We start from the raw sequence: 115,343 nt of genomic DNA on the forward strand, positions 1-115,343 counted from the left end.
TGCTCTCGACTGTGTTTCCAGCCGCGTCTGAAGACGTCACGACAACCTCGAACTCGGTGTCCGCCGCAAGGTCTGCACCCGCAACATTCACTGTCCATGTACCACCAGCCAAAACTGTGGCGGTATAAATCTTGCCATTAATTTCTAAAGATACTTTGTCACCAACCGAAATATCACCACCTGATGCAGAACCTGTCACAGTCACTGTATCTTTGGCTTCAGCCGCATTTAATACATCATCTTCGGTAATATTATCTACCGTTACTGTACCTGCTTGGGCTTCTAGATCGACTTGATAGCTAGAGCTACCAGTTACTAATAAGGAACTACCCGAAGCGTTTGTAACAGTTACACTAACATCCACTTTTCTATCAGGGTCATTCGCTAAATCAGCCCCTGATACAGAAATGCTATATTGACGATTTGTTACAACACCTGTGTATTCTTTACCATTGACCGTCAATGTAACAATATCGCCGTTTTTGACATCCCCAGTTACTCGACCAAATACGGTAATATTAGATGCCGCTTCTTGGGCATTAATAATGTCATCCGAAGTGATATCAGAAACAGTTATTCTACCAACAGCTGGAGTTAATGAAGGGGGAGTTGTAGTCTCATCAGCCGCCCTAGCTGAACTAGAAGGAGCTGAATATTGATTCTGATTTGTTTGTCCGCCGCTGCCATTATTAGTGTCGTAACCATAAGTTGGCAGAGTGCCGAACGAGTCTGCACCAAATGTAGGAAGAGCACTATTATCATTACGGTCAATATCAACATCGACACGGTCTTGCTCTTCTGTTTGAGACTCACCAGCAGCAGGAGCCTCTTGAATTAAGGTTGGGTCATCACCAGATAAAATTGCTGCTTGTAAAGCGTCTATATCTGCAGTGGAGTCAGCGACAAGGTCCTCATTATCGCCAGTGTTATAGATTTCATCGGTAATTTCGACAACCGAGTCGCTACCAATCACCACCTCGGAGCCATCGTTGAAAGCGATAGTCACGCTAGAATTAGCGCCAGTCACAACGGTTTCACCAAAGAATATCGGGTCGCCAATTTTGGCAACTCGCTCTTGCCCATCAATGGATTGAATCGTTACCGAACCTGATAGCTTGGCGATAGTACCGATTACATTACCAATTGTGGCGAAGGATGTTTGACTGTCGCTCATGATGCTTACCTTAAATAAGAAGACTTTATGAAGCCGAAAATAGTTTTATGATTAATCACAAGATAGATAATAAAAGTCCAGCTTGCTATTGTACCTTGGTACAGTAAGACCACTTTTTTTGCCTACTTGTAGGTTTTATAGCGTGCTTTTACAAAACTACCCTCTATCTGCCTAGATCTTCTCTCTTGTTATCGTTGCCATACACAACCCAACTCTTTATAATTTTTGCAATTTTGGGGACCGACCTTAATCAAGGTTACAAAATGTTCCCCATTGTCTACCCCGAGCTAATAGCTCACTCAACGAGCCTTATAGGGATGGTTTGTACTTATCCTAGCCATGGCACGAAACTCCGAACTTTTTATGAAACGGTTAACTAAGAAAAAGCCAGTTAAACAAGTGCTAACACCACTTAATTGCAGCTTACTTGTTCAAATTTATTCAGAAGGTAATACATGATCGATACAATTAAACGGGACTGGTTCTCAAACATTAAGGGCGACTCTCTCGCTGGCACGGTAGTGGCTTTGGCATTAATACCCGAAGCTATTGCATTTTCGATCATCGCGGGCGTTGACCCTAAAGTGGGCTTGTACGCATCCTTTTGTATCGCCGTGATTATTTCATTTGTCGGTGGCCGCCCAGGCATGATCTCTGCTGCAACGGGTGCAATGGCGCTATTAATGGTGACCTTGGTAAAAGATCACGGTCTAGAATATCTATTAGCTGCCAGTTTGCTGACAGGGGTTATTCAGATTATCGCAGGGTATTTAAAACTTGGATCCTTAATGCGGTTTGTTTCTCGATCAGTAGTAACCGGTTTTGTTAATGCCTTAGCCATTTTAATTTTTATGGCGCAACTTCCAGAACTGACAAACGTGACTTGGCATGTATACGCCATGACGGCAGTAGGTTTGGGCATTATTTATCTATTTCCACTACTTCCTACCATTGGTAAAGCACTTCCTTCCCCATTAGTATGCATAGTGCTACTTACTGCATTTTCCATGTTTTATGGGCTAGACATTCGTACCGTTGCCGATATGGGTGAACTACCAGATACCCTACCTATATTTTTGTGGCCAGATGTGCCGTTAAGTCTTGAAACCTTAATGATCATATTACCTTACTCTATTGGCCTAGCTGTTGTTGGCTTATTGGAATCGATGATGACTGCAACTATTGTTGATGATTTCACCGATACGAGCAGTGATAAAAACCGTGAATGTAAAGGCCAAGGTATTGCCAATATTGGTTCAAGTTTAATGGGCGGCATGGCTGGTTGTGCCATGATTGGTCAGTCGGTTATTAATGTTAAATCTGGTGGCCGTGGCCGCCTATCCACTTTTATCGCTGGTTTCTTATTATTGATCATGGTGGTGTTCTTAGACGATTTGATTGGTCAAATCCCAATGGCCGCACTGGTTGCAGTCATGATCATGGTATCTATTGGTACTTTCTCTTGGGAATCTGTCATCAACCTGAATAAACACCCACTATCGACTAATATTGTCATGTTGGCCACAGTTTCTATCGTGGTTGCCACTCATAACTTAGCGATCGGTGTTCTTGTCGGCGTTCTTTTAGCGTCTTTGTTCTTTGCAAACAAAGTTGGTCGCTTTATGGTCGTGAAAAGCGAGAAAGGCGATAAAGCGGGTCACCGCACTTATAAAGTTATTGGACAAGTATTTTTTGCGTCGTCAGATCAATTTAATGCCGCTTTTGATTTTAAAGAAGCGGTTGAAAAGGTTACGATTGATTTAACTGAAGCACACTTTTGGGACATTACGGCGGTATCAGCATTGGATAAGGTCGTCATCAAATTCCGTCGTGAAGGCGCTCAAGTAGAGCTTGTTGGAATGAATGAAGCAAGTGCGACAGTTGTCGATAAATTTGGGGTTCACAACAACCCAGAAGAAGTCGAAAAAGTAATGGGCGGCCATTAAAAGCACATCGAAACAATAAAAATAGAGCTATTCACGACGTGACTCGCAAAACTGGTCGTCGTGGCTAGCTCCTCACAAGGAGTGCAACATGAAAAATGTAATAGCTTGTATTGATGGTTCTTCTCTATCTGAGTGCGTCACTACCGCATCTGTGTGGGCGGCCAAACAAATGGGCTCACCATTAACCTTGATGCACTCCTTAGAAAAAGAAGAGGCTAGGACCAATGACGATCTTTCAGGTTCCATTGGTGTAGGCAGCCGTGAACACTTACTAGAAGAGCTTATTACACTTGATGAAAAGCGCGCCAAGCTAGCTCTTGAGCATGGTAAGCTTGTACTGGAAAACGCTAAAGAGTTTGCTCACCAAGCTGGTGCCAAGCAAATTGAACTCTTGCAGCGCCATGGCGACTTAATTGAAAGCCTCTCTGACGTTGAAGAAGAAACCCGCCTAATAGTCATTGGGCGAAGTGGTAGCGATCATACTCAAAGCTCACATACGATTGGCTCTCATATTGAGCGGGTAGCGCGCACCTCTCATCGTCCTATATTGATCACTGTCGGGCAATTTAAAGCACCGAAAAACTTCATGATTGCTTACGATGGTCGTGAAGCAGCTGACAATGCTATTGCTCGCATTGCACAAAGCCCTCTTCTACTGGGCTTACCTTGCCATCTAGTAATGGCAGGTGAAGCAACAGAAGAAAGACGTAGTAAGCTTAAAGAAGCGCAACGTATTTTAGAAGAAGAAGGTTTTGAGGTCACAGCAACAATCATACCTGGCAAAATCTACCCTGTGTTGACTCAGTATCGTGAAGAAAATCAGATTGAACTTATGGCTATGGGCGCCTACGCCCATTCTAAAGTTCGTCAGTTTTTCGTAGGCAGCAACACCAGTAAGATGATCATAGAAAGTGACATTCCACTTTTGATACTGCGTTAAACGGCTTCAGCCTCACAATTCAGCATCCATCAAGGGCAACTTCTTAGAAGTTGCCCTTTTTTCTTAGCTCTCAATCTCTTTTATTTCCGACAAAACCACTAGATGAATTTTTTATTAAACATCTAGAAAACACCATATACGGTTTTGCATATATATGATTTACCACATACAATCTAAACAACATTCATTGATGCATTTTCTACTATGACACCCGATCATTTTTACAAGTCCCTTGCCGATGACACACGCTTGCGCTGTTTGTTATTAATTACCCAATATCAAGAGCTCTGTGTTTGTGAGCTAACTGAAGCGCTCAATGAAACACAACCCAAAATATCCCGCCATCTTGCCCAATTACGTAAAAACGGCATTTTGAGCGACCGACGACAAGGGCAATGGGTGTTTTATCAACTTCACCCCGAACTTCCTAATTGGTCGAAGCATGTTTTACAAACCACATTAGACAACCAAATCTTGTGGCTAAAAAACAATATCGATCAGCTCGAAACCATGGGTGGCAGGCCACAACGCACCGGATCATGCTGCTAATCATATTCATTAAGTACTTGAGAGAAAAACATGACTATTAAAGTAGGAATAAACGGCTTTGGCCGTATGGGTCGACTGTCTTTTCGTGCCGCCTTTGACTGGGACGATGTGGAGTTTGTGCAAATCAACGACCTGAAAGGTGATGCCGCAACGCTTGCCCATTTAGTTAACTTCGACTCAGTTCATGGTCGCTGGCACAACGAAGCGACCAGCAAAGACAATGCAATCATCATCAACGGGAAAACCATTACCTGTACACAAAATAAAAACATTAACGATACTGACTGGTCTCAGTGCGATGTAGTGATTGAAGCCTCTGGTGTAATGAAGACCAAAGCCTTACTTCAAGCCTATTTGGATCAAGGTGTAAAACGTGTCGTGGTCACCGCCCCTGTCAAAGAAGACGGCGTACTCAACGTAGTGATGGGCGTTAACGATAACGACTACAACCCTAGCTTACATAAAATCGTGACCGCCGCTTCTTGCACAACAAACTGCCTAGCGCCTGTAGTCAAAGTACTACAAGAAAGTATTGGCATTAAACACGGCTCCATGACGACCATTCATGATATTACAAATACGCAAACCATCATCGATGCACCACACAAAGACCTGCGCCGCGCACGCGCTTGTGGCACCAGCTTGATTCCAACCACCACAGGCTCGGCTACCGCCATAACCCACATTTTTCCAGAGCTAAAAGGCAAATTAAACGGCCATGCCGTGCGAGTCCCATTAACCAACGCCTCGCTCACCGACTGCGTATTTGAAATGAACCGCGCCACAGACGAACAAGAAATCAATCAAGTATTAAAAGCAGCCAGTGAAAGCGGTCCGCTAAAAAATATTCTGGGTTATGAAGAACGCCCTCTCGTGTCAATCGATTACAAAACCGACCCGAGATCAAGCATTATCGATGCTCCTAGCACCATGGTAATTAACGGCACACAAGTGAAGCTTTACGTCTGGTACGACAACGAATGGGGCTACGCTAACCGCACAGCAGAACTCATGCGTAAAGTCGGCACACTAGACAAAGCCATTTAAAACAAAGAATAGAGCAAAGCGAAAATACACATGCTGTCACATCTTTCTAAAAGCGTTCGTCAGTACCTTATTGTTACTGGTAATTACTGGAGTTTTACTCTTACCGATGGCGCGTTGCGCATGTTGGTTGTGTTGTACTTCCACCAGCTTGGCTATGGCGCATTAGACATCGCTTTGCTCTTCTTGTTTTACGAATTTTTTGGCGTGATCACCAACTTGTTTGGTGGCTGGCTTGGTGCAAAATGGGGCCTCAACCGCACCATGAATATTGGCCTTGCTATGCAAGTCATTGCTTTATCTATGCTCCTCCTACCCGCTAGCTTTTTAACCATCCCTTGGGTGATGGCGGCACAGGCCTTGTCTGGTATTGCCAAAGATCTCAACAAAATGAGTGCAAAGAGCGCCATAAAAACGCTTGTTCCTAAAAACGCCAGCGGCACCTTATACAAATGGGTCGCCCTATTGACCGGGTCAAAAAATGCACTCAAGGGCGTAGGATTTTTCCTTGGTGGTTTTCTACTCAGTACTATTGGATTTCATAACGCTATTTTAGCCATGGCGATTGCTCTGGCTATAGTTTGGCTCGCCAGCCTCTATCTATTAAGAGCAGATTTAGGCAAGGCAAAAAACAAACCGAAATTCTCACAAATGTTTTCCAAGAGTACTGAAATCAACATTCTTTCGGCAGCACGGCTCTTTTTGTTTGGCGCTCGGGATGTGTGGTTTGTCATTGCCGTTCCAGTGTATTTGTCGAGCCAATTTGGATGGGATCATTGGCGTGTCGGTAGCTTTCTAGCCTTGTGGGTCATCGGCTACGGCATAGTCCAAAGCCTTGCGCCACACATAACGGGAAAAACAAAGCAACAAGCACCAACAGGCGCACAAGCCAAATTCTGGGCAATACTGCTTGCAGCCATTCCAGCAACGATCGCCATTGGCTTAGAAAGCGTAGATCAGGCATTATGGATTTTATTGAGCGGACTCATACTATTTGGCGTAGTGTTTGCGGTTAACTCTTCTTTGCACAGCTACTTGATCGTTCATTACGCTAGCGAAGATGGCGTCTCCTTAGACGTGGGCTTTTACTACATGGCTAATGCCATGGGACGTCTCATCGGAACGATGCTATCGGGTTGGATTTATCAAGATTTTGGGCTAATTGCCTGTCTTTGGGTATCTTGCGGTTTTCTTATACTTGCCAGTGTTATTTCATTCTGGTTGCCGCAAAAAATCACCAGTTCAGAAAACACCAATTAACCTCTTTTCAACCAATAACCCGGATTTTTACTGTTATGCATGATGGCAACCACATAAAGGTTATCTGAATGTACTTGATAAATGACAGAGAAAGGAAAACGAGATAATAAAAATCTATGATGATTTGCACCGAACTTGGGCCAAGTTCGAGGAAGCGCCAGAATGGTTTTGAATGCAGATTCAAGCTCTTTAATAAAATCATCACCAAGCCCTTTGGCTTGGAGTTGATACCAATCATAGGAGGATTTAATTTCCAGACTGACATCAGGGTGAAAGGTTAAATTCAACATATTATTTTATAACTTGGCCTTAATCTCCTCCCAGCGTACTGCCTTTACATCGCCAGATAACAAAGCATTGCTGCGATTTTCTGCTAATGCTAACCAAGCCGACTCAACATCATTACTCGGCTCACCTTCAAGAGAAGACAAAAGACAATGAGCTGCCAAAGCTTTTTCACTAGGCGTTAATAGCTCCATATTATCCAGTACGGTTTTTAATGCGTCAGACATATGCATCACTCCTATCCAAGTTAAAAGCAAGTCTATCACTGAATGCTGGCTTTTGCCTCCCATCCAAAGCCATAAAAAAAACGCCAAGCATGTTCGGCGCTACAACCGACACACTTGGCGTTTCTTGAATCAACAACCAAATACGTTTACTTAGTGCTAATCGCTTTGATGTGTAATTTGCCTACCTCAGCTTCGGTCACTTCCACTTTCGTACCAGCTTCAATAGGCTCTTCGCTTACCAAAGACCATTCCACACCAGAATAATGGTATTTAGGCGACTGAGTTGGCGACACAGACTCTTTCAAATAAAACTGGTGATCCGTGAATTCGCTTTTGGCCTTTTTTGTACTCACCTTTGACTGCATACGCTTCAATGGTTTCCACAACACCAACGCCGCCAATACTGTCATCACACCAGTACTAAACGACGCACTCAGCAAGCTATTAGGCAATACGCCTACATAAACCAAAGCGCCTGTTGCCATGGCCGCTAAGCCAACAAAGAACAATACGAAGGTAGAAAAACCAAGCACCGTCACTTCGACAACCAATAGAATCAAACCAACAATAAACAAGCTCTGGGCAAGATTATTGGCAATGATATCCATACTTAGCTCCCTTTTGTCATTTGCTGAATAATGGTCATGGCTTGCGCTACCACTGCAGACGGCTCTGTCGCGCCATCAGGCAACAAGACAACAGAAGACTCTTTAGCAATCGCGCGTTTCGCTTCAATAGCCTTGCTCGCAAGATCCAACTGAATGGCTTTTTGACCTTCTTCAGTCGCCGCCGCTTCACCCACTTGGCGAAGCGCTTCCGCTTGTGCAGATGCCACCGCAACGATGGCTTTTGCTTCACCTTCGGCACGCAACACTTGCTCTTCCTTATCGGCTTCTGCCGCTAGAACCACGGACGCTTTTTCACCTTCTGCGCGGTTAATCGCTGCCTGGCGATCGCCTTCGGACTCCAAAATTTGCGCACGCTTCACACGTTCCGCTTTCATCTGGGCTTCCATGGCCTCCATCACAGACTGTGGTGGCACAATGTCTTTTATTTCGTAACGCAATACTTGAATACCCCAAGGGCCTGCCGCATCGTTAATCGACGCCACAATATTTGTATTCAGCACATCACGCTCTTCGAACGTTTTATCCAATTCCATCTTACCTAACTCAGAACGCATGGTTGTTTGCGCTAACTGAGTCACAGCGAAGACATAATCGTCCACACCGTAAGTCGCTTTGTACGGATCTAATACGCGGAAATACAACACGCCATCCACGTGCAAAGAAATATTGTCTTTCGTAATTGCACTCTGTTCTGGCACATCCACCGCTTGCTCTTTTAAAGAACGATCAGCAGAAATACGGTCAATAAAAGGCAATATGAAGTTTAACCCTGCCTCTTTGGTTGATTGGTATTTACCAAAACGCTCAATGACGTATGCCTGATTCTGAGGCACAAACTTAATTGAGGTTTTTAGCAGCACAACCACCAGCACAAGCACCAGAGTTTGAACGCTTAATATATAGCTAAGTAACTCTTCCATAACAATGAATCCTTAATTTTTCAGTACACACTCAACTTGTACCCTTTTCTCACTGCTGTGATTCACAGCGCACAAAAATACAAGCGTAACGACAGATTTATCGCTAACATAGTAAGCACTGTTGATGAGCAAAAGTCACCAACAATACGAGATTATCCAAAGAAGCCATGAGACCTTTGCACGATGTCGAGCACTGAATCCTTTCGCTATCAACATATTGAAGAGTTGCCAGGCCTAGTTATCAGTGCAGCAACGCTCACAGAGTTCCATTTTCAGCCACATTATCATTTAGATTATCACATAGGGCTTTTGACCCAAGGTTCGCAACATCAAAAAGTTCAGCATAAAACACTGGACCTAGTGCCAGGAAAAATTTGCTTAATGCCACCAGGAGAAGTCCACGATGGTTCAGGTAGAGACAATAGAATAAGACATTTAAAAACCTTTCGGGTTCCCGCAAAGTTAATACAAGCCACTTTGCTCGATAGCCAAGACAGAGAGACCCATCTCCAACTTGCCCCATCGATAATCGATCAGCCCACACACCACCGTTCATTTTTACAGCTTGCCCAGGCATTCGACCCATGCCAATACGCCAGCCAGCTTCACAAAGACAGTTTATGGACCAATGCACTATCAAATTTACTGTTGGCGGCAGAGAAAAAGCCACTAAGCCTAGAGACATTTGGCCTAACAAATCAGCAAATACACAACATCAGAGAGTATTGCGAAGCAAACCTTGCTAGCAAAATATCGTTAAATGACCTAGCAGAACTATGCGGGTTAACGCGCTTTCAATTTATTCGACGCTTCCAAAAACAAACCGGATTAGCGCCACACGCTTGGCTGATGCGCCTAAGATTAGAACGAGCTTGCGCACAATTGGCCAAACCCAATGCAATGATCACCGACATCGCCGCCGATGTCGGTTTTTATGATCAGAGCCACTTTAATCGAGCGTTTAAACAAGCCTTTGGCGTTGCACCATCAAGCTATCGCTCTTAGCAAAATTATTGCCCAGCAAACGCCTTCGCTGACGCAATAAACGCTTCAACGCCTTCTTTTGGGGTTCTGAACGATGTCACCAACCGGATCACACCTTCCTCCCAACGACCGCCGTAAAAACCAAAACCTTCCGCCTGCAAATGATCAATCATTGGCAATGGCAAGGTACAAAACAACATATTCGCCTGAGCGGGTGTATTGATCTTCACGCCGGGAACGGTTTTTAGTCCTTCTTGCAACAAAGCCATCATTCCATTGGCATGAGCCGCATTCGTGCGCCACAAATCGTCGGTCAAATAAGCAATCATCTGCGAAGACAACAAACGCATTTTCGAATGCAAATGCCCACCGCGTTTACGACGATAACCCAACTCTTTCGCCACTTTCTCGCTGGAAATGCCTTTACTTTCAAGGGATTGCTTGAACACTACAATGGCTTCTGCTGCCATCACGCCGTTTTTCGTCGCGCCAAAAGACACAATATCCACACCCGCTCTCCGTGTCATTTCGGCTGGCGAACAACCCAAGGCAAGCAAGGCATTTGCAAAACGCGCACCGTCCATGTGAACAGGCAAACCGGCAACCTTTGCCACATCGGTAATGGCTCGAATTTCCTCTAATGAATAGACACTGCCCACTTCCGTCACTTGCGAAAGGCTAACCACAGCTGGCTGACAAGAATGGACATCACCGACTTTTTGATTGACCATTTTTTGTAGCTGAATAGGATCCATCTTGGCATCTTCGCCACCGATACCGACAAAACGTGCGCCATTGGTATAAAACTCCGGTGCGGTACATTCGTCATTCAATAAATGACTTTCAGAGTGACACAACACACTGCCCCAAGGCGGCGTAAACGCACTGATGCTCAACACATTCGCTGCTGTTCCTGTAGAAACCAAAAAGACATCCACATCGCATTCGAAAAGCTCCGACAACATACGCGTGACTTGCGCCGTGCCATCATCATTCCCATATGGCATCACATCACCTTGTGCTGCTTCCATCATGGCTTTAAATACAGAATCTGACGCACCAGCAATATTGTCACTTGTAAACGCAACTTTCATTGAACTACTCCTTAAATAAAACGGTTCAAGATCGATGGGTATTATCATGACAGACTTTAAAAATAAGCACTTGGATTTTTGTGCAGAAGGAAAAAAACAAAAAGGGATCTTCTTTTACCGTGTCGAAAAGAAGATACGAGGAAGGTGTGAGCAAAGTGACATTGTGAAAAACGGACTTATTGCGCCCTGAGCACCACGGTCGCTTGCAGACGACTTTGTCCAAAGCGTGACATTTTTTCGAACTCATCACGGGCAATCGGCACAAACTGACAATCCAACGGGCTTGGTGGATCATCCGGTAATTTTTTATCATCGTCTAAATCAGGGTCATGGACGAGAATACAATGCTCATCGTAACCAGACATCACCACCCAATGAGGAGACTTTTTTCCATCCATACGGAAGGTACTGATCAAGATAATCGCCAAAGCGCCAGAATCAAACGCTTCGATCAATTGTTCTAACGGCATGGCGCTATAATGCAAAGGCACGCCAGCATTCTCACACTGTTTAGCAAAACTTTGATGCACGCGAGTGATAACCTCTTTTTTCAACTCATTTCGCACGCTATCAACAAATAAAGGCCCCTCTTCGCTCAACCAAACATCCGCTGACAAACCACGTTTCTTCGCAGCCAATCCCAACCCCATAGGATGACAACCACCATGACCCGATGTCATAAAAATTGTCGTTGCTTCACGCCAAATTTCTAATTCATCTTCTGGAGTGGCTTGGTACTCAGGATGCATTGACGACAGCACCATTTGCAAGGACGCAGGGCCACATGTAAACGGCGTGCCTTGCGCTAACCATGGAATGGCACGCGTAGTTTGTTCGTCACCCGCATGACGCAAACGTTTCTGCATACGAATCGCATCGGTTTGATCTTCGTAATAAGCATCATAATGACCAAACTCCTTGTAACCCATCTTTTGATATAAGGCGATGGCATTATGATTCACATCACTGACTTCCAAACGCAACAACATCTTGCCTTTTTTCAGAGCTTTTTTCTCACAGGCTTCAATCAACAATTTACCGATCCCAAGACCTCGGGCTTCTGGCGAAACCGCAAGCGAATACAAGCGCGCCAAATGAGTACCTTGGCGCAAATGCAACAAGGCATAACCCAACAGCTCGCCTTCCTCCTGTTTCGCCACAAATAATGCCGATCCCGAACTCGTAATTGCATGACGAAAACTACGACGACTCAAACGGTCGCCAGTAAAGGCCTTCCCCTCCAAAACGAGCAATGCCTTTAAATCGTCTATACTAGCTAAACGTATATCAATAGTTACGGAAGAACGGGGAACCGAGCTTGTGATCATTACATCGCCTCTGAAGGGCAAAAGGTCGTTAGGATCGTAAAACTGAAAGCAGTTTAACGATGGAAATTTTCGCGCATTCTAGGGCGAAACTTACCTAAAAGATAGCCTATTTTTTCATCAAAAAAACATTTTATTTTTTCATGCAAAAAACTTATTCACGATGTCACGAGCGAAGTTAAGACGAGGCAAAAATAGACGAGAAAGCGGAGTTTATGTTTTATAAATGAGCATTTTCGAGTCTAGTTTTAACAAAGTATTAGCAAGCGCAGTAGTCGCGAAAAGTTTTTTTTAGACTATTGTTAAATTAGCAAAACAAGCGCATTATCCGCACAAATTGAGGGCTCTTTTTACCCACTTTTTTTGCAATAACGTTTAAACACGCACAATGATTTTTTTAAGCAAAAGGAAAAGCATAGCCAATGTCACAGACTTACATTGTTGTTGATCAAGCCAAAGATTGGTCCGCGTTTTTACCGAGTGATCGAGTGATCACTTTTACTCAATACCTAAACTTGGCCGCGACAAAAAGCCAAGGACGCACACGCATCATCAACCTATGTAAAAGCAGCAAATACCTCTCTGATGGGTATTACTGCTCGCTGTTGGCAGAAAGCCGTGGCCATCACGTTATGCCTTCCGTACGCGTGCTTAACGACTTAAGCAAAAAAGACCTTTATGAGCTGGAAATCTCTCAGTGGTTACCATTGCTTGCGAAAAAGCTGGCGAAACCAGAAGCGCCAATGGAAATGAAATTTCACTGCGTATTCGGCAAAACGATTCATCCAGAAATGAAGGAATTTGCACGCAAACTATTCGAAAGCTTCCCAAGCCCTGTATTGGAAGTGACGTTGAAATTCCGCAAAGAATGGCAAGTCACGGCGCTTTTCTCTACATCGCAAAGTAAGCTGAACGACGCCGAAGAAACATTATTCGCCGAATCACTTGAAGCCTTTAGCAACAAGGTATGGAGCAAAGGCCGCATTCAACGCGCCGCGAAATTCGACATGGCAATTTTGGTCAACCCAGAAGAAGCCATGCCGCCAAGTGATGACCAAGCGATTAAAAAGTTTATCCAAGCCGGTAAACAACTTGGCATTCACGTTGACACCATAGGTCCAAAAGACATTATGCGTCTTCCTGAATACGATGGTTTGTTTATTCGTGAAACCACCAACATCGACCATCACACCTACCGCTTTGCCAAAAAAGCCGAAGGCCTTGGCTTAGTTGTTATGGACGATCCACAATCCATCATGCGCTGTACCAACAAAGTCTACTTAGCAGACTTATTCAACACCCACAAAGTACCTAGCCCTAAAACTCGCATTGTACATAAAGGTGAAGACAACGTAGAAGACGCATTGGAAGCCGTCATAAGCTACCCAATGGTGGTGAAAATTCCAGATGGCGCCTTTTCTAAAGGCGTGATCAAAGCCGAAAACCGAGAAGCATTAACAGAAAGCTTAAACACCTTGTTTAAAAAATCGTCTTTGCTATTGGTACAAGAATATCTATACACAGAATTCGACTGGCGTATCGGCGTACTGAACAACAAACCCATCTTTGCATGCCGTTACTACATGGTGAAAAATCACTGGCAGATTTACCAACACACAGGCAGCAAAAGCAAAAGTGGTGGCTTTGATACGTTACCCACCTTCGAAGTGCCACGACGCGTGCTACAAGCCGCCATCGCTGCCACCAAACCAATTGGTGAAGGCCTATACGGTGTAGATGTGAAAGAAATCAACGGCCGCGGCTACGTGATCGAAGTGAACGACAACCCAAGCATCGACCGCGGTGTAGAAGACAAATACCTAGGTGATGAACTCTACATGCAAATCATGTCGGAATTCCTACGTCGTATGCAGATGAAACGCGGCGACGTTCACGCTTGATAACCAAGCACAATAGAAACACGAAAGGCGACTCATGAGTCGCCTTTTTATTTAGCCCCTTCCTCTTTTGTCTTTAAGGGGAAGGCGGAGGATGGGGTTGTTTTTTGACTAGATAATCACTTTAAAAGCACAAACATTGCAAAGACAGCCACTGAAATTACAAACATAAACAGCACTCTTAATAAAAAACGCTTTAACAAGCTTTGTACATATTTCAGGAAAAATTTATCAACTAAAAAGAACCCTAAAGCGCTTACAATGCCTGATGGAATACCGAAATACGCAGCAATCACAGGCCAACCTGTATACCAATAAGCGATCGTCACCCCCAAAATAATGGTAACAACTAACCAAGCAAGTTGTTGAGCACTGATAGACAAAGTGACTTTCAAAATAATACCTTTTTAGAAGTACACTCCTCACCATTGAGGAAAAAAGCAATGTAGCATTTATTTCATCCTATGGATCTACTTATCTAGAGATCACATAGGCCAATCAAAAGCAGCGATATTCAGCCTACATTTTCATAAGGCGAATATCGCTGAAATAGTATTTAATACCCAGATCGAATGTTAGGAGCAAGACCTTGGTAAACATAGAACAAATAAAAGGAATGTTAAGCTACGAGTTTTTCAGTATTGCAGGTCATTCCATGACGGTCGGTGGGGTGCTACTTATCCCTGCAATGGCCTTGGTTGGTTTTTGGGCAACGAAGTATTTAGTGCGTTTTCTAACAACAAAGTTAACCAAACGCAATGCTGATCCGAACATCATTCACCTTGTTCGTCGCCTGTTATATGCCATTGCGATCAGTATTATAGTAATCACTGTATTGGACATTATTAATGTGCCTATTACAGCCTTTGCCTTTTTATCTGGTGCGATTGCTATTGGCTTTGGCTTCGGTGCACAAAACATCATCAACAATTTCATCAGTGGATGGATTTTGATGTGGGAAAAGCCAATACGTATCGGTGACTTTTTAGAAGTCGAAAATGCCAAAGGCGTCGTAGAGGAAATCAACACTCGCTCGACGCGATTCCGTCGCACGGATGGTGTTCACATGCTGATTCCCAACAGTAAACTACTAGAGAACACGATTGTGAACTGGACCTTGGTCGATAAGCTGATGCGTACGTCAGTCAAAATAGGCGTTGCTTACGGTTCCCCTGCAAAAAAAGTAGCTGAGTTGATTCTTCAAGCGGTTGAGGAGCAAGATGGCGTTTTAAACAATCCGCCGCCACAAGTTATTTTTGAAGACTTCGGTGATAACGCACTTATTTTTGAAGTGAATTTTTGGATACAGTCCAACGTGGAAGGCGGATTACGCATGGCGAAAAGTAACGTTCGTTTTCGCCTAGATGAACTGCTCGCCGATAACGAGATCGTCATCGCTTACCCTCAAAGGGATGTTCATATCGATGGCAGCTTGAAGCTGCTTAAAAGCGAGGCTTAATACCCATCGAAACGATATAAAAAACGACACAGGTCGTTTTTTATATCTATAATTCCCGGAAGGTTTTACTTATAAAGCATCTCATCTCGCATCGGTGCGAGCACTTTTAACACTTGATTTTGCTGCGGGTAAGTCAAGCCTGCTTTTTCCATGGCGTTTACCAATAGATCAACTGTGGTGTTGAAGTCAGCTTCATTGATATTTTTACCTTGATGCACTCTTAACATAGTGTCGCCGGTGTAAGTACAAGGGCCGCCGGTAGTCACACAAAGGTGCTCGTTGAACTTCTCACGAAATCGAGTGATGTTCGTCTTCTCAAAATAGCGATAGATGGTTTCATTAAAGCTGACTTCATTAATAAAGTTTTCTGTAATCGCTTCTATGGTTGGCGCTCCGCCAATTTCATCGTACAAACTTTGCGGAGCTTTGCTTGGTGCTGCACAAGCGACCAAAAACAGACTCAACGCCAAAAACGATGCTTTTACTAGGTTTACCATAAGTACCCCGTCATGGATAAATAAACGCCTTTTTGATCTTTCTTCGTCGCCACTGTGCCTAGATCAACATAAGCGGTGGTGATATTAACGCTTTTGTTCGGCATATAGCTGACGAACACATCAGTCCAATTGTCTTCTTCAACACTAGATAAATTGCTTGGCTTCTGGCGATATTCCATGCCTACCACCCAATTTGGTGACAACAGCACACCCACACTGCCTTCCATCATGATCTGATAGTCGTTGTTATCTGGACCGCCAAAACCTAACAACCCCATTTCATTGGCTTTGGTTGCACGAGCAGTCACGTTCCAAACTAGGTTATAACCAGCAACCGCACCTAAATGTACTTTCGTAGCAGAAGCGTACAAGTCCGTACCGCTGTCATCTTTTGCACCTAGATACGATGCCACAAAATCACTGTCTAGTTGCTTATGCTGTAAACCGACACTGACTTGAGGATAGGCGGAATACACAGCATCGCCATATAAACGCACTTTAACACCAACAACATCCTGTTTAATTTGTTCAGAACTTAGGCTTAATCCGGTGATCAAAGAAGCAGGCAGCACAAAAGTCTGCTGAGCAAGACTCAACTCCACTCTGTCATAAAAGCTTGTCGCCACACCAATAGAGCTCAAGCGATAATCACTGACGTTTACATCGGTCATAAAAAACGATGCGGCTGTTTCATCTCGGCTGTCATAACCGGCGAGGGTTGCCCATGGAGTGAGACCGCCACCACCACTACCCTCTAATTGGGAAAGACCTGCTGTCGCTAATATTTTGCCCTCAGCCGCCATACTCGGTGATGCAAGAAAAATAACGCACCCTGCCGCTGTCGCCTTTACTACTTTACTGCTCATAAATGCCTGCTGTTTTTAGTCATCTCTAGTTTGACCATTTCGGTTTTCCAAATCCCTTAGTCATACTGCCGTGATCCATCATCTCGATCGGTGGCGGTAATAGTTCCATCGTAATACTCTGTTCTGCTTCACCAGTAATGGTAATAGGTACTGCAACATCGATGCCTTGTAGCGTTCTTTCTGTCCACAAGGAAATCTTGTCACCTTTTTTTACCGGTAGTGTAACTTGACCATTTTCGTCTGTTTTAAACACTAAAGCATTGTCCGCGACAATAATGTAGCCAATCATGTCATCGTGTATGTTACAGCCAAGCACCACTAAACCAGGCTTATCAAACAGTATTGGCTCAATTGCAGTGCCTTTATAAAGCTTGATCTCGAAAGACTTAGGTTGAGAAAAGCTGTATACGTGGTGTCTTATGTCATCACTGTTCGGAAAGCTAACGTATTGGCCTTTTTGCACAACCAATACACGCGGTACAAATGACTCATTAACTTGATCCATCACCGCGACTTTATTAGGCGTACCTATGAATTGCTGAGGAACAGTAATAACAGCATCATCGACAGGAAGATTATCTTGATCCAAAACCGTTAACGTAATCTCTGCACGCGCATTGGAGAGAGATAAAAAAAACATTAGAGCGATCAAATAGCGCATCTTATTTCCTTTTGGTTTAATCTGCTTTGCTTTTATTGTGTCGTCTTTAATATACTGATCATCTAGCTAGGTTAGATGATTATACGTTATTAATCTTTCCTCGGGTTAAAGTAAAAGCAGGTGTTAACAAATGGAAACAATACGTGAACATATAGAAGTAATTTCCTATAAAGACACAGACAAGGCTCACTTACATAACCACACTCAAATTGTTTTACCATTGTCTGGACGACTGATATTGGAAGTGGAAAATACCCAGCAGGCCGTTCAGTTTGGACAGGCTTGCATGATTTCGTCCAATCAAGCCCATACTCACCTAGCCAGAGAAAACAACCATTGTTTGATACTGAATGCTCTACCCGTTTGGGATGACAGTATTCAAAGCGAACGCAGTTTTGTGGAGCTATCAGCGCAAACAACCGCCTACTTACCCTTCCTAGCCAGTTTAGCAGCCGAACCCAACAATGAGCTTAAAACTCATCAAGCGTTAAACTTGTTAGAGCACTTACTGCCTATTCCCCAAGAAAAAATAGCAAAAGCCGATGCGCGCTTGGCAAAAGCAAAACACCACTTGGATTACCATTTTCAAAATGCCTGGAGTCTTGCTGAACTCGCTGAGTCTGTTCATTTAAGTAGCAGCCAGCTTTCTGTTCTTTTCAAGCGACACATCGGCATGACACCCAAACAATATCTGCTTCAACGCCGTCTCTGTGAGGCAAAATTGTGGCTAACATCTAGCAATAAAAGCCTCGACTACATTGCCGACAAGGTCGGAATAAGCGATGCCAGCGCCCTAGTGCGTCTGTTTATCAAGCACTACAACATCACTCCAGGCCGCTATCGAAACAGTAAGGCGTCTGCTTAATCTTCGTCACTAATTTCTAACGCCATTTCCCAGTTACGAATAAAACGCTTCTGCTTTGCGTAATCCCTGCCAACCAACAGCTGCTGATCAAGCTCAATAACCCCTGTAGGGCCAGGAGCATTGACAACAAAGGGATCATTTTGGTTGTTTAAATCCGGCCAAATAGGAAACAGCAAGCCTTGATTTTGCATCATTTTTTGCGAGTTATCCGACAACAAAAAGTCCAAAAACAAACCTGCATCTTCCGCATTAGGCGCGCCTTTCGGAATTAAGGCAGCACGCATTAGCATCAGGGTATAATCTTTTGGCAAGATCATTTTCAACCTGTCATCATCTTGTGCTCTTTGTGAAGCATAAGACCCCAGCAAGTTATAACCCAACACCAATTTCCCCGATGCTACATCATCAATAATGTCATGAGTGCAGCAATAAGTTTGTACATCATGGCTACCGAACGCTTCGAGTAAACGTCCCCAAGTAACATCGGCTTGGCGGGCGTCTTGACTCGCCAACAAATACCCCACACCGCTCTGTCGAATGTCATAAGTTCCTATGCGCTTGGTCATCACCTTTTCATTTTGCCGAATTGTCTGCAATAAAGACTGGCGGTCTTCAGGCATCTCTCCCGGAAAAGCATTTTTGTTCACGAGCATAACAATCGGCTCAAGTGAAAAAGCAAACAACTGGTTGCGCCATTTAAAACTATCAGGCAAACGGTCAGTAAAGCTCGACTGATAACTTTGTGCATAGCCATCGTTGACTAACTTTAAATGCAAGTCCATCGCACTACTAATAACCAGACTCGCTTTAGGCTTTTTATGTTCCTTAATCGTAAGATGATACAAATCTAAAGTATTAACATCATGATAAGCCACTTTTATGTAAGGATACTGAGCAACAAATTCATGCAAAATCGGTTCGAACGAGGCCAAATCTAACGCAGAGTTAATATACAAAACACGCGTTGCGGCACTGTTACCAAACCAAACCGTTTCTGTCGCCCATGCTTTTCCGACAAACATACTGACAATGAGCATAAAGCCCCAAAAAGCCTGCCTCATAAAACACCCTCATGGTATTGAAACTTAGCGAAATCCACCTGAAATGTCGTCCCTTTTGGTTCCGTGTCCACTATTTCAATGCGTGCTGAATGATGGTCGACAATGTCTTTTACCATCGCCAAACCAACACCACTACCTGCAATGTCATAACGTCCGCGATAAAAACGTTCGAACACACGCTCTTTTTCTAAGTCCGGAATACCGTCACCATAATCAATCACCTTAATCCGATAAAAGCGTTCAAACTCACTTACTTGCACGATCACTTCCGTGTCATTTTGTGCGTCCAAAGCACTGTATCGCACCGCATTTTCGATGAGGTTTTGCATCATTTGCTGAATAGAAAAAGCATCCCCTAAAATCATCGTTTCTTTCAAATCACAATCAAAAGAAAGACGAACGCCCTTATGCAAAGCCGTTACCGCCTGCTCCCGACAAGACGCAGTAATAGGCGGCAGCAAATCAATAGGTTCCAATCTGTGTGTTTGCAAACGATGCGAAACCACCGCTTGGTTTAGTAATAAGGTCACGGTTTGGCTTAAGGCATCGCATTGCTTCACAATATTATCCAATGCCTGATATTGACGCTCAGAAGAATCAAGGTCCGTGGAGTGTGGATCAGCCGAAGTAATGTCACGGGCATTTTCCGCCAAGGCTTTTAAGCTAGCTAAAGGTGTGCGTAACTGATGCGCCGCATCCGCCGTATAATTTTCTAATTGCTCTAAGTTGGTTTGCAATCGAGCCATAAAATGATTAATGGCGACTTTTAAATGGTGGGTTTCTTTTGGAGTATTAATCTCAATGGGCGTGAGATCCCCCATGGCACGCTCTTCTAATGCTCGCTCGATACGATGCAAAGGTCGCAACACAAGATGACTACCAATAATAATTAAGGTAATGGCCACTAAGGCAATAAACACCACGACTTCAACAGCTTTCTGCGTAATAGAAGACGCCATTTCTTCTCTTGATAGTCGAGTCTGCCCTAATACGATACGCACCGTTTTCGCGGTTTCAGGGTCAGTAAGGTGACGTTGAATCCAAGCAAAACGCACCATTTCACCAGAATATTCTTGGTTATAGAACTGCATTTGATCAAGTACTGGTGGCTGAGGCGGTTCACTGTTTAAATCTTGATACCCCGTGATAAAGCCCTGCTCAAGGCTCTCTACTTTATAAAATACTCTATCCTCGTCGGCTTGTGCTAACGTAGCAAAAGCCGACCATGGAATATCGATGCTGACTTCGTTGCGCATTAAGCCAACATTTTCATCCATTTGCAGTAAGGCGCTGCGCAATAAACGGTCGTAAGATAAATCGGCTAACTTTTGGCTATAATCAAAAATCAAGTTAATGGCCAAACTGGCAATAACCCCAATCACCAGAAACCCCGTGAGAATAAAACGAAAGCGTAACGACGGCGCTTTTCTTAATGCGCTTTGTTCCTCTTCTTCACTGAGGTTTTGGTGATTTAGTGATTTCTGCCACATAACCAATTCCTCTTAAGGTATTTATGGCTAAATCGCCTTTTATCATTTTCTTTCTTAGACGCCCCACATAAAGTTCAATAGCATTCGGGCCTGGCGGTTCGTCAAAGTTAAATAAGTGATCTGTTATCTCGTCTTTACTCAACACGCGCCCAAGATGACCTAAAAAGATTTCAAGCAATCGAAATTCTCGGTTAGTAATGGCGGTTAACTCACCGTCGATAAACACCTGACGGCTGTCACGATTAACCTGTATGTTGCCGTGTTCGGTGACATTGGCGGCATAACCTTGTTTACGACGCAACAAAGCACGGCAACGGGCTTCAAGCTCACCGAAGTCAAAAGGCTTAGTTAAATAATCATCCGCCCCTTCATCTAAAAGGCGAATGCGGTCTTCTATTTGATCACGTGCGGTTAAGATTAATATTGGCGTATCGTCTTCACGCTGGCGCAATTTCTGTAGCAACTGCAACCCAGACAGTCCCGGCAAATTAAGGTCTAGCAAGATCAAATCAACCGATTGGTATTTGAGTAATTCATCGGCTCGTTTGCCATCGCCTATTAGGTCCACAGCGTGCCCTAAGCTAGTCAACCGCTCACAGATTGCTTGCCCTAATACCTGAGTATCTTCTACGACTAGAATTCGCATAATCTTTTGGCCATCGATTTTATTATTGTAGAAACAACAAAATCCGAGCAGCGGACGCTACTCGAATTTTGTTGTAAATCACTAACAGTATTACAGGGCTTACACGTCTTTAACAGACTCTTTTGATTTCTTCATTTTAGCACGAACAATCGGGCCGACAATGATAGGTAAAACCAAACCAAGTATTGCGACTGTCCATAAGCCAATACTCAAACCACTATTGAAAAGCACGCTCCAATCACCGTCAGAAAGCACCAACGCGTGACGCAAACTTTTCTCCATTTCTGGCCCAAGCAACATACCTAAAATAATAGGCACTAGAGGAATATCCACCTTACGGAAGATATAACCAGCGACACCGAAGCCAACCATGAAGTACAAATCCAAGGCACTGTGGCTGACAGAATAAATACCAACAGACGCGATCAAAGTCACAATCGGCATCAGATATTTCGGCGGAATGCTCAGCAATTTAACGAAGATGCCAACCATTGGAATGTTTAGTAATAGCAACACAAGGTTACCCACAAACATTGCCGCAATAACACCCCAAACAAGATCCGCATTCTGTTGGAACAACATAGGGCCAGGAGAGATGTTTAGAGAAATCAACATCGCCAAAAGAACCGCAGTCGTGCCGCTTCCAGGAACACCCAGCGTTAACATAGGAACAAGTGCACCAGACGCCGCGCCATTGTTACCTGCTTCAGGAGCCGCCACACCACGAGGATCGCCTTTACCAAATTCGCCTTTGTCGGATACGCGTTTTTCCAAAGTGTAGCTAATAAAGCTACCCAAAGAAGCACCCGCGCCTGGCAAAACACCAGCAACAAAACCAAGCACCGCGCCACGCAATGAAGCAGGAAGTACTTTGATGATGTCTTTCGCAGACAATTTAAGCTTGTTAATAGCCACTTGCTTTAGACCATCACCAGCGTGACGCTCCAAGAAGAACAACAATTCACTGATCGCAAACAAACCAACGATGGCAATAATGAAATCAACACCTTCAAACAACTCAAGAGTATTGAAAGTAAAACGCTGTACGCCTGTGGAAATATCAATACCCACTGTCGCTATCATTAGGCCAATTGCCGCCGCCATCAAGGTTTTGAATTGGTTTTTACCCGTGATACCACCCAAGGTCGCAAAGGCTAATGCAAACAAAGCGAAGTATTCAGAAGGACCAAATCTTAGAGCGAATTTCGCTAAGATTGGTGCCAAAATAACCAAACCTATGGTTGCAATAAAACTACCGATAAAAGAAGCAATAGCAGAGATAGCCAAGGCTTCAGCCGCTTTACCTTTTACAGCCATTGGATAACCATCTAAACAGGTCATCATGGCAGGCTCGTCACCTGGAATGTTTAAAAGGATAGACGAAATACGACCGCCGTACATGGCACCCGCATAAACCGATGTTAATAAGATAAGAGACGACGTTGGAGATAAGCCTAAGCTAAACGCCAATGGGATCAAGATTGCCACACCATTTGCAGGGCCAAGACCCGGCAACGCGCCAATCAAAGTACCTAAAATAGCACCGATAACCGCAAACATAATACTTTCCGGCGTTAACGCCACCGCAAAGCCTTGCATTAATAAGCTCATAGTATCCATATTAAAACTCCAATAGACCTAGAGGCAGTGCTAATTCAAGCACATTATTGAAAAGGAAGAAGATAACGACAGAGCTTGTCACACCCGTGATAAGACTCTTAACGACACTTGCTCCCATACGCCAGCTCAAGAAGCTCACTACCAACGCTGCCGCAGGCATAAACCCAATTGGCTCAATCGCCCATGCAAACGCAAGCATAGAAAGAACGACAACACTCAGCTCAAGTAACATTGGAACAGGCGCCCATGCCTCATCAGGATCAGGACGAACAATCATGTAAATAGAACTAATACCTAAAATGATGGATAACATGATAGGGAAAGTTTCTGGTCCGACACTTTCATGCCCACCAAAAGGAATTGGAAATTGTGTTGCTTCCCAACCGTAGGCAACGGCAAGAATCAGCATCAGCATGCCAAACACACGATCATTTATACGCATGTCTCTGCTCCATGTATGTTAATCAAGAGGTGAATAAATAAAAAAAGGAGGGGGCTATCTGTAATAACAAATGCCCCTCCCAAAAAAACGGTCTGAGGTTATTTAATTAGACCGATGTCTTGCGATAAGACTTTGATATCTAGAGTTTGGTTTTTTACGAATTGAGTAAACTCAGCACCAGACTTGTGGAATGGCATCAAACCATTTTTTGTCATGATGTCTTTCCATTCCTGAGTTGTGTACAACTCATCAATGGTTTTCACCCACCAGTCGTAAGATTCTGAACTTGCATTACCCGGTACGTAAAATCCACGCCAGTTAGGTGCAACAGAGTCAATCCCCTGCTCCATGGCTGTTGGGATAGAGTCAAACGGTGCTGGCAAACGCTCTTCAGAAAGCACAGCTAGAACGCGTAGGTCGCCAGAATCCATGAAGCCTTTAACTTCAGAGATATCGCCAGTGAAGGCATCTACGTGACCGCCAACCACTTGAACCAAGGCTTCAGAACCACCACTAAAGGCTAGGTAACGAACTTTTGGCAAGTTTTCAACGTTGGCTTTTTGCGCCGTCATCAAAACTTTTAAATGATCCCAACCACCAGAAGCACTGCCGCCTGCGAATTTAACCGAACTTGGGTCTTTCTTAAGCGCGTCAATAACTTGAGTTAGAGAAGTGTATTTTGAATCTTTACCAACGGCGATGATGCCGTAGTCAGCACCTAATGTACCAACCCATTTCACTTGGTCAGCATTCATGCCTGGAAATTGGCCTTGAGCAAGGCGAGTTGTCGTTGCTGTACTTGCGGCAACAATAAGGTTGTCATCTTTGTCACGTTTACTAATCGTATGAGCAAAAGCAACACCGCCACCAGCGCCCGTCATGTTAACGGTCTGTACGTTACCCTTGAAGTAACCTTGGTCGACTAATACTTTACCAACACTACGGCAAGTAAAGTCCCAACCACCACCTGGGTTAGCAGGAGCGATACACTCTCCGCTACGAGCTGGTTCGTAGGCAGAAGCCTGTCCAGCAATAGTCAGTGCGACTGCACCAGAAATTAGAACAGACTTCAAAGAAATATTTTTAAGCATGGTTATCTCCTGCTTGTTATTTTTTTTGTTGTTAGCCGATCAAGCTGAGAACATTTACATTTCAATAAGCTCGATTTATTAAACCTTACCTGCCAAACCTGTCACTACCCTGTCACCAATCAACATTTCTTGCTTATTTATGAGAAAAACAACGTTTTTTACAATTAAAAACACGCTTTTTTGACAATGCCTTTAACACACAAGCAAGGTACTCTATGGCTCAATCAGACTCGGTTAGGATATAGGAAACCAAAAGATGACAGCGAATTCACCGCACGCCACGCTCATTGGCAGCATCGCCATTTTACTTTGGAGCACCCTTGCGCTTTTTACCACGCAAGCCAATTTAGTACCGCCATTGCTCTTGCTCACTCTCACTTTTGGCGTAGCCAGCTTATTGTTTTTTATCGTTTATTTAGCAAAAGGCGAACTAAAATCGTCTTGGGCAAACACACCCAAAAGCGCCATAATCATGGGAGGGCTGGGATTTTATTTTTATCACTTCTGCTATTTTTATGCGTTTCAGCATGCGCCACCCGTCGAAGCTGGGCTCATCGCCTATCTTTGGCCTTTGCTGATTGTACTGATGGCAGGCATGACAACAGGTCATTCTTTGTCATGGACGCATTTGGTGGGGGCGGTTATTGCTTTTATTGGCACAGGCATCATGCTGCAATCCAAAGGGCAATCGATAGAAGTGGAGAGTAACGCAGCCTACCACTGGACAGGCTACGCAGCGGCTTTCGCCTGCGCGTTCATTTGGTCGAGCTATTCCGTGGCGAATCGACGCTTTCAAAGCGTGCCTTCCAGCGCCGTTCTTTGGTATTGCCTCATCACCACCTTATTAGCTGGCGCGTCGCATCTTATGATCGAAGCTCAAAACTGGCAGCCTTCTATAGACTTCCCAGCAAGCACTTGGATTGCCATTTTAGGATTGGGACTCGGCCCAGTTGGGGTTGCTTTCTTTTGTTGGGACTTTGGCGTTAAAAAAGGCAACCTGTCATTACTTGGCGTGTTGTCCTACACCGCCCCCGCCCTATCGACAGCCTGGCTTGGGCTTTTTACCGACGCGCAATTAACAACAGGTCAAATCATCGCTTGCCTGCTAATTACCGCTGGTGCGCTGTTTGCTAGTTTAATGCGCAATAAAAGAGTGCGGCCAAGCGATGAACATCTTGCCTCACTAGAAATCAACAAGTAACATTCGCACTCTTTAATATCACAAACAATGACAAGGATTTGTCCATGACATACCGTTTGATTAAGCTGGAGAGCTTAATGGAGATGGAGTTCTTCTCTGTTGAAGGAAACCTGAGCCAAATAAACGAGCGTGACCTACATTCTATTCTCCCTAAAGGCATGAGCGCCGCGACCTTACTGGAAAAAGTCGCCGCTGGGGAGTTCGTTCTCGCTACCGACTTCCCCGCAACGCCCTTACTCATTCGCTCAAACAAAAGACTAGAGACAAATAATGCGCCATGGGCAAGCAACACGCCATGGGCAAACAAAACACTAGGGACAACCAAGAAGCTAGGGGAAAGAGAATGGCAGATCAACCCAGATGCCGAATCCGACTTTCAGGCTTCCGCGTTAACCGCTCTGACACAGCGCCTTAATAGGATGGGGCAAGGTGTTGGTTCTGCGTCAGCCGACTCAGTAGGATCAAATCGTGCCAATCTTCATCCCGTAAAAGAACCGGATTACACACCAGAACCTGTTATACCTGATAGCAGTACTAGAGAATCTCAAGCGCCACTGGCTTACGAATACAATATTGAAATCGCTTTTTCCGCCAAGAACCCGAACCTTCCAGTTGGTTTGAGCACAGAATTATTCGACACAAAGCATAAAATAACAAAGGGCAATTGGACAGCAAGTCCAACCACCTATGGCACAAAATACACTCTAAAAACCGACTCCAATGAGCCGCACCACTTGAACTTTCGTGCCGCTAAAAACACCATGGGACTTTCTCTGAAAAATGTCACCATGGTGCCATTAGGGTCGGGCAAGGTGAATGACGCTTTTATTCCCATTATGCCAACAGTGCAATTTGGCGAGCGCTTAGGTTTTGCTACAACGGGCTATCTTTATCATTTCAAAGGCAACACACTTGTCCAAAAATACCAGTGGAATGGCGACGAAACCTTTAGCCCCATGCCCGATAACATTGCCGATTACACCTTTCGCCATGCCAGAATGTCGTTGTTGGTGTATTGGAAAATCGCTGGCAAAGTGGTGAAAGATCAGTACTTGGTTTACCGTGCGGAGTCTCTATCTGCTGAAGAAGTAAATCAAGTATCACCAAAATGGCTAGAACAACACGGCGTACATTTAGACATCGACGCCTTATTAAAAGTCACCCAAACACCACAGCTTGAAAGAGACAACTACGAAAAAAAAAGCATTAAAGCCGACATCACCACACATACGGTGAGAGAAGATCCAAACACACAACAACGGGAAACCTGGGCAGACATCGCCAAACAATACGGTTTATCAGCAAAAGAATTGCTGAACCAAAATCCCAGTTACAACGACAACCCGCTGGCACTCAAAGTTGGCGACATCTTAGCCATGAAGCAAAGTGTGGAAGAAGCGCCCGTCGTCTTCGAACGCTTTGAATGTCCACCAGAAGCGCCCAGTACTTACAACAACCCGCACAACAGCCACTATGTTAGTGATGAAACCAGCATCACCGTCACCAACAGCGCGCCGATTCTTGCTTTGGAAAAACGCAAAGTCAAAAAAGGTCTACCATTGGTCAACGTCAAACCGGAACGCATCTTACGCATCGGCGTGTTTTTTGATGGCACCGGACAAAACAATAGAAATGACGCGTATAAAGAAGAACATGGCGACAAATCCCGTACTAACATAGCTAGGTTGTTTGAAGCCTACCCTGAAAAAACGGGCGAATCGGCAAAAATTTATGTGTCGGGAGTCGGCACAGTGGATGGGGCATGGCAAACGCCCCAAATGATCGACGCTGGTAAAGACGAAAGTCGCTTCTCTGGTGCAACGGGTCTTTACGATGATAACGGTGCCTTTCAGAAATGGCAGACGCTACTTGTTCAATTAAGACGAATCATTGCTGACCTAGAAGATAAAGGCAATTATTCGTCCATTACCCATATCGCCTTTGATGTATTCGGGTTCAGTCGAGGCGCAGCCCTTGCTCGACACTTTGTAAACGCGTTAAAAATGGGATTGCCCGATTACACTAAGCATCGTTCAGGCAAAGACACGAGCCGGATTGCGCCTAATTTATTGGGCACTGCAGAAGGGGAGAAATACAACCCAAATACGGGTTACCAAGCGGACACCCAACGCAGTACCAGTGTGCGCTTTTTAGGCTTGTTTGATACGGTAGGCTCATTTTACTTGCCAGGTAATAAGGATAATGGCGTATTTAACTTGCATGTCAATTCAGCGGATGTGGGTCATGCGTTGCAGATCTGCGCTCACCATGAATACAGAATTAACTTCCCTCTTACTTCCTTGAAAACCCGCGGGCAGCTCGCGCCCAACTTTTATGAAGAAGTCTTCCCCGGGGCTCATACGGATGTGGGCGGTGGTTATCCTTTTGTGGAGCAATATAATAAGACCGATCTGCCAAAGCGTTACGGAATCCCTATAAAGAGTACCTACAACAGAGAGCTTATTAAGACCCTGTCTTATCAAGATCAAAAAGAGGAATATGCCTACAAAGGCAGACTTGTAGACTTTGATAAGTGGTTTTATCAAGAACAACTGCGCCACCAAACAGAGTGGTCAACAGAATGCAAAGCCACCTATAAACAACATGGCAAAGTAGAGCAAGAAGACGCTACTTTATACTTCTACCGCCTACAGCCCATCGATGCCAGTCTTGCAGGATTGGCTCAAGAGCGAATGAAGCAGCAGGCGGAGCGTTTTGGAGTGAAGTGGATAAATTCACGGTATAACACATCAAGAGATTATGAAATTAATCCTGCACAAAAGTCATTGTGGAATAAATTAGCGGCACTGCCTATAGGAAAAGTTGCACCACAAGATTGGCTGATAGATGTACCCGATAACTGCATCCACCGTTCCCATGATAGTGTTATCAACCCCGGTTGCAGTGACCCAATCGATAGTCAAGTCAATGGCATTGCTAATGTTAAGGCCTTTAAACGCTATCAACCCAATGCGCCATTGAGCACACCAACAAGAGAAATCTATGACAATGAATAAGCTATTCCTTATCTTAACTACCTTACTTATGCTTACAGGATGTGAAGAAAAACCCTTCTATGTCGCCAGTATTGGCAATGCCGGCAGTTTAGATGGCCCTTATTACTTAGTTTCTATTTCTGTGAGCGATGTGCTAGGCGGGGGCGGCGGCTTTGGTTATGGTGCGGTGAATGGTTACCCAGGAGCCAGTGCCGACATTGGCCGTATGGGGGTGCCTAAACATATAGAAGGCTTTTGGGTAAAAGGCTGGAATAAAGAGGAAGCCTATTATCGCATTTCCGCCGACATCGACAGCGAATTAGCGGAGAAAAAGATTCGGACTCTTAGGAATTATTACCAGTATTTTAAAGGGAAAACCGGCTCGATGCAGGTACTGGTAGAGAAAGAGAGAGTTAGAATTTTTTATACATTATATTGTTCTCCTTCTTACGATGACTGTACACCAAAGCCTAATGCCGACCCAAATCATTGGGTAGAAAAAGCGCCTGAGTCGGTTCGCAATGTTGTGGTGCTCTTCGATGGCAAAGGCGAGATGTCCCTTACCCCGTTCCCAGATTCGCCGTATGATGACAAATAAGAGTTTAAAATTATTACTTATTAAATTTTAGCTGTAACACCTTCATCGACAATCTGAAGGAGTATAAGTGTTACCACTTTGCACAAACAAAAAAATGCCCTCTACTTATGAAGCAGAAGGCATTTAATTCATTTCAAAAAGTATCTAGTTTAAAACAACACTTAGAAGTAAGACGCTTCAATAAAAAAGCGCCTTAATTCTTTTTACTCTTTAAGCCACTTGATAAAGTGTACGAGGAATCTTCTGCAAGCACGCTTCCATTTCCGCCATGCCGTTTGGTTGGTCTACTTTGACGCCCAAATCGCGCATGGTGCTGCCAAGTGCATGCAAAGTGCGGAACAAATTATGCTCGCGGCACTGCTCGCCCATTTGACCAATACGCACGATTGGCTGACCAAACGACCCAGCGATTTCCACTCGGTACATCTCTGAAATATGGCGACAAATCTGCCCAGCCGTTAACCCTTCAGGGATATTAATTCCCACTACAGAGTTCAAACGAGATTCAGAAGGAATAAACAACGACAACCCCATTCCCTCAATGCCAGATTGCAACGCTTTAGAACAACGTAAATGACGAGCGAAACGATTTTCTAATGTCTCATCACACACCAACTTCAAGGCTTCATGCAAGGCCATAATGCCAGACACAGGCGCGGTATAATGATAACCATCGTTGTGCCAAAAATTTTCAGCAAGCTGAGCATCAAAACACCATTGCGCCGTTGGCTTAGTGCGGTTCTTCACCGCCGCCCATGCCTCGTTAGAAAACACCAACAAAGAGACACCCGGAATAGACGACAAACCTTTTTGCCCACCCGTGATCACCACGTCGACTTGCCATGCATCCATTTTCAGCGGCATGGTGCTAAGCGTACAAACCGCATCCACCACCACTAAACAACCATAAGATTTAGCAATCTTAGTGATTTCTTCTAATGAATGGTTAAACACCGTATTCGAGGTTTCGCCTTGTACTAGCGTTAATACTTTTGGACGCGTTTCTTCAATCGCTTTGCGAACACGCTCAGGGTCTGCCGCTTCATGCACACCAACGTGTAATTCATGAACATCGGCACCAATACGAGTCGCCATTTCCGCCATACGATGACTAAAAAAGCCATTATTAATACATAAAATACGTTCGCCTGGTTGCAATAAATTGGCGACCGCCATTTCCATCGCGGCTGACGCTGGCCCTGCTACGCCAAGCACCCATTTAGATTCCGTTTGAAACACATAGCGCGCCATGGATTTTACCTGCCCAATCACCTGCGCCATTACTCCGCCAAGGTGGTTAATCACCACAGAATTGGCCTTGGCGACACGCTCAGGAATTGGAACCGGTCCGGCACCCATCATCAACAAAGGTTCATGTGGAAGGATTTCGTCTAGAGATTTCACCTGGGGGCGAGGAATACCCATTGGCGATGAAGCAGTCATTTTATGCAGCCTAATTAAGTCAGTATTGGAAAAAACATTCCTAGAGTAAAAAGCATATATTTACGCTTTTTCAGTAGAAAATATCGTGTTTTGCATTTTTACAAAATATTATCTGGTAATAGTACAATATCCATTTGAATAATAAGAGGCAGCAAAATGAAAAGAGTGTAATAAACTGGCTGCTTTGATTTTCGCCTTAGATCTGACTGGTTTCCATTTCAACAAGCAGTATTTTTTACTCTGCGAAATAGCGATTAACTGTGCGATAATGCGCGAAACTCCCTATTCAGGACCCTGTTATGATTACTTGTGGTATCGAAATTAAAGGCAGCGAAGTGATTCTTTGCCTTCTGTCCAAACAAGACGGATTGTTTCAAATCGCCGATTGTCGCCAAACTCGACACACACTGAACAACCCAAACGACAGCGAAAGCGTGCGCAAATTTCAGTTCATGCTGAAAAAATTGTTTGAAGATTACAAAGTGAAAAGAGCCGTTATTCGTGAACGCCCAACAAAAGGCAAATTCGCTGGCGGCGCGGTAGGCTTTAAAATTGAAGCGGCGATCCAATTGATCAACACCGTAGAAGTCGATTTGTTCAGCGGCGCAAAAGTAAAAGACATCTTGCAACACAACCCAATGCCGATTCCATTCAAAGCAACAGGCTTGCGTGCATTCCAAGAAGGTGCTTTCACTGTGGCTTATGCTGCACTTTCAGAACACATTCCTGAAGCGTAAGTAGTCGATTTCGCAATAAAAAAACGGACGCCAGTGAAAGGTGTCCGTTTTTTTATTGCTTTGAGTTATGCTCAAGCCCCCAGCAAGGGTAAGTTTTTTCGCTGATGATAGGTTAACGCCAACTCGATACAGTGCTTGATAGCAACTTTGGGCAATGGTTTAGACAATGATAAAACAATGGCTCTGTTTCCCTGAAAGTCCAACACCTCGCCATATAATTCACGGAACGTATCGACTAACTTTGTTTGGCAATGAAAAAAGAGACCGTAATGATCAGGAGATTTTAGTTTCCAATCCATCCTAATTGGACTGCCTGTTTTAACACTATAACTTGGCTCGCCCCATTTTAACGATTCTTCCACTTCGCCCAACGCCAAGTCAGAAGCGACGAGAAGAACCAAACTTCGTAATTCCTCTAATCGAATACGAACGTCTTCTGGATACTCAGCGAAACGGTCTGTAACTGCCTTATTCATTGGCTTCTCCCATGAAAGTAACACCCACAGCAAGCGCCACTTCGGAATGGAGATGAAGCCGCAATGCAGTAGGCGTCACTGTGCCTAGCCTTGTTATGTGTTTAGCTCCCGACAATACAGAGCATATTTCTCGAAGTCATTTCTGCTATAGGCCCCCTCTGCGAGAGTCAAAGGCTCACCATTTAGGAAACGTTTATGATGAATATAAGACTCTAGTGAATCCCACGCTTTCACAAAAGCGGGCCCCCACATTTTCGCAAAATGCTCTTTACTAATAAGCCCTGACATGGCCATATAAGACAGCCGTTGCATGACAATACTGACGCGATATGCTGCGTCAACTGTTTCTTGAGGCCAAGCAACCGCATGATCTTCACTCCCTAATTCACCGATAGCATAGTCACCCGCATTATGAATCAATGATAGATCTGGCTTAATTTTAGACATCTCGTCCATTGCCCAAAGTAACAAGCTACTGTCTCTGTTCTTTACCTCTTCCTTAATTGTGCGGTAAGCAAAAATTATTGACACAAGTAAGAAAATGTTTATAAAAAGCATCAATATTGACGTGATTGCTGAAACACCAGACCAATCCAAAGGGTTTAACGCTACTTGAACCGATTCCATTTGACCTCTCAACTAGAAATACACATGACTCCGCGCTCTGCGGAAATTTAGGAGCGCCTTGTAAATCAACAACTCAGTGAGCTTCATTGTAATTTAGGGTCAGATGAAAATTAAGGCTATTTTCCTGTGCTTGTCACGCATTTTCATCTGGCTTATAAAAATGTGGTTCGTGTATTTGAGGATTTACCTCGTAGATTCCATCCATTTCTTTTGGCTTAAGTTCAGGATAACGCTCCCATAAAGGTTGTAGCATCTCTAAGAAAATCTCTCCCATAACTTTCCCTACCTTTGATCTATAAGATTCAAAATTTTCTTTTGTATCCTTATCCATAACGAAACGTACGCTTTGGTCAAGCTTTCCTGAAACTTGCATTAGTAGAACACTTAGCTCTTCGGCTTCCTTCTTATTCACTTAGATCTCCATATACATAATTATTAAGGGTTATACAGCAGCGTAGCTGTGGCTATAACCCAAGGTTGAAAGGCTACGTCTATATAAGGGATGTGCTTTTTTCATGGCAGGACTTCCCTGTTATATAACTCGCTAAACACCAAAGTCTGTTTGGACTCTGCGGCTTCAGATCGTCTTTGATCACCGATATGCTGGTTCTTTATTTGCCCTTTTGTAGCGCGTTTTGACCCGCGAGACAAGCGATTCCCTTAGGCCTTATGACCTGATCTGTTTTTATACTCTGATCTCACCGTGTGCTAACGCTGACTGCCATTGTCCCATGGCAGCATAATGCGAAGCCGCTTTGTCACCTTACTCTCAGATAAAATAGTGATCTACATCTAAAAGAAAGCTTCGCTTTCGCGGCAGATCACGCTGCGCTCATCTGCCCTACAGGGTGGCTTGGAATGCAAGGTATTTTGTTGATTGATGTAAATCGGGGTCAAAGCCCGAAGTAATAACCCCTCCCTCGCCCTCCCCTTGGAAGACATAAGGGGAGGAAATGTTTACATTGTCGGACTAAAACAACGATCAATTTTCAAACAGCAAGCCTATCAATGATGGCGCATCGAGATAAAAACGCACCAAAACTAGGCGTTTTTAGGGGTTCGTTTTCTCGCAATAATAACGAGTAATACACCGCCTAAGACGCTTAAGGTTGCGATAACGAGGTGTAAGGTGATGGATTCCTTGGCAAAAAACACGCCTCCTATTGTGGCAATAATAGGAACGAGTAGCTGTAAGACAGCGGCAATAGAAGCACTAAGATAAGGCAAGACGGCATACCAGATAGCGTAACCAAGACCAGACATAATAGCGCCTGAGGTAACAGCGAGAATAATGCCTTCAAGTTGTGCGCTTTCTGGTTCATCGTTATAAAAATGAATAACAAGCAACGCGACCATTATCATGGGAATAGTACGAACAAAGTTAGAAGTGGTGGCAAATAAAGGTTTAGCAGAAATTTTGCCTCGCCATGTGTACAAGCCCCATGCCACGCCTGCTAACGTCATTAAGACGAAGCCGAATAAAGAGGGAGACGACAAAGTGGGAAGCACTAAATAAACAAAGCCTGCAAAGGCTATCGCCAGACCTAACCATTCCAGCCAAACCAGTTTTTGCCCAGCCCACACGGCGAATAAGATCAAGGTCAGCTGTACGGCGCCAAACAGTATCAAGGCTCCCATTCCGGTCGATAACGTCACATACGCATAAGAGAAGCCCAAGGCATAGATAAACAGCGCAAATGCAGACAGCCAGCTACCTTCTAACCAGGTGGCTTTTAAATCATTCTGTTGATGCTTTAAAGACTGAAACAAACAGAGCAACACCAAGGTCACTGCGCCGCTAAGTAAGCGCCACGTGGTGAATTGAGCGGGATCGATAAGACCATCGTTTAGCGCTAAACGACACAAAACCGAGTTTGCCGCGAACGCCAGCAAAGCCAACAACACAAAGACACATAAACGTAGCAAACTTGTCATCAATTTGTTCAACAGCCTAGTTAATCTTAGGCGTGTGCCTAATAAGGAAAGCCCCACTTTTACGCACTGGCACCAGATTTGCAAGTCTCATACTAACGTCCACCAGCTGCATTTTGATGGACCCGAAAAGGAATCGACATGACAACACTTTTGATTTTTACCGATTTGGATGGCACTTTACTTGATCATCACACCTACAGTTTCAAGCCTGCACTGGCGGCTCTTCAGTCGTTAAAGACTTTCTCAATTCCTTGCATCATCAATACTAGCAAGACATTCGCAGAGCTTGCCTCCCTTAGAAAAGAGCTCAATCACCAGGACGCTTTTATCGTAGAAAACGGCTCTGCGGTTTACATTCCAAAGAAAACACCGCTTTCCATTGATGAACAACTAGAAGATTGCGGCGACTATTGGCGCAAGTCATTTGGCCCCAAGCGCGACGAACTTATTAAGCTAACTAACGATAAACAAGACCAATACACATTCAAGCGTTTTAGCGATATGACCTATCAAGAGCTTATGTCCATTACCGGGTTAAATAGCACGAACGCACAATTGGCGATGCAACGAGAATTCACGGAACCCATGGTTTGGACAGATTCGAATCTTGCTCTTAATGCACTTCGTGATGACCTTGCTCCGTATGACGTGCAGATCCAAAAAGGCGGACGCTTCGCGCATTTGATGGGCGAGCACTGTGACAAAGCCAACGCCATGCTATGGCTGAAAGAATTATATGAAGTACAAAGTGACGATGACGTGATTACGATGGCGTTAGGCGACGGTGAAAATGACATAGGCATGCTAAGCCAAGCCGACATTCCCGTGGTCATTCGCTCACCTGTGCACGCGCCACCAGAAATCCCCAACCGTTGCGACGCTTGGCTAACCGATGCTTATGGGCCGGAAGGCTGGGCTCAGGCGATTAATTTGCAACTCACTAAGCAAGGTATTTTGTAAGCGACGAAAAGAACAATAAAACAAACCATTATTACGACTTTAGGAGAATTATTATGGGCGACTTTCATCAGAACGGTATCATCACCACGCTTCACAATCTGGCACACCGCCCGTTAGAAGAAATGGAAAAAGAACTGTGTGAGTTTGCGAAAACACGCCCAATGTCTCTTATCCTTCCTTGTCTGTATTCCGAGCTGGAAACAGACGCCATGCCGAATATATTGAAACACTTGCAGCAAGTTCCCTACTTGTCTGAAATTATCATTGGCTTGGACAGAGCCACAGAAGAGCAATATCGTCACGCCTTAGAATTTTTCAGCGTGTTACCGCAAAATGTAAAAGTGCTGTGGAATGACGGCCCTCGTCTTAGAGAAATTGATAGCGTCTTAAAAGGCGAACACCTCTCTCCATCTGACCCAGGTAAAGGCCGTAATGTTTGGTTCTGTATGGGCTATAACTTGGCGGCAGGCAAAGCCGAATCGATTGCCATGCACGACTGTGATATCGTCACTTATGACCGTGAATTATTGGCGCGCCTTATTTACCCTGTGGCGAACCCGAATTTTAACTACGAATTCTGTAAGGGCTTTTATGCCCGTGCAGCCAATGGCAAGATGAACGGACGTGTCAGTCGTTTGTTGGTCACACCACTGCTTTGCTCACTCAAAAAAGTATTCGGTCATTTAGACTATTTAGATTATCTAGACAGCTACCGTTACCCGCTGGCTGGTGAATTTTCGTTCCGCCGCGACGTTATGACGGATTTGCGCATTCCAAGTGATTGGGGCTTAGAAATCGGTGTGCTAAGTGAAATGTATCGCAACTACTCGACCAACCGTTTATGTCAAGTAGACATTGCCGACATTTACGATCACAAACACCAAGATTTGTCTGCCGATAACGACGATGGCGGTTTATCTAAAATGTCGATCGACATTACCAAGGCAATTTTTCGCAAGTTAGCGACAAACGGTACTATCTTTAATCAAGAAACATTTAGAACGATTAAAGCAACTTACTACCGCGTGGCGTTGGACTTCATTGAAACCTATAAAAACGACGCTGAAATTAATGGCCTAAAATTAGACGTGCATTCAGAAGAACAAGCCGTCGAACTGTTCGCTAGTAACATTATGAAAGCGGGCAACCACTATTTAGACAACCCAATGGAGACGCCTTTCATCCCTAGCTGGAACCGCGTTTTAAGTGCTTTTCCTGGGGTGATGTCACAGCTTGCTCAAGCTGTTGAGTTAGATATGGCGGAATATGGTCCTAAAAAATAGAGCCTCTGACCATAGAATGTTCAGCCAATAATAAGATCATCAAGGTGGCGCTGCTTGTGCAAAGGACGTCACACTATGTTGCTTTTCAACCACTTACAAAAAAGATTGGTAGGTAAATATGGAAAACGCACCTTTGTCGCAGCTAGAGCAGCGACTCATAGCGCATTTACAGGTAATTTATCCAAACTTAGATACCAAAGACCTCGCTGACAAATGCTTAGCGATGTTTCATCTAGACCCAATGACTGAATCCCCTCGCCCACACAGGAACTTGTGGGATCAGTCGGATATTATGCTAATTACCTACGCTGATACCTTGCGACAAAAAGATGAAGCGCCATTAGAAACCTTGCATAAGTTTGTCAAAAACAAACTTGCTGACTGCATTTCTGCGGTGCATTTGCTGCCATTTTTTCCCTACAGCTCTGATGATGGGTTCAGTGTCATGGATTACACCACAGTGAATCCATCCTGTGGTCGCTGGGAGCATATCGTCAATCTATCGAAAGACTTCAAAGTCATGGGCGATCTGGTCATTAACCATTGCTCGAGCCGAAGTCTGTGGTTTGAAAACTTTAAAGCAGGTGTTCATCCGGGGGCTAATTTCTTCTACGAAGCCGACCCAAATGCCGACTTAAGCGCGGTTGTTCGGCCTAGAACGTCACCGTTGCTACGAGAAGTACAAACTCAAAATGGTGAAAAGCATGTATGGTGTACTTTTAGCCACGATCAAATCGACCTGAATTTCGAAAGGCCTGAAGTCTTACTGGAATTCTTACGCATCATTCATTTGTATCTTAAAAAAGGCATTCGCTGGTTTCGCTTAGACGCCGTCGCGTTTCTTTGGAAAGTGCCAGGCACAAGCTGTATCAACCTACCGCAGACTCACGAAATTATCCGTTTACTGCGACTAATGATTGAGCATTATGCGCCAGATTCCGTCATCATTACCGAAACCAACATTCCTAATCAGGAAAATTTAACCTACTTTGGTAACGCCAACGAAGCCCATTTGATTTACAACTTCTCTTTACCACCCTTGCTCATTAACAGTTTGGTGACAGGAAATTGCAGCCACTTAAAACAATGGCTAATGAGCATGCCACCGGCTCAGCAAGGTACAACGTATCTCAACTTCCTTGCCTCCCACGATGGAATCGGCCTACGTCCGACCGAAGGACTTCTATCGGAATGGGAACTGGAAACCTTGATCAACACCATGAAGCGCTTTGGTGGAAAAATTAGCTCACGCACCACACCACAAGGCGAGGCGAAGCCGTATGAAATCAACATCAGCCTTTGGAACGCCTTTTCAGGATCGGCGCTGCATGGGCCAGATAAATGGCAGTTCGCTCGTTTCCTTTGCGCGGCTGGCGTCATGATGGCTTTGGAAGGCGTGCCTGCTTTTTATATTCACAGCCTGTTTGGCACAGAAAACGATTTGGAGCGCGTGAACAATACAGGGCATTTCCGCTCTATCAATCGCCACATTTGGGATATGGAGGATTTGAACCATGTTCTTAACACCCCAACCCATCACCAAAAAGTCTTCCAGAGTATCACCAAGTTGACTCAAATTCGTCGTGCTCAGCCAGCATTTCACCCTAATGCTACTCAGTATATTTTGCACATGGGCGAAAACCTGTTTGCTTTTTGGCGTCAAAGCTTAGACAGAAGACAAAGCTTGTTTGCTGTCTATAACATGACGGATCAACCGCAGCATTTCAATTTGTCTGAACTAAACTTGATTGCCACAGACACTTGGACAGATCTTGTGTCTGAGCAAGTGTATGAGGACCATTTAGGCAAAGTCACTCTAATGCCGTATCAGTTTGTTTGGCTCGCGAACAAAAAAGGGAAAGTAAAAACCAGCTGATTACCTGTTTCATATTCAGCAACGTATCGTATCTCGTTTTAGTAACAACACTTACCTATAAAAGTGAGACAATGATAACCATTATCAAATGACGATAATGGTTATTTTTATTTCAAGACTCATAAATAGGTAATTGTGAAGATGACAAAGTTAAAACAAATATTAGCCATAGGGACATTGGTTGCATTTAGTCAGCTATCAACCGCTGAAACGAGATTACCAACCGCCGCTGTTTTTGATCTTGGTAGCTTAGACACCATGGCAGAGCTAGGTCTTGAAAGCCAAGTTACAGGCGTTCCTCAACAAATGATTCCTGAGTATTTACAACAGTTTAACAGCGCAAGCTATAGCGACATTGGTGGCTTAAAATCGCCAGACTTAACTGCACTAAGCACATTAAACCCAGACCTTATCATTATTACTGGACGCCAAGCAGGCAAGAAAGACGAGCTGATTAAAATTAGCGCGGTAAAACAAGTCAACATGTCAGGAGATAACTATTGGCATGCTCTTAGTGACAACGTCAATTCGATTGCCACATTATTTCATGTTCAAGACAGAGCAGATAAAGCCCTTACGGATTTGAAAGGCTACATAGAATCCACCAAGAAACCCCTAAATAAAGACGCAACAGTTCTGGTTGTTACTCATAACAGCGGTTCTTTAGGGCTACGAGAAGATGTCATTAGCAGCCAACTGCTTGGTCTGAAGGCTGCCAGCATTCCTAGCCATGTAAAATCTCATAAACGCGGTACTCGCACTTTTACACCGCTAACGATTAGCGACATAGCTGAAACAAACCCAACCGTTTTGTTTGTCGTTGACCGCAGCATGGCAATTGGCAACACAGACGAAGCACTGGACGTAAATACATTAAAAGCAGACCTGGCTGAGCAAGGCGCAGGCTCGATTAAGGTGACGTATTTATCGCCAAAGCTTTGGTACTTATCCGGTAACGGTTTGCAAAGTGTGCGTATGCAAATAAAAGAAATCGCTGAAGGTCTTTAAGAGCAAAGTAAATAAGCCGCTCCTAATGCTAAAAATCCCTCGCTGATATCATCAACGAGGGATTTTTGTATTTTAGTAGTGCGCTTTTTCTCAGTGGCTTATTGTTTTAGAAAAAACATTAATTACCACCACACCGGCGATAATCAAAGACATACCAATGCAGGCCGCTAGATCCAGTTTTTCGTTAGCGAATAGATAGCCAAAAACAGAGATCAGTACTATGCCTAACCCAGACCAAATGGCGTAAGTCACTCCGGTCGGCATAGATCGCATAACAATGGTGAGCAAGTAAAAAGACACACCATAACCAACTACCAATACAACACTAGGAACCAACTTGGTGAAAGACTCTGACGATTTTAACGCTGTCGTTGCAATCACTTCAGCAAGTATGGCCAAGAACAGAATAAAATACGTCATGAGTTTTTGCCTTCACTAGACACTCAACAGTGCCTATTAGTTAGTGGATTCTTCTAGGTTAATGTCTTCAACTTCGATCTCTTCAAGATCAATGTCTTCCGCCAAAAAACCACCCGTCTGATGCGCCCAAAGCGAAGCATAAATGCCTTTATGTTGTATCAACTCATCATGGCTACCCTGTTCTACAATGTGGCCTTTATCCAAAACGATCAATCGATCCATCGCGGCAATGGTAGATAAACGGTGAGCAATCGCGATCACTGTTTTGCCTTGCATCAGTTTGTATAAGCTTTCTTGAATGGCTGCTTCTACTTCAGAATCCAGTGCAGAAGTTGCTTCGTCTAAAATCAGCAAAGGCGCATCTTTCAACAAGACTCGAGCAATCGCTATACGCTGACGCTGACCACCAGAAAGCTTAATACCACGCTCTCCCACCATGGCGTCGTAACCAACGTTGCCATATGGGTCAGTTAAATTTTGGATGAAGTCATGAGCTTCTGCTTGTTTCGCAGCCGCGATCATTTCTTCTTCCGTGGCATCAGGACGACCGTACAGTAAGTTCTCACGTACAGTTCGGTGTAACAAAGACGTATCTTGCGTCACCATGCCGATCTGAGCACGTAACGAGTCTTGCGTCACATCACTGATATTTTGCCCATCAATACGAATTTGACCTGACTCAACATCATGAAAGCGCATCAACAAATTCACTATAGTGGATTTACCTGCACCGGAACGCCCTACTAACCCCACTTTTTCACCCGCTTTAATCGATAGCACGAGATTTTCAATCACTTTGCTATCTTGCTTGCCATAGTGAAAATTGATGGCATCGTAATCAATAGCGCCGTGTGGAACAGAAAGCACTGGCGCATTTGGTTTATCCGTCACTTCCACAGGACGAGAAAGGGTTTTCATTCCATCGTTAACCATGCCGATGTTTTCGAATAACGCACTAATTTCCCACATAATCCACTGGGACATGCCGTTTAATCTCAGCGCCAAACTCACGGCGATCGCAATCGCGCCAACACTGATGATGCTGCCCGTCCAAAGCCAAATAGACAAAGCCGCCACCGAAAAAGCGAGAACGTAGTTACAAGTTTGAACGCCCACATTCAACATAGTCACAAGGCGCATTTGCTTATAAACCGTCTGCAAAAAACCGTCCATTCCTTCCTTAGCATAGTCCGCTTCACGCAGGTGATGAGAAAACAGTTTCACCGTAGAAATATTGCTGTAGCTGTCTACAACGCGGCCTGTCATGGTAGAACGTGCGTCGGCCTGTTCTGAAGAGATTTTCTTTAACTTAGGCACAAAATACAGTTGCAACAACACATAACAAACCAACCAACACAACATTGGGATCATCAAACGGTAATCAGCCTTAGCAATCAAAACCACCATAGAAATGAAATACACTGCGATGTAAACCAACACATCCAGCAGTTTCATAACCGTTTCACGAACCGCTAATGAGGTTTGCATTACCTTAGTGGAAACACGCCCGGCAAATTCGTCCTGAAAAAACGACATGCTTTGACGCAAAATATAGTGATGTGACAACCAACGAATTCGCATCGGATAATTACCCAATAACGTCTGGTGAATAATCGCCGAGTGCAAAAAAGTCACCAAAGGCATTGCGACTAGAATCATCAATGACATTAACAATAGGTGTGTGCCTTCTTCCGCAAAGAAGGTCGCTGGGTCTTTGTTGATTAACCAATCAACCAATTGCCCCATAAAACTAAATAGCGTCACTTCGAGTATGGCAATAGCGGCCGTAAGCAATGACATCAAAATCAGAGGCAGCTCGACCCCTTTAGAGAAATGGCGACAAAATGCATAAAGTGTTTTCGGTGCCTGTCCGGCTTCAATATCAGGATATGCTGACACCCATTTTTCAAAAAAACGTAACATGTTATTCCTTATAAAACCGTTAAATCTGACACTATTAAAAAAAATAAAACGCCACAAAAGTAGAGCCAAACTAGGCAAGAAGCATTTTTATGATAAGGGGGGACGAAATTGAACCATGATATATAATTGAAGGCCAGAAAAGATCAAAGGTTACAATTTGCTATCTTTGAGCTTTACTTAGTGTTTGCACAATTACATTCTCTTACTCATCGTAAAACTATTATAATTGGTTTCCACCTATTTAGGTGGTATTAATTCTGCCAGATGAATTCAGGCTAACCTATTTAGATAAGTCATTATATGAAGCTAACTTTTCCTATTGTTTTGGTGCTTGGCCTTTTGTCAGGCTTAACCCCATTAGCGATTGACGCATACCTTCCTAGTATCCCAACGATTTCCAAAACGCTAAATACAGACATTAGCCTTATCCAAATGACGCTCAGCATGTATTTAGTGGTGTTTGCCTTTTTACAAATCCTGTTTGGCCCTATTTCAGATGCCATTGGCCGCCGTAAAGTAATAGTCGGCGGATTAGGTGTTTTTGCCCTTGGTAGCTTTATCTGCGCCTTGGCCCAAAGTTACGAAATACTAATGATTGGACGCGCGATTCAAGCCCTAGGCGGTGCGGCCGTTGCCGTTTGTGTTCCTGCTCTGGTAAAAGACGGTATGTCCATCAACCAATTTGCTAAAGCCATGTCGATGATCATGCTCGTCATGGCTTTGGCCCCTTTGGCTGCGCCAATTCTCGGTGGATTTATTTTAACCATCCTGAGCTGGCATTATATTTTTGTGTTTTTAGGCATATTAGCGGCATTGGCTATATTCCTATTTTTGCGCACCATACCAGAAACTCTGCCAATAGAAAAAAGAACGCCGTTCTCTTTTATAAAGGCCATTAAAAACTACATAACTCTCTTAAAAAATCGCGCGGTGATGGGCTATGTCGTCGCTTCTGCTTTTTATTTTACCGGCATGATGAGTTTTATTACGGGCTCTTCATTTGTCTATATCGAAGTTTATGGTGTAGACCCTGCAAACTTTGGCTTTTTACTTGGTATTAATGTTATTTCTATGATGATCGCCTCCACAATCAATGGCCGTTACGTGGAAAAACTTGGCACAGAAGTTCTGTCAAAATACGCGATTTTCATCCCGCTTACAGCCTCTTGCTTGATGATTGTTTTGAGTTTTTTCAACCATCCGCCTATTTGGCTTATCGTCCTTTCAAGCATGCTTTTTGTTGGCCCCATGGGGATTTTAGGCAGCGGTTTTATGGCTGGTGCCCTTAAATATTCTGGTAACCATAATGGCAGTGTTACGGCGTTAGCAGGAACATCTCGCTTTGCCATGGGAGCATTAGGCGGCGTTGTCGTAAGCCTCCTTCACAATGGCACATTTGTTCCAATGCTTGGCACTATGGCTGCATGCGGTATTATTGCCTTTGTGACATTTAAAGCCACAGTGCGTTACGCAAAATCATTGGACAAAGAACAGGCTTAATATCGCCATTTATCTTTCAATTAATCATTTTTATAACTGACTATACGAGGCTCTCATGCTAAGCACAGCAACGCTCATCGAAAAAATCAAAAGCACTCCTGAACAAGTACAATTTAAAGAAGTGATTGATGTTATCGAGCGCGAATACGACTTCACGCCAGCTGCGTTTTCTAATGGCAAGCAGACCAATGGCATTAATGAAAACAATGGTTCTTGTAAGATTTTTTCTTTCGGATCCATTCACCAACTCACAGAAGTCGAAACCCTAAATTTATTTGGTGATTTTTACCGTGTCGATGTTTTAGAAAATCCAGAAGCCAGCGACCACCAGAACATTCGTCAATTCATGGAAAATGGCTGGGATGGCATTCGCTTTACAGCACAAGCGCTAGCACACAAAGCCTAGCCTGCGGGCAACCATAGTTTCTGTGGTTGCCCTTTTTTTCCTCATGCTCTAAAAATCCTCTTTTAAACCCAGCCTAAATAGGTTGAACTCCTCTCTCATAAAATGCGATAGTGCTAGGCAATGAAAAGATGAGGTGATTATGGAATTAGTAGCATTTGACCTAGATGGAACCCTACTAAATAGACATCAAAGATTGTCTGATTACACACTAGAAACGCTAGAGCGTTTAAAGTCTGCAGGCATATTTTACACTGTCGCAACAGGCCGCACACACTTTGCTGCCATGCCTTGCATCGAAGGTCATGACTTTCCAAACTGGCAGATTTTTAAAAATGGCGTTGAATGGTGGGACCCTAAACAGAACACGTACCGTCATCGTAGCCTGTTATCACAAAGCCATATCTCTGAACTACTAAGCTCTTTTGAAGAAAACCAAATCACGCCTTTTGTTTTTTGCTTAGAAGAAGATGGCTCCCACAAAGTCTATCATTCACCATTAACTGGGCACCTAAGCGACCACATTGCGAATGAACTGGGCAATCATACAAACATGAGCCTCCATCCCATTAGTGAACTGTCTAATCGTTCAAAGATCACGAATATCAGCGCTATGGGACACCCTACGCGTATAGACAAAATTATCGAAGATTCCCAAAAGCACAGTCATTTAACCGCTTATTCTGGTGGTGGCATTTATAACCCAGAGGCTTTTTGGTTAGACATCCATCACAGTAATGTTTGTAAAGGTTCTGCGCTCATGGAACTTAAAGCTGAAATTGGTGCCGAAAAGCTTATCGTCTTTGGTGATGGCGATAATGATTTGACTATGTTCTCTCACTCAGATGAAGCGTTTGCAACTGAAAATGCATTGTCTCACGTGAAAGAAGCAGCGAGTGATGTTATTGGTCACCATGACGAAGACGGCGTCGCTAAGTATCTAAGAAAAAGATACGACTTGTAGTTTTTGAGCTAGTAAAGAATTCTTTCGTAGCGTAATGGTTGATTTTGCAAAATCTAACGCCATTATTGGTTGGTAAGTGTTCATACTTACCATGCTACAAAGATTTTTTAGAGCGATACGTTGCGTAAAGAGTGTATATTTCTACATTCTTTAACCAAAAAACAACATATTTGACTTTACCCAACGATCATTATGAACCATGATTGTTACAGAATAATTAGTTTGGAGAAGCACCATGTTTGAATTTTTGTTATTCATAGCTGCCTGCGCAGCAATTGCTTTCTTGGTAGCCAACGTTCAGAAATCTTTTTTTCAGCCAAAAGCAAAACTACAACCGATTAAGATTGAGCAAGAGAAGGTAAAACGCCCTCATCCTCAACGTAAGCGTCCTTATTAATCACGTCTTTTCCAAATACGATTTTAGCTGGACACACCGCTTGGTGAGCCCAGCTAACTAATCATATTTTAATGTCATATTCCTTTAGCTTATTTGCAATAGCGCTGTGACTCATCCCTACGGCTTTCGCTAACCGCCTTGTACTTGGGTAACTTGGGTACAGTTGTTTTAGTAAATCAGCCTCCCATTGTTTTACGGTTTTTTCTAACGAGCCCTGCTGTAACACCATAGACACCGCCTTAGCATTATTGTCTTCAGGCAAATGAATATCGTCTGCTGTCCATTCCCTATTTTTCGCCGTCAGCAATGTCTGCAAGCAAGTATTTTGCAGTTCTTTTAAATTGCCAGGCCAGTGATACAAAGCCAATTTGATCAAAGCAGGTTTAGACAAACTCGCCACCGGCAACCGATAACGCTCGGCTTGAGTCGAGATAATTTGTTGAACCAAGCCTTCAAGATCCTCACGACGATCTCGCAGGGCAGGAACTGCCAAAACAAGCGTCGCCAAAGAGAAATACAAACCTGAATGCAGCGTTTTACCATCCGCTAACTGAGCTTGACTGAGTACTGATGTGCTGATGATGCGTAAATTCGAATCGAGACTGGTTCCCGTTCCTGGCTGTCGAGCCAACCAATGTGCTAGCTCAACCTGTATGCCCTCGTCTAAATGCTCTATGTCCTCAATCACAAGCCAACCGGACATTTGATCCAGTGTCGCGATATCGGAGCCAGTAATATCGCGAGCGTTACGGACAATTAATTGTGCTTCTAATTCACCTTGTTGTTTATTCCAATATTGAAACAATGCGTCAATCAGATCACGCTTCCCTGTTCCCATTTCGCCTTGTACCAAGAGCGGCATAGACACATCAGCAAAGGCTTTTGCCTGCGCCAACGCTTTTCTCATTGGCTCACTTTTAATAACAGAAGGTTTAAAATACGCTTCGAAATGGGCCTCAGCGTCTGGCGCTCGTTTCAAGCTGGCCGTTTGACGATCCAATCGCGTTTTCGATTTTAGATAAATAACGGTTCCAGCAGGGTTAGTCACCCCATCGTCATCGCTGACAAAAATAGGTTTCATTTCTAGCAACAGCGTTTTGTTACGAATGCGGATGCGCTTAGTCATCCCTTCTCGTGGATTCGCCCAAATGTCCTTTGCGAGGTTCACGCCTTTTATAAAACGCTGTAGGGGTTGATGCAGTAAATCCGCGACAGAGACATTCAAATCCTCAGCCGCCAGCTCCGTTGCCATCGTAATGTAGCCTTTTAAATCCACCGATATGACACCGTCTGGCAAGGCTTCTAATAGCGTATAAATCGCATTATGCTCCCGCTCAGAAGGCGTAAACATAACGGTTTTCACATCTTCAACACTTTCTAAACGACGAATATCCGCCAAGAGTTGTTGCAGTTTTGGAAAAGGAATATCTGGAAATCCACAATAAATACAACGGCGCTTTGTATCTACCTCAACTAACCGCATATCAATGCCATGAGGAATAAACAGGTCAAGTGCTTCTCGCACCATCCCAATTCGATCTTCGCACTGTATTTCTACTCTCATGGTCTCTCTCTAGTATTTCGCTGTTTGTCTTTAGAACTCAGTAACAGTAAGTTTTTTTGTGGCGCAAAGATTTCATAAAGCGGCAATACCGCCGCACCTAATACGCCAGCCGTTTGCCCTGTTTGCGCACAACGAATTGGAGGTATAGGCAAGGTACTTTGCTCAGCAACCTCTTTTTCAAGCTCACCAATCAACGATGTTAGTACTGTCGCGGGTAAACGTCCGCCAATTAAAATCGCTTCAGGGTCGTATAAAGCCACCACCGCAGCTAAAGCAGAAGCTACTTCGCCAGCCACTTCATTCGACCAGCGCGCCACCGCCTTGATATAAACATCGTCCAGCCATGTTTCATCAGACTGTGGCCAAGTGAGCTGATTTGACCATAAAAAGCGTCGTAGCGATGATAATGACAAAGCCTCTAAAATCCATTTTCCGTGTTTGCCTGTCGCGGTTGGAATAAGCCCAAAACTGCCTGCTTTGCCATGGGAACCAAAATAACATTCGCCATTGGTGACCACGCTTCCGCCACACGCCGTACTGACAAACAAATAAAAGAAATCAAACGGCAATACGCCCGGCGCTAACAACAATTCACTGGTTGCAGCAGCAACCGCATCATTTTCACAAAAGCAAACCAGCCCTGTTGAGTCAGCCAGCCAAGTCTCAAATGCGTCCGAGCGCCAATAGGATAAAGCGTTTTTTAGGGAGTCTAAATTAGACAACTGATCCTGATCGGTAACCAAGGTTTCCAACCAAGAATCCATATAATCTGGACGCGTCAAACCAATGCCCTGCACTCGGCTCCAATCGTCTCCCAAGGTCACTTTCACTTCTTCAATCAAATCGCTCGCAATCTGCTTGGCCATGTCTTCCGTTGGAAAAGACACCGCGCGTTCAATCAATAGAACACACGCGCCACTAAAGTCCAACAAGGCCGCACTAATATGATCCCGGTCGACATTAATACCCAGACCATATGCTCCCTTTTTATTAATGCTTAATTTGATCGAAGGCTGGCCTCTTCGCCCTTTCACCTTACCTGCGACATGAAGCAACTGACGATCTAATAAAGAAGACGTAATGACCGAAATCGTTTGCGCACTTAGCCCAGTTTGCTCTGCAATGCTCACTCTTGAAATATCAGGATGCTGTCGAACCAAACGAAGGATTATTCGCTCATTATAAATCCGACTTTGCTCTGAGGTGCTACCAGAAGATTTCATATAACCCTACTCTTATGCTTTGGCCTGTAAACTAATCGCTACCATTTAATAAATCTAATTGATTTAATAATATAACTCATTAAGATGAGAGAAACGTCTTTAAACGCTGTATTTTTGATCGATACTTCTTTTGCAAAACAATAAAGGGCCACTACGGTGAGCAAAGCCCAATACAAGGACCTCGTCATGAACTCTTTTCCAGACTTTCAATCTATTGATTTTTTAAACGACCATATTCAATCTACCATGGCGTTTTATCACCCAAACTGCATCGATAAAACAGGTGGTTTCTTTCAATTCTTCAAAGACAACGGCGACATTTATGACGCCGATACTCGCCACCTTGTTAGCAGCACTCGCTTCGTCTTCAACTACGCAAAAGCTTATCAAGCCACTAACAATACCGCGTATTTGGAAGCCGTTCAGCACGGTCTCAACTATTTAAGAAACCGTCATCGTCGTGAAAATGGCGGCTATGTTTGGCTACTGAGCAAAGAAGAAAATCTCGACGAAACCAATCATTGCTATGGTTTTGCCTTTGTCATGCTTGCTTATTCAACCGCCTATAAAGCAGGCGTAAAAGAAGCAAAAGCATGGATAAAAGAAACCTTTGATACCATGGAAACACATTTTTGGGACGCTGAATTTGGCTTGTACAAAGACGAAATATCCAACGACTGGCAAACGGTTTCGCCTTATCGTGGTCAAAATGCCAATATGCACAGCTGCGAGGCGCTATTAGCAGCTTATGATGCCACACAAGAAACCCACTATCTCGAACGCGCGATTTTGCTGGCCCAAAACATTTGTGTTCGCCAAGCCGCTCTTGCTGGCGGTGAAATTTGGGAGCATTACACAACAGACTGGCAAGTCGATTGGGACTACAACAAAGACGACCCTAAACATTTGTTCCGCCCTTGGGGATTTCAACCAGGCCACCAAACAGAATGGTCTAAATTACTGCTATTAATACACCAACGCTCACCTCAAGACTGGCTAATCCCAACCGCTCAGAAGCTATTCAATTCGGCATGGGAAAAGTCATGGGACAACACTAATGGTGGTTTATGCTATGGCTACGATCCTAAAGGAAATGTCTGCGATGGCGACAAGTATTTTTGGGTTCAGGCGGAATCTTTTGCTGCTGCAGCTATGCTCGCTATCTACACAAAAGAGGCCCATTACTGGGACAAATACCAACAACTCTGGCAATACAGCTGGTCACACATGATCGATCACAAATATGGCGCTTGGTTTCGCATCCTAACCCAAGACAACAAAGCCTATGATGACTGTAAAAGCCCTGCAGGCAAAACAGACTATCACACCATGGGCGCTTGTTATGAAGTGATAGAGCAGCTCAGCCAACAAGATTAACGCTCGGCAATGCCCCCACTAACTAAAGGGTGATCATTCTATTTATAGCCAAAATGGAGTATGATGCAGCCCCTACGTTAGTGGACGCGAGCCCCTTTCTTTATGCAGTTAGACAAAATAGACCTCAATTTACTTCGTTATTTAGACTCCTTGTTACGGGAGCAAAACGTCACCCATGCAGCCAATCAGCTTGGCATCACCCAACCCGCCATGAGTAACGGCTTACGACGTCTAAGAGATTTATTTCACGATCCATTACTGGTCAGAACCAGCGATGGCATGATGCCAACCGCACTCGCAATACAGCTGCAACCTCGTGTTCAAAGCATCCTTCAATCCGTTGATGAAGTGCTTCACCTTGGGCAAAGCTTCGAGGCCGAATCCAGTTCACGTGTTTTTCGTATCATGGCGAGCGATTACGCAGAGGCAACGCTCATTCCACCGCTAATGAAGAAGCTTCAAGAAGAAGCGCCTAATGTTATCCTTGACGTTATGAACCCAAGTGACGTTAGCTTTCACGATGTTGAGAAAGGCAAGGTAGACTTAGTGATCAATCGCTTTGACACGCTACCGCAATCTTTCCACCAGAAGTCCGTGTGGGTCGATCACTTCTCTTGTTTGGTGCCTGCTAATTCTGAAATTGCCAAAAACTTTTCATTAGACACTTACCTCCAGTCCCGCCATGTTTGGGTGAGTAAAACCGGATTTGGCGTTGGTGTCGGAATTCAACCAGAAGAAGTTCAAAAGTTGGGTTGGGTCGACGGCTCCTTGGCGGATCTAGGTTTTAAACGCAATATTCGTTTATTTACCCGCAACTACAACGTTGCCATGCGCGCTACGGAACAGCTAGGGCTAATCGCCACACTGCCATCCTTAGCGACTCGCCTAATGAAAGATAATGATAAGGTTGTGGTTCTTCCACCGCCATTTGAGATCCCGCCTGTCGAACTGAAAATGTTGTGGAGCCCATTACTTCAACATGATCCAGGCCATATCTGGATACGCTCAAGCATCGCAGGTTGTGCTAAAACCATCGCAGAAAACAACAACCTCTAATTGATTGATGCTCTTCACAAGCCAAAACCAAATATAAAAAAACGAGCCATTGGCTCGTTTTTTTATGCTTATATTCCACCTAAGTGCAGTGCAAAATATTACATGTTTAACATCTGCTGAGCGCACTCTTCCGCGCTAGACACGGTTCTTTTTAGATCGGTAATGTGCCCGTTATCAATACTATAACACCAGCCATGAACGTGAAGCTCTTGGCCCGTTCTCCAAGCGTTTTGAACAATACTGCTCTGGCAAACGTTCGCAACCTGCTCAACCACGTTCAATTCACACATGCGATCAAAGCGTGTATGCATGTCGCTAATAGCGTCCAGCTCATCCCTATGTAGGCGATACACGTCTTTAATATGGCGCAACCAGTTATCTATCATGCCATGCTCTTCAGTGCCCATAGCCGCCTTAATGCCACCACAGCCATAGTGACCAACGACCATGATGTGTTTTACTTTTAGCACATCCACCGCAAACTGGATAACCGACAAACAATTCAAATCGGTATGCACAACCACGTTAGCAATATTACGGTGTACAAAAACTTCACCCGGTAAAAGGTCTACAATTTGGTTTGCTGGTACACGACTATCTGCACACCCAATCCAAAGGTATTCAGGCTTTTGCTGTTTGGACAATGTGGAAAAGAACTCTGGATCTTCTTTGGTTACCTTGGCAGCCCACTCTCTATTTTTAGCAAAAAGATCCTCTAAATCATTAGACATGGCTCATTTCCTTAGCGTGTTTTTGATACCAGCGGAGTTTAATATCTGCCGTTAGCATAATGGATTCAAGTTGTTGAACAGCCTCTCGGCCTTCATATGACGCCTTATGGATATGCGGCGTCATACTTAACAAATTCTGTATTTTTTCTTGCGAATCTAGACTGAAAGTAAAGGTTTCTGCTTGCTCTAGCACAAGGTCAAAACCAGGCACACCAGCAGAAAAAGTCTGTTTGTATTCATGAATAGAAGGATAAAGTATTTTTCGCAATTCAATAAGATGCTCTGGGCCCGACTCCACCAGCAACATCAAGCCATTGTCAGTCAGTACACGTGAAAATTCTGTAAATACTGGAAAGCCAAATAAGCATAATACCAAATCAAAACGTTCATCCGGCATAGGCAAGCTGGCGTTGCTACCGACGATCCAACTTGCTGACTTATCGCGTTTGCTCGCCGCGGTAATCGCCCACTTAGATATATCCAACCCACAGCGTTCCATTTGGATATTTTGCTTCGATAGCGCCTGCCCGATTTCATCCAGATAGTAGCCTTCGCCACAACCTGCATCCAGAACACGCATCCCCGTTAACAAATGGCTTTTTGGCCAAGAATCAAGAATAGCCTGAACAATAGGAAAATAGTGCTTTTGATTCAGAAAAGATTGCCTAGACGCGACCATTTCCTTGCTGTCGCCAGGGTCTTTTGATCGCTTATTTTGCACAGGAAGAAGGTTTACATAGCCAGATTTGGCTAGGTCAAAAGAGTGTCCTTGTTCACACTTTAAACTACGCTGATCGCGGCTTAATGGTGTGGAATCTATCGGACAAGAAAGGTTTTCAAGCGTCGACACAGTTTACTCATCGGTTAATAATTTCGCGTGCGAAAGGATACCCTATTTACCAACAGCCTGAACATCAAAAAACCTAAAGCCTCCATGATTTTTTATGTCATTGGCAAAAAGGCTACTGTTTATGCAAAAGCAACCACATTCTGACTGTTCACATAGCGCAAAAATTCTTCCCCACATAAAGGTTTGGAAAATAAATACCCTTGCACCTCTTGGCAGCCATAACCACTTAATAAATCAAACTGCGTTCGAGTTTCGACCCCTTCGGCAATGACTTTTAAATTCAAACTCTTCGCCATCGCTATAGTGGCTTTTACGATTGCATCGTTATCAGAATCTAGCCCCAAATCATTAATAAAAGATCTGTCTATTTTTAGGGTTTGAATTGGGAATTTTTTTAAATACGCCAAGGAAGAATAGCCAGTACCAAAGTCATCAATGGACAAGGTTAAGCCCAACTTTCTAAAACCATGCAATTTATCAATCGATTGCTGAGCATCGGTCATCAACATACTTTCGGTTAACTCAAGTTCGAAATACTCAGGATCAACCCCAGTTTCTTGCATCACTCTTTCGACCATATCGACCAGATCGGCCTGCATAAACTGCCGACTCGATAAATTCACCGACAACTTAAGAGGCGCAACACCGGACTCACGCCATTCTTTTAACTGCCTACACGCCCGTCGAATAACCCACTCACCCAAAGGCAGAATCAAACCGCTTTCTTCCGCTAAAGGAATAAACTGATCGGGACTGATCATCCCAAGTTCTGGGTGCACCCAACGAATAAGCGCTTCAGCCCCAACCACCTCTTCGTCACACAAACGAACTTTAGGTTGGTAATGCAAAACAAACTGCTCTTCATCAATCGCTTTTCGTAAACCACCACCCAAAGTCAGATGAGCATCTATGTTGTCAGCCATGTGACTTTCGTAAACAAAATACAAATTGTGACCGGTGGACTTCGCGCGATACATAGCGGCATCGGCATTTTTAAGCAAGTTGTCGATATCGTTCGCATGTTGAGGGTAACTGGCGATACCAATACTCGCGGTGATCATCATTTCCATGTTGGCAACAAGATACGTATTGCTGGCGTTTTGCATAATGCTCTCAGCAATCTCTTCCAACTCGTCGATGGCGTTGGTATTTTCCAGCACCACAACAAACTCATCGCCACCCAAGCGATACAAACAAGCACGGGGAGGAATACAGGTTTTAATTCGTTCAGCAACACGCTGGATAAGCTCATCACCAATGCGATGACCAAAGTTATCGTTGATTACTTTAAAACTGTCTAAGTCGATATACAAAAGACCAAACTGACGCTCACGTTTGCGTGCATTCACCAGCGCACTTTCCAGCTGTTGATAAAGCAGATTTCGGTTTGGTAGTAAGGTTAAATTGTCGTAGTTATGAAGGCGATATAACGCGACCTCGTGGTCTCTTTCTTCCTGAATATCGTGGGTTAATAAATAAACATTATTCGTTGAGTGATGGTAAGACACCTCCACTTTATACCAACGAACTCCTTGTTTACTGGTTAGTCGTATTTCCTGCGATAGACAATCTTGTCGCTTTATACGCCGCATAAAACTGTTAGCGGCACCTGTAACAGCAAATAAATCTCTTATGTGTTGAATATCACCAAACACATCAACAAAGCATTCGCTGGCCTCAATCAATTCCCCGTGAGGGTAAAAAGTAGCAAAAGATAAGGTTTTGAATTGAGTCAGCAATCCAGGGGAGTCTGGAACCTGCATAAGAGTAGAAGGCACAGTGGTAGCAATTGCAGAAGCAGGCAAACTAACAGTCGAAACACTTGGGTGCGCCTCGGCCAATAAGCCTCTGCGCCCATTACCTAATGAAATCACCGTTCCAGTAACACTGTAACGCGAGCCATCTTTGGACACATAGGGCCATTTGAAAGGCAATATAGCGCCCAATTCCAATGCATCGATGTACAAAGAAAAACGTTTTTGTAGCGCTTCACCAATCAGGCGTTGGCCGGATTTAATGCCATCCAAAGAGTCAGCTAACAGCACCTCTGCAGCGTCATTGCACCAAGGAACATTCGATTTCTCGATATCTATAATCCAAGCAGCTAATGGCATTTTTGCATGCACAAGCATTGATAAATCAGTCATCAACTTTAAATACTACTATACGTTTTGATACTAGAGGCCTCACAAACTATCACCATGAATCTGGCACAACAAACAGATGCTTGCCTATGTCCCCCGATGCTGCATCAGCAGCTTGCCACAAAAACACGTGTCTTGGACGTGAATCCTGTAGGATCTCACCTACGAGATTGTAGGCAAATTGCGGAAAATTGAAAGAAATATTCTCATTTACAGCGGGAGAAGACAACCAATGAGGCTTTTGTAAGACGAAAAAATTTGAAAAATACGACTTTAATGACATAAAGTCAGACGCTCTAACCCAACCACCATAATTTGTCTGGGTCAGCCAACTCGATATATCGTAACCTTGATCCAACGCAGAATACAACCGACCAAAAATCAACAAATTAGCCTGAGGCGTGCGGCCTTGAGCAACCTCTGCAATGGCACTCTTGCCTTCTTCAGTCTGCAAAATTTGTAATTGATGATCCCTAGCTCTGGACACCTTCTTTAATAAACTGTCGTTTTTATTTGGCCCTATCCAATGATCTGGGTATAAATCTTGGCGCTCTAAATAAAACTTAATAGCAATCTCAAATTGATGAAGCTGCCCTTCGGGCGTTTCCACCAGCATGTCTACTTCACCCAAGGTCCTAACCTCAGAAACAATCTGAACATGCTCATAATGCACCGTCAAAACAGACAGGTGTCGAATCGCAAACGAAAACAAAGTTTCGAAATAACTACCAAGAAAATGCGACTTGCACGCTGTAACAGCGTCGACCAAAGGTTGCGGTTGATCATCCAACGCTAATAATTGCGCCTCAACATCTGGCAACCAATATGGCTCAAGCTCAAAATCACGCTCAATATAATGCCCTTCAACCAGCCAAGCAATGTCTTTTACAAAGGGATGTTGAACGCGATCCGAAATCACAGAGCCCCGCTTAAATGCTGATCAATACGGTTTAAACACGTCACCAGAGAGCGAACTTTCGCCTTAGGCTTATGTTGAAACGCTTCCTCCGCCATAGGCGAAATATGGCAACGACTAGGTAACGTCTCCCCCGACGCCAACATCTTTTTAAAGCGCTCTATCATTACAAAACGCAACCACTGCTCGAATGCCATAGAATCAACACAGAAAGGTTCTGTACTGGCAATAGCCTCTGCCGAAGGCGCCTCACACTCCCAAACACCACAATCTTGCATTGCCACTTGCAAGTCCATCAATAAATCAGCCAACACATGATGGGCAGAAAAGGCTTTTTTCAACCTGATTTCTCCTTTGAAAAACGGTAAGATAGCGAATCTTTGTTTAAGCGATAACAGTACATGAAGTACTATTATCGGCCATATGAGCCCAAACTTTAGTATGAATAAAATCGAATCTCTTTCAGACCTCTTCGACATGGTTGGTTGCGATGTAAGCTACTACGACCTAGGTCGCAACATCACCAAAATCACACCGCAACAAGCGGTGCAATTCGACCGTAAACAGCAAGCCTACCCTTTCCCATTTCGCCAACATGCTTGGTTAGCCTGCTTATTAAACATGAAAAACCAACAAGGCAAAAAATCCAAAAAAGAAGACCTCGTTGAACAAGGTGTAATTTGGTTTATAAAATTACCACTCGACGAAGCTGGCTGCCTAAACTTGGGAACACGTGATCATTTTATCAAAAGCATTGTCGACAAAATACTGCACAAAGGTGAAGAAGCAGGCTTGTCAGAAGCCCTTGAAGACAGCCCTTACGCCTTCAAACCAGACCAAGAACGCATGGCGAGCTTTCACGCCATTCTTGGCAAAGACCTTCACACAGCGCCATCGCACTACTTCGACGACGTCGTAACATATTTATCGTCAGACCTAACAGAAAACGACGAAAACTGGCAAACGCTAGGACTGCAAGGCATTGCCGAACTCGCCGCTAGAGTAGACGAAAACAAATACCAAGCCCTAATACAAAAAGCGATTCAACAAGCCGCCAAGCCCGTTGTTAGCGCCCTATGTCACGCACTAGAACACGAGACTCTATCTAGCCAATTGCAAGAAACGCTTATTGCGCAACTGCAAACCGAACAAGACGCTCTCATGCAGGCAAGCTACCTACGCGCCTTATCAAGAGCCGATTTAAACGACACGCTATTATTGCCGTTGTTTGGCCTACTTGGCAGTCTAACCGAATGCAAAGACGACGACCTTCACCCTATCGCCGCCCTTGCAGCAAAATGCCCACACTGGCTTGGTCAAAACCCACAGCTACTGCGCATCATCATGGAAAAACTGGCACACCGAGAAGACGGCTATATCGCCTTTAAACAAATCACGGCAGAACTAAGCCAACACCCAGAAACCAAACAACCACTTTGGACATTACTGCGCGGTGGACACATCAGCCCGAAACTGGCCCAAGCCGTGAGTTACATATTCACCCAAACACCAAAGTCAGTGCAGTGATTGGGAAGAGTTAACATTGCGATAACCAGAGTCTGGAGTGTTTGAAATGAACAACCCAGACTCTGGCTTTTAACATAGCTCTACTTCAATATTGAAAGAGCAGCCACGAGTATTTTCTGAACCATCTGCGGATCTTCACCGCGCGCTATCTGAGACGAAGCGTTACTTAGCTGTGCATCGATATAAGTAGCGGCAAATTCTGACGACATCTCTGCAGAAAACTCACCTTTAGCCCTTGAACGCTCTACCCATTTTTGAAAAGTAACAAGACCCTGCTCTTCAAGAAAGTCTACCTGCGCTCGAGTCGCTTCACCCAAATGCGTTCGTGATTCACGCATTTTTATAAAAAGACAGCCATTTGGAGATTCATCATGACAACTAACTGAAGCGGCAAACGATATAAGGTTATCAAGAGCCTCTCTAAATGGAACGTCACTATTCAGCATCTGCTGCACCGGGCTTAAAACTAGTTCCTGATATCTGATAAGAACAGCCTTCATCAATCCATCTTCATTTGAAAACTCACGATAAAGGCCTGGCTTCGATACACCCGATCTCCTGCAAATTTCATTAAGAGACAAACTGCCTATATCCTCTTTCCAATAGGAATCCATTGCCACATCCAAAACATGATCACGATCCAAGGTCTTTGGTCGTCCCCTTGAAGGCTTAATTGGATCTAAACTCATTTTAATACCACCTAGTATTTTAATTTGACATACTGTTCTTTTGGCCTTATTGTACCGACTGGTATTTAATTAGCAAACCGAATAGGAAAGAAAAATGAGCGATATAAATAAAAGCATAGTGATCACTGGAAGCAGCAGTGGATTTGGCCAAAAATCAGTAAAAGATTTTGCCGATAAAGGCTACCAAGTGTTCGCCACCATGCGAGGCCCAGAAGGCAAAAACGCTGGGGTTAAATCCGAATTAGAAGCCTATAGTGACTCTGTCCATGTTGTTGATATGGATGTTACTAACGACGAATCTGTCAAAACAGCCATTGCAAGCGTACTAGATAAAGCAGGCAAAATTGATATTTTACTTAACAATGCAGGCGTGATGTATCTTGGCATTACAGAAGCATTTAGTATTGACCAAGCTCGCGAGCAAATGGAAACCAACTACTATGGCGCTATGCGTACTATTCTGGCCGTTTTACCTGCGATGCGTGAAGCCAAGTCTGGCCTTATCATCAACACCTCATCCATGGTTGGCCAAATTTCAGCACCGTACTTTTCTACCTACGCCGCGACCAAACATGCTTTAGAAGGCTACCTTCAAGGTTTACGCTACGAAGTAGCGCCATTTGGTATCGATGTCGCCATCGTACAACCTGGCCCATTCCCAACAGGTCTAACAGCATCAGGACAACAACCATCACGTACAGAAATACTGGATAGCTACGGTGAATTGGCACACATCCCGACCGCCATGTTCGAAGAATTCGGTAAATTTATGCAGAGTGATCAAGCACCTAATCCACAAATGGTAGTAGATACTTATTTAGCCCTAGCAGACATGCCTGCTGGTAAGCGCCCAACACGCACACCTGTTGGCTTAGTTTGGGGGGTTGATGAAATTAACGCAGCTAAACAACCTGTCCAAGACCGTGTTTTGACAGAAATGCAACTAGACAAAGTTCTAGGTGGCGCTGACGTATAATATTCGTCATCAGAGGCAAACAATACTTTGCCTCTTTCTAGACCGACATCAAGTGAATGTCGTGTTTGAGAGATAAATTAGAGTCTGAGTGTCTGAATTTAAACATGCTGCAGACTCTTTTTTTAGGATGTATAAAAATGGCTTATGCCACTCCATCTTCATCAAGCCTTATCGTGACCTGCTTCTTAAGCTTTTTTGCGTAAGGTTTTTTGACTGAATTTGAAAAATCATAATGATCACGCATAGCGATAATCCTCTAGTTTTCATCCGTAGTAGACAGTAAATACTTGCGTAAATCTCTTTCGTGCCTCAACAGATGAAGGATATAGACTGAATCGTTATCAACTTTGTAGAAAACACGACAAGGATTCACAGCAATTTCTCGATAATTTAGAGTCGAAATTTCTTCAGGGATTCTGCCAGAGTCAGGGAATTGTTCGAGTCTCTGTACCTTACTGAAAACATTTTCTACTAATTGCTTCGCAGCGTACGGATTACTAACTGCAATATACTCGCAATATCATTCAGATTATCCAGTGCTGGCTCAGTCCAAATTATTTGAGCCATTTACTCATTTTCTCTTTGGCTTGTGACATATCCATTGTTCGACCTTCACGGATGGCCTGCTCGCCCTTCGCAATACCTTCCAAAATCTTCATCCGTTGCACCATCAACTCGTAATCAACAACATCAAGCAAATAGGCTGATGGCTGACCATGCTCAGTTATGAGAATAGGCTCTTTTGACTCACGCAAATCAGCAAGCAGCTTCGTTGCCTGCCTCTTTAACGTAGTAACGACTTCGGTTCTCATAGCGACACCTCAGATGAAAATGTATTTTTACAGTATCACTCCAATTTAAAAAGAACGGATACCTGCCATCACCAGCTGAATATTCCCTCTAGTCTCAATAAGTAGCAAACATTCACCCAACCGATCATGTAGGTCAGATGAGACGAGGAACGAGGCGTGATCTGACGGGACCAGCCTCGTTAAGCATTTGCAATGTGATATTTAAAAGTGAACGCCTTGATAAGACAGGCTTATAAAAAGTAATGTTTATGCTCGTAGGGCTAACGACAGCCTCATAAGGGACAGTGACACGTGGGCTAAAATTGGAGCTAAGCGACTGAGCCTACGTGCTATTGTCCCAGCGAGCCTGCGAGCCTGCGAGCGAGTTTATGCGTTTGTTAATTACCCTTACCCGCAATTAGTCGGCTTAGCCTGTCCGTAACGGCCTCGCTAATTTTAGCTATAGCCTCAGACGGTATATGAAGAGCGGGGTTTTCACTGGATTCTGTTACAGTTGCACTTCTCAATAGAGTGCCTCTAACAGTCTCCGGCAAATCTGAATTTTGGGCAGCACGAATTTTAGTCAGTGATATTAGAATTTGCTGATGCAAAGAAATTTCTTTCAAGTGAAATCTTAACTGTCCAAAATAAACGAGAAGCCGCGCGACGCACATAGCAATGACCATAAACCCTAAGTTGCTGCTATTGGCAGGAGACGACATTGAGGTTGGGGCGGAGTCCATCGTTTTAATTCCAGCACTTGCAGCGTACTTCATTATGTCAGCAAGGTGTTTGACTTGCGTATCAAGCATTGAGTAGATAAATAGAAATAAAATTGCAGCAAGCATAATCAATAGCCACATAGCCCAATTGATTTGGCCAACCCTTTTTTGATGGTATTTGATCGAGTCTTTTACTTCTTTTATCGAATCCTGCATATAACCTTCCATGGGGAATTAACATCTATAGACACCCCGTTTTTTGCAAGCAAAATCAAGATCTAACAAGAACAGTTTTGCAGCCATCTATTCGGATTTTTAGTAAAGCAATTAATGCTTTTATCCCTGATGCTATTACTGCAAATAAACAGCGCTGACTTAACGCCAATCATTTTCGCCTCTCAGCGAAACGATGTTAGTCCCAGAATGTCCAAGTCATGCTTTTGGTTATCTTGTCATTCGTGTTTTTAACTAAACAAAAACGAGTATTTAAAATTTAATCTAGATCAGGTGAAGGAGAAAGACGTGTTCATTAGATTTGAGTTATCAGCCTGTCTTCCCTGACCTTTCTTTACACAATACAAGAAGCTAAAAACGAAAACCATAAAAATATTGTGTGTTTCTAACGTACAGGCAATTAAGCAGATATAGTTAGGGATAAGCGAAAGAAAGAAATAAATACACAGTCGCCCTCACCTTGGAGGACATAAGGGGAATTATTAAGATGTCGGCCTAAAGGTGTGACCTACCATAGAAAATGAAAGCTTCGCTTTCAACGGCGGATCACGGTCGTACCTCCCTCATCCGCCCTACGAAAACCAGCATTAGCAATGCTATCAGTTCGACGCGACGAAGTTGCGCGACTTTATGGAGTTTCAGGGTCAGTTAAAAATACCCTTCCCTCCACCAGCAAAAACAATCTATGCCTTACGGTAAAAATCGTGTTGCTAAACGCTACCTTAAACAAAGTGAATGAGACGTTTGGGCTATAGCCCGATAAAAGATTTTTTGGTTACTTTTGCATCGATTGGCAAAAGTTACCCGCTCAGCTTTTTCCTGAATTAAAGAGCGGAAGAAAGGTTGGGGATACAAAGCGTTTGAATGGAACCCAAAGAAGAGAATAACCCCACCCTAGCCCTCCCCTTGGAAGACATAAGGGGAGGGAATAAGAAAGGTTAGCGTATAAAAAAAGCCCCATTTACCTGAGTAGACAAAATGGGGCCAAGGTAGTCGTAGACCTACGATCAATGACGGGTTTGATCTGGGTCGTTGGCTTCGCGCATTCGTTTGCGATGTTCGACAAATTCGTCACTCAGCATGTAATCGCCCTGCTCGGTGTGAGCCAGTGCGCCGCGGTTGACGAGTGCGTCTAACGTTTTTGGCAATACCTTCTGGCGTCGCTCACCTTTGATAAAATAATATTGTTCACCTAATTGGATCAATTTAAAACCAGATTCTAGGTACCCAACACATAAGTTTTGAGTTGGCGTTAACTTGAGTTTCATTGCTCACCTCACATTGCCTGCCGTCTCTTAAATGTAAATCAGTTGATCATTTATCTTTCATATTAACTATAGACTATAGACACTTTTTTCAGGAAGGGTAATTTTCTACCTCCAAGATTACAAAATGATAAAAAAAGAAACCTTTCTAGTTATCTTTACCTTTAGCCTACTTCGCGGTTAAACGTTCGCAGAAAGCCAAAAAAAAGGGAAGGCATAAAGCCTTCCCTTTTCACAAACCTTGCAGTGGTTACTTTATTCAGCAAACACCACGGTTTTGTTTCCATGCACTAAAACACGGTCTTCCAAGTGGTAACGCAGTCCACGTGACAGTACGAGTTTTTCGATGTCTTTACCAAGGCGAACCATGTCTTCTGCTGCGTGGCTGTGACGAACTCGAATCACGTCTTGCTCGATAATCGGTCCAGCGTCCAAGTCAGCTGTCACATAATGACAAGTCGCACCAATCAGTTTCACACCACGAACAGCCGCTTGGTGGTAAGGTTTAGCACCAATGAAAGATGGCAAGAAGCTGTGGTGAATGTTGATTACCTTGTAACGGTATTTCTCACACAGGTATTCAGGGAAGATCTGCATGTAGCGCGCCAATACAATGGTGTCGGCACCAGACTGATCAATACAAGCTTCAATTTCTTGGAAGGCTGGCATTTTGTCTTCTTTCGGCACAGGAATGCAGTAGTAAGGGATTTTGTACCATTCGACCATAGAACGAAGATCTTCATGGTTGGCAATCACACCAACGATTTCACAATTCAATTCGCCTGTGTGCCAGCGATGCATGATGTCGTTCAGGCAGTGAGACTCTTTCGTCGCCAACAAGATTACTTTAGGGCGATCTTCACTGTCTTTGACATACCAGCTCATGTCGAATTTTTCGGCAATCGGCGCAAATTCTGTGCGGAAGGTGTCAACATCAATATTTAGGCTTTCTGCATCAATGTCATGACGCATGAAGAACCATTTTTGCTCTAAATCTGTATGGTGACTCGCTTCGATAATTGAGCCTTGGCGTTCGTTCAAAAACTCACTCACCGCCGCTACAATCCCCACTCTGTCGGGACAACTAATCACAAGTCGAAATGTTTTCTTTCTCATAGTAAAACTTATAAACCTTAAAAACTCTTTAAAAGTCAAAAAAGGCTAAACACGATGTTTAGCCTTAAAAAAACGTCAGCGGATTATACCTAATTCGCTTACTTATTCTTAGTTACTTGTTCTTAATAATGTAACACTGGTGGATCTTGTCATTACGATCAAAATCTGGGTCCAGTGTTTCACGAGTGATGTTTTTCACATCGTATTCTTGCTCTAAGGATTCGTCCAACACAAAACGACGATAGTTATTAGAGAAGATAAGCTCGCCACCTCTTGCCAGTCTTGCCATTGCTAAGCGAACCAGTTCGCCATGGTCGCGCTGAATGTCTAACACATCCGCCATTTTTTTCGAGTTCGAAAACGTCGGTGGATCCATGAAGATCAAGTCAAACTTATCGCGACTTTGTTTTAGCCATTCAATGCAGTCTGCACGCTCTACCTGATGATCACGATCTGAAAATTCATTCAATTCGATATTACGACGCGCCCATTCTGTGTAAGTGTTCGACATGTCGACACTCAATGAACTGCGCGCACCACCTTGCCCAGCATGAACCGACGCCGTCGCGGTGTAGCAGAACAGGTTTAAGAAACGAACGCCATTGGCTTTGTCTTGAATCAGTTTACGCACTGGGCGGTGATCTAGGAACAAGCCGGTATCCAAATAATCTTTTAGATTAACGATGAATTCACAACCGTATTCTTCTACAATCATTTCGTGTTTCGTTTGATCGAATTTTTCGTATTGCTCTTTGCCTGTCTGTCTTTGGCGCTGTTTCAGAATCACATTGGCTTCTGAAATATTGAGCGCGGTTGGAATGGCGGACATGACTTCAAACAAACGCTGTTTGGCTTTTTCAGGGTCAACACTCTTTGGCGCTTGGTATTCTTGCACATGCGCCCAATCGCCATAAATATCAATTGCTACCGCGTATTCTGGCATGTCTGCATCGTAAACGCGGTAACACTGGATCTTGTTTTTTTCGACCCATTTCTTCAATTTCTTGGCGTTCTTTTGCAGGCGGTTAGCGAACATTTGCGCGCCTGGGGTCATCACAGATTGCGCAACCACGTCTTCTTTGATGTTGCCAGCCAGCAAAGGAAAACGATAAGCACGACATTCAATGCCACCGTTGATAACGCGCGTGCTTTTCTCTGGTCGAACAGGTATTTGACGTGCTAAATGATCATTACTGGTCAACATCATAAATTGCCAACCACGCACATTCGAGACAACCCATTCCCCTAATTGGCGATACAAGGCGATCAACGCCATTTCATCACCAATACGCTCACCGTAAGGTGGGTTGGTAATCACAAGACCCGGTACATCTGGCAGGATGTCGAACTCATGCTCTTGGAACGGGGTCATGCTGACATCAATCACACCCGTTAGTCCTGCGCGTTTAATGTTTTCACGGGCCGCCGCGATGGCTTTTTGCTCTCGATCTGTGCCTTGGAAACGAATACCTAATGTTGCTGGGTCTTTTTTACGATTCTTCGCGAAATCCATCAGCTGTTGCCACATACGGTGATCATGCTGCTTCCAGCCTTTGAACCCCCAGTACTGACGACGTAAACCCGGTGCGATGTCTAAAGACATCAAGGCCGCTTCTACAAGAAACGTCCCTGAACCACACATTGGGTCGATCAATTGCGTTAAACCACAATCTGTTCCCCAGCCAGCACGCAGCAAGAGACCAGCGGCTAAGTTTTCTTTCAGCGGTGCCATGCCGCCATGTTGGCGGTATCCACGGCGGTGCATACTTTCGCCAGACAAGTCGATACTCACCGTTACAACTTCGCGTTTAATACGCAAAGCAATACGCACTTCTGGCTGTTCTTTTTCGACGTTAGGACGTTCGCCGGTTAAGGCGACGAAATAATCGGCAATCGCGTCTTTCGCACGAACAGCACCAAATTGAGTGTTACGAATATGGTGATTGGTGCCATGACAGTCGATTGCCATGGTATTCGTTGCTTTCATGTGGTCGGACCACTGAATCGCTTTCACGCCATCGTATAAGTCATCAGCCGATTCCATTTTGAAACTCGCAATCGGCAACATGACGCGTGTCGCTACGCGAGACCACAAGCACGCTTTGTACATGCCTTCTAAATCTGTGGTCAGTTTAACCTGTGCTTCACCCAATCGCGTTTGCGTTAGGCCTTCACCATGCAACTCTTTTTCCAAGACATTTTCTAACCCAAGTGGGCAGGTTATTTCTAATGCGTAAACCTGACTTGTTGAATCAGTTGTCTGTAATATAGTGCTCATTTATAAAATACTTTTTTAAATTTCAATGAATGTTGCAAGACACATAAAGAAGGCGGAATCAGATTCCGCCCATCCAACGAAACGCAGTAATACGCGCCTTGCTTTTAGTTCGATATTATTAAATACCCAGATCAAGCTCTCGGTAATAAGCATCAGTGCTTGCTATCGCTTCCTTGATTAACTCTGGGCCTTGGTAAATAAAGCCTGAGTAAATTTGTACTAATCGTGCCCCAGCTTGCAGCTTTTCAACAGCGTCTGCGCCACTTGAAATACCGCCTACACCAATCACTGGCAAGGTGTCTTTCAGGTGTTCCGTTAAGGTTCTTACTACATGAGTCGATGCATCACGTACTGGCGCGCCGCTCAAACCGCCCGCTTCTTTTTCAAACCTATGACCTTGCACCGCTTCACGAGACAAGGTGGTATTGGTGGCAATGATACCATCAACGCCCTGCTCAACCAGTGTGTCTGCCACCATTTTAATTTCATCGTCCGTCATATCGGGGGCAATTTTCACTGCTAATGGAACACGCTTACCATGTTCGGCTTCATAACGGTCGCGAGCAACAATTAGAGGCGCAATAAGCTGAGCCAAACTTTCACCAAATTGCAGGCTACGAAGGCCAGGAGTATTGGGTGAGCTGATGTTCGCCGTAATGTAATCTGCGAATGGAATTACGTTTTCTAAACAGGTCAAATAATCGGCGGCGGCGTCGTCTACTGAGGTCGTTAGATTCTTGCCAATATTGACGCCCAATATCCCTGGGTAACGATGGGATTTAATACGCGAAACTAGGTGATCAACACCTTTGTTGTTAAACCCCATGCGGTTAATAATGGCGTCATGCTCTGGCAAACGAAACAAACGCGGTTTCGGATTACCTGCTTGCCCTTTTGGCGTCACGGTTCCGACTTCCACGAAACCAAAACCTAATGCGCCCAAGGCTTCGAAAGCGTCGGCATTTTTGTCTAAACCTGCTGCCAAGCCAACCGCGTTAGGAAAGCGCAATCCCATAACGTCGACAGGCTTAGTCGCAGGTAAACCGCCTAGAAATCTGTTCAACCCCAATCGACTGCTTGCTGCAAGAAGATCCAATGACAATTCATGGGACACTTCTGGGTCCAATTTAAAAAGTAACGAGCGAGCAAGTTGGTACATTGTTAGGGCTCCTTGGCAGTTAAGGTCAGGTACATACTTTATCTGAGCTTTGCTATTTAATAATGTTATCTAATTCGATCTATCTAACTTTACGCTGTCTAATCTTAGGCTATCTAATTTTAGTGACGCCAATCAGTTTATTTCTATCGTCAAATTCTACTTCAAAAAAACCATAAATCCCTTCATGGGTGACGAACCGCTGAAAAGCCGACAATGGCAACTGAACTTTACGTCCATCTAGACAGTTTGCTACTAAGTTTTTTGCTGAACCTGCGTACATAGCTTCATATTTAAACGCGGGCAAAGCCACATTTAATACAAGTTTTGCCATTTTTTCGTCCTGTACTTACGTTACCCTTACAGAGAACGCTCTGTGCGTAAAGATTTGAATCCGATAAGATGAAGACTATTATATTGCGTTGACACTTTTATTGACAGAAGTATAAGGAACCTTGGTTCAATGGTAACTGTAATTGAGCAATTAAAAGATCACCTAAATCACGCCGTTGTCGGCCAACCAGATTTAACTCATGAACTACTTGTCGCTTTAATCGCCAATGGCCATGTGCTGTTAGAAGGGCCTCCAGGCATAGCCAAAACCACAGCGGCCAAAGCATTGGCCAGCTCTATAAACAGCCGTTTTCAACGCATTCAATTCACACCAGACCTTTTACCAGGCGATGTCACTGGGTCTGATGTTTATCAGCAAGAAACAGGTCAGTTTAGTTTTATCCCCGGCCCTATCATGAACGACATTGTGCTTGCGGACGAAATAAACCGCGCGCCAGCCAAAGTGCAATCGGCATTGCTCGAAGCCATGGGCGAAGGACAAGTCACAGTCGGGAATCACAGCTACCCGCTTTCGTCTTTATTTTTTGTTATTGCGACCCAAAACCCCATTGAGCAAGAAGGCACTTATCCTTTGCCAGAGGCTCAACTTGACCGCTTTATGATGAAGATCAATCTAGGTTACCCAAGTGCCGCTAGCGAATTGGAAGTACTGCGGTTGGTTCGTCAACAAGACCTACATAAAACCTCGGCAAGCAAGTCACAGCCTCTTTGCCAGCCCAGCGACATTCTGGAACTTCAACATAAAGCTTTGTCTTTGTATATGTCAGAAAGTGTTGAACAATACATAGTCCAGCTGGTTATGGCGACCAGACAACCAGAACTGTATTTAGGCGACGCCGGCAAGGGCACAAACTTAATTGAATTTGGTGCTAGTCCACGTGGTACTTTGGCTCTAGATCGTTGCGCTCGCGCCAATGCCTTATTAAATGGCAGAGACTTTGTTACACCTGATGATGTTCGTCAGATTGCTTTGCCCGTGTTGCGCCATCGCATTATTACTACGTTCGAAGCACAAGCCGCCGGTTTATCCGTTGATGATTTATTGAAGCGATTGATTAGCCACGTTCCAGCGCTGTAGTTTAAAGAATCGCAATACAAGGCAGCCAGTACGATGAGCCCATTATTATCACCTGAATCTCCAGAGCTAGATGACGCCCATTTTGCTCTGTTGGCGAATTATGCCAAACATTTAGGACGCGCCCCCAAAGCCATTCGTTTTGCGACGAATAATGGCGAGCGTCGCTCACGACAAAAAGGTCATGGCATGGAAATGCTTGAGCTTCGCGCCTACCAAGCCAGTGATGATTTACGCCATATAGATTGGCGGGTAACCGCGCGAACAGGCCAAGCGCATACGCGTTTGTATGCACAGGAAAATGACCACCAGCGACTTTTGTTATTGGACCTATCCAGCAGCGCGTATTTTGGTACGCGTCATACTTTTATCTCTACTCGCTTTATCCAATTAGCTGGCATTATTGCATGGCGTTCCAAACAACAAGGCGACACTTTGTCTTATCGGATCGCTTATGGAAACCAAGACTTTGCCAGCAATAAATCAGGGACTCTGCCAATATTGCTGAACGCCCTTAAAGAGGCCTCGATTGTTGACAATAGAGCCAAGGGCAGCAGCGCTTCCAGCATTTGGTCTAATTCACTGCTGACCAGTAAAGCTCACAACAAAGACGTGATCATATTGACGGATAAGCAAAGCTGGAATCAAGACGAAGAAAGTGCGCTAATGAAGCTGGCGGAACATAATACCGTGCACTGGATCCAAATCATCGACAGCAACGCCTTTAATTTACCCTCTGGGCAATATCAAATGGCAGACACTAAAGGCATAAGAACTGTGTCGATTAGCAAGAAAAGCATGCAGCAAGCCAAAGCGGACTTTTTCAGCCAAAATACGCTAATGCGCAAAAAGCTGGCCTCTTTTGGTATTCGCCATCAAATATTTGATATCACCGAATCACCAGAGAAAATCGCCCGCTATTTACTATCACAAGGAGCGCTTCACTGATGTCTGCGGCACTGACTCCTTTACAATCACAAGCGCAAACACAGGCAATCGATTTACCAAACAAAGCGTATATGTTGCCTCAATCTATTCCTATGTGGCCACCAGCTTGGTGGACTTGGCTGGTTGTCGCGGCCATTGCTCTCGTCATTATTGGCTTGCTCGTTTTGTGGTATCGACGCCACCAAAAGCGAGCTTATCGACGAGAAGCCTTATCGAACATTCGCAAAACCGCGAACGACCTGACGGATAAAGAGTGCATTGAACTTTGCCATGAAATGGTTCGACGCTGTTTAATAAGCGAAGGCAAAATCGAAACCGCTGCCCTCCCAAGCCACACGCTGTTTTCTTCATTGGATGCTTCTATGCCGAAAAAACGTCAGTTTGCCTCACTTGCCAGCGAGTTTATTGACGGCCCTTATAGAAACCAAATTGAGTTAACCCAAGAACAACGCAGCACCATGATTAAATACACTTGTTACTGGATAAGGAAGCACCATGCTTGAATTGTCTTGGCCTTGGTTTCTCCTGCTTTTACCCTTGCCTGTTATTATGTATTTTCTCCCCAAAGCCAAACCAAAAGGAGATGGTATTTGGTGGGGAAACAGCGAACACGTTATTAATCATCAAGATAACAAAGCCATCAGCAAACGCCCTAGCCTTGGCTACCTGTGCTTGATCATATCTTGGATTTTATTGGTCTTGGCAATCACTCAACCTGTGTGGCTGGGTGAGCCGACAAAAGTAACCCCGTCGGGTCGTGATTTGCTGATAGCTCTGGATCTATCTGGCAGCATGCAAGTCAGTGACATGGCTTTGAATGACCAACCTGCAAACCGATTAGAGGCCGCCAAATCGGTCTTATCCGACTTTATCCAAGCGCGCCGTGGCGACCGTATTGGGGTCATTGTATTTGGCTCAAAAGCCTACCTTCAAGCGCCATTAAGTTTTGATACCAAGACGATCAACCAATTGGTTCAAGAAGCTCAGATCGGCTTTGCCGGCGAACAAACGGCCATTGGCGACGCGATTGGATTGAGCATTAAAAGGCTCGAAGACAAACCATCCGATAAAAAAGTGCTGATTTTAATGACCGATGGCGCAAACACGGCAGGACGGGTGCAACCTCTACAAGCCGCTGCATTTGCAGCGTCGCAAAATGTCCGTGTTCACACCATAGGGATTGGCGCAGACAGCATGATCGTACAAAGTTTCTTTGGCCCAAAAGCCATTAACCCATCTACCGATCTAGACGAAACACTACTAAAGAATATTGCCGCTCAAACCGGAGGCGAATATTTCCGCGCCAAGAGTACGCAAGATTTACAAGCCATTTATCAAACGCTAGACGCACTAGAACCCACACCTACCGAAGATATTTGGCAACGACCCTTAACCAGTTTGTTCCATTGGTTAGGTCTTGGCTCTCTCGTCTTTTTAGTGTTGTCGCTACTTGCTAGCCAACAACTTCAATTTAAAAAATCTTCTCGCCGTAGCAGCGCACCTCATCGAGGAGATCAAGTATGATACTTTTTGACATTATTCATTTTGAACGCCCTTTATGGCTTATTTTATTACCAATCACCTTATTAATAGCGTTCTTAGTTACGACCAAAAGCGCCAACAGCCGCACTCTTAATAAGGTGGTTGACCAACGTCTAATGCAACATTTGGTCTACAAAAATACGGCCAGCAACATAAATAAATGGCTCGGATTAGCCGCCGTTTCATTATGCTGGATCGGGCTAGCAGGCATTAGTTGGACCAAAGCCCCAAGTACCATGTTTGAAAACACCCAAAAAACGATCTTGGTTGTCGACCAGTCTATGTCAATGTACGCCACAGACCTTAAACCCAATCGTCAAACCCAACTAAAGCAAACCATTCGAGACATATTAGACAATAGCAAGGAAGGCGAAATAGCCTTAGTCGCATTTGCGGGCGAAGGCTTTGTCATTAGCCCTTTTAGCCAAGACAGAGAGACCATTACCCATTTTTTACTCGCATTAGATCCGCTTATTATGCCGGTATACGGCAGCAACTTAACCAGTGGCATCGAATCTGCCTTATCGCTTAGTCCAAATAGTGCCGAACCTGTGCATCTTATTGTGTTAACCGATGACTTAAGCGAACAAGACCAGAACACTATTCCCGCGTTACTTAAGGGCAAAAACATACAACTAGACCTGATTGCCGTCGGAACCCAAAACGCCTCCATCATTAAATTACCAGACGGGCAGATCCTGAGAAAAAATGGCCGGAATGTCATGCCTACGACCCCGATCGACGATTTAAAAGCGTTAACCACCTCACTTGGCGGTCGCTTTTACCAAGGACGTTTGACACCTCAGTCGTTAGAAGACATAACAGATACCGCATTGAGCAATGAGCAGACTCAGAAAGCGCAAAACAAAAGCATTCATTGGATAGAGCAAGGCCACTGGTTTGCCCTGCCCTTTTTGCTTTGGCTGGCCTTCCAGTTTAGAAAAGGCATGCTCTTTATGCTGCTGCTAAGTGTGCTGTACTTTCCTTCTGACAAATCATACGCAGACCCACTGGATTGGTTTCTAACCCCCGATCAAAAAGGCCAACAAGCGGTCGATCAAGGTAATTGGCAAGCGGCTGATCAATACTTTCAACAGCCAGAATGGAAAGCCGCTTCGTCGTACGCATTAGAAAACTACCCAGAAGCCGTTAAACAACTGAACAACTTAAATAGAAATGCCGCAGATAATTACAATCTAGGCAATGCTTTAGCATTATCCGGCGAAACCGACCAAGCCATACAGGCTTATGAAAAAGCCCTAGAGCAAGACCCATCGTTAAAAGCCGCCAAAGAGAATCTTGAGTATTTAAAGAAACAGCAGCAAGAACAGCAGAAGAAAGACCAACAACAAAAAGAGCAACAAAAGTCTAAACAACAGAACCAAGACAAGAATCAGGACAAGCAATCCGATTCTAGTGACCAAAATGACTCAAAAGATGATCAAGAAGCAAAAAAAGACGATAAAAATAACGAAAAACAAGACAACACCAAAACTCCTGAGGATAATAAGCAAAATGATAACTCAGACGAGCCAGAGCCAAGCGAGCCAGAAAAAGCTCAGCTAGATAAAGAAAAAACGCAGGCACTTAACCAGTGGCTAAGACAGATCCAAGACGACCCAGGATTGCTACTGCAGCGTAAGCTCTGGTATTTACACCAAGAAAAACGCAATGAAAATAGATTTTCGCAAGAGGATGGGCAAAACCCATGGTAATGAAGCAATACCTTCTTTCATTAATATCACAAAACAAGCCACATCGCTTGTTTGTCTCACTAATGACAACTTTGCTTTTTATTATAGTATCAAGCTCACTTCATGCCGCCAGCGTTACCGCTTCTCTTAATAAAAATGTTGCCAATGAAAACGAAGTTGTTCAACTGACTCTTCGTGCTGACTTCTCAGATACAGGCAACGGCCCTGACCTAACGCCATTAGAGCGCGACTTCGAAATTTTAGGTAAAAGCCAAAACAGTCAATTTAGCTTTAATTTAGGCACGAGTACGGCCCTTAATTTTTGGGTTATTACCTTGATGCCAAAATCCGTTGGTACGGTTGAAATCCCTCCTATCAAAATAGGCGACCTTGAATCTCAACCCATTCGCTTGACCGTAAAAAGTTCGCCTCAGCTTTTGGATGGCAATGGCAATCCGCCCGTGATGATCAAAACGGAAGTGTCTGAAGTAGAGCCTTACCTACAGCAAGAAGTCATTTTAAGTGTAAAACTTTATACTTCTGTGGCCTTACAAAATGCAAATCGCTCAGTGCCATCACATCCAGACCTTGTGTTAGAAAGACTGATTGATGATCAAGTGGATTATCAAACCGTTAATGGCACACAATATCAGGTTATTACTCGTGAATATTTAGCTTTTCCGCAACGCAGCGGGCAACTCACTATTCCACCACAAACTATTCAGGCGATGATAAATACATCGACAGGACGACGAATGATTAAGGTGCAAAGTGAGCCTCTTAACCTTCAAGTCACTCCTATTCCAGCAAGCTTTACGGGTGACGCTTGGCTACCAAGTAAAAAAGTAACGGTATCGACCAGTTTGGATAAAACAAACGATGCGCCACGCGTGGGTGACACATTAATTTGGACAATTGATATCAAAGCCGAAGGGGCGCTACCAGAGCAGATTCCAACACTGGATTTTAATAGCACTCGTAACTACAAGCTGTATCCAAAACCACCTCAGTTTAGCAACCAAAAAAATGCAGCTGGCGTGACGGGGAATCAAACAATCGTAGTTGAAGTTGTGCCAACCGAGGAAGGGAAATTATCGCTGCCTGATATAAACATTACCTACTGGAACACTGACGAAAGAGCCATTAGTGTCGCGAGTGCCTCAACCGACACTATTGATATTGCCCCGCTTCCCAACAGTTCTGGTCAGTCCGATGGCGCAACAACAAGCAACAAGCCAACAATCAGTGATCCTTTACCTGCGCAAAGTCGGTCTGTCGCGCCCATCTCTTTAGCTAAAAAGGCGGTTGAGCCTACCAAAACAGAAGCGCAACCCGACTTGCTGCCAACCCCATCAAGCGAGGGTAAATCACTGCGTGACTACCTTATTAGTGGCTTGCTGTTTTTGACTGTTCTTTTGCTAGGCGCATGGCTGTTCATTTGGCTAAAACGTAAAAAGCAAGACGTGAATACAGACCATGATGTACCGACACTGCAAGAGTTTGCTCCTCTGAGCACAGTGAACGAAGAAAGCGCTTATAAAGCATTAATCGCTTGTTGCCAGCAAGACAACTTACAATCGTTAAGACCAAGCCTATTAGAGTGGGCTCGCCACCGCTGGGGAGATGATGAAATACGCAGCGTAGATGACATCAAACGCCTAACATCAGTACAAGTTACACAACTGCTGATGGAAGCTGAAATCATGCTTTATTCGAATAATCCGGCGCACGAGTGGCAAGGTGAACCACTGGCAGATGCTTTAGAAGAATTTACAAGCGGGCAAGAAAAGCCCTCTAAAGCCAGTCAACTAAAAACACTCTATCCCAATTTTTAATGAATGCTATTGCCTAAAAGGACCACCATGATGACACCATATCAATCCGGCATTGTTGCCGAAGCTTCAAGTGATGCTCTTTTTATTACACTGAATGCAAATAGATCCGAAATTAGCAGCCTTAAAAGCGCCCTAGCGGCCGCTCCTGAACTGATTGAAGGGCTTCAAGCACAATTCCCAGATGCTGAACTTCACGCCGCTGTAGGCCTTAGCAGCTTAATATGGGACGAATTAGACACTGAGCGACCAAAGTTTCTTGCACCTTTTCCTCATATCACAGGCAAAGACATCGAACTGCTACCAACGGACGTTGACTTGGTTCTGCATATTCGCTCTTCTCGTCATGATGTCACTTACCAATTGGCTAGCATTCTTTTTAAAGCGTTTGGAAAAAGCGTTACTCTAGTCGATGAAGTCAGCTGCTTTAAATATCTGGATAACCGAGACTTAACAGGTTTTGTAGATGGCACAGAAAACCCAGCGGGTGAACAGCGTAAAGCCGTCGCCCTCGTTGGCGATGAAGACCCTAGCTTTAAACAAGGTTCGTATTTTAATCTGATGCGCTTTGTTCACGATCTAGAAAAATGGGAACAAGAAGACTTAAAAACCCAAGAAGATATCTATGGACGTACCAAACATACGAACCAAGAATACCCTTCAGCCGAAAAGTCTGTTCACGCTCACACCAAACGTACGTCATTGAAAGATGAGAACGGCAATTCTTTGGAAATTTTACGTCATAGCATGCCCTTTGCGTCTTTAACAGAAAAAGGCCTAATGTTTGCCAGCTACAGCAAAACCCCTGTTATTTTTAACATGATGTTAGAAAGCATGGTGAAAGGTGACGAGAACGGCAACACAGACCACTTAATGAAGTACACCCAAGCAACAACAGGACAAGCATTCTTCGTCCCATCCAATGATTGGCTGAGATCTTGCGCCAACAAATAGCGTACAGCTAATCGATACTACGCAAAAACTAACGCCCAATAAAAAAGCCACTTCAAATTGAAGTGGCTTTTTAGTTTGCGATCATTCTATTGCAAGAAATACATCGAACGATTAACGCTCGATTTCCGCATTATTCTTTAATAGATTTTGCTGAGCTTGCGTATTCAAACTCGCTTGAGTTTGGTTTAGGTAGCGCTCGTAAGCCAATTTCTGATCATCAGAAAGTGTCAAATCACCAACCGAAACCTCATTTAAGCGAATCAAAACCAAATCACCGTTAGATAGGTTTTCGATACTCTCAACAGGGGCATTTGCTTCTGGGTGTGGCAATGCAAAAGCCAACGAAGTAATTTCGTCTTGCCCGCGCTTAGCCGCTTCAACAGAAGTCCATGACGCTGAATTAGATTCTTTCACTTTTTCAGCTTTTGCCTTCAACGATTCCAATGCCTTCTTCTGCACAACGATAGAAGCAACCTGCTCTTTCGTTTCATCGTACGTTTGGAAGGATTCTGGCTTGTGATCATTCAAGTGCACAACAACCACTTGGTCATCGTTAAGCTCAATCAGACTACTATTTTGACCATCTTCCAAGACTGTCACATCGTACGCCGCAGCAATCACTGCTGGATTACTAGTGATCTTATCAGTACCGCCTTCTCGACCAAAGTACGCACTCTGAAGAATATCAACACCATACTCTTTGGAGATTGCATCCAATTTATCGCTGGCATACGCCAAGTCAGTGATGTCTTCATGCGCTGTTAGCAATGCATCTCTGGCTTTATCTTGACGTAGGCTTTCTTCTAACTCTGCTTTTTTAGAAGCAAAGCTTGGAACATCTGGCTTGGTAATATCATCCAACTTTATTAGGTGATAACCATACTGGGTTTTAGCCTGTTCAACATCGCCTTTTTTCATAGAAAATAAGACGTTATCAAATTCATCACCCATGGTGCCTTGCTCAACATAACCTAAGTTACCAGCATCATTTTTCGAACCGATATCATCAGAATACTCTGCGGCCATATCCGCAAAGCTTGCGCCTGATTTTAACTTAGCCTGAATTTCATCGATAAGTGCTTGCGCCTCTTCGTCTGATCTTTCTGATGTATCGATCAAGATATGTGACGCAGACCTTTCTTCTTTAGGCAGGCTTGAGATAGAAGCTTGGTAAGCATCTTGAAGTTCTGCATCAGTAACATTCACTTTGTTGTAAAAATCTGAGCTAGAAATCACAACATAGTTCAGCTTAACCTGCTCTGGCGTCTTAAAGCTGTCTTTGTTTTCATCGTAATAGGCTTTTAGTTCTTCATCCGTCACGCTAGTGATTTCTGATTCATCAGCCAATGAAAAAGATACGTAATCATACGATCTTGTTTGAGATTGAAGCTTAGAAACGCCTTCTACTTGATACGGTAAAACAAACTCCGACCCAGCAATCGCATTGCGTGGCTGCTGAATAAGCACATCTTGTTTAATACGCTCTTTAAAAGCTAGAGGTGTAAATCCAAGTGAGCGAATGAAATTAAGGTATTTATTTTCATCAAATTGGCCATTGGTTTGAAACTGTTCAGCCTGTAATAAATACGCATTCACTTGAGCATCAGAAACACCCAAGCCTAATTCTTTTGCTTGATTGGATAATACAGCACGCTGAATAAGCTCATCCAATGCTCGACGTTGCAGCAAGTTGTCTTCTAACAACGCTGGATTAATTTGCCCACCCATCATCGAAATTAATTGTCTGCGTTGTGTTTCTGCACCTTGCAGCATTTGCGTTCGGCTGATATCAACACCATCAACTTCTGCAACTTTATCGGATGAACCAAAACTTTGAACCAAGGCATCTACGCCAAATAGAGCAAAAGTCACAACGATAAAACCAACAATGATCTTTACCACAATTCCTTGTGACTTATCTCTGATATCCTGGAGCATTACTGCCTCCAAATGAGTGAATTAAATGTCCAATAAAAAAGGTGCATTCCGCTTGGAATACACCTTTTGTGTCTAATGGCGGAACAGACGGGACTCGAACCCGCGACCCCCTGCGTGACAGGCAGGTATTCTAACCAACTGAACTACTGCTCCAAAAACATTAGTTTACAGCGTCTTTAAGACCTTTACCTGCCTTAAAGCCAGGAACCTTCGCTGCTTTAATTTGGATTTCCTCACCAGTTTGAGGATTACGGCCTGTACGTGCCGCACGTTCTTTAACTGCAAAAGTACCAAAACCAACTAGTGTAACCTGGTCACCTTTTGCTAAAGCCGCTTCAATTGCTTTTAGTGTTGCGTCAAGAGCATTGCTAGCAGAAGCTTTAGATAAATCAGCAGAAGCTGCAATAGCATCAATCAATTCAGATTTGTTCACGTTGTACCCCTTCAGTATTTTCGTGGTTCCTTAATTTTTTTCGGCTCAGTATAAACACACCTACCAACAAGGCCGAGCGAGAAGTTATACAAGCCCGACCTACTACCTGTCAACACAGGATATGCCCTTAATGATGACTTACAGTTTCTTGTTCATCAACAGTTTTTTCACTAGAAGGTAAGGTTTCTACCTTTTTTGGTGAAGGAATGTACTCCAAAGCGATATCCAGCACCTCATCAATCCACTTAACAGGGATGACTTCGATGTCGGCTTTGATATTATCAGGAATTTCCTTCAAATCACGAGCATTTTCTTGCGGTATAATGACGGTTTTTATACCACCTCTATGAGCCGCCAGAAGCTTCTCTTTAAGCCCACCTATAGGTAGCACCTCCCCACGCAGCGTAATCTCGCCAGTCATTGCCACAGAGGCCTTAACGGGGATCTTTGTGAGCACAGAAACAATAGCTGTACACATAGCGACACCAGCACTCGGGCCATCCTTAGGCGTCGCGCCTTCTGGAACGTGCAAATGAAGGTCGGTTTTTTCATGAAAATCTTCATCAATTCCCAGACCAATCGCTCGACTTCTGACAACGGTTAATGCTGCCTGAATAGATTCTTGCATCACATCGCCAAGCGAACCTGTCTTAACATGACGTCCTTTTCCTGGTACACCAGCCGCCTCGATGGTCAATAATTCACCACCAACAGAGGTCCAAGCCAAGCCTGTAACTTGACCAATTTGATTTTTTTCTTCTGCTTTTCCGTAACTAAATTTATGAATTCCAGAAAAATCTTCTAAATTTTCACTCGTTACTTCGACAGCTTTTGTATCTTTTGCCTTAGTTAAAGCCTGCTTTTTCACCACGCGACGACAAATTTTACTTAACTCACGCTCCAAACCACGCACACCCGCTTCTTTGGTGTAGTAACGAATGACATCCATAAGTGCATCATCCGTCACCTGAATTTCTTTCTCTTTTAATCCAGCTTGCTTGATTTGCTTAGGCAATAAATAACGTTTTGCGATGTTAAGCTTCTCGTCTTCGGTGTAGCCTGGAATACGAATTACTTCCATACGGTCAAGCAATGGACCAGGAATATTCATACTGTTCGACGTACAAATAAACATTACATCAGATAGATCAAAATCCACTTCAAGATAATGATCATTAAACGTATGGTTTTGCTCTGGATCCAATACTTCTAATAGAGCCGAAGCTGGGTCACCACGTTGATCCATGCCCATTTTATCGATTTCATCCAATAAAAAGAGTGGATTCTTAACTTTTACTTTGGCCAATTTTTGCAACAATTTACCTGGCATGGAACCGATGTATGTACGGCGATGACCACGTATTTCAGCTTCATCACGTACACCACCAAGTGCCATACGAACGTACTGACGGTTCACGGCTTTTGCAATAGATTGCCCCAGAGACGTTTTACCAACACCAGGAGGCCCAACCAAGCAAAGCACAGGCCCTTTAACTTTCTTCACGCGCTGTTGAACAGCCAAAAACTCTAAAATGCGTTCTTTAACATCTTGTAGACCATAATGGTCTTGGTTAAGAATTTTTTCAGCGTAGGCCAAGTCATTACGCACTTTGCTGCGCTTTTTCCATGGCAATGAAGTTAACCAATCGATATAACCACGAACCACTGTTGCCTCTGCAGACATTGGCGACATCATACGCAGCTTCTTCAATTCAGCTTCTGCTTTGTCTTTGGCTTCATCAGACATACCCACTTCATTAATTTTTTCCTGAAGCGCGTCTAATTCATTGCCGCTGTCTTCCATGTCTCCCAGCTCTTTTTGAATGGCTTTCATTTGCTCATTCAAGTAGTACTCACGCTGGCTTTTTTCCATCTGTTTTTTAACACGGCTGCGGATGCTTTTTTCGAGGTGAGCAATATCCAACTCGCCATCCATCAAGCCAATTAAATACTCGCCACGGCCAGTGAGTGAATCTATTTCCAACACTTTCTGCTTATCTTCAAGCTTCAAGCTCATGTGGCCTGTGATGTTATCAATCAATTTTGATAGATCATCAATAGACTTTAATGAAGAGACCACTTCTGCAGGGATACGCTTACTGCCAGCAACATACTCATCCAGTTGCTTAATAAGCGCATTGCGGATTACATTGTGCTCTGTGTCATCTTCTTCTTGGACATCCAATTCGGTAATACGACCAAGAACAAATCCTTCACCCTCTTCCATTGATTCAAGGCGAGCACGCTTTCCACCTTCAACAAGCACTTTCACCGTGCCATCAGGTAGACGTAGCAACTGCATCACTTTTGCAGTAGTACCAATTGAATATAAATCTCCTAGTACAGGATCATCTTTAGAGGCATCTTGCTGAGCAACAAGAAAGACATGCTTATCATTTTCCATAGCAGACTCTAATGCCGCTATAGACTTAGCGCGACCAACAAAGAGCGGTAGGACCATATGGGGATACACAACCACATCGCGAAGTGGCAACATTGGCAGTAGTAAAGAATCTGTCATATTTTCTTCCAATTCGGGGCGCATAGAAACAAAGCGCACTTTTCAAATTTAAACAACGATTAGGAAAGAGATAAGGGCGATGCCCGAAATTACAAGCATAGCAACCATTTGAATTTAGTCTACACAGTGTTTTAAAGCGAAACACCATAAAAAAAGCCGAATTTAAGTAATGACACCTAAATTCGGCTTTAAATTAAACAAGTATCAAAAAATTACGCTTTTTTTGCGACGTCTTCTTTCTCTAATACCATTAAAGGTGCTGACTCACCGCGAATAGACGCAGCGTCCAATACAACTTTTTCAACATCATTACGAGTTGGCAGCTCATACATACAATCCAACAAAGAGGATTCTAAAATACTGCGCAAACCACGGGCCCCCGTTTTACGCTCAAGCGCCAATTTAGCCGCCTCTCGTAAAGACTCAGGTGTGAACTCTAGTTCAACGCCCTCTAACTCAAATAAATGCTGATACTGTTTAACCAAAGCATTTTTCGGCTTACTTAAGATAGTCATTAGAGCTTCTTCATCCAACTCTGAAAGCGTTGCCACTACAGGCAAGCGACCCACAAACTCTGGAATCAAACCAAATTTAACCAAATCTTCTGTCTCTACTCGGTGTACCGCTTCAGAAAAGGTTCGACCCTCTTCTTTACTCTTCACCATAGCAGAAAAGCCAATACTACTTTTTTCTGTTCTTTCACTGATAACACGTTCCAAACCAGCGAACGCACCACCACAAATAAACAAAATGTTAGAGGTATCTACTTGCAGAAACTCTTGCTGAGGGTGTTTACGTCCACCCTGAGGAGGAACAGACGCAACCGTACCTTCAATCAGCTTAAGCAAAGCCTGCTGAACACCTTCACCAGACACATCTCGAGTGATAGAAGGGTTATCAGATTTTCTAGAAATTTTGTCTATTTCATCAATGTAGACAATTCCGCGCTGCGCTTTTTCTACATCATAGTCACAGTTCTGCAATAGTTTCTGAATGATGTTCTCGACATCCTCACCAACATAACCAGCTTCTGTTAACGTTGTTGCATCTGCAATGGTAAAAGGAACATCCAATACACGAGCAAGAGTTTGAGCAAGCAATGTCTTACCGCTACCCGTCGGACCAATTAATAAGATGTTACTCTTACCAAGCTCAATGCTTGTATCGGTTTTACCTTGGTGACGTAAGCGCTTGTAATGGTTATATACAGCCACAGCCAAAACACGCTTAGCCTTATCCTGACCAATAACATAATCATCCAACGCAGCGCTCAATTTAGCAGGTGTTGGCAGCTCATCTGATGACTCACCATCTTCTGCTGCTTGAGACAGCTCTTGCGTAATAATGTTATTACACAGATCTACACACTCATTGCAGATATAAACAGAAGGGCCTGCAATTAGCTTCTTAACTTCGTCTTGGCTCTTTCCGCAAAAAGAGCAATACAATAACCGATCGGAGTGGTCGCCACGGCTAAAATTATCATCCGACATTTATTCCACCCTTTTCTTAAACTTTTCGTTTCTGCAATATTTCATCAATCAAGCCGTATTCTTTTGCTGTTTCAGGATTCATGAAGTTATCACGATCCGTATCAAGAGCGACTTGCTCAATCGGCTTGCCTGTATGAAAAGATATAATCTCATTAAGTTTATGTTTAATGCTTAAAATTTCGCGAGTATGAATTTCAATATCAGAAGCTTGCCCCTGATATCCGCCCAATGGCTGATGAATCATTACGCGTGAATTTGGCAAGCAGTAACGCTTACCTTCTGCACCGGCTGTCAATAACAATGCGCCCATGCTAGCTGCCTGACCAATACACATAGTACTAACATCTGGCTTTATAAACTGCATCGTATCATAAATAGACATACCGGCTGTAACCGAACCACCAGGAGAATTGATATAAAGGTGGATGTCTTTATCTGGGTTTTCAGACTCTAGGAACAATAGCTGAGCCACTACCAAGTTAGCCATGTGGTCTTCAACCTGACCAACTAGAAAGATTACTCGCTCCTTGAGCAAGCGCGAGTAAATATCGAACGACCTTTCTCCACGAGCAGTCTGTTCAATTACCATTGGAACAAGACCATTACTTGTGATTGCAACAGGACCAGTAGTTGGATTCGTCAAATTCATATCGCATTCCTTAAAACAAAAAAGTCGACATAGCGAATGCTATGTCGACCTTATTAAAAAAGATAAGACTCGTCTTATGCTTCTTCCCCAGCCTCTTCAGCTTGGGCATTTGGCTTGATAGCGTCTTCATAACCCAAAGTTACTTCAGTAACTTGAGCAGATTCTAACAGTTTATCAACAACTTGCTCTTCAAGTACAGCAGATTGCACTTGCGCCAATTGTTCTTTGTTCTTCAAGTAAAAATCGATTACTTGCTGTGGCTCTTGATAAGCTTGCGCCATATCTTCTAAGAATGAACGTACACGATCATCATCCACTTTCAAGTCATCTTTTTTGATCACTTCAGAAATCAACAAACCAAGCTTAGCGCGTTTTTTCGCTTCATCTTGGAACAACTCAGCAGGCAGCTGAGATGCGTCGAAACCTTGACCACCAAACTGCTGAGCAGCTTGCTTGCGAAGTGCATCAACTTCTTGATCGATAAGCGCAGAAGGTACTTCAACTTCATTGATAGAAGCCAAACCTTCGAACAACGCATTTTTCAATTTAGCTTTAACGGCTTGATTAAGCTCACGCTCCATGTTCTTACGTACTTCTGCACGTAGAGCATCAACGGTCGCATTTTCCAAACCAAATTTTTCAACAAAAGCGTCATCTAGTTCTGGAATAATTTGCTCTGCAACTTCAGAAACTGTGATTTTGAATGTTGCTTCTTTACCTTTCAGGTTTTCTGCTTGGTAATCTTCAGGGAAAGTCACAGTAATTGTGCGCTCTTCGCCTGCTTTAGCACCAATGATACCAGATTCAAAACCAGGGATCATTGTATTGGAACCCAATACTAGCTTGTGACCTTCAGCAGCACCGCCTTCAAAAGCTTCATCACCAAGGTAACCAACAAAGTCGATTGTCACTTGATCGCCATCAGCAGATTCACGCTCAACTGCAGACCAATCAGCATTTTGCTTGCGCAATGTCTCTAGCATAGTGTCAACGTCTGCGTCTGTTACTTCAGATACAACGCGCTCAACTTTGATTGCAGAGCTATCTGCCAATGCAACTTCTGGGTAAACTTCAACTTTTACAACGAACTCAAGATCTGCACCTTCAGCGAAGTTCTTTGGCTCAATAGAAGGCATACCTGCAGGCTGAATAGATTCTTTTTGAATAGCTTCAACATAAGCATCGCGCATGATTTGCTCTACAGCATCAATACGAATACCTTGACCGTAACGTTTTTTCACAACGCTAACAGGGACTTTACCCTTACGGAATCCATCGATACGAATTGTCTTCGCTGTTTTAGCCACTTCAGAATTTACTTTCTCGTCAACACGAGCAGCAGGAACACTAATTGTTAAAACGCGCTCGATTGGAGACGTTGTCTCTACAGAAACTTGCATAAAACTTCCTCTCGGGAACTTGCTTTTAATTTGTTGGCTTCCTTGTCATTAACAAGGCATCTATTCAATTACAGCCAGCAAAACCTAAATAAAAAAATTCAATTAAAGTAATGGACTGAAATGGTGCTCCGTACTGGATTCGAACCAGTGACCTACCGCTTAGAAGGCGGTTGCTCTATCCAGCTGAGCTAACGGAACCTAGATCATTACATTTCATGTGGTGGGCTATTATAGGGATGGAATAGCAATCGTCAACCAATAGACATAAAAAAGCCCAGTAAAACTGGGCCAAAATGATTATTTGCAACCAAGGAACCTAGAATAGCTTAGATCTACTACTCCGAAGTACAAATATCACAAAAGGAACGAGGTAAATAATACAACCCGCTTTTCACAAAAACAAGCGCAATGCGCCAAAACAAAACACCTTGCACTGTATTTGTGCAATTTACACAAACAAGAAATTTTATAATTTTTTTTGAGCTGTGATATCGTTAAAGCATTCAAATAACGAAATTGGGTCAAACCAAAGATGCTGCAAATATTTAATCAAATATACCTTCTTGTAAAACGTTATGGGCATCTGACAAAAAGTCGCTTTCAAAACAGCAACCTTTCTCAAAAGGCCGCTCAATTAACACTGTCTAGCTTGCTGGCAGCCGTCCCTATCATCACTATCATTGTTGGAATATTGAGCTTCACCCCTGCACTGAAAGACATGCAATCACAGCTCTTCAGCCTTATAGAGCAACATATGGCGCCGGGGTCAAGTGACATTATGCTCCCCTATTTAATCGAGTTTTCCGCTCAAACTAAAAACCTCCCAATCGCCGGTCTTATCGCTCTATTTTTAACCGCCCTTTTATTACTCAATAGTTTTGAAAACAGTGTTCAGTCTATTTGGCGGATAGAAAAACCCCGCAAATTAAGGGAACGCCTTTTAACTTATTGGGCCATCTTAACCTTAGGCCCTATCTTGTTTGCAGCGTCACTAAGCCTGTACGGAACGCTGATCTCAATGGAAATACAAGACAACCAGACAAACTCTTGGCTAAATAACTTGCTCGGATTTGCCTCCGTCGTACTGTATTTTTTAATGCTGCTAACACTTAATTATTTAACCCCAAACGCAGACGTATCGGTTAAATGGGCTTCTATTTCAGCCTTAGCTGGGAGCATTGGGCTGTTCCTTCTAAATACAATTTTTAGTTCGTTCGCACAATTTTTCACAAGTTATCAGGTTGTTTATGGTGCATTTGCCGCCATTCCAATTTTCCTTATTTGGCTACAAAGCTCATGGCTCATTGTTTTGGCCTCTATTTGTCTTTGCGCCACCTTGCACAGCATAAAAGGCGCCAACCAAGATAAAAACTTATCATCTGGTCAAGATTAATGTAAAATCCCGCCAATTTTTTCACAATAGGGCCCACCATGACGAACACAATCAACGAACTAAACAAAATTTTAGAAGAAGCAGATTGCTTAGTCGATGAAGCTACGCTAAACAAAGCGCTAGATAAGATGGCCGGTCAAATTACTGCAGACCTTTCTGACAAGCTTCCTCTTGTACTGTGTGTTATGAATGGAGGCTTAATTCCAACTGCTGCGCTAATCGAACGCCTCAATTTCCCTCTTGAAGTGGACTACATTCACGCGACACGCTATGGCATGGAAACAGAAGGCGCATCACTTAATTGGTTAAGCTACCCACAAACGGAGCTAAAAAACAGACACGTTCTGGTAGTGGATGATATTTTTGATCAAGGACACACGCTTCAAGCTATCGTAGAATGGCTAGAATCCCAAGGAACCGATAGCGTCTATACAGCAACCGTCATCAACAAACTGCACGATCGAAAAACAGACATGACACCGGACTATGTTGGAGAAGATGTTGTTGACCGTTTCTTATTCGGCTATGGCATGGATTACAAAGGCTTTTTCAGAAACCTAAAAGGCATTTACGCTGTAAAAGACAGCTAATAACCAAACAAATTACGCCAAAACGATAGACAAAAAAATACCCACTTAAAGTGGGTATTTTTTTAACCTAAAAACACTTAGAAAACGCGGTTAAAACCGTTAAGCGCCGCCACTCGATAGGCTTCTGCCATAGTCGGATAGTTAAAGGTCGTATTCAAAAAATACTTTAATGTATTTTGCTTGCCTGGCTGTTTCATAATAGCTTGCCCGATGTGAACAATCTCAGACGCTTGGTCACCGAAACAATGAATCCCCAATAACTCCAAAGACTCACGGTGAAACAGAATCTTCAACATCCCAACCGCTTCACCCGTAATTTGAGCGCGAGCCGTATTTTTGAAGAAAGCGCGACCCACTTCGTAAGGCACTTTTTCAGCCGTAAGCTCAGCTTCTGTTTTACCAACTGAACTGATTTCTGGGATTGTATAAATACCTGTCGGCACTTCACTGATGAATTCACCACCTGGAGCACCAAACATATTAGCCGCCGCAGCACGACCTTGGTCATAGGCCGCGCTCGCTAAACTTGGCCAACCGATAACATCACCCGCAGCATAAACGTTTTCAACTTGCGTTTGATAGGTATCATTTACTGCCAATTGACCACGGCTATTCACATCAAGATTAATTGACTCTAATCCCAAGTTATCAGTATTACCTGATCGGCCGTTACAGAACAATAAAGCATCTGCACGTAGTTTTTTACCTGACGCCATATGCATAACAACACCACGCTCTGTCGTTTCAACGGAATCGTATGTCTCATTGTGTCGAATAAGCACACCACCATCACGCAAGTGATAGCTTAAAGCATCGGTGATTTCATCATCCAAGAAGCTCAATAGTTTTTTAGCTGGGTTAATCAACTCAACCCGAACACCCAAACCACAGAAAATGGACGCATACTCACAACCGATAACACCTGCGCCGTAGATAATCAGAGAACGAGGTGTGTGGCTCAAGCTTAGAATGGTATCAGAACAATAAATACGAGGATGTGAGAAATCAATATTGGCCGGACGGTATGGGCGAGAGCCCGTTGCGATCACAACTTTCTTCGCGACTAGAAGCTCAGGACCTTTCTCATAGGTATTTACTTCTATCGTGTTCGCATCTTTGAATTTGCCTCGACCAAAGTAAATATCAATTCGGTTACGCGCATAATACTCTGTGCGGCCCATAACCTGCTTATCAATAACTTTATTTGCTCGGTCTAAAACCTTTGGAAATGAAAACCAACGAGGCTCACCAATATCACGGAACATTGGGTTAGTATTAAAGGCAATAATTTCCTTAACAGCATGACGCAACGCTTTTGATGGAATGGTTCCTAAATGCGTACAACTTCCGCCTACTTGCGAACTCGCCTCAATAACAGCCACTTTTTTGCCTGCCTTCGCCGCACTCATCGCTGCGCCTTCTCCGGCAGGACCTGTGCCTAACACCACAACATCATAATGTCTCGTCGTCATAATACCCTCTTTACTGTTCAATTATTTAGATGCGTCGTAAAACGTGTCATCAGAAACTGTTGCGGCCATACCTTTTTTCGTTTCTTTCTCACATTTACCTTTGTCGCCGCCACAAATATCGCAGGCGACCTCCATACCTAACGCACTCATGCCACCACAAGAGCCAGATATAGGCTTTCTACCCATCAAAACTCCAACAGCCATGGCTGCTACCAACAAAAGCATCAGAACAAATGCCAGAACAATAGTTAACATATGATCTCTCCCAAAAAATTCATTGCTTTTAATTCAAATATGGCTCGAAGGCTTTAGAAGAATACTCTTCAAAACCAAAATCGGTCTTCACTAACAAGTACGCTGCAATTCCATTTTGCTGTGCGAATTCAAGGCCTTTTTCAGGACCTAGCACAGTAATAGCCGTTGCAAGACCATCCGCCATTGTTGTCGTTTTATCTACTACTGTCACAGAAACCAGCTTATGTGTGATTGGCCTTCCTGTAACAGGGTTAATAGTATGAGAGTACCTCACACCATTTTTCTCAAAGTAATTCCTATAGTCACCTGAGGTGGCAACAGCAACATCTGTCAATGAAATAACTCTCTCAGCAATATCGTGACCACCTGCAGGACTTTCAATTGCGATACGCCAAGGGGATCCGTCTGATTTCATCCCTTTTGAGGCAATCTCACCACCCACCTCAACTAAATAACTCTCAATACCATGCTTTTGTAACACTAAAGCAACAGCATCAACACCGTAACCTTTTGCGATAGAGGACAGATCAACGTAGATATCTTTTTGTTTGGTTAATCGAAGACCATCCAACGTCAAAAATTGATACCCCACGCGAGACTTCGCCTCATCAATTGCGGCTTGGCTAGGCACGACATCTTCTCGTTTACCTGGGCCAAATCCCCATAAATTCACTAGTGGCCCTATTGTAACATCATACTCACCACTACTCATTTCACTAATCAATAACGCTTTATCGATCACATAAGCCATCTCTTCACTAATGATAGTAGATTGATTGGCTGGTGACTTATTAAAGAGTGAAAGCTCTGAGTTAGGGTCGTAGGTAGACATCAACTTATTAACTCTAACTAAAGCAGAATCCACCTCATCCTTTAGATCGATAGCATTCGGAACATCTTTAGTTGTAAAAAACTTAACTGTATAAGTTGTCCCCATAGTAGGACCGGAAAAACTTACTAATTCAGGACTAAATACAGAGAAGCGGAACACAGCCGCAGTGACAACAAGTAGAAAAGCAAAAAATACTATTTTTTTACGCATATAAATCTTTTTTTAGTTACCAATAAAATAAAGACCCACCATTTGGTGGGTCTTTATTCGGGTGTTAGCCGCCGAAATCATCAAGTAAGATGTTTTCTTTTTCTACACCTAGATCTTCTAGCATCTTAATAACAGATGCGTTCATCATTGGAGGCCCACACATGTAGAACTCACAATCTTCTGGGGCTGGGTGATCTTTCAAGTAGTTCTCATAAAGAACGTTATGAATGAAGCCAGTTTTACCTTCCCAGTTGTCCTCTGGTTGAGGATCAGAAAGCGCCAAATGCCACTGGAAGTTCTCGTTTTCTTCTTGAAGCTTATCATATTCTTCAGAATAGAAAGCCTCACGTAGACTACGAGCACCGTACCAGAAACTAATCTTACGCTTAGAGTTTAGACGCTTAAGCTGGTCAAAGATGTGTGAACGCATTGGTGCCATACCTGCACCACCACCAACAAACACCATTTCAGCATCCGTATCTTTCGCAAAGAACTCACCAAATGGGCCGTATACTTTAATCTTATCGCCAGGCTTAAGACTGAACACATAAGAAGACATCTGACCTGGTGGCAAATCATCCTTACCTGGAGGCGGAGAAGCAATACGAATATTAAACTTCACAATACCCTTTTCTTCTGGGTAGTTAGCCATTGAGTAAGCACGGATAACGGTTTCATCAACCTTAGAAACAAACTTCCAAAGGTTAAATTTATCCCAGTCACCACGGTATTCTTCTTCAATATCAAAATCTTTATAGTGAACCGTGTGTGGTGGCGCTTCTAGCTGAACATAACCACCGGCACGGAAATCAACGTTCTCACCTTCAGGCAATTTCAACGTCAACTCTTTGATAAAGGTTGCTAGGTTAGGGTTTGACTCTACAGTACATTCCCAAGCCTTAACACCAAATACCTCTTCAGGTACTTCAACGTCCATATCCTGTTTCACAGAAACCTGACAAGACAAACGGTAACCTTCTTTTTCATCGCGTCGAGTAAAGTGAGACTGCTCAGTAGATAGCATAGAGCCACCACCACTAGTCACTTTACATTTACACTGGGCACAAGTACCGCCACCACCACAAGCTGATGATAGAAAAATACCACTGTTTGCTAAAGTTTGAAGTAACTTACCACCAGCTGGTGCAGTCACTTCCTTTTCGCCATTGATGCGGATTGTTACGTCACCAGAACTTACCAAGCGCGCACGAGCAGCAAGAATAATTGCCACTAGCGCAAGCACGATAGCTGTGAACATCACCACACCTAGAATAATTTCTAAGTTGAACATGTTAGTTAAACCTTATTCTTGGTTGTCTAAATGAGCAGCCAATTAAAGCTGAACACCAGAAAATGACATAAAACCTAAACTCATCAAACCGACAGTAATAAACGTGATACCAAGACCACGAAGACCTGCAGGAACATCTGAATATTTAAGTTTCTCCCGAATACCAGCAAGCGCAGCAATCGCCAACGCCCAACCAACACCAGCACCTACACCGTAAACAAGACTTTCACTAAAGTTATAGTCACGTTCAACCATAAATAAAGAGGCACCCATGATGGCACAGTTCACGGTAATAAGAGGCAAGAATACACCCAAGGCGTTGTACAACGCAGGCATATACTTATCCAATGTCATTTCCAATATCTGAACGACAGCGGCGATAACACCAATGTAGCTCAACAAACCTAGGAAACTAAGATCAACACCTGGTAAACCAGCCCACTCTAGAGCGCCGTCAACCAACAGGTTTTGATATAGCAGATTGTTAAGCGGAACTGTAATTGCCAAAACAACCACAACCGCAATACCTAAACCTATCGCTGTTTCTACTTTTTTAGACAACGCTAAGAAAGTACACATACCAAGGAAGAAGGCCAAAGCCATGTTTTCAACAAAAACAGCCTTAACAAACAGACTTATTAAATGTTCCATTTATAGCGCCTCCTGAGAACGAGAATTCGCTGCAATCTTGAATTCAGGTTCTTCAATCTGTTCTTTCTTGTAAGAACGCAGAGCCCAAATAACCAAGCCAATAACAAAGAATGCACTAGGTGGAAGCAGCATCAAACCATTAGGTTGGTACCAGCCGCCATTCTGAACAGTAGCGAAGATCTCGACACCAAATAGCTTACCAGCACCAAGCAATTCACGGAAAAAGGCAACAACAATCAACATTGCGCTGTAACCCAAACCGTTACCAATACCATCTACAAAGCTCATTATTGGGCCATTTTTCATGGCAAACGCTTCTGCGCGTCCCATTACGATACAGTTCGTAATGATAAGACCTACGAATACAGAAAGCTGTTTACTGATTTCGTAAGCAAATGCCTTCAAAACCTGATCCACCACAATTACCAAAGAGGCAATAATGATCATCTGCACAATGATACGAATGCTGTTTGGGATATGGCTACGAATAATCGCAATAAAAAAGCTTGAGAAAGCCGTTACCAAGGTTAAGGCGATTGCCATAACCAAACTAACTTTCATGCTACTTGTTACAGCCAATGCAGAACAAATACCCAAGATCTGCAAAGCAATCGGGTTATTAGCAAGAATTGGCCCAAAGAGGACTTTTTTCACATCAGACATTATTGAACTCCTTCGCTACGTAGTTGCGATAAGAACGGTCCAAACCCTTCCTGACCCAACCAGTATTGAACAAGATGAGTAACACCACGACTTGTTAGTGTAGCACCAGACAAACCATCCACTTTATGCTCAGCATCAGGATCAGAACTATCTACCCCACCTTTTACAAGATGAATGACAGGCTCACCTTCACCGTTGTAGATCTCTTTACCTTTCCACAACGCTTTCCAGTTCGGGTTATCAACCTCACCACCCAATCCAGGTGTTTCAGCTTGGTCATAAAAACCAAAACCAATCACTGTATTGAAGTCACTCTTCAAAGCCATAAAGCCATACATAGTTGACCATAAGCCGTAACCATGTACAGGCAGAATGATACGGTCAATATTATCGCCCGATTTTACAAGATACACCGCAGAGAAATTTGAACGGCGTTTAATACCTGCCGGATCATTGCCTCGTAGCGAAATCGATAGACTAGGATCTTTCGCGGCTGCTTTTTGATCAAAAGTAGACGGTTTGATACCTGCACTATCAAGTTCAGCCTGAGTAGCAAAGTCGCCCGTTTGCAAATTAACAATACGAGTTTCAACCGATTCAAAAACCTCATCAACTGATTTGCCAGGTTCAAGCATGCCAGCTGCAGATAAAATATTACGCTTACGGTCTAAGTCTTTGTTGGTGTTCTGGATAGGCTTTAAACCTACCGCTGCGGCTGCAACAAAAATAGAACAAACCAAACACAAAGATAACGCAACTATAATGGTCTTTTTAATACTATCGTTACTGCTAGCCATTGCGTGCAATCCTCCGTTTAATGTTTGCTTGAACAACAAAGTGGTCAATAAATGGTGCAAACAAATTCGCAAACAGAATCGCCAACATCATACCTTCTGGGTATGCAGGGTTAACAACACGAATTAGAACAACCATTAGGCCAATCAAGGCACCGTAGAACCACTTACCACGATTTGTCATAGATGCTGACACTGGATCTGTCGCCATGTACATCATACCGAAAGCAAAGCCACCTAAAACTAGATGCCAGTACCACGGAGTAGAGAACATTGGATTTGAGTCAGAACCAATCACATTAAACAACGCAGAGGTTAAAATCATACCCAGCATAACACCAGCAACAATACGCCACGCAGCGATTCTCATCACCAACAACGCACCACCACCGATTAAGATAGCAAGAGTAGAAGTTTCACCCATTGAGCCTTGAATAAAGCCAAAGAAAGCATCAGACCAAGCAACCGTCAAACCAGGCACGCCACTAGCAGCAAGCTGACTTAGTGCTGTTGCACCAGAGAAGCCATCAACTGCAGTCCAAACCGCATCACCAGACATAGACGCTGGGTAAGCGAAGAATAGGAAAGCACGACCCGCTAACGCTGGGTTAAGGAAGTTTTTACCTGTTCCACCAAACACTTCTTTTGCAAGCACAACACCAAAAGTGATACCTAGAGCCACTTGCCATAAAGGCACAGTCGCAGGCAAAGAAAGGGAGAAAAGGATAGAGGTTACAAAGAAACCTTCATTCACTTCATGCTTACGCACAGAAGCAAACAAAACTTCCCAGAAGCCACCAACAACAAATGTAACAAGATAAACAGGCAAAAAGTACATTGCCCCGTAAATCATATTGTCCCAAATGCTTGAGGCATCATAATTAGTAAGACCACCAATAATGGAATGGCGCCAAGAATCCGCCGCTGTAACGCCCATTGCGTCCATCGCCGTATTTGCTTGGAAACCAATATTGTACATACCAAAAAACATTGCAGGGAATGTACACATCCACACCAAGATCATAATACGCTTCATATCAACCGCATCACGAACATGGGAGCCATTCTTAGTAACAGAACTTGGACGATAGAAAATAGTATCTACTGCTTCGAACAGCGCATACCATTTTTCATATTTACCACCTGAATGAAACTCAGGTTCCATTTTATCGAGTACTTTTCTAAGCCCCATGAATTAACCCTCTTTCTCTATTAGAGTTAGGCAATCACGAAGAATCGGGCCATATTCGAACTTACCTGAGCAACTGTAAGTACACAAAGCCAAATCTTCTTCATCTAACTCAAGCGCACCAAGCTTTTGAGCTTGCTCCGTATCATTCACAACCAACGAACGTAATAGTTGAGTTGCCAAAATATCAAGCGGCATAACACGCTCAAAATTACCTAGCGGCAACATAGTACGATCACTACCATTGGTAGTTGTTGTCATATTGAATGATTTCTTACCAGTCAGCTTTGACAAAAACACATTCATAATCGAGTGTTTTTCTACACCGGCACGAAGATAGTGCATCATTTGACGCTCGCGACCTTCAAGCAAAACAGACACTTGATTGTGGTAGCGACCCAAGAAAGCAAAAGGGCCAGCCGCATTACGACCAGAAAAAACAGAGCCAGAGATCACTCGGTTTTCACCATCTGCTAATTCACCCGCCAACAAACCATCTAAGCTTGCACCAACTTGAGTGCGAAGCAAACGAGGCTTTTTAACTTGAGGACCAGCGATAGAAACAACACGCTCAACACTTAGTTCACCTGAGACAAACAGCTTGCCGATAGCAACAACATCTTGGTAGTTAATAGACCAAACTGTTTTCTTATCGCTTACTGGGTCAAGAAAATGAATATGCGTACCAGCAAGACCCGCAGGGTGAACACCGGCAAATTCTTCAACGGTCACTTCAGACGTTGTTGGAATTTTAGTTCCTGGCGCCTTACAAACAAACACCTTACCTTCAGTCAAACGCGCTAATACAGTAAGACCGTCTGCGAATTCTTCTGCTCGATCTGCCAGCACAACCTCTGGTGAGGCTGCCAATGGATTCGTATCCATCGCAGTAACAAAAATAGAATGCGGTGCTGAATCGATTTCAGGTACTTTCGAGAATGGACGCGTACGGAATGCTGTCCATAATCCAGATTCCACTAGATTATCAACAACCTTACTGCGTTCAAGAGACTTTAATTCTGAACCGGAATACGATGCGAAGACTTCAGACTCATTACCTTCGACACTAATTACGACAGATTGTAAAACACGTTTCTGACCACGATTGATCTCAGTTACCGTTCCAGAAGCAGGAGCCGTATACTTTACGCCTTCTGTTTTCTTATCCGTAAAGATAACCTGACCTTTCTTAACCTTATCCCCTTCCTTAACTAACATGGTAGGTTTCATGCCATGGTAGTCAGGACCGATCACAGCAACTGTTTTAGCAGCAGCAGCCGTCTCAATCACTTGATTGGGAGCACCAGAGATCGGAAGATCTAGGCCTTTTGTAATTTTATACATATGTTCTGCCCAACAATAAATTGAACACCAAAAGCGCAATGCGAATAGCTTATGCTCCCCTCCGGGAAAGCATGCACAAGCAAACAATTACTTTAAGATAATTGTAAAACGCAAACTCACTTCACCAAAAAACCGACGTATTATAATGATCATTCCCGCCATTGACCAGCTCATGACGTCGTCTTTAAGCATCAACTTTTATTTAAAAGCACAACTTTATCCTTATTCACTGAGTTGCGACCTTAAAAAATCCTTTTTTTTGTTGTTTTATTACTAGATGAAAGGATGCCACCGTCACTTCAACATCCCTCTCTGTAAAAAATCAGATAAACCGATCTAAAAAATGCTTCTCACCGTACTTTAAGCGAGTTGCCATACAAGATCGAAAACGACACAATACCGCCTAACTATTTAGTAGGCCCGAACATGGAAGAAAAGCTATGATAAAACCAGAAGCTCAAATTCATATTAAGAACTTACGCTTACGAACTTACATTGGATTCAATGAATCTGAAAAACAGAACAAGCAAGACGTCGTAATCAACGCTTGGATTCAATACCCAGCGTCTCAAGCCTACGATACAGATAACGTTGAAAATGCAGTAAATTACCGAACCATTTGTAAGCAAATGATAGCTCATACAGAGAACAACCGCTTTCTTTTGCTTGAAAAACTCACCGCGGATCTATTAGCACTGTGCATGGAATCAAGCCATGTCACCTTCGCAAAAGTTGAAGTCGCAAAACCACACGCTTTGCGTTTTGCCGATTCCGTCTCCTTAACACTGTCCGCAACGAAAGAACAATAAGCCCAACATGCCAGAAACCGTATCAATCACCTCGAAACCAGGCTTTAGAAACACCATACATGGATTAGACGGCAGCCGCAAAGCGCTACAGCTGCTAGCAATCGCTTCTCAATATAAGCAGCCCATTCTCTTTATGGCCAATACCGTTGCCGAATTAAATGAGCTCGAAGATGAAATACAGTTTCTTAATAACCAGAATAAAGACATATTAAGATTCAGTGACTGGGAAACCTTACCGTATGATGCCTTCTCCCCCCATCAAGACATCATTTCCCAGCGACTTGAAACATTAGCCAGACTGACAGAAAGCAAGAACCCAATCATTCTCACCACGATTGCTTCTTGCTTAACTCGTCTTTGCCCTAAACAACACATTGACGCACAGCGCTTTCATTTAGCAGAGGGCCAAGAACTTCCGCTCGAGCAGCTTTCTCGAAAGCTCACCAACGCTGGTTATCTAAATGTAGAAAATGTCCACGAACACGGGGAATACGCTATTCGTGGTGCGCTGATGGATGTGTATCCAATGGGGGCGGAAAACCCCATTCGAATAGATTGGTTTGATAACGAAATCGACTCCATTCGATGGTTTGACCCGGAAACTCAGCGCAGCATCAGCAAAATTGCAGAAATCAAAATGCTTCCAGCAAAAGAGTTCCCAACCACACCTCAGGGGATTCAACAATTTCGCCAAGCATTTAGAGAGCGCTTTGAGACAAATCCGCTTTCTAGTCCTATCTACCAAGACATCTCCAGCGGCATTATTCCTGCGGGCATAGAATACTATTTACCGCTATTTTTTGAGCAAACAGCCAGCGTCTTTGACTATTTGCCAGATAATACCTTTTTAGTGAGATCGGACACTTTCAATGAGCAGCTAGCCAGCATCCAGCTCGATTTCCGCAGCCGTCATGAATCGCTAAATTACAACATCGAACGCCCTATTTTAAAGCCTGAAGAAATCTGCTTAAAAGAAGAAGAGTTTTTTTCTCAACTTAATCAATACACCAACGTCATCTTTTCTGCTGCAGGCGAACACCCAACCTATAAAGCCGTCGAAAATGTAAAAATCGACTCAAAAGCACCACAACCACTAGGCTTACTACAACAATTCCTTGCCAACACATCGGCTCGGGTGCTTATTGTTGCCGAATCAGCAGGTCGTCGTGAAGCCCTGCTTGATCTACTAAAAAAGCACAGCATCAAACCGAAATACGTCGAAAACTGGAATGCTTTCACGAAATCGACAAAATCCTTAGCGATCACAGAAGGCAACATTGGTCGCGGCTTCAGTATCAGTGATGAGTTAATACTGATTCCAGAAAGCGAGATTTTAGGTGAGCGCGTATCCCAGCATCGTCGCCGCAACAAACAGAACAACATCAGTGAAGACGCGATTATTCGTAACCTCACCGAATTAAGGCTGAACGCGCCTGTCGTACATATAGACCATGGTGTTGGCCGTTACTTAGGGCTAACCAACCTACAAATTGACGGGCAAGAAACGGAACTATTAACGCTTGGCTACGCCAATGACGCAAAACTTTATGTGCCCGTGTCATCTTTGCAGCTTATTTCTCGTTACACAGGAGCAGACGAAGACACAGCCCCACTGCATAAGCTAGGCACAGACAAATGGAGCGTCGCCAAACAAAAAGCCGCTGAAAAAGCTCGCGATACCGCTGCTGAACTATTGGAAATATACGCTCAACGCGAGGCTCGTGTGGGCTACGCTTTCGCTAAACCCGACGACCAATATGAGCTGTTCGCTGCAGGCTTTCCATTTGAAGAAACACCAGACCAGCAGATGGCCATCGACGCCGTAATGAAAGACATGTTATCCAAAAAACCAATGGATCGACTGGTTTGTGGTGATGTAGGCTTTGGTAAAACAGAAGTGGCTATGCGAGCGGCCTTCTTAGCCGTTCAAGATGGCAAGCAAGTCGCCGTGCTTGTACCAACCACCCTATTGGCACAACAACACTACGAAAATTTCTGTGACCGCTTCGCCGATTGGCCTGTGGAAGTTGAGTTATTGTCTCGCTTCCGTTCAGGCAAACAGTCCAACTCAGCCATCGATCGTTTAGAATCAGGTAAAGCTGACATTGTGGTGGGCACTCACAAGCTTATTCAAAGTGATATCAAGTTTGCTAATCTAGGGCTTGTGATCATTGACGAAGAACACCGCTTTGGCGTCAAACAAAAAGAACAATTTAAGGCGTTACGAGCAGAGGTCGACATATTAACCCTGACGGCCACACCGATTCCTCGGACGCTTAATATGTCTTTATCTGGCATCCGTGATTTATCCATTATTGCCACGCCACCAGCTAAGCGTCTTTCCGTTAAAACTTTCGTGAAGCAAAAAGATGAGCACCAAATTAAAGAGGCCATATTGCGAGAACTGCACCGTGGCGGACAAGTGTATTATCTACATAATGAAGTACAAACCATTCAAAAAGCAGCTGAAGAGCTAGCAGAACTTATTCCGGAAGCCCGCGTCATTGTTGGTCATGGTCAGATGCGTGAACGAGAGCTAGAGCAAGTCATGTCAGACTTCTACCACAAACGCGCTAACATTCTTGTTTGCTCAACCATTATAGAAACGGGCATCGACATTCCAAACGCCAACACCATTATTATAGAGCGTGCCGATAAATTTGGTCTTGCCCAGCTGCATCAGCTACGTGGTCGAGTGGGACGATCTCACCACCAAGCTTACGCCTATTTGCTAACACCAAATGACCGCAAAGTCACAGGCGATGCGGAGAAACGCTTGGAGGCCATCACTCTAGCCGATACATTGGGGGCAGGCTTTACCCTCGCTACACACGATTTGGAAATACGTGGAACAGGCGAATTACTAGGAGACGGACAAAGCGGACATATCGAGCATGTTGGTTTCTCATTGTTTATGGACATGCTCGACCGTGCTGTGAAGTCTTTAAAGAATGGAGAATCGCCAGATGTTGATATTTCCTCTCCAGCTCAAACAGATGTCAACTTAAGGGTGCCAGCACTAATTCCTGAAGATTACTTAGGCGATGTGCACTCACGACTGATATTGTATAAACGCATCGCCAGTGCAAAAAGCGCTGAAGAACTCAAAGATCTTCAAGTGGAAATGATAGACCGCTTTGGCTTGCTACCGGACGAAACGAAAAACCTATTCAGGCAAACCGACTTGAAACTCAAAGCAGAAACGTTGGGCATTAATAAAATTGAAGCCAACGCGAAAGAAGGTAAAATCTTCTTCAGCAGCAAAACACCAGTCGACCCTATGAAGCTGATTAAGCTCATTCAGACCAAGCCTGATATTTACAAATTAGTAGGATCAGATACATTAAAGTTTCTGGCCCCAATGAATAGTGCGGAAGAGCGCTTTCAACAAACCACCATGACATTGGAATTATTACATTGAAATCTTTAATTGCGATAGCGTTATCACTTACGCTAATGAATACTCAAGTGTTTGCCGATGATGGAGATATAGATCCAGACACGGCTAGAGCCTATCAAGGCTACTTGGTGACTTTCTTGTGGCCAGAGGGCCAATCAACTGAGCAGGTCGACTATAAAAATGTGCTATCTACCGACCAACTAGTTAGGCTAACAGATGAAGAAGCAGCTGCACCAATTAGTGTTAGCCAAGAGCTAGGAAAAGCCCCTTTCGGCAACATCGAAGACAAAATTGGAAGCCATACAAAAATTTTAGTTAATAAAACATGGACGTTGATCTTCAAGCACCCAGGCGACACTATTTATAAAAGCTTCCATAGCCAGCAAGCAAAAGACAACTACCCCGAACTAACGGGCAGTATCTCTATTAAATTAGGGCGATACCTAGAGTCTGACATCCACTATCAGCATTACCTTTTTGATAGCTTCACACTTCCGGACTCTGACCAATTCGGCCTCAATAACGAATCAGAGAACGCGAGTTTCTTCACTGAAACAAGCCGTGAAAACAGTGCAGCCAAGCCAGAGTTCAAAGAGTTCGAGCCAGCGCTAGTCCTAAAGTTAAATGAAAGCAATAAAACAGCCAGTAAAAAAGTTAATTATTTGGACCATCCAATCATTGGCACTCTTCTTTATTTTGAGCCCATCGAACTAGAAGATGCCATTGAAAAGATAGCGCTTCAAACCATCAGCCCAGAAACTGGGGCGAGTCTTAACTACAACGACCTTAAAAGCACTAACGAGTTGGCTAAACGCACAATTTCAACTCAAGAATAGCCTCATAAAAAAGGCCGCATTCATAGAATGCGGCCTTTTTAAATGCATTAACCAAGACAAGTACGTCGAAATTAATAACCTCGCGATTGCGTTAAACGGCTAAACCAAGAAACCGCTTTTTGCTCAACCACAGAAAAGAAAGACAAACCTAAACGTTCCGCCATTCCCTTTGGTTGTTTATAGACAACGCGCACTACCTCTGTATCGTGATAATGAGACACCAAGTACGCATCACTCGTCATCACCACATCAACCAATTTATTTTCCAACGCCTCTGAGCCATACCAAGTATCGCCCGTTGCAATGTCTTCAATATCCAACTGTGGACGCTGACCAGATACAAAACGCTTAAATAAGCCATGAGTGTCTTCTAGGTCTTGCTTGAATTTTTCACGACCTTCCTCGGTGTTTTCACCTAACATGGTCAAAGTGCGCTTGTAACGACCTGCCGTATGAAGCTCAACATCAATCAAACTTTTATCCAACAATCGATGAACATTCGGAATTTGTGCCACTACACCAATAGAGCCCAAAATAGCAAAAGGAGCGGCGATGATTTTATCGGCCACACACGCCATCATATAGCCGCCGCTTGCTGCTACTTTATCAACACAAACAGTCAATGGAATTCCAGCTTCACGAATACGCTGCAATTGAGACGCCGCCAAACCATAACCATGAACGACCCCACCACCACTCTCAAGACGAACAACCACTTCATCTTTCGGCTTAGCAACACTGAGTACCGCTGTAATTTCTTCTCGCAAAGACTCCACTGCGGACGCTTTTATATCACCATCAAAGTCCAACACATATAAGCGCTTTTTATCTGCCTTCTCAGTCTCAGCAGGCTCTTTCTTCTGTGCTTTTTTCTCTAGTTTGTCTTTTTTCTTTTTTTCTTTCTCTAAGTTTTTAAGCGCCTTTTTATCTAACAACTGACGATCGAGCTCAACCTTCATTTCGTCATAGTGCTCATTTAACTTAGTAACAGACAAACTCCCTGGTTGAGACTTGCGTTTCCCACCTGCCATCATGGCCAACAAAAAACCAATAACCAAAGCCACACTAAGCAGTTTCAACAAAAAACCAGCGTAATCCGCAAAAAATTCCAACATTCACTTCCTCTAAATATTCATAAGTTCTTGGCATATTGGGGGTATTTTTATAAATAACAATCTCTTTCAATGATATAACGCTATAGATACTGTGTTGTATTTACCTTATTATCTGCACACTTTGAACAATCTTCCTAGTTATACCAAGAATAAGAAAGCTAACAAGATTCTTTTGATTGCCCCAGAAAAGTAAAAAAATCCTGTTAGTTTTTTTGCACATTTAAGTGCCTTTCTATAAAGGAGCAACAAATGACACCTTCGTTATCCCAATCGTTTGGAAGAAACTTCCTCGGTGCCTCGCCGCTTTGGTATAAGCAAATAATCTTAGCATTTTTGATTATCAACCCAATTGTTTTGGTCGTATTAGGGCCATTCGTTGCTGGTTGGCTTCTCATTATTGAGTTCATTTTCACACTCGCCATGGCGCTAAAATGCTACCCATTACAGCCTGGCGGACTACTTGCCATCGAAGCTGTCGTGCTTGGCCTTACTACACCAGAAGGCGTGTACTCAGAGGTTTCCCATAACATTGAAGTGATCCTACTTTTGATGTTCATGGTGGCAGGCATTTATTTCATGAAAGATATGCTGTTGTTTATCTTCAATAAACTGCTCGTAAAAGTAAAATCTAAGATCGTCATTTCGTTGATATTTAGCTTTTCTGCGGCCCTACTCTCCGCCTTTTTAGATGCATTAACCGTGACGGCTGTTCTTATTAGTGTTGGCGTCGGTTTTTATTCGGTCTATCACAAGGCCGCTTCTGGCCAAAGTTCTAATAAAAATCACGACCACGGAAAAGACGATTCAATCCTGCCTGTTAACGCCGAAGATCTAAATGAATTCCGCTCTTTTTTACGTGATTTATTAATGCATGGAGCCGTTGGTACAGCACTTGGCGGTGTGGCTACTTTGGTAGGCGAACCGCAAAACTTACTTATTGCTAAAGTAGCTGGCTGGAACTTCGGTGAATTTTTCCTGAATGTAGCACCTGTCTCAATGCCAGTTCTACTCTGTGGTTTATTAACCGTAATCGTATTAGAAAAAACAGCTTGGTTTGACTACGGCGCTCAGCTGCCAGACACAGTTCGAGACATTCTGAATAACTTTGAAAAAGAAGAAAGCCAAAAACACACGAACAAGATCAAAGCACAACTTATAGTCCAAGGCATTGTTGCCATTCTCTTAATGTTATCATTGGCATTCCATGTCGCTGAAGTTGGCTTGGTTGGCTTGATGGTTATTGTTTTATTGACGTCATTTAATGGCATCATTGAAGAGCATCGTATTGGCCACGCGTTTGAAGAGTCTCTGCCTTTCACTGCGCTGCTAGTGGTTTTTTTCACCGTGGTATCGGTGATTCATGCACAACATTTATTCCAACCTGTGATTGATGTCGTGTTGAATATGCCAACAAACCAGCAGCCACTAATGCTTTTTATTGCCAACGGATTATTATCAGCCATCAGTGATAACGTCTTTGTCGCCACTGTTTATATTAACGAAATTAAAGCAGCATTGGATGCTGGTAACATTACTCGTGAGCACTTTGATACGTTAGCTGTAGCCGTCAACACCGGCACCAATCTTCCAAGTGTAGCGACACCAAACGGTCAAGCTGCGTTCCTATTCCTATTAACGTCCGCTATCGCACCATTGCTTCGCTTATCTTATGGAAAGATGGTGTGGATGGCGCTGCCTTACACAATCGTTTTGAGTGTTGTCGGCGGACTCTGTGTGACCTACTTATTGTGAGACTCTCTCCCAACACTCAAGCACTTAGCACACCAATGTAAGCTAAGTACTTTTAACGCATAAAAAAGCCCTCTTTCGAAGAGGGCTTTTTTTTGGGTTACACCAAAACATAATCAAGTAAGCTTAACCACACTCACTTATCTGCTAGTGCTTAATCCGCCATAAAGACTGACCTGACTTTTTATCAATTAGATCCAAACGTTCTTCATGAGCCTTTAGCTCATCCGCGTTTGCTCTAATGACTTTCAGTGCGGGACGATCCGCAGAGAAACGACGAATCGATTCGACTTCCCCTTCTTCTTTCGAATCAGAGTCGGAATGATTCGCCAAACCTAAACTGGTTTGGCCGCCCGTCATCAACAAATAGACATCAGCAAGAATTTCGGAGTCAAGAAGGGCTCCGTGTAATTCACGATGAGAGTTGTCTATGCCATAACGTTTACAGAGAATATCAAGATTGTTCTTTTGGCCTGGGTGTTTTTTACGGGCATAAACTAAGCTGTCAAAAACACTGCATACTTCTTCAGTTTTAGGAAAGCCACCGATGCGAGCAAATTCAGCATCCATGAAGCCAATATCAAACGGGGCATTATGGATTATTAGCTCCGCACCTTTAATAAAATCAAAGAACTCTTGGGCAACTTCATGAAAACGTGGCTTGTCTGCTAGAAATTCATTACTAATACCATGAACTCTAAACGCCTCTTCTTCTACTTCTCGATCCGGATTGATATAAACATGAAAGTGACGATTCGTTAGCTTTCGACCAATCATTTCAACGCAACCAATCTCGATAATACGATGGCCTTGTCGTGGATCTATACCTGTTGTTTCTGTATCAAGAACAACCTGTCTCATGATGCCGCCCTTAACTCTTCAATCCCCTGATTTGCCAACTGATCGGCAATTTCATTGCCTTCAATACCCGCATGCCCTTTTACCCATTTCCATGTAACCTCATGGTACTGGCATTGTTCATCAAGAACTTGCCACAAATCTTTATTTTTAACCGGTTGCTTGGAGGCCGTCATCCAGCCTTTACGCTTCCAGCCAGCTAACCATTCTGTAATGCCTTTTTGCACATAAGAAGAATCCGTATAAAGTGTTACTGAACACACTTCCTTTAAGGCGCGAAGACCTTCTATAGCGCCCATCAGCTCCATACGATTATTGGTTGTGTCATGTTCACCACCACATAAGCGCTTTTCATGCTCTCCAAAGGTTAACCATGCACCCCAACCACCAATACCTGGGTTTCCTTTACAGGCACCGTCTGTATACATCACAACTTTTTTCACTACTTCATCTCTTTTGCTGTTGGTTTTGTTAAAGGAGGCACCCGAACTCGAGCGCCAGACCAACGAGGTTTTAATGGAATAAAACGCCTAACTTGCTTGGTTGCAGTCATTACATAGACTCCACTAAAAGGTAATTTTAACGGCCTTAATAGCTTATCAATCCAAGCAAAACGGCCCCGCCACTTGCTACTTTGTAGGGGCGGTTCATAATAAATAAAACGGGTCGATTCTAAGGTTAAACCTGCTACTTTCAACCAGTCCTCTAAACGTCTATGACGAATAAATTGCCCACACCAAGGCGCCTTAACTTTCTTACTAAAGAGCCGACGAATCCCCCATAACCCCCAAGGATTAAAACCAATAATGATGAGCTTTCCGCTGGGCAACAAGGTTCTTGCAGCTTCTCGCAAGTCGTCATGGGGTGTGGCAGAAATATCCAACAAGTGATGAAATATATGCACATCAACACCATCAGACTCAAGGGGCAATTCGCTTGCCCTTGCCACCACTGTATTATTAGGCGCTCCGAATTCTAGCGCAGGGGCAATCATAATACTTTCGCGCAGCCGGTGGTTTTTCAATGGCAAATTTTTAAGAGGCGACTGAGTCACTAGATAGTAACCCACAGCGGAATCTAGCTCGGAGTCAAGCTGACTCTTCTCCAGCTCTAATAAGCTTTCACCTAAATTGCTTTTGTACCATTTCTGAAAAAATTGTCTTGATTGATCATCCAACATACAATGAATTCTCTATTTATAACGGCATGACGATGTATTTATTTTTTAAGCACGCCATATGAAATATAACAACCTTGATAAAGTTGACAACCTATGACCATCTTTCCGCTCCCTGCTTTTCAGGACAATTATATCTGGATCATCCAAGATAAAGATAGCTCGCGCATCTGGGCAGTAGACCCAGGAGACGCCGAAGTGGTTCTAACTTATTGCAACAAGCATAACATGAGCCTAGTGGGCATTTTGATTACTCACCACCACAAAGATCATACTGGAGGTGTGGCTGAGCTAAAAAAACAATTCAATTGCCCTGTTTATGGACCAAGTCACCTAACCGAACTAGTGACGCACCCAATAGCCGAAGGCGACACAATCGACGTGTTTTCAGCAAGCTTTCGCGTTCTAGCAACCCCTGGACACACTCTGGATCACCTCTGCTATTTTTCAGACAACCAAGACCCTCTTTTATTCAGCGGCGACACTCTATTTAAAGGCGGCTGCGGGCGCATAATGGAAGGCACTCCAGAGCAAATGCTCAAAGCCATGGAAAGGATCTCAAGCCTGCCAGACAACACAATAATCTACGCAACTCATGAATACACATTAGCGAACTACCGATTCGCCCTTTCTCTTGAGCCAGACAATCCAGACCTAATACAGAGCAATAATAATGGTCAAAAGCAACGCTCTAATAATGAAGTAACATTGCCTACGACATTAAGCTTAGAGAAAAAAACTAATCCTTTTTTAAGAACCCATATAACGTCACTAAAAAATCAGGCAGCACAACAACTTAAAGAAAAACCAGCCACAGATTCCGTCGCCGCATTCAGCCAAGTAAGACGCGCCAAAGATAGTTTTAGTTGACCTCTATCGCAACGTCTTTAAAATGAGCAAACTTTATCCAAAATTGTGACCTAAATGACCTATAAAATTTTCTGGATTTGTCTTGCCTGCCTCGTTCTCAGTGCATGCCAAACCACCTCAAAACTTGATCAAAGCAATCCGTCTAATGATTCCGTAGAAGCAACGGAAGACGCAGATGTTCCAGAGGCCGACACAGAGCAATTAGGCTTTATTGATACTGTTCCTCCTGTAGACAGCGCAGAAGAAGAGCAAACAACTCAACAAGATGAGCCCATTGCCGTTATAGAAAAACCAAAAGCACCGGCAGATATTTGGGAAAGAATACGTGCTGGATACGGTCTAGACCTTGATATAGATCGTCCTCGCCTATCATCACAACTTCGCTGGTTTAGCTCTCACCCTTCCTATCTTGACAGAGTGTCAAAGCGTGGTGAGCGCTATTTGTACTACATTGTTGAAGAACTAGAAAAAGCGGGCATTCCGACTGAAATCGCCCTATTACCGATCGTCGAAAGTGGCTTTGACCCTTTTGGATACAGCCATGGTCGTGCTTCTGGCCCTTGGCAGTTTATTCCTTCGACAGGTCAAATGTATGGACTTGATCAAACTTGGTGGTACGACGGTCGCAGAGACATTATTGGCTCGACCCAAGCCGCTATCGCTTACCTAACACGCCTACATAAAATGTTTGACGGAAACTGGCTACATGCGCTGGCGTCTTACAACTCAGGTGAAGGCACGGTATTAAGAGCAATTAGAAAAAATAAGAAAGCAGGTAAACCGACTGACTTCTGGTCTCTCGATTTGCCAAAAGAAACTCGTGCCTATGTTCCAAAACTCATCGCACTGGCTAAAATCATCAAGAATCCGGAAAAATACAACTACTCAACGTATTTTATCCCGAACAAACCCTACTTTGATGTAGTCAATATCGGCGGCCAACTTGATTTGGCGCAAGCAGCAGATATGGCCGAAATCAGTATCGATGAAGTGTACCTGCTAAACCCAGGCTTTAATCAATGGGCAACGTCTCCAGATGGCCCTCATCGTTTATTAATGCCGATATCAAAAGCCAAACTGTTTAGAACCAAGCTGGCAGAAATACCAAGCAAGGAACGTGTAACTTGGGTTCGCTACACAGTAAAAGCTGGCGACAACTTATTACTCGTTGCGAAACAACACAACACCACTGTTAACGTGCTTCAAAACGTAAACAAGATCTCTTCCACGATGATTCGTGTTGGCCAAGAGCTAATGATCCCTGTTGCTGGTAACGATATAGAAAGCTACACCCTAAGCTCTCATCAAAGATTGCTTGCAAAACAGTCTCGAGCACCAAACCGTAATAGAATAAAAATAAACTACACAGTTAAACCAGGTGATAGTTTGTGGCTAATTTCTAACAAATACTCAATAGACAGCAAAACACTGGCTCGATGGAACAACATGGGCCTTGGCGATCCGCTAATGCCAGGCAAAAAGCTTGTCGTTTGGCTAGAGCCAAAAGCCTCTGAAAAGAGCACTCGCAGTGTGATGAAGAAAGTGGTTTATACCATTCGGTCTGGTGAGTCATTGGCTGTCGTAGCCAATAAATTCAAGGTTTCCATTAACGATATTAGAGACTGGAACCCCAAAGTTGGCAGCCAAAAGTACGTTCAACCAGGTGATAAAGTCACCTTACTTGTTAACGTAGTTGGTGGTTAATAACCACACCAAAAGAACCATAAAAAAGGGGCTGATTTAAAAATCAGCCCCTTTTTTTACTCATAAACAAAAATAGAAATTATTCGTAACGGCAAAGGTATGCTGTTGTTTCTTCTACTTTCACTTGGAAGCTTTGATTTGCTTCCACAATAAAAGTATCGCCCTTGGCGAATGACTTCCAATCAGTTTGTGCTGGTAGCTTAACGGTCAAAGCACCTGATACAACAGTCATGTACTCACGCTGGCTTGTCCCAAACTCATATTCACCAACAGCCATTACGCCTACTGTTGAAGTTCCTTCTGCATTTTCCAACGCAATGGACTTAACCTGATCATTAAAATAGCTGTTCACCGTTAACGCTGTGCTCATATATAAACTCTCATATTTATGTGAAAAAACTTTGTTATGGGTAGCCCAAGGCTCAAGAATGCTGATTGCCAGCCATCTCTTCAATAATCCACTCTTTAAAAGCCGACATTGCCGATGTGACTGAACGACGCTTTTCATAAACCAAATAAAACGAGCGGTTTGTAATTAAATGCTGATTAAACAGAACCTTTAGCGTCCCAGCTTCTATCTCGGGCATGATTAACTCAGGGTCTGTTAAAGAAATACCCAAACCTTGTGCCGCAGCACCAGCCGTTAAAGAGCCACTGGAAAACATTAATCCACGACGAAATAATTTAGGATCAAGGTCATGTTGCTGCAGCCAATCGTGCCATTCATCCTTTCGTTTTGTAACATGAAGAAGTGGATAAAAACGCATATCTTCAGGCTTATTTATTGGCTGTTCTGGCTTTATTAATCGCGGATTACAGACAGGCGCAAGACGAGCAGGACGCAGGTAATGCGCTTCAACGTCCTCCCAGTCACCTGCACCAAAATACACAGCCATATCGATGTCATTTGCAGAAAAATCAATCAAGCCTGTTGAAGAGCTAATCTCAATTTCGATATCTGGGTATCGCTGCTGAAAACGCTCCATCCTTGGCATTAACCAACGCGTAAGAAACGCTGGCGCAACAGCCAATCGAAGCGATCCTGATTTCTGCTTACTTTTCAGCTCAGAAGTCGCATTTTCCAATTGCTCAAAAATACTTTTAATCGGCTTTAAATAAGACTCCCCAGCCTCAGTTAACACTACTTTTCTTTTAGTGCGTCGAAACAATTCAAGACCTAGAAAGCTTTCTAGACCTTTAATTTGATGACTAATTGCAGAAGGTGTTACAGACAATTCCTTGGCTGCTTTATTGAAACTGCCATGTCGAGCAGCAGATTCAAAACACTTCAACGAGTTCAATGGGGGCAAACGATTAATAAGCTCATCTCCAATAGATAAGAAAGATTAACCAATAGCGTGAATATGGTTCACCTGTCAATTAAAAAATCTTTTCTGTTCCAAAAGTCACCTAAAAGCAACGAATTACTCGTCTTCATCACCAAAATTAGGTTTTGAATCAGCACGTTTAGCAGGCAATTTAAACGCCTCAAAACCATCCTGTTGGTTATCATGAAAACGTGCTTTCGCAGGCGCTTTCTTAGTCACCTTTTTAGACGATTTTTTGGACGCTTGGGCTTTAGGCTTTTTACTCACTGAGCGAGCCGGCTTAGGAGGTAACAATCCTTTAAACTTGCCTTCTAGCCCTTCAATCACTTCTGTCGAAAAGGTCTTCTGCAAGAAAGCTTCTATCGCTTTAAAGTTCACCCAATCTTTAGGGCCAACGAGCGAATAAGCATCTCCTTTAAATCCTGCCCGTCCAGTACGTCCGGTTCTATGAACAAATTCTTCAGCTTGTTTTGGTAAGTCGAAGTTAAATACATGCGATACACTGGCAATATCCAAACCACGAGATGCGACATCGGTACTGACTAAGACGTCAAATTGGCCCTTAGCAAAACTTTCCATCGTTTTATTACGAGCGCTTTGCGATAAATTTCCGTTTAATGCTTGAGTCGTCAACCCCCAATCAGCAATCATGTTGGATAAACGAACTGTATCATTCTTCGTTGCCGTAAAAACAATGGCTTGCTTAATCGTTTGCCCCGTCAAAAGGTGCTTTAATAATGCTTCTTTGTGATCTAGGTGATCACACAGTAAAACGTGTTGCGATATGTCTGTGTGCTCATCAAAGCCCTGCCCTACAGCCACACGCGAAGGTTCTCGCAACAGTTCACTGGCAATCGTGCTGACTTCTGTATTATCTAGGGTCGCTGAAAAGAATAACGTCTGACGTTGACGGTGATTTGCAGCCGCATTAATGGCTCTCATGGCATCAGCAAAGCCCAAATCCAACATACGATCAGCTTCGTCCAAAACAAGCAATTCCAGACCTTCTAAAAACACATGACGCTGCTTTAAGTGATCGACCAAACGCCCGGGAGTAGCCACGATAAAGTGCGGATCTTTTTGTAGCAACTTGTGCTGATCGTTAAAGTTTTCACCGCCTTGAATCAGAATTGAAGTAAAACGGCTGGACGCTAACAAAAGTCGTAGTTGTCCATATACCTGTTTTGCCAACTCACGAGTCGGCACCAAAATAACCACTCGAGGATCACGTTTGGACAAGGCTTTCTTTTTATAAACTCGATGCAGCGCAGGCAAAAGGTAAGCAAGTGTTTTTCCTGAACCGGTTTTTGAGGACGCTAATAAATCGCGACCAGCCATTGCCTCTGGGATGGCACGAGCTTGAATTTCAGTTGCCTTATCAAATCCCAAATGACCGATGGACGTTAAAATACGATTATCAAAACCAAATTCTTCAAATAACAAAAAAATACCCCTTTAATACTAAAATACCACGCAAACCAAGTGTCACGTTTAATACTTGTATTATAACCTAGACACAAAGAAATTCGTCATTCATCTTTCATTAAAAGATAGCTTTTACCCGCACTTATCACCCCCATTCCAGAGCCCTCGGCTGTAACAACTTGTTCCAAACAGTCAGCGATGCCATAAAACACATTACGGTTGACCAAAGCCTTCATCCCATAGCGCATAGAAACATAAGGCCGCTCTTCGTTTTGAAACTTCTCAAGCCAAATATCACAATCAACTCCTAGAATAAGGACATCCTCTGTTTGCGTAATAAATTCAATAGCACGACCCGCGCTTGTCTCTACCCACTGCCAACCCGTCACTAAAAAAGGAGCATCTTCCACTTGAATTCGCACCTTTTCCACCGGTGTCACCAGGAAGTATTCACCTTCCTCAAACCACAATATACGGCTGAACATAGTGACCATAGCTGGACGATTGATCTTCCCACCTTCGTGAAACCACTCACCATTCGCCTTGATCACCATATTCATGTCCCCACAAAAAGGTGGAGACCATGTGTGTACTGGAGGCAACCCTGACGTTTTTGTCTCAGACAACCCCTTTAACTCTTTATTTAACATGACGCCTCCTTAGATTCATCATCGACTCAGCAAGCTCATCAGATCACCAGAAGATTAACCACCTTCACTTCAACTACAATATAATTCAACTTTAGATGAAAGCCTTGAATTCATTTCACTGTTAGAATAGATCCAACAAACAAACATACCGCTGAGCAGAACACCATTATCCTGCCGCGTCTATTTAGAGTGTGACATTATGAAATCGGAATTGGCAACAAAGTTTCAAGACCCTACACGTGGTATCTACTTTATCGGCACAACGCCACCAAAATCTTCGCTTGAAGAAGAGCAACTCGCACAAGTTAGTCAAAAATTGCTTGAACGTCTTGATAATATCGACATCGATGGTTTGGTTGTTTACGACATTCAAGATGAAACCAGCCGTATTGATAAACCTCGCCCTTTTCCTTTTATGGAAACTCACGATCCGAGAGCTTGGTCTAAACGCCTTCACCAACAGTCTGGAAAACCTGTTATCACTTACAAATCTGTCTCATCTCGTAGCTCAGAAGAGTTTTCAGGTTGGCTTTCTGAAGCATGGGAACAATACGGCATTCGAGACCTAGTCTTGGTAGGCTCACCTTCTTCCAGTGGCGATATTAAATTGCCACTGCCACAGGCTTATGAAACCCTAAAAGCATCTGAACACTCTTTTAATTTGGGCGGTGTCACAATCGCTGAACGCCACGCTAAAAAAGGCGATGAACATTTACGTTTAAGCAAAAAAACAGAAGCTGGTTGTGAATTTTTCATTTCGCAAGCCGTATATAATCACCAAGCGACAGCAGACCTCATCAGCCGTTACGCAAGAACCTGCAAAGAAAAGGGTGAAGCACCAAAACGCATCATTCTAACCTTCACACCTTGCGGCAGCGCAAAAACATTAGAGTTCATGGAATGGCTAGGTATTTCGGTACCAGAAGCAACAAAACACCGTATTTTAGATGCCGAAGCACCACTGGACGAATCCATTAAGATATGTCGAAACGCTTTAGAGCAGATTATCGAAATCGCTTTACCACTAGGCGTTCCTTTAGGCCTAAACATAGAAAGTTTGACCAACCGCAAAGAAGAAATTGACGCCTCTATTCAGCTATACAAGCTATTAAAGGCGACATTAGACCTTAAATTAGCAGAGCAATCTCTGATTAAATAAGCGTTTTTAACTTCGCTAAAACAGACTCTACTTTAATATGCTGCATGGCCTTAGGGTCATGCACGCGTGTTGACCAAGGCAATTCTGCTGCTGGCTTCTGATATTCTTTCTCTACCAGTTCATCGTAAACACTGATCACCTTATCCAAATCGCGGTAAGGCCCAGTACGCCGAGGATCGGAGTGCGCATATAACCCCAAAACAGGCGTTCCCACCAGTGTCGCCATGTGTGCAGGCCCAGTGTCTGGAGAGATAACCAAAGCTGCATTTCTTAACACCGACAACATAATATCCAAGGGTGTTTTCCCAACCAGATTGACAACGTTTTCTGCGCGATCAGCCATGATACTGTTGGCGAAATCCATCTCGTCTTGGGATGGACCACCCGTCATGACGGGACATATCCCTTTCGCTAATAAATAGTCCAATATTGCTTGATAGCCTTCTATCGTCCAATTACGCTCTGCTTTGGACGCAGATGGGTTAATCACCACATACTTGGCTGGCAATCCAAATGTTTCAGCAGGCAAAGAAAGCTCGCAAGGCAAAGAAGGCTGATCAACACCAAGTACACTTGCAATAGATAAAAACGAATCCAGTACATGCTCGCCTTTCGGCTCTGGAGCATACTCATTCACAAACCAATGCTGTCGCTCACGAGAATGTGACAAAGCAAAACCTATACGTCGCTTCGCTCGAATCATTCTGGATACCAAACTCGCTCGAATTGACCATTGTAAGTGCAGCAGCACATCAAAGACCTGGCCTTTTAACTGAGAGCGTAATGCCAACAAACCAGAAAAACCGCTTTTTTTGTCGTATTCAACAACGTCCACACCTTCCAGCAAGCGCACAAGCTTAGCTTCTAAAGGAGAAGTCACCCAAGTCACTCGCATGGAGGGATAGCGTTTCATAATAGACTGAACCACTGCCATAGCGTGACATACATCCCCCAAAGCGGATAAGCGCACTATAGCCAAATGTTGAATATTCTCTTGCTGCATCTCGTCCTCTAGGGCTGCTTAAATTCAGCAAGTATTATAGAATAGTCGCCCTTGAATGTGTCTAACTTTGTAGACATAACCCACAGAGATCATGACAAAGCGAGTAACATGCCACAAGCCATCAAAATATCGCCCAATACAGTGTTACTAAAAAGCGATCCAGAGCTCCCATTATCCAAGACATGGTTTGATTCTTCATTTTGGCAGTTAGAAGGTGAACTCGCAGGCACAGGCAATGGACGTGGCGCCGTTTGGTTTATCAATAGTCAATTTGGCAAATTTGTTCTGCGCCGCTATCGGCGTGGCGGCTTGATCGCCAAAATTAACAAAGATCGTTTTTTATTTACAGGCAGAGACCGCACCAGACCATGGCTAGAACTCACCCTTTTAGAAACCATGCGCAACTTAGACCTTCCTGTACCACGCCCAATTGCAGGTATCTATTCGGTATCGGCTGGTTTTTATCAAGCCTTACTACTAACTGAAACAATACAAGGCGCTAAAGATTTATTCGACATAATAAAAAGTGATCAACAGGCTCAAATTAATTGGAATGACATTGGGCGAGTAGTAAAACGTTTTCATCAAAATGGCATCTATCATTCTGACCTTAACTGCCACAATATTATGATAGATGAGCAACAGAAAGTTTGGATTATTGACTTCGATAAGTGTGAGCAAAAAGCGCCTCACTCCAGCTGGATGGAATCCAATGTTGAACGCCTAAAACGCTCACTCGACAAAGAATCCAGCAAACATACAAATTTTCGTGTATCAGAAAAGCAATGGCAGGCTTTTTTGGAGGGATACCATGGCTAAAAAAACGACAACATTAGACAAAAGCATCACAAACTTTTTGGGACCAAAACACTGGTTAAGTTGGGGCGCGATGGGCGTCGCTTATTTACTCAGCTATTTACCTTGGTGTGGCCAAAAATTTCTGGGTAAAATTCTTGGTACGATACATTACGCTTTAAGTTCAAACCGTAAAAATATTTGCCATGTAAATTTAAAAATTTGCTTTCCTGACATGACGGATGCTGAGCGAACTCGATTAGCCAAAGCTCATTTCAAAAGCATGGGGATAGGTGTTTTTGAAACGTTTGCCTCTTGGTTTCAAAATCAGAAAAAGTTTCAATCACGAGTCACATTTGAAGGCCAGGATGTGATCGATCGCGTTCTAGCCAAAGGTCGCGGCTGCATCCTTATTAGTGGACACTTTTCTTCTCTCGATATTTGTGGAGGCCAAATGCCACGCTTTATCGATGTTCATCCGATCTACAAACTACAGAGCAACCCAGTTATGAACTGGGTAATGGAACGTCAACGCCAAGCCATTTTCTCTAAAACTATCGAACGTACTAATATGCGCGAAGTGTTGAAATCACTAAAACAGAACAAAGCGGTTTGGTACGCCGTGGACCAAGATTACGGACGTAAAAATTCAGTCTTCGCCCCTTTTTATGGTCGTCAATGTGCAACGATCGCCCATATTGGCCGTATAGCTAATATGACCAACGCCCCTGTTGTTCTTTACGACTATGGTAGAACAGAGAAAGGCTTTCACTTAAGTCTAACCGAAGTAGAAAACTACCCAACTCAAGATGACGTCGTAAACGCCACTAGAATAAACGAATTGATGGAAGCCATTATCGCTCCCAAAAAAGAACAATATTTTTGGTCTCACCGACGCTTTAAAACACAGCCTGTACCAGGTGATCCTTCACCTTACAAAAAATAAAAAAATAGCCACTAAAGAAACGTCTTTAGTGGCTATTTACCTCACCTATAATATTGCTCTTACCCTACAAGCTATCCCGAACTTCGGCCATTAGACGCAAAGATTTCAATCTGGCTTCGGAGTCATGGATTGGCATAGAGACAATCAATTCATCAACATTTGTTTTTTCTAAGAAACTAGACAGTTGAAAGGCAACCGATGCTTTCGAGCCCACCATAGCGTATTGCAACATATGCTCAACCATGTACTTCTCACTAGGCGACCAAATACCATCCATTGTTTCAACAGGCTTAGAGAAAGGCAGGTTGCGGCTACGACGCAAGTTCACAAACTGCTGCTGTGCTGAGGTAAACAAATATTTTGCCTCTTCATCGGTATCAGCGACGACAGCCATCACCCCCGCCATTGTATGAGGTTTAGACAGTTGCTCAGACGGTTTAAAGTTACGGCGATATACAGTAAGTGCTTGAATTAACTGATCTGGAGCAAAGTGAGAGGCAAAGGAATAAGGCAAACCAAACTCAGCGGCAACTTGCGCACTGTATAGACTGGAGCCAAGCATCCATAAAGGAACATGCGTGTTACGCCCAGGAACAGCCAAAACACCCTGATCACCACTGCCAAGTAAACGCTGCAACTCCAACACATCGTCAGGATAGCTATCAACAGAGGCATCCATATTGCGACGCAAGGCTCTGGCGGTTTGCATGTCTGTACCAGGTGCTCGCCCTAACCCTAAGTCAACGCGATCAGGATATAACTCAGCCAAAGTACCAAATTGTTCGGCAATAACTAATGGTGAGTGGTTCGGCAGCATCACGCCTCCCGAACCAATTCGAATTTTCGATGTTGCAGCCCCCAAATAGGACAAGACAACAGATGTAGCGGAACTGGCAACACCCGCCATACCATGATGCTCTGCAAGCCAGAAGCGAGCATAATCATGATTTTCAGCGGCAACTGCCATTCTACGACTCATCGCCAAGGATTCTGCAACTGAGTGGCCGTCAGCCACTGGTGCTAAGTCCAATATAGAAAACGGAACCATAATATTTACCTAATAAAGAATATACCTACTATGTAAGGCGCTTCTTTATCAGTGCAAGGAGACAATCATGCATATAATGCAGAAGCGCTTTGCCTTGGCAGCTCTTAAACAAAACAAGCTAGCGGTTTTCTAGACGGTTATAATCCAAAATACCACTTTCTCTTGGACGATCTTGTTTATTCAAGTTAGCAATGGCATCACTGACAAACCAAAAATTAGGATGCGTTCTGCGAATACCAAACGTATCCAATAAAACCGAATAATCTTCTGCCGTTTGCAGGCTGCCCACTTGTTTGGCCCAATCAATCAGCTCGCTCTCTTCTACCTGCATTAAGACATTTGGGTAATCGCCTAACACCCCTTTCACAAGGGTCACACCGTCTTCATCGGGTAATCGCGTCTCTTCTTCATCCAGTAAGCTTGAGATATTCGCATGCGCTTTATTGTGTATCAAACTGATCACTTCAAGCGGAACACCTTGCTGTGTAACCAATACCGTGGAGACATTAGGCAAATGAACCAAACCACCACCGCGCACAGCTTGCAGCTTGTATAGCGCCTCACGCTGATCTCGCGTTAATTTACTTTGTTCTAAGTCATGACTATGATCCAGCACGTT

The 115,343-nt window shown here is 43.7% G+C and carries 109 protein-coding genes and 2 tRNA genes (2 of these 111 cut by a window edge); 43 read left to right on the forward strand and 68 right to left on the reverse strand.

All coding sequences use genetic code 11. The features are described 5' to 3' along the window. On the reverse strand, window positions 1-1,174 hold the 5' end (the start) of the coding sequence (locus DFP75_RS06175) for a retention module-containing protein (RefSeq protein ID WP_110573339.1). 5,720 nt of this gene lie to the left of the window's left edge; only the first 1,174 of its 6,894 coding nucleotides appear in the window; the start codon lies at window positions 1,172-1,174; its stop codon lies off the left edge, out of view. Between the two features lie 455 nt (window positions 1,175-1,629). Between DFP75_RS06175 and DFP75_RS06180 the strand changes: the two genes are divergently transcribed. The 5 genes from DFP75_RS06180 to arsJ all read left to right on the forward strand — a co-directional run bounded on the left by DFP75_RS06180 (window position 1,630) and on the right by arsJ (window position 6,913). Next, entirely contained in the window at window positions 1,630-3,120 is a 1,491-nt protein-coding gene (locus DFP75_RS06180; protein WP_110573341.1) for a SulP family inorganic anion transporter, read from the forward strand. An 88-nt stretch (window positions 3,121-3,208) separates the two neighbouring features. Continuing rightward, window positions 3,209-4,060, forward strand: a complete 852-nt coding sequence (locus DFP75_RS06185) for a universal stress protein (protein ID WP_110573343.1) — start codon at window positions 3,209-3,211, stop codon at window positions 4,058-4,060. Window positions 4,061-4,264: 204 nt separating this feature from the next. Next, on the forward strand, window positions 4,265-4,609 hold the full coding sequence (locus DFP75_RS06190; protein WP_110573346.1) for a metalloregulator ArsR/SmtB family transcription factor: 345 nt from the start codon (window positions 4,265-4,267) through the stop codon (window positions 4,607-4,609). 30 nt (window positions 4,610-4,639) lie between these two features. After that, window positions 4,640-5,656 (forward strand): ArsJ-associated glyceraldehyde-3-phosphate dehydrogenase, encoded by a 1,017-nt coding sequence (locus DFP75_RS06195; protein ID WP_110573348.1) that lies wholly within the window; start codon window positions 4,640-4,642, stop codon window positions 5,654-5,656. A 30-nt stretch (window positions 5,657-5,686) separates the two neighbouring features. Next, entirely contained in the window at window positions 5,687-6,913 is a 1,227-nt protein-coding gene (arsJ, locus tag DFP75_RS06200) for an organoarsenical effux MFS transporter ArsJ (protein WP_110573350.1), read from the forward strand. Here the strand turns inward: arsJ and DFP75_RS06205 are convergent. The 4 genes from DFP75_RS06205 to DFP75_RS06220 all read right to left on the reverse strand — a co-directional run bounded on the left by DFP75_RS06205 (window position 6,910) and on the right by DFP75_RS06220 (window position 8,974). Next, window positions 6,910-7,203, reverse strand: a complete 294-nt coding sequence (locus DFP75_RS06205; RefSeq protein WP_110573352.1) for a type II toxin-antitoxin system RelE/ParE family toxin — start codon at window positions 7,201-7,203, stop codon at window positions 6,910-6,912. The genes arsJ and DFP75_RS06205 overlap by 4 nt on opposite strands. Window positions 7,204-7,209: 6 nt before the next feature. Then, window positions 7,210-7,425 (reverse strand): addiction module protein, encoded by a 216-nt coding sequence (locus DFP75_RS06210; protein ID WP_110573354.1) that lies wholly within the window; start codon window positions 7,423-7,425, stop codon window positions 7,210-7,212. 146 nt (window positions 7,426-7,571) lie between these two features. After that, window positions 7,572-8,033, reverse strand: coding sequence for an NfeD family protein (locus DFP75_RS06215; protein ID WP_110573356.1), 462 nt, complete (start codon window positions 8,031-8,033; stop codon window positions 7,572-7,574). A 2-nt stretch (window positions 8,034-8,035) separates the two neighbouring features. Next, window positions 8,036-8,974, reverse strand: a complete 939-nt coding sequence (locus DFP75_RS06220; RefSeq protein WP_110573358.1) for an SPFH domain-containing protein — start codon at window positions 8,972-8,974, stop codon at window positions 8,036-8,038. 183 nt (window positions 8,975-9,157) lie between these two features. On the opposite strand from DFP75_RS06220, the gene DFP75_RS06225 reads away from it, so the two are divergent. Continuing rightward, entirely contained in the window at window positions 9,158-9,979 is an 822-nt protein-coding gene (locus DFP75_RS06225) for an AraC family transcriptional regulator (RefSeq protein WP_110573360.1), read from the forward strand. 5 nt (window positions 9,980-9,984) lie between these two features. Here the strand turns inward: DFP75_RS06225 and DFP75_RS06230 are convergent, their stop codons facing one another. Both DFP75_RS06230 and DFP75_RS06235 read right to left on the reverse strand, forming a co-directional pair. After that, a complete protein-coding gene (locus tag DFP75_RS06230) occupies window positions 9,985-11,052 on the reverse strand; it encodes a threonine aldolase family protein (RefSeq protein ID WP_110573362.1) in 1,068 nt (355 codons plus the stop codon). 176 nt (window positions 11,053-11,228) lie between these two features. After that, window positions 11,229-12,380: a GNAT family N-acetyltransferase/peptidase C39 family protein gene (locus tag DFP75_RS06235; RefSeq protein ID WP_110573364.1), complete on the reverse strand. Its 1,152-nt coding sequence runs from the start codon at window positions 12,378-12,380 to the stop codon at window positions 11,229-11,231. A 419-nt stretch (window positions 12,381-12,799) separates the two neighbouring features. Here DFP75_RS06235 and DFP75_RS06240 point away from each other — a divergent pair, with 419 nt between their 5' ends. Beyond that, on the forward strand, window positions 12,800-14,278 hold the full coding sequence (locus DFP75_RS06240; protein ID WP_110573366.1) for a RimK family protein: 1,479 nt from the start codon (window positions 12,800-12,802) through the stop codon (window positions 14,276-14,278). Between the two features lie 116 nt (window positions 14,279-14,394). Here the strand turns inward: DFP75_RS06240 and DFP75_RS06245 are convergent, their stop codons facing one another. Beyond that, the gene (locus tag DFP75_RS06245) at window positions 14,395-14,670 is read right to left on the reverse strand and encodes a hypothetical protein (protein ID WP_110573368.1); all 276 of its coding nucleotides are present in this window, start codon (window positions 14,668-14,670) and stop codon (window positions 14,395-14,397) included. Between the two features lie 194 nt (window positions 14,671-14,864). Between DFP75_RS06245 and DFP75_RS06250 the strand changes: the two genes are divergently transcribed. Further along, on the forward strand, window positions 14,865-15,734 hold the full coding sequence (locus DFP75_RS06250; protein ID WP_217494968.1) for a mechanosensitive ion channel family protein: 870 nt from the start codon (window positions 14,865-14,867) through the stop codon (window positions 15,732-15,734). Between the two features lie 65 nt (window positions 15,735-15,799). On the opposite strand, the gene DFP75_RS06255 is transcribed toward DFP75_RS06250, so the two are convergent. Genes DFP75_RS06255 through DFP75_RS06265 form a run of 3 tightly spaced genes read right to left on the reverse strand, consistent with a single transcriptional unit; the run spans window position 15,800 to window position 17,758 of the window. Further along, complete coding sequence (locus tag DFP75_RS06255) at window positions 15,800-16,231, reverse strand: group I truncated hemoglobin (protein WP_110573373.1); 432 nt, start codon at window positions 16,229-16,231, stop codon at window positions 15,800-15,802. Then, complete coding sequence (locus tag DFP75_RS06260; RefSeq protein WP_110573375.1) at window positions 16,225-17,097, reverse strand: DUF3034 family protein; 873 nt, start codon at window positions 17,095-17,097, stop codon at window positions 16,225-16,227. Before DFP75_RS06260 ends, DFP75_RS06255 begins: the two co-directional genes overlap by 7 nt. Before the next feature lie 25 nt (window positions 17,098-17,122). Then, a complete protein-coding gene (locus DFP75_RS06265) occupies window positions 17,123-17,758 on the reverse strand; it encodes a methylamine utilization protein (protein ID WP_110573377.1) in 636 nt (211 codons plus the stop codon). A gap of 130 nt (window positions 17,759-17,888) precedes the next feature. Between DFP75_RS06265 and DFP75_RS06270 the strand changes: the two genes are divergently transcribed. After that, on the forward strand, window positions 17,889-18,623 hold the full coding sequence (locus tag DFP75_RS06270; protein WP_245926994.1) for an AraC family transcriptional regulator: 735 nt from the start codon (window positions 17,889-17,891) through the stop codon (window positions 18,621-18,623). Here the strand turns inward: DFP75_RS06270 and DFP75_RS06275 are convergent. The 6 genes from DFP75_RS06275 to DFP75_RS06300 form a co-directional block, all read right to left on the reverse strand. Further along, a complete protein-coding gene (locus DFP75_RS06275) occupies window positions 18,620-19,684 on the reverse strand; it encodes an ABC transporter substrate-binding protein (RefSeq protein ID WP_110573379.1) in 1,065 nt (354 codons plus the stop codon). The two genes, DFP75_RS06270 and DFP75_RS06275, sit on opposite strands and share 4 nt — an antisense overlap. Then, window positions 19,681-21,174, reverse strand: a complete 1,494-nt coding sequence (locus DFP75_RS06280; RefSeq protein WP_110573382.1) for a sensor histidine kinase — start codon at window positions 21,172-21,174, stop codon at window positions 19,681-19,683. Before DFP75_RS06280 ends, DFP75_RS06275 begins: the two co-directional genes overlap by 4 nt. Further along, on the reverse strand, window positions 21,137-21,820 hold the full coding sequence (locus DFP75_RS06285) for a response regulator transcription factor (RefSeq protein WP_110573384.1): 684 nt from the start codon (window positions 21,818-21,820) through the stop codon (window positions 21,137-21,139). The genes DFP75_RS06280 and DFP75_RS06285 overlap by 38 nt, the downstream gene beginning before the upstream one ends. A gap of 99 nt (window positions 21,821-21,919) precedes the next feature. Next, on the reverse strand, window positions 21,920-23,440 hold the full coding sequence (locus DFP75_RS06290) for a tripartite tricarboxylate transporter permease (RefSeq protein ID WP_110573386.1): 1,521 nt from the start codon (window positions 23,438-23,440) through the stop codon (window positions 21,920-21,922). A gap of 1 nt (window position 23,441) precedes the next feature. Then, on the reverse strand, window positions 23,442-23,882 hold the full coding sequence (locus tag DFP75_RS06295) for a tripartite tricarboxylate transporter TctB family protein (protein WP_110573388.1): 441 nt from the start codon (window positions 23,880-23,882) through the stop codon (window positions 23,442-23,444). Between the two features lie 98 nt (window positions 23,883-23,980). After that, window positions 23,981-24,973 (reverse strand): Bug family tripartite tricarboxylate transporter substrate binding protein, encoded by a 993-nt coding sequence (locus DFP75_RS06300; protein ID WP_110573390.1) that lies wholly within the window; start codon window positions 24,971-24,973, stop codon window positions 23,981-23,983. A 256-nt stretch (window positions 24,974-25,229) separates the two neighbouring features. Between DFP75_RS06300 and yddG the strand changes: the two genes are divergently transcribed. The 3 genes from yddG to DFP75_RS06315 are packed head-to-tail and all read left to right on the forward strand — an operon-like array spanning window position 25,230 to window position 29,768. Continuing rightward, window positions 25,230-26,174, forward strand: a complete 945-nt coding sequence (yddG, locus tag DFP75_RS06305) for an aromatic amino acid exporter YddG (protein WP_110573392.1) — start codon at window positions 25,230-25,232, stop codon at window positions 26,172-26,174. Between the two features lie 44 nt (window positions 26,175-26,218). After that, window positions 26,219-29,191: a phospholipase effector Tle1 domain-containing protein gene (locus DFP75_RS06310; protein ID WP_110573394.1), complete on the forward strand. Its 2,973-nt coding sequence runs from the start codon at window positions 26,219-26,221 to the stop codon at window positions 29,189-29,191. Further along, window positions 29,178-29,768, forward strand: a complete 591-nt coding sequence (locus DFP75_RS06315) for a hypothetical protein (protein WP_110573396.1) — start codon at window positions 29,178-29,180, stop codon at window positions 29,766-29,768. Before DFP75_RS06310 ends, DFP75_RS06315 begins: the two co-directional genes overlap by 14 nt. A 210-nt stretch (window positions 29,769-29,978) precedes the next feature. Here the strand turns inward: DFP75_RS06315 and DFP75_RS06320 are convergent, their stop codons facing one another. Further along, on the reverse strand, window positions 29,979-31,211 hold the full coding sequence (locus DFP75_RS06320) for a pyridoxal-phosphate-dependent aminotransferase family protein (RefSeq protein ID WP_110573398.1): 1,233 nt from the start codon (window positions 31,209-31,211) through the stop codon (window positions 29,979-29,981). Between the two features lie 299 nt (window positions 31,212-31,510). On the opposite strand from DFP75_RS06320, the gene DFP75_RS06325 reads away from it, so the two are divergent. Then, entirely contained in the window at window positions 31,511-31,948 is a 438-nt protein-coding gene (locus DFP75_RS06325) for a DUF3010 family protein (RefSeq protein WP_110573400.1), read from the forward strand. Window positions 31,949-32,019: 71 nt separating this feature from the next. Here the strand turns inward: DFP75_RS06325 and DFP75_RS06330 are convergent, their stop codons facing one another. From DFP75_RS06330 to DFP75_RS06345, 4 genes are all read right to left on the reverse strand, one after another. Next, complete coding sequence (locus DFP75_RS06330; RefSeq protein ID WP_110573401.1) at window positions 32,020-32,424, reverse strand: DUF1801 domain-containing protein; 405 nt, start codon at window positions 32,422-32,424, stop codon at window positions 32,020-32,022. Window positions 32,425-32,517: 93 nt separating this feature from the next. After that, window positions 32,518-33,051: a hypothetical protein gene (locus tag DFP75_RS06335; RefSeq protein ID WP_110573403.1), complete on the reverse strand. Its 534-nt coding sequence runs from the start codon at window positions 33,049-33,051 to the stop codon at window positions 32,518-32,520. Between the two features lie 133 nt (window positions 33,052-33,184). After that, window positions 33,185-33,463, reverse strand: a complete 279-nt coding sequence (locus DFP75_RS06340) for a hypothetical protein (protein WP_110573405.1) — start codon at window positions 33,461-33,463, stop codon at window positions 33,185-33,187. Window positions 33,464-34,092: 629 nt separating this feature from the next. Further along, window positions 34,093-34,986 carry a DMT family transporter gene (locus DFP75_RS06345; protein WP_110573407.1) on the reverse strand — a complete coding sequence of 298 codons (894 nt, stop codon included), beginning with the start codon at window positions 34,984-34,986 and terminating at the stop codon, window positions 34,093-34,095. Window positions 34,987-35,124: 138 nt separating this feature from the next. Between DFP75_RS06345 and DFP75_RS06350 the strand changes: the two genes are divergently transcribed. The 4 genes from DFP75_RS06350 (at window position 35,125) to DFP75_RS06365 (ending at window position 40,113) form a co-directional block, all read left to right on the forward strand. Then, entirely contained in the window at window positions 35,125-35,946 is an 822-nt protein-coding gene (locus DFP75_RS06350) for an HAD-IIB family hydrolase (protein WP_110573409.1), read from the forward strand. A 53-nt stretch (window positions 35,947-35,999) separates the two neighbouring features. Beyond that, the gene (locus DFP75_RS06355) at window positions 36,000-37,229 is read left to right on the forward strand and encodes a glycosyltransferase family protein (protein ID WP_110573411.1); all 1,230 of its coding nucleotides are present in this window, start codon (window positions 36,000-36,002) and stop codon (window positions 37,227-37,229) included. 118 nt (window positions 37,230-37,347) lie between these two features. Further along, window positions 37,348-39,105, forward strand: coding sequence for an alpha-amylase family glycosyl hydrolase (locus DFP75_RS06360; RefSeq protein ID WP_110573413.1), 1,758 nt, complete (start codon window positions 37,348-37,350; stop codon window positions 39,103-39,105). A 141-nt stretch (window positions 39,106-39,246) separates the two neighbouring features. Then, the gene (locus DFP75_RS06365; RefSeq protein WP_110573415.1) at window positions 39,247-40,113 is read left to right on the forward strand and encodes an ABC transporter substrate-binding protein; all 867 of its coding nucleotides are present in this window, start codon (window positions 39,247-39,249) and stop codon (window positions 40,111-40,113) included. Window positions 40,114-40,203: 90 nt separating this feature from the next. Here the strand turns inward: DFP75_RS06365 and DFP75_RS06370 are convergent, their stop codons facing one another. Together DFP75_RS06370 and DFP75_RS06375 are read right to left on the reverse strand one after the other, a co-directional pair. Then, the gene (locus tag DFP75_RS06370; protein WP_110573417.1) at window positions 40,204-40,533 is read right to left on the reverse strand and encodes a DMT family transporter; all 330 of its coding nucleotides are present in this window, start codon (window positions 40,531-40,533) and stop codon (window positions 40,204-40,206) included. Window positions 40,534-40,569: 36 nt separating this feature from the next. Beyond that, the gene (locus tag DFP75_RS06375) at window positions 40,570-42,456 is read right to left on the reverse strand and encodes an ABC transporter ATP-binding protein (protein WP_110573419.1); all 1,887 of its coding nucleotides are present in this window, start codon (window positions 42,454-42,456) and stop codon (window positions 40,570-40,572) included. Window positions 42,457-42,756: 300 nt separating this feature from the next. Between DFP75_RS06375 and DFP75_RS06380 the strand changes: the two genes are divergently transcribed. The 4 genes from DFP75_RS06380 to DFP75_RS18385 all read left to right on the forward strand — a co-directional run bounded on the left by DFP75_RS06380 (window position 42,757) and on the right by DFP75_RS18385 (window position 45,720). Next, entirely contained in the window at window positions 42,757-43,956 is a 1,200-nt protein-coding gene (locus DFP75_RS06380) for a Bcr/CflA family multidrug efflux MFS transporter (protein WP_110573421.1), read from the forward strand. Between the two features lie 55 nt (window positions 43,957-44,011). Next, a complete protein-coding gene (locus tag DFP75_RS06385) occupies window positions 44,012-44,362 on the forward strand; it encodes a HopJ type III effector protein (protein WP_110573423.1) in 351 nt (116 codons plus the stop codon). A gap of 139 nt (window positions 44,363-44,501) precedes the next feature. Then, window positions 44,502-45,323 carry an HAD-IIB family hydrolase gene (locus DFP75_RS06390; RefSeq protein WP_110573425.1) on the forward strand — a complete coding sequence of 274 codons (822 nt, stop codon included), beginning with the start codon at window positions 44,502-44,504 and terminating at the stop codon, window positions 45,321-45,323. A gap of 235 nt (window positions 45,324-45,558) precedes the next feature. Beyond that, window positions 45,559-45,720 carry a hypothetical protein gene (locus DFP75_RS18385; protein WP_175404934.1) on the forward strand — a complete coding sequence of 54 codons (162 nt, stop codon included), beginning with the start codon at window positions 45,559-45,561 and terminating at the stop codon, window positions 45,718-45,720. 61 nt (window positions 45,721-45,781) lie between these two features. Here DFP75_RS18385 and DFP75_RS06395 read toward each other — a convergent pair whose 3' ends face one another. Continuing rightward, the gene (locus DFP75_RS06395; protein WP_110573427.1) at window positions 45,782-47,284 is read right to left on the reverse strand and encodes a TyrR/PhhR family helix-turn-helix DNA-binding protein; all 1,503 of its coding nucleotides are present in this window, start codon (window positions 47,282-47,284) and stop codon (window positions 45,782-45,784) included. Further along, a complete protein-coding gene (locus DFP75_RS06400; RefSeq protein WP_110573429.1) occupies window positions 47,281-48,507 on the reverse strand; it encodes an ROK family transcriptional regulator in 1,227 nt (408 codons plus the stop codon). Before DFP75_RS06400 ends, DFP75_RS06395 begins: the two co-directional genes overlap by 4 nt. A gap of 186 nt (window positions 48,508-48,693) precedes the next feature. Here DFP75_RS06400 and DFP75_RS06405 point away from each other — a divergent pair, with 186 nt between their 5' ends. Together DFP75_RS06405 and DFP75_RS06410 are read left to right on the forward strand one after the other, a co-directional pair. Further along, window positions 48,694-49,884, forward strand: coding sequence for an AGE family epimerase/isomerase (locus DFP75_RS06405; RefSeq protein ID WP_110573431.1), 1,191 nt, complete (start codon window positions 48,694-48,696; stop codon window positions 49,882-49,884). 102 nt (window positions 49,885-49,986) lie between these two features. After that, window positions 49,987-50,940, forward strand: a complete 954-nt coding sequence (locus DFP75_RS06410) for a LysR family transcriptional regulator (protein WP_110573433.1) — start codon at window positions 49,987-49,989, stop codon at window positions 50,938-50,940. 98 nt (window positions 50,941-51,038) lie between these two features. Here DFP75_RS06410 and can read toward each other — a convergent pair whose 3' ends face one another. The 5 genes from can to DFP75_RS06435 form a co-directional block, all read right to left on the reverse strand. After that, window positions 51,039-51,671: a carbonate dehydratase gene (can, locus tag DFP75_RS06415; protein WP_110573436.1), complete on the reverse strand. Its 633-nt coding sequence runs from the start codon at window positions 51,669-51,671 to the stop codon at window positions 51,039-51,041. Beyond that, on the reverse strand, window positions 51,664-52,521 hold the full coding sequence (locus DFP75_RS06420) for a putative RNA methyltransferase (protein WP_110573438.1): 858 nt from the start codon (window positions 52,519-52,521) through the stop codon (window positions 51,664-51,666). Before DFP75_RS06420 ends, can begins: the two co-directional genes overlap by 8 nt. A gap of 119 nt (window positions 52,522-52,640) precedes the next feature. Beyond that, a complete protein-coding gene (locus tag DFP75_RS06425) occupies window positions 52,641-54,668 on the reverse strand; it encodes a putative bifunctional diguanylate cyclase/phosphodiesterase (RefSeq protein WP_110573440.1) in 2,028 nt (675 codons plus the stop codon). A 49-nt stretch (window positions 54,669-54,717) separates the two neighbouring features. Next, complete coding sequence (locus DFP75_RS06430) at window positions 54,718-55,584, reverse strand: DUF1853 family protein (protein ID WP_110573442.1); 867 nt, start codon at window positions 55,582-55,584, stop codon at window positions 54,718-54,720. Next, complete coding sequence (locus DFP75_RS06435; protein ID WP_110573444.1) at window positions 55,581-55,922, reverse strand: YqcC family protein; 342 nt, start codon at window positions 55,920-55,922, stop codon at window positions 55,581-55,583. Before DFP75_RS06435 ends, DFP75_RS06430 begins: the two co-directional genes overlap by 4 nt. A gap of 100 nt (window positions 55,923-56,022) precedes the next feature. Between DFP75_RS06435 and DFP75_RS06440 the strand changes: the two genes are divergently transcribed. Next, window positions 56,023-57,108, forward strand: coding sequence for a DUF3549 family protein (locus DFP75_RS06440; protein ID WP_110573446.1), 1,086 nt, complete (start codon window positions 56,023-56,025; stop codon window positions 57,106-57,108). A gap of 80 nt (window positions 57,109-57,188) precedes the next feature. On the opposite strand, the gene DFP75_RS06445 is transcribed toward DFP75_RS06440, so the two are convergent. After that, entirely contained in the window at window positions 57,189-57,797 is a 609-nt protein-coding gene (locus tag DFP75_RS06445) for a TetR/AcrR family transcriptional regulator (RefSeq protein WP_110573448.1), read from the reverse strand. A 94-nt stretch (window positions 57,798-57,891) separates the two neighbouring features. Between DFP75_RS06445 and DFP75_RS06450 the strand changes: the two genes are divergently transcribed. After that, window positions 57,892-58,773, forward strand: coding sequence for an SDR family oxidoreductase (locus DFP75_RS06450; protein WP_110573450.1), 882 nt, complete (start codon window positions 57,892-57,894; stop codon window positions 58,771-58,773). A gap of 256 nt (window positions 58,774-59,029) precedes the next feature. Here DFP75_RS06450 and DFP75_RS06460 read toward each other — a convergent pair whose 3' ends face one another. From DFP75_RS06460 to DFP75_RS06495, 8 genes are all read right to left on the reverse strand, one after another. Then, on the reverse strand, window positions 59,030-59,281 hold the full coding sequence (locus DFP75_RS06460) for a type II toxin-antitoxin system RelE/ParE family toxin (RefSeq protein WP_245927009.1): 252 nt from the start codon (window positions 59,279-59,281) through the stop codon (window positions 59,030-59,032). 46 nt (window positions 59,282-59,327) lie between these two features. Next, window positions 59,328-59,585, reverse strand: a complete 258-nt coding sequence (locus tag DFP75_RS06465) for a type II toxin-antitoxin system Phd/YefM family antitoxin (RefSeq protein WP_110573452.1) — start codon at window positions 59,583-59,585, stop codon at window positions 59,328-59,330. A gap of 377 nt (window positions 59,586-59,962) precedes the next feature. Further along, on the reverse strand, window positions 59,963-60,502 hold the full coding sequence (locus DFP75_RS06470) for a hypothetical protein (RefSeq protein ID WP_110573454.1): 540 nt from the start codon (window positions 60,500-60,502) through the stop codon (window positions 59,963-59,965). 1,025 nt (window positions 60,503-61,527) lie between these two features. Continuing rightward, complete coding sequence (locus tag DFP75_RS06475) at window positions 61,528-61,788, reverse strand: formyltetrahydrofolate deformylase (RefSeq protein WP_110573456.1); 261 nt, start codon at window positions 61,786-61,788, stop codon at window positions 61,528-61,530. Window positions 61,789-62,040: 252 nt separating this feature from the next. After that, window positions 62,041-62,901 carry a formyltetrahydrofolate deformylase gene (gene purU, locus DFP75_RS06480; protein ID WP_110573458.1) on the reverse strand — a complete coding sequence of 287 codons (861 nt, stop codon included), beginning with the start codon at window positions 62,899-62,901 and terminating at the stop codon, window positions 62,041-62,043. Window positions 62,902-63,013: 112 nt separating this feature from the next. Then, window positions 63,014-65,179 (reverse strand): bifunctional 23S rRNA (guanine(2069)-N(7))-methyltransferase RlmK/23S rRNA (guanine(2445)-N(2))-methyltransferase RlmL, encoded by a 2,166-nt coding sequence (gene rlmKL, locus DFP75_RS06485; protein ID WP_110573460.1) that lies wholly within the window; start codon window positions 65,177-65,179, stop codon window positions 63,014-63,016. 118 nt (window positions 65,180-65,297) lie between these two features. Next, window positions 65,298-66,338 (reverse strand): quinone-dependent dihydroorotate dehydrogenase, encoded by a 1,041-nt coding sequence (locus DFP75_RS06490; protein ID WP_110573462.1) that lies wholly within the window; start codon window positions 66,336-66,338, stop codon window positions 65,298-65,300. Window positions 66,339-66,447: 109 nt separating this feature from the next. Further along, complete coding sequence (locus tag DFP75_RS06495; RefSeq protein WP_110573465.1) at window positions 66,448-66,669, reverse strand: DUF2835 family protein; 222 nt, start codon at window positions 66,667-66,669, stop codon at window positions 66,448-66,450. A 111-nt stretch (window positions 66,670-66,780) separates the two neighbouring features. On the opposite strand from DFP75_RS06495, the gene DFP75_RS06500 reads away from it, so the two are divergent. From DFP75_RS06500 to DFP75_RS06530, 7 genes are read left to right on the forward strand one after another with little or no spacing between them, the layout of a single operon-like run. Beyond that, window positions 66,781-67,767, forward strand: coding sequence for an AAA family ATPase (locus DFP75_RS06500; RefSeq protein ID WP_342767503.1), 987 nt, complete (start codon window positions 66,781-66,783; stop codon window positions 67,765-67,767). 33 nt (window positions 67,768-67,800) lie between these two features. Then, window positions 67,801-68,712, forward strand: coding sequence for a DUF58 domain-containing protein (locus DFP75_RS06505; RefSeq protein ID WP_110573470.1), 912 nt, complete (start codon window positions 67,801-67,803; stop codon window positions 68,710-68,712). Beyond that, on the forward strand, window positions 68,712-69,215 hold the full coding sequence (locus tag DFP75_RS06510; protein ID WP_110573471.1) for a DUF4381 domain-containing protein: 504 nt from the start codon (window positions 68,712-68,714) through the stop codon (window positions 69,213-69,215). Before DFP75_RS06505 ends, DFP75_RS06510 begins: the two co-directional genes overlap by 1 nt. Further along, window positions 69,208-70,236: a VWA domain-containing protein gene (locus DFP75_RS06515; RefSeq protein ID WP_110573473.1), complete on the forward strand. Its 1,029-nt coding sequence runs from the start codon at window positions 69,208-69,210 to the stop codon at window positions 70,234-70,236. Before DFP75_RS06510 ends, DFP75_RS06515 begins: the two co-directional genes overlap by 8 nt. Beyond that, window positions 70,233-71,969 (forward strand): vWA domain-containing protein, encoded by a 1,737-nt coding sequence (locus tag DFP75_RS06520; RefSeq protein WP_110573475.1) that lies wholly within the window; start codon window positions 70,233-70,235, stop codon window positions 71,967-71,969. Before DFP75_RS06515 ends, DFP75_RS06520 begins: the two co-directional genes overlap by 4 nt. Further along, complete coding sequence (locus DFP75_RS06525; RefSeq protein WP_110573477.1) at window positions 71,963-73,783, forward strand: BatD family protein; 1,821 nt, start codon at window positions 71,963-71,965, stop codon at window positions 73,781-73,783. The genes DFP75_RS06520 and DFP75_RS06525 overlap by 7 nt, the downstream gene beginning before the upstream one ends. 27 nt (window positions 73,784-73,810) lie before the next feature. Next, window positions 73,811-74,734, forward strand: a complete 924-nt coding sequence (locus tag DFP75_RS06530) for a Dyp-type peroxidase (protein ID WP_110573479.1) — start codon at window positions 73,811-73,813, stop codon at window positions 74,732-74,734. A 111-nt stretch (window positions 74,735-74,845) separates the two neighbouring features. Here the strand turns inward: DFP75_RS06530 and DFP75_RS06535 are convergent, their stop codons facing one another. The 8 genes from DFP75_RS06535 to DFP75_RS06570 form a co-directional block, all read right to left on the reverse strand. After that, on the reverse strand, window positions 74,846-76,672 hold the full coding sequence (locus tag DFP75_RS06535; protein WP_110573481.1) for a SurA N-terminal domain-containing protein: 1,827 nt from the start codon (window positions 76,670-76,672) through the stop codon (window positions 74,846-74,848). Between the two features lie 76 nt (window positions 76,673-76,748). Continuing rightward, window positions 76,749-76,825 (reverse strand) — tRNA-Asp (locus tag DFP75_RS06540). Window positions 76,826-76,832: 7 nt separating this feature from the next. Continuing rightward, a complete protein-coding gene (locus tag DFP75_RS06545) occupies window positions 76,833-77,105 on the reverse strand; it encodes an HU family DNA-binding protein (RefSeq protein ID WP_012069435.1) in 273 nt (90 codons plus the stop codon). Window positions 77,106-77,232: 127 nt separating this feature from the next. Then, entirely contained in the window at window positions 77,233-79,626 is a 2,394-nt protein-coding gene (lon, locus tag DFP75_RS06550; RefSeq protein ID WP_110574439.1) for an endopeptidase La, read from the reverse strand. 212 nt (window positions 79,627-79,838) lie between these two features. Further along, entirely contained in the window at window positions 79,839-81,119 is a 1,281-nt protein-coding gene (gene clpX / locus DFP75_RS06555) for an ATP-dependent protease ATP-binding subunit ClpX (protein ID WP_110573483.1), read from the reverse strand. Between the two features lie 16 nt (window positions 81,120-81,135). After that, on the reverse strand, window positions 81,136-81,768 hold the full coding sequence (gene clpP, locus DFP75_RS06560; protein WP_110573485.1) for an ATP-dependent Clp endopeptidase proteolytic subunit ClpP: 633 nt from the start codon (window positions 81,766-81,768) through the stop codon (window positions 81,136-81,138). 74 nt (window positions 81,769-81,842) lie between these two features. Then, a complete protein-coding gene (gene tig / locus DFP75_RS06565; RefSeq protein WP_110573487.1) occupies window positions 81,843-83,168 on the reverse strand; it encodes a trigger factor in 1,326 nt (441 codons plus the stop codon). Between the two features lie 121 nt (window positions 83,169-83,289). Beyond that, a tRNA-Arg gene (locus tag DFP75_RS06570) sits at window positions 83,290-83,366 on the reverse strand. 334 nt (window positions 83,367-83,700) lie between these two features. On the opposite strand from DFP75_RS06570, the gene DFP75_RS06575 reads away from it, so the two are divergent. Both DFP75_RS06575 and DFP75_RS06580 read left to right on the forward strand, forming a co-directional pair. Then, entirely contained in the window at window positions 83,701-84,561 is an 861-nt protein-coding gene (locus DFP75_RS06575) for a YihY family inner membrane protein (RefSeq protein ID WP_110573489.1), read from the forward strand. Window positions 84,562-84,599: 38 nt separating this feature from the next. Then, the gene (locus DFP75_RS06580; RefSeq protein ID WP_110573491.1) at window positions 84,600-85,151 is read left to right on the forward strand and encodes a hypoxanthine-guanine phosphoribosyltransferase; all 552 of its coding nucleotides are present in this window, start codon (window positions 84,600-84,602) and stop codon (window positions 85,149-85,151) included. 77 nt (window positions 85,152-85,228) lie between these two features. On the opposite strand, the gene sthA is transcribed toward DFP75_RS06580, so the two are convergent. The 9 genes from sthA to DFP75_RS06625 all read right to left on the reverse strand — a co-directional run bounded on the left by sthA (window position 85,229) and on the right by DFP75_RS06625 (window position 93,852). Further along, window positions 85,229-86,623, reverse strand: a complete 1,395-nt coding sequence (gene sthA, locus DFP75_RS06585) for a Si-specific NAD(P)(+) transhydrogenase (RefSeq protein ID WP_110573494.1) — start codon at window positions 86,621-86,623, stop codon at window positions 85,229-85,231. A gap of 21 nt (window positions 86,624-86,644) precedes the next feature. Further along, entirely contained in the window at window positions 86,645-86,878 is a 234-nt protein-coding gene (gene nqrM / locus DFP75_RS06590) for a (Na+)-NQR maturation NqrM (RefSeq protein ID WP_110573496.1), read from the reverse strand. A 28-nt stretch (window positions 86,879-86,906) separates the two neighbouring features. Then, window positions 86,907-87,920, reverse strand: coding sequence for an FAD:protein FMN transferase (locus tag DFP75_RS06595; RefSeq protein ID WP_110573498.1), 1,014 nt, complete (start codon window positions 87,918-87,920; stop codon window positions 86,907-86,909). Between the two features lie 64 nt (window positions 87,921-87,984). Beyond that, window positions 87,985-89,211: an NADH:ubiquinone reductase (Na(+)-transporting) subunit F gene (gene nqrF, locus DFP75_RS06600; RefSeq protein ID WP_110573501.1), complete on the reverse strand. Its 1,227-nt coding sequence runs from the start codon at window positions 89,209-89,211 to the stop codon at window positions 87,985-87,987. 42 nt (window positions 89,212-89,253) lie between these two features. Beyond that, window positions 89,254-89,862 (reverse strand): NADH:ubiquinone reductase (Na(+)-transporting) subunit E, encoded by a 609-nt coding sequence (gene nqrE / locus DFP75_RS06605; protein WP_110573502.1) that lies wholly within the window; start codon window positions 89,860-89,862, stop codon window positions 89,254-89,256. Continuing rightward, the gene (locus DFP75_RS06610) at window positions 89,863-90,525 is read right to left on the reverse strand and encodes an NADH:ubiquinone reductase (Na(+)-transporting) subunit D (protein WP_110573504.1); all 663 of its coding nucleotides are present in this window, start codon (window positions 90,523-90,525) and stop codon (window positions 89,863-89,865) included. Next, complete coding sequence (locus tag DFP75_RS06615; RefSeq protein ID WP_110573507.1) at window positions 90,525-91,322, reverse strand: Na(+)-translocating NADH-quinone reductase subunit C; 798 nt, start codon at window positions 91,320-91,322, stop codon at window positions 90,525-90,527. The genes DFP75_RS06610 and DFP75_RS06615 overlap by 1 nt, the downstream gene beginning before the upstream one ends. Then, window positions 91,315-92,511, reverse strand: coding sequence for an NADH:ubiquinone reductase (Na(+)-transporting) subunit B (locus tag DFP75_RS06620; RefSeq protein WP_110573509.1), 1,197 nt, complete (start codon window positions 92,509-92,511; stop codon window positions 91,315-91,317). The genes DFP75_RS06615 and DFP75_RS06620 overlap by 8 nt, the downstream gene beginning before the upstream one ends. A gap of 3 nt (window positions 92,512-92,514) precedes the next feature. Next, on the reverse strand, window positions 92,515-93,852 hold the full coding sequence (locus tag DFP75_RS06625) for a Na(+)-translocating NADH-quinone reductase subunit A (protein ID WP_110573511.1): 1,338 nt from the start codon (window positions 93,850-93,852) through the stop codon (window positions 92,515-92,517). Window positions 93,853-94,292: 440 nt separating this feature from the next. Between DFP75_RS06625 and folX the strand changes: the two genes are divergently transcribed. Genes folX through DFP75_RS06640 form a run of 3 tightly spaced genes read left to right on the forward strand, consistent with a single transcriptional unit; the run spans window position 94,293 to window position 98,897 of the window. Next, window positions 94,293-94,661 carry a dihydroneopterin triphosphate 2'-epimerase gene (folX, locus tag DFP75_RS06630; RefSeq protein ID WP_110573514.1) on the forward strand — a complete coding sequence of 123 codons (369 nt, stop codon included), beginning with the start codon at window positions 94,293-94,295 and terminating at the stop codon, window positions 94,659-94,661. Window positions 94,662-94,668: 7 nt separating this feature from the next. Further along, entirely contained in the window at window positions 94,669-98,082 is a 3,414-nt protein-coding gene (gene mfd, locus DFP75_RS06635) for a transcription-repair coupling factor (RefSeq protein WP_110573516.1), read from the forward strand. Next, window positions 98,079-98,897: a CsiV family protein gene (locus DFP75_RS06640; protein WP_110573518.1), complete on the forward strand. Its 819-nt coding sequence runs from the start codon at window positions 98,079-98,081 to the stop codon at window positions 98,895-98,897. The genes mfd and DFP75_RS06640 overlap by 4 nt, the downstream gene beginning before the upstream one ends. A 71-nt stretch (window positions 98,898-98,968) precedes the next feature. Here the strand turns inward: DFP75_RS06640 and sohB are convergent, their stop codons facing one another. After that, window positions 98,969-100,012: a protease SohB gene (sohB, locus tag DFP75_RS06645; protein WP_342767497.1), complete on the reverse strand. Its 1,044-nt coding sequence runs from the start codon at window positions 100,010-100,012 to the stop codon at window positions 98,969-98,971. Window positions 100,013-100,261: 249 nt separating this feature from the next. Between sohB and nhaB the strand changes: the two genes are divergently transcribed. Then, complete coding sequence (gene nhaB, locus DFP75_RS06650; protein ID WP_110573520.1) at window positions 100,262-101,764, forward strand: sodium/proton antiporter NhaB; 1,503 nt, start codon at window positions 100,262-100,264, stop codon at window positions 101,762-101,764. 144 nt (window positions 101,765-101,908) lie between these two features. Here nhaB and dnaQ read toward each other — a convergent pair whose 3' ends face one another. Genes dnaQ through DFP75_RS06665 form a run of 3 tightly spaced genes read right to left on the reverse strand, consistent with a single transcriptional unit; the run spans window position 101,909 to window position 103,799 of the window. Beyond that, window positions 101,909-102,622, reverse strand: coding sequence for a DNA polymerase III subunit epsilon (gene dnaQ, locus DFP75_RS06655; protein ID WP_110573522.1), 714 nt, complete (start codon window positions 102,620-102,622; stop codon window positions 101,909-101,911). After that, the gene (gene rnhA / locus DFP75_RS06660; protein WP_245926995.1) at window positions 102,619-103,062 is read right to left on the reverse strand and encodes a ribonuclease HI; all 444 of its coding nucleotides are present in this window, start codon (window positions 103,060-103,062) and stop codon (window positions 102,619-102,621) included. The genes dnaQ and rnhA overlap by 4 nt, the downstream gene beginning before the upstream one ends. Beyond that, window positions 103,062-103,799 carry a class I SAM-dependent methyltransferase gene (locus DFP75_RS06665; protein WP_110573524.1) on the reverse strand — a complete coding sequence of 246 codons (738 nt, stop codon included), beginning with the start codon at window positions 103,797-103,799 and terminating at the stop codon, window positions 103,062-103,064. Before DFP75_RS06665 ends, rnhA begins: the two co-directional genes overlap by 1 nt. A gap of 93 nt (window positions 103,800-103,892) precedes the next feature. Here DFP75_RS06665 and gloB point away from each other — a divergent pair, with 93 nt between their 5' ends. Together gloB and DFP75_RS06675 are read left to right on the forward strand one after the other, a co-directional pair. Further along, window positions 103,893-104,666 carry a hydroxyacylglutathione hydrolase gene (gene gloB, locus DFP75_RS06670; protein WP_110573526.1) on the forward strand — a complete coding sequence of 258 codons (774 nt, stop codon included), beginning with the start codon at window positions 103,893-103,895 and terminating at the stop codon, window positions 104,664-104,666. A gap of 54 nt (window positions 104,667-104,720) precedes the next feature. Beyond that, window positions 104,721-106,370: a lytic transglycosylase gene (locus tag DFP75_RS06675; RefSeq protein ID WP_110573529.1), complete on the forward strand. Its 1,650-nt coding sequence runs from the start codon at window positions 104,721-104,723 to the stop codon at window positions 106,368-106,370. Window positions 106,371-106,449: 79 nt separating this feature from the next. Here DFP75_RS06675 and ppnP read toward each other — a convergent pair whose 3' ends face one another. From ppnP to DFP75_RS06695, 4 genes are all read right to left on the reverse strand, one after another. Next, the gene (ppnP, locus tag DFP75_RS06680; protein WP_110573531.1) at window positions 106,450-106,740 is read right to left on the reverse strand and encodes a pyrimidine/purine nucleoside phosphorylase; all 291 of its coding nucleotides are present in this window, start codon (window positions 106,738-106,740) and stop codon (window positions 106,450-106,452) included. Window positions 106,741-106,792: 52 nt separating this feature from the next. Then, entirely contained in the window at window positions 106,793-107,680 is an 888-nt protein-coding gene (gene gcvA, locus DFP75_RS06685) for a transcriptional regulator GcvA (RefSeq protein ID WP_342767498.1), read from the reverse strand. Between the two features lie 114 nt (window positions 107,681-107,794). Next, complete coding sequence (locus tag DFP75_RS06690) at window positions 107,795-109,141, reverse strand: DEAD/DEAH box helicase (RefSeq protein WP_110573535.1); 1,347 nt, start codon at window positions 109,139-109,141, stop codon at window positions 107,795-107,797. An 86-nt stretch (window positions 109,142-109,227) separates the two neighbouring features. After that, window positions 109,228-109,773, reverse strand: a complete 546-nt coding sequence (locus tag DFP75_RS06695; protein ID WP_110573537.1) for a DUF1285 domain-containing protein — start codon at window positions 109,771-109,773, stop codon at window positions 109,228-109,230. Between the two features lie 199 nt (window positions 109,774-109,972). Here DFP75_RS06695 and DFP75_RS06700 point away from each other — a divergent pair, with 199 nt between their 5' ends. Further along, window positions 109,973-110,932 (forward strand): methylenetetrahydrofolate reductase, encoded by a 960-nt coding sequence (locus DFP75_RS06700; protein ID WP_110573539.1) that lies wholly within the window; start codon window positions 109,973-109,975, stop codon window positions 110,930-110,932. Here the strand turns inward: DFP75_RS06700 and DFP75_RS06705 are convergent. Further along, entirely contained in the window at window positions 110,925-111,935 is a 1,011-nt protein-coding gene (locus tag DFP75_RS06705; RefSeq protein WP_110573541.1) for a glycosyltransferase family 9 protein, read from the reverse strand. The two genes, DFP75_RS06700 and DFP75_RS06705, sit on opposite strands and share 8 nt — an antisense overlap. Before the next feature lie 108 nt (window positions 111,936-112,043). Here DFP75_RS06705 and DFP75_RS06710 point away from each other — a divergent pair, with 108 nt between their 5' ends. Both DFP75_RS06710 and DFP75_RS06715 read left to right on the forward strand, forming a co-directional pair. Continuing rightward, a complete protein-coding gene (locus tag DFP75_RS06710) occupies window positions 112,044-112,754 on the forward strand; it encodes a 3-deoxy-D-manno-octulosonic acid kinase (RefSeq protein WP_110573543.1) in 711 nt (236 codons plus the stop codon). After that, the gene (locus tag DFP75_RS06715; RefSeq protein ID WP_110573545.1) at window positions 112,747-113,676 is read left to right on the forward strand and encodes an LpxL/LpxP family acyltransferase; all 930 of its coding nucleotides are present in this window, start codon (window positions 112,747-112,749) and stop codon (window positions 113,674-113,676) included. Before DFP75_RS06710 ends, DFP75_RS06715 begins: the two co-directional genes overlap by 8 nt. A gap of 64 nt (window positions 113,677-113,740) precedes the next feature. On the opposite strand, the gene DFP75_RS06720 is transcribed toward DFP75_RS06715, so the two are convergent. Together DFP75_RS06720 and DFP75_RS06725 are read right to left on the reverse strand one after the other, a co-directional pair. Further along, window positions 113,741-114,724, reverse strand: coding sequence for an LLM class flavin-dependent oxidoreductase (locus DFP75_RS06720; RefSeq protein WP_110573547.1), 984 nt, complete (start codon window positions 114,722-114,724; stop codon window positions 113,741-113,743). A 118-nt stretch (window positions 114,725-114,842) separates the two neighbouring features. Continuing rightward, window positions 114,843-115,343, reverse strand: the final stretch of a protein-coding gene (locus tag DFP75_RS06725) for a fatty acid cis/trans isomerase (protein WP_110573549.1). 1,842 nt of this gene lie beyond the right edge of the window; the window shows 501 of its 2,343 coding nt (coding positions 1,843-2,343); its start codon lies beyond the right edge, outside the window; the stop codon is at window positions 114,843-114,845.

The sequence above is a fragment of the Marinomonas alcarazii genome (assembly GCF_003208215.1).
GTDB classification, from domain to species: Bacteria; Pseudomonadota; Gammaproteobacteria; order Pseudomonadales; family Marinomonadaceae; genus Marinomonas; species Marinomonas alcarazii.

Bases quoted from the DNA above. Each gene is read 5' to 3' on its own strand.
- DFP75_RS06180 (WP_110573341.1), top strand. From the start codon at position 1,630: ATGATCGATACAATTAAACGGGACTGGTTCTCAAACATTAAGGGCGAC.
- DFP75_RS06185 (WP_110573343.1), top strand. From the start codon at position 3,209: ATGAAAAATGTAATAGCTTGTATTGATGGTTCTTCTCTATCTGAGTGC.
- DFP75_RS06190 (WP_110573346.1), top strand. From the start codon at position 4,265: ATGACACCCGATCATTTTTACAAGTCCCTTGCCGATGACACACGCTTG.
- DFP75_RS06195 (WP_110573348.1), top strand. From the start codon at position 4,640: ATGACTATTAAAGTAGGAATAAACGGCTTTGGCCGTATGGGTCGACTG.
- arsJ (WP_110573350.1), top strand. From the start codon at position 5,687: ATGCTGTCACATCTTTCTAAAAGCGTTCGTCAGTACCTTATTGTTACT.
- DFP75_RS06205 (WP_110573352.1), bottom strand. From the start codon at position 7,203: ATGTTGAATTTAACCTTTCACCCTGATGTCAGTCTGGAAATTAAATCC.
- DFP75_RS06210 (WP_110573354.1), bottom strand. From the start codon at position 7,425: ATGTCTGACGCATTAAAAACCGTACTGGATAATATGGAGCTATTAACG.
- DFP75_RS06215 (WP_110573356.1), bottom strand. From the start codon at position 8,033: ATGGATATCATTGCCAATAATCTTGCCCAGAGCTTGTTTATTGTTGGT.
- DFP75_RS06220 (WP_110573358.1), bottom strand. From the start codon at position 8,974: ATGGAAGAGTTACTTAGCTATATATTAAGCGTTCAAACTCTGGTGCTT.
- DFP75_RS06225 (WP_110573360.1), top strand. From the start codon at position 9,158: ATGTCGAGCACTGAATCCTTTCGCTATCAACATATTGAAGAGTTGCCA.
- DFP75_RS06230 (WP_110573362.1), bottom strand. From the start codon at position 11,052: ATGAAAGTTGCGTTTACAAGTGACAATATTGCTGGTGCGTCAGATTCT.
- DFP75_RS06235 (WP_110573364.1), bottom strand. From the start codon at position 12,380: ATGATCACAAGCTCGGTTCCCCGTTCTTCCGTAACTATTGATATACGT.
- DFP75_RS06240 (WP_110573366.1), top strand. From the start codon at position 12,800: ATGTCACAGACTTACATTGTTGTTGATCAAGCCAAAGATTGGTCCGCG.
- DFP75_RS06255 (WP_110573373.1), bottom strand. From the start codon at position 16,231: ATGGTAAACCTAGTAAAAGCATCGTTTTTGGCGTTGAGTCTGTTTTTG.
- DFP75_RS06260 (WP_110573375.1), bottom strand. From the start codon at position 17,097: ATGAGCAGTAAAGTAGTAAAGGCGACAGCGGCAGGGTGCGTTATTTTT.
- DFP75_RS06265 (WP_110573377.1), bottom strand. From the start codon at position 17,758: ATGCGCTATTTGATCGCTCTAATGTTTTTTTTATCTCTCTCCAATGCG.
- DFP75_RS06270 (WP_245926994.1), top strand. From the start codon at position 17,889: ATGGAAACAATACGTGAACATATAGAAGTAATTTCCTATAAAGACACA.
- DFP75_RS06275 (WP_110573379.1), bottom strand. From the start codon at position 19,684: ATGAGGCAGGCTTTTTGGGGCTTTATGCTCATTGTCAGTATGTTTGTC.
- DFP75_RS06280 (WP_110573382.1), bottom strand. From the start codon at position 21,174: ATGTGGCAGAAATCACTAAATCACCAAAACCTCAGTGAAGAAGAGGAA.
- DFP75_RS06285 (WP_110573384.1), bottom strand. From the start codon at position 21,820: ATGCGAATTCTAGTCGTAGAAGATACTCAGGTATTAGGGCAAGCAATC.
- DFP75_RS06290 (WP_110573386.1), bottom strand. From the start codon at position 23,440: ATGGATACTATGAGCTTATTAATGCAAGGCTTTGCGGTGGCGTTAACG.
- DFP75_RS06295 (WP_110573388.1), bottom strand. From the start codon at position 23,882: ATGCGTATAAATGATCGTGTGTTTGGCATGCTGATGCTGATTCTTGCC.
- DFP75_RS06300 (WP_110573390.1), bottom strand. From the start codon at position 24,973: ATGCTTAAAAATATTTCTTTGAAGTCTGTTCTAATTTCTGGTGCAGTC.
- yddG (WP_110573392.1), top strand. From the start codon at position 25,230: ATGACAGCGAATTCACCGCACGCCACGCTCATTGGCAGCATCGCCATT.
- DFP75_RS06310 (WP_110573394.1), top strand. From the start codon at position 26,219: ATGACATACCGTTTGATTAAGCTGGAGAGCTTAATGGAGATGGAGTTC.
- DFP75_RS06315 (WP_110573396.1), top strand. From the start codon at position 29,178: ATGACAATGAATAAGCTATTCCTTATCTTAACTACCTTACTTATGCTT.
- DFP75_RS06320 (WP_110573398.1), bottom strand. From the start codon at position 31,211: ATGACTGCTTCATCGCCAATGGGTATTCCTCGCCCCCAGGTGAAATCT.
- DFP75_RS06325 (WP_110573400.1), top strand. From the start codon at position 31,511: ATGATTACTTGTGGTATCGAAATTAAAGGCAGCGAAGTGATTCTTTGC.
- DFP75_RS06330 (WP_110573401.1), bottom strand. From the start codon at position 32,424: ATGAATAAGGCAGTTACAGACCGTTTCGCTGAGTATCCAGAAGACGTT.
- DFP75_RS06335 (WP_110573403.1), bottom strand. From the start codon at position 33,051: ATGGAATCGGTTCAAGTAGCGTTAAACCCTTTGGATTGGTCTGGTGTT.
- DFP75_RS06345 (WP_110573407.1), bottom strand. From the start codon at position 34,986: ATGACAAGTTTGCTACGTTTATGTGTCTTTGTGTTGTTGGCTTTGCTG.
- DFP75_RS06350 (WP_110573409.1), top strand. From the start codon at position 35,125: ATGACAACACTTTTGATTTTTACCGATTTGGATGGCACTTTACTTGAT.
- DFP75_RS06355 (WP_110573411.1), top strand. From the start codon at position 36,000: ATGGGCGACTTTCATCAGAACGGTATCATCACCACGCTTCACAATCTG.
- DFP75_RS06360 (WP_110573413.1), top strand. From the start codon at position 37,348: ATGGAAAACGCACCTTTGTCGCAGCTAGAGCAGCGACTCATAGCGCAT.
- DFP75_RS06365 (WP_110573415.1), top strand. From the start codon at position 39,247: ATGACAAAGTTAAAACAAATATTAGCCATAGGGACATTGGTTGCATTT.
- DFP75_RS06370 (WP_110573417.1), bottom strand. From the start codon at position 40,533: ATGACGTATTTTATTCTGTTCTTGGCCATACTTGCTGAAGTGATTGCA.
- DFP75_RS06375 (WP_110573419.1), bottom strand. From the start codon at position 42,456: ATGTTACGTTTTTTTGAAAAATGGGTGTCAGCATATCCTGATATTGAA.
- DFP75_RS06380 (WP_110573421.1), top strand. From the start codon at position 42,757: ATGAAGCTAACTTTTCCTATTGTTTTGGTGCTTGGCCTTTTGTCAGGC.
- DFP75_RS06385 (WP_110573423.1), top strand. From the start codon at position 44,012: ATGCTAAGCACAGCAACGCTCATCGAAAAAATCAAAAGCACTCCTGAA.
- DFP75_RS06390 (WP_110573425.1), top strand. From the start codon at position 44,502: ATGGAATTAGTAGCATTTGACCTAGATGGAACCCTACTAAATAGACAT.
- DFP75_RS18385 (WP_175404934.1), top strand. From the start codon at position 45,559: ATGTTTGAATTTTTGTTATTCATAGCTGCCTGCGCAGCAATTGCTTTC.
- DFP75_RS06395 (WP_110573427.1), bottom strand. From the start codon at position 47,284: ATGAGAGTAGAAATACAGTGCGAAGATCGAATTGGGATGGTGCGAGAA.
- DFP75_RS06400 (WP_110573429.1), bottom strand. From the start codon at position 48,507: ATGAAATCTTCTGGTAGCACCTCAGAGCAAAGTCGGATTTATAATGAG.
- DFP75_RS06405 (WP_110573431.1), top strand. From the start codon at position 48,694: ATGAACTCTTTTCCAGACTTTCAATCTATTGATTTTTTAAACGACCAT.
- DFP75_RS06410 (WP_110573433.1), top strand. From the start codon at position 49,987: ATGCAGTTAGACAAAATAGACCTCAATTTACTTCGTTATTTAGACTCC.
- can (WP_110573436.1), bottom strand. From the start codon at position 51,671: ATGTCTAATGATTTAGAGGATCTTTTTGCTAAAAATAGAGAGTGGGCT.
- DFP75_RS06425 (WP_110573440.1), bottom strand. From the start codon at position 54,668: ATGACTGATTTATCAATGCTTGTGCATGCAAAAATGCCATTAGCTGCT.
- DFP75_RS06440 (WP_110573446.1), top strand. From the start codon at position 56,023: ATGAATAAAATCGAATCTCTTTCAGACCTCTTCGACATGGTTGGTTGC.
- DFP75_RS06445 (WP_110573448.1), bottom strand. From the start codon at position 57,797: ATGAGTTTAGATCCAATTAAGCCTTCAAGGGGACGACCAAAGACCTTG.
- DFP75_RS06450 (WP_110573450.1), top strand. From the start codon at position 57,892: ATGAGCGATATAAATAAAAGCATAGTGATCACTGGAAGCAGCAGTGGA.
- DFP75_RS06465 (WP_110573452.1), bottom strand. From the start codon at position 59,585: ATGAGAACCGAAGTCGTTACTACGTTAAAGAGGCAGGCAACGAAGCTG.
- DFP75_RS06470 (WP_110573454.1), bottom strand. From the start codon at position 60,502: ATGCAGGATTCGATAAAAGAAGTAAAAGACTCGATCAAATACCATCAA.
- DFP75_RS06475 (WP_110573456.1), bottom strand. From the start codon at position 61,788: ATGAAACTCAAGTTAACGCCAACTCAAAACTTATGTGTTGGGTACCTA.
- purU (WP_110573458.1), bottom strand. From the start codon at position 62,901: ATGAGAAAGAAAACATTTCGACTTGTGATTAGTTGTCCCGACAGAGTG.
- rlmKL (WP_110573460.1), bottom strand. From the start codon at position 65,179: ATGAGCACTATATTACAGACAACTGATTCAACAAGTCAGGTTTACGCA.
- DFP75_RS06490 (WP_110573462.1), bottom strand. From the start codon at position 66,338: ATGTACCAACTTGCTCGCTCGTTACTTTTTAAATTGGACCCAGAAGTG.
- DFP75_RS06495 (WP_110573465.1), bottom strand. From the start codon at position 66,669: ATGGCAAAACTTGTATTAAATGTGGCTTTGCCCGCGTTTAAATATGAA.
- DFP75_RS06505 (WP_110573470.1), top strand. From the start codon at position 67,801: ATGAGCCCATTATTATCACCTGAATCTCCAGAGCTAGATGACGCCCAT.
- DFP75_RS06510 (WP_110573471.1), top strand. From the start codon at position 68,712: ATGTCTGCGGCACTGACTCCTTTACAATCACAAGCGCAAACACAGGCA.
- DFP75_RS06515 (WP_110573473.1), top strand. From the start codon at position 69,208: ATGCTTGAATTGTCTTGGCCTTGGTTTCTCCTGCTTTTACCCTTGCCT.
- DFP75_RS06520 (WP_110573475.1), top strand. From the start codon at position 70,233: ATGATACTTTTTGACATTATTCATTTTGAACGCCCTTTATGGCTTATT.
- DFP75_RS06525 (WP_110573477.1), top strand. From the start codon at position 71,963: ATGGTAATGAAGCAATACCTTCTTTCATTAATATCACAAAACAAGCCA.
- DFP75_RS06530 (WP_110573479.1), top strand. From the start codon at position 73,811: ATGATGACACCATATCAATCCGGCATTGTTGCCGAAGCTTCAAGTGAT.
- DFP75_RS06535 (WP_110573481.1), bottom strand. From the start codon at position 76,672: ATGCTCCAGGATATCAGAGATAAGTCACAAGGAATTGTGGTAAAGATC.
- lon (WP_110574439.1), bottom strand. From the start codon at position 79,626: ATGACAGATTCTTTACTACTGCCAATGTTGCCACTTCGCGATGTGGTT.
- clpX (WP_110573483.1), bottom strand. From the start codon at position 81,119: ATGTCGGATGATAATTTTAGCCGTGGCGACCACTCCGATCGGTTATTG.
- clpP (WP_110573485.1), bottom strand. From the start codon at position 81,768: ATGAATTTGACGAATCCAACTACTGGTCCTGTTGCAATCACAAGTAAT.
- tig (WP_110573487.1), bottom strand. From the start codon at position 83,168: ATGCAAGTTTCTGTAGAGACAACGTCTCCAATCGAGCGCGTTTTAACA.
- DFP75_RS06575 (WP_110573489.1), top strand. From the start codon at position 83,701: ATGCTGCAAATATTTAATCAAATATACCTTCTTGTAAAACGTTATGGG.
- DFP75_RS06580 (WP_110573491.1), top strand. From the start codon at position 84,600: ATGACGAACACAATCAACGAACTAAACAAAATTTTAGAAGAAGCAGAT.
- sthA (WP_110573494.1), bottom strand. From the start codon at position 86,623: ATGACGACGAGACATTATGATGTTGTGGTGTTAGGCACAGGTCCTGCC.
- nqrM (WP_110573496.1), bottom strand. From the start codon at position 86,878: ATGTTAACTATTGTTCTGGCATTTGTTCTGATGCTTTTGTTGGTAGCA.
- DFP75_RS06595 (WP_110573498.1), bottom strand. From the start codon at position 87,920: ATGCGTAAAAAAATAGTATTTTTTGCTTTTCTACTTGTTGTCACTGCG.
- nqrF (WP_110573501.1), bottom strand. From the start codon at position 89,211: ATGTTCAACTTAGAAATTATTCTAGGTGTGGTGATGTTCACAGCTATC.
- nqrE (WP_110573502.1), bottom strand. From the start codon at position 89,862: ATGGAACATTTAATAAGTCTGTTTGTTAAGGCTGTTTTTGTTGAAAAC.
- DFP75_RS06610 (WP_110573504.1), bottom strand. From the start codon at position 90,525: ATGTCTGATGTGAAAAAAGTCCTCTTTGGGCCAATTCTTGCTAATAAC.
- DFP75_RS06615 (WP_110573507.1), bottom strand. From the start codon at position 91,322: ATGGCTAGCAGTAACGATAGTATTAAAAAGACCATTATAGTTGCGTTA.
- DFP75_RS06620 (WP_110573509.1), bottom strand. From the start codon at position 92,511: ATGGGGCTTAGAAAAGTACTCGATAAAATGGAACCTGAGTTTCATTCA.
- DFP75_RS06625 (WP_110573511.1), bottom strand. From the start codon at position 93,852: ATGTATAAAATTACAAAAGGCCTAGATCTTCCGATCTCTGGTGCTCCC.
- folX (WP_110573514.1), top strand. From the start codon at position 94,293: ATGATAAAACCAGAAGCTCAAATTCATATTAAGAACTTACGCTTACGA.
- mfd (WP_110573516.1), top strand. From the start codon at position 94,669: ATGCCAGAAACCGTATCAATCACCTCGAAACCAGGCTTTAGAAACACC.
- sohB (WP_342767497.1), bottom strand. From the start codon at position 100,012: ATGTTGGAATTTTTTGCGGATTACGCTGGTTTTTTGTTGAAACTGCTT.
- nhaB (WP_110573520.1), top strand. From the start codon at position 100,262: ATGACACCTTCGTTATCCCAATCGTTTGGAAGAAACTTCCTCGGTGCC.
- dnaQ (WP_110573522.1), bottom strand. From the start codon at position 102,622: ATGAGACAGGTTGTTCTTGATACAGAAACAACAGGTATAGATCCACGA.
- DFP75_RS06665 (WP_110573524.1), bottom strand. From the start codon at position 103,799: ATGTTGGATGATCAATCAAGACAATTTTTTCAGAAATGGTACAAAAGC.
- gloB (WP_110573526.1), top strand. From the start codon at position 103,893: ATGACCATCTTTCCGCTCCCTGCTTTTCAGGACAATTATATCTGGATC.
- DFP75_RS06675 (WP_110573529.1), top strand. From the start codon at position 104,721: ATGACCTATAAAATTTTCTGGATTTGTCTTGCCTGCCTCGTTCTCAGT.
- ppnP (WP_110573531.1), bottom strand. From the start codon at position 106,740: ATGAGCACAGCGTTAACGGTGAACAGCTATTTTAATGATCAGGTTAAG.
- DFP75_RS06695 (WP_110573537.1), bottom strand. From the start codon at position 109,773: ATGTTAAATAAAGAGTTAAAGGGGTTGTCTGAGACAAAAACGTCAGGG.
- DFP75_RS06700 (WP_110573539.1), top strand. From the start codon at position 109,973: ATGAAATCGGAATTGGCAACAAAGTTTCAAGACCCTACACGTGGTATC.
- DFP75_RS06705 (WP_110573541.1), bottom strand. From the start codon at position 111,935: ATGCAGCAAGAGAATATTCAACATTTGGCTATAGTGCGCTTATCCGCT.
- DFP75_RS06710 (WP_110573543.1), top strand. From the start codon at position 112,044: ATGCCACAAGCCATCAAAATATCGCCCAATACAGTGTTACTAAAAAGC.
- DFP75_RS06715 (WP_110573545.1), top strand. From the start codon at position 112,747: ATGGCTAAAAAAACGACAACATTAGACAAAAGCATCACAAACTTTTTG.
- DFP75_RS06720 (WP_110573547.1), bottom strand. From the start codon at position 114,724: ATGGTTCCGTTTTCTATATTGGACTTAGCACCAGTGGCTGACGGCCAC.